Source organism: Jeongeupia naejangsanensis, from assembly GCF_016865585.1.
Taxonomy (GTDB): domain Bacteria; phylum Pseudomonadota; class Gammaproteobacteria; order Burkholderiales; family Chitinibacteraceae; genus Jeongeupia; species Jeongeupia naejangsanensis.
In genome coordinates, this window is sequence record NZ_JAESND010000001.1 from 1 (window position 1) to 111,756 (window position 111,756).

General features: G+C 61.7%; 111 protein-coding genes and 2 tRNA genes (1 of these 113 only partly in view). 79 read left to right on the forward strand and 34 right to left on the reverse strand.

The features are described 5' to 3' along the window. Positions 1 to 194 precede the first annotated feature (194 nt). Positions 195 to 1,058 (forward strand): L,D-transpeptidase, encoded by an 864-nt coding sequence (locus JMJ54_RS00005; protein WP_203535905.1) that lies wholly within the window; start codon positions 195 to 197, stop codon positions 1,056 to 1,058. A gap of 6 nt (positions 1,059 to 1,064) precedes the next feature. Here the strand turns inward: JMJ54_RS00005 and JMJ54_RS00010 are convergent, their stop codons facing one another. The 3 genes from JMJ54_RS00010 to JMJ54_RS00020 form a co-directional block, all read right to left on the reverse strand. Continuing rightward, entirely contained in the window at positions 1,065 to 1,355 is a 291-nt protein-coding gene (locus JMJ54_RS00010; RefSeq protein WP_203535906.1) for a hypothetical protein, read from the reverse strand. Between the two features lie 208 nt (positions 1,356 to 1,563). After that, positions 1,564 to 2,877, reverse strand: a complete 1,314-nt coding sequence (locus tag JMJ54_RS00015; RefSeq protein ID WP_203535907.1) for an anaerobic C4-dicarboxylate transporter family protein — start codon at positions 2,875 to 2,877, stop codon at positions 1,564 to 1,566. Positions 2,878 to 2,961: 84 nt separating this feature from the next. Continuing rightward, positions 2,962 to 3,636 carry a glycerophosphodiester phosphodiesterase gene (locus tag JMJ54_RS00020; protein ID WP_203535908.1) on the reverse strand — a complete coding sequence of 225 codons (675 nt, stop codon included), beginning with the start codon at positions 3,634 to 3,636 and terminating at the stop codon, positions 2,962 to 2,964. Positions 3,637 to 3,718: 82 nt separating this feature from the next. On the opposite strand from JMJ54_RS00020, the gene JMJ54_RS00025 reads away from it, so the two are divergent. The 16 genes from JMJ54_RS00025 (at position 3,719) to JMJ54_RS00100 (ending at position 25,527) form a co-directional block, all read left to right on the forward strand. Then, positions 3,719 to 5,908: a patatin-like phospholipase family protein gene (locus JMJ54_RS00025; RefSeq protein WP_203535909.1), complete on the forward strand. Its 2,190-nt coding sequence runs from the start codon at positions 3,719 to 3,721 to the stop codon at positions 5,906 to 5,908. 165 nt (positions 5,909 to 6,073) lie between these two features. Beyond that, positions 6,074 to 7,159 carry an iron-sulfur cluster carrier protein ApbC gene (gene apbC / locus JMJ54_RS00030; RefSeq protein WP_203535910.1) on the forward strand — a complete coding sequence of 362 codons (1,086 nt, stop codon included), beginning with the start codon at positions 6,074 to 6,076 and terminating at the stop codon, positions 7,157 to 7,159. A gap of 100 nt (positions 7,160 to 7,259) precedes the next feature. Beyond that, positions 7,260 to 10,007, forward strand: coding sequence for a M16 family metallopeptidase (locus tag JMJ54_RS00035; protein WP_203535911.1), 2,748 nt, complete (start codon positions 7,260 to 7,262; stop codon positions 10,005 to 10,007). A gap of 55 nt (positions 10,008 to 10,062) precedes the next feature. Further along, positions 10,063 to 13,566 (forward strand): chromosome segregation protein SMC, encoded by a 3,504-nt coding sequence (gene smc, locus JMJ54_RS00040; RefSeq protein ID WP_203535912.1) that lies wholly within the window; start codon positions 10,063 to 10,065, stop codon positions 13,564 to 13,566. Positions 13,567 to 13,674: 108 nt separating this feature from the next. After that, positions 13,675 to 14,835, forward strand: coding sequence for a cell division protein ZipA C-terminal FtsZ-binding domain-containing protein (locus JMJ54_RS00045; protein WP_203535913.1), 1,161 nt, complete (start codon positions 13,675 to 13,677; stop codon positions 14,833 to 14,835). Positions 14,836 to 14,904: 69 nt separating this feature from the next. Next, complete coding sequence (gene ligA, locus JMJ54_RS00050; RefSeq protein WP_203535914.1) at positions 14,905 to 17,307, forward strand: NAD-dependent DNA ligase LigA; 2,403 nt, start codon at positions 14,905 to 14,907, stop codon at positions 17,305 to 17,307. A gap of 257 nt (positions 17,308 to 17,564) precedes the next feature. Then, positions 17,565 to 18,443, forward strand: coding sequence for a UTP--glucose-1-phosphate uridylyltransferase GalU (gene galU, locus JMJ54_RS00055; protein WP_203535915.1), 879 nt, complete (start codon positions 17,565 to 17,567; stop codon positions 18,441 to 18,443). A 120-nt stretch (positions 18,444 to 18,563) separates the two neighbouring features. Continuing rightward, positions 18,564 to 19,292 (forward strand): S-methyl-5'-thioinosine phosphorylase, encoded by a 729-nt coding sequence (locus JMJ54_RS00060; RefSeq protein ID WP_203535916.1) that lies wholly within the window; start codon positions 18,564 to 18,566, stop codon positions 19,290 to 19,292. 103 nt (positions 19,293 to 19,395) lie between these two features. Then, positions 19,396 to 20,904 (forward strand): flagellin N-terminal helical domain-containing protein, encoded by a 1,509-nt coding sequence (locus tag JMJ54_RS19330; protein ID WP_203535917.1) that lies wholly within the window; start codon positions 19,396 to 19,398, stop codon positions 20,902 to 20,904. A gap of 74 nt (positions 20,905 to 20,978) precedes the next feature. Further along, positions 20,979 to 21,368, forward strand: coding sequence for a flagellar protein FlaG (locus JMJ54_RS00070; RefSeq protein ID WP_203535918.1), 390 nt, complete (start codon positions 20,979 to 20,981; stop codon positions 21,366 to 21,368). 36 nt (positions 21,369 to 21,404) lie between these two features. After that, entirely contained in the window at positions 21,405 to 22,967 is a 1,563-nt protein-coding gene (fliD, locus tag JMJ54_RS00075) for a flagellar filament capping protein FliD (RefSeq protein WP_203535919.1), read from the forward strand. Between the two features lie 26 nt (positions 22,968 to 22,993). Beyond that, positions 22,994 to 23,452, forward strand: coding sequence for a flagellar export chaperone FliS (gene fliS / locus JMJ54_RS00080; RefSeq protein WP_203535920.1), 459 nt, complete (start codon positions 22,994 to 22,996; stop codon positions 23,450 to 23,452). Beyond that, positions 23,445 to 23,750, forward strand: coding sequence for a hypothetical protein (locus JMJ54_RS00085; RefSeq protein WP_203535921.1), 306 nt, complete (start codon positions 23,445 to 23,447; stop codon positions 23,748 to 23,750). Before fliS ends, JMJ54_RS00085 begins: the two co-directional genes overlap by 8 nt. A 30-nt stretch (positions 23,751 to 23,780) precedes the next feature. Next, positions 23,781 to 24,173 (forward strand): DUF2802 domain-containing protein, encoded by a 393-nt coding sequence (locus JMJ54_RS00090; RefSeq protein WP_203535922.1) that lies wholly within the window; start codon positions 23,781 to 23,783, stop codon positions 24,171 to 24,173. A gap of 2 nt (positions 24,174 to 24,175) precedes the next feature. Next, on the forward strand, positions 24,176 to 25,213 hold the full coding sequence (gene fliK, locus JMJ54_RS00095; protein ID WP_203535923.1) for a flagellar hook-length control protein FliK: 1,038 nt from the start codon (positions 24,176 to 24,178) through the stop codon (positions 25,211 to 25,213). Further along, entirely contained in the window at positions 25,210 to 25,527 is a 318-nt protein-coding gene (locus JMJ54_RS00100; protein WP_203535924.1) for an EscU/YscU/HrcU family type III secretion system export apparatus switch protein, read from the forward strand. The genes fliK and JMJ54_RS00100 overlap by 4 nt, the downstream gene beginning before the upstream one ends. Here the strand turns inward: JMJ54_RS00100 and JMJ54_RS00105 are convergent. Then, entirely contained in the window at positions 25,524 to 26,873 is a 1,350-nt protein-coding gene (locus JMJ54_RS00105) for a sodium-dependent transporter (protein WP_203535925.1), read from the reverse strand. The genes JMJ54_RS00100 and JMJ54_RS00105 overlap by 4 nt on opposite strands. A gap of 247 nt (positions 26,874 to 27,120) precedes the next feature. Between JMJ54_RS00105 and uvrC the strand changes: the two genes are divergently transcribed. Then, positions 27,121 to 28,968 carry an excinuclease ABC subunit UvrC gene (gene uvrC / locus JMJ54_RS00110; protein ID WP_203535926.1) on the forward strand — a complete coding sequence of 616 codons (1,848 nt, stop codon included), beginning with the start codon at positions 27,121 to 27,123 and terminating at the stop codon, positions 28,966 to 28,968. Here the strand turns inward: uvrC and JMJ54_RS00115 are convergent. The 3 genes from JMJ54_RS00115 to JMJ54_RS00125 all read right to left on the reverse strand — a co-directional run bounded on the left by JMJ54_RS00115 (position 28,965) and on the right by JMJ54_RS00125 (position 30,510). Continuing rightward, the gene (locus JMJ54_RS00115; RefSeq protein ID WP_203535927.1) at positions 28,965 to 29,408 is read right to left on the reverse strand and encodes a GNAT family N-acetyltransferase; all 444 of its coding nucleotides are present in this window, start codon (positions 29,406 to 29,408) and stop codon (positions 28,965 to 28,967) included. The two genes, uvrC and JMJ54_RS00115, sit on opposite strands and share 4 nt — an antisense overlap. Before the next feature lie 4 nt (positions 29,409 to 29,412). Beyond that, a complete protein-coding gene (locus JMJ54_RS00120) occupies positions 29,413 to 29,961 on the reverse strand; it encodes a DUF1415 domain-containing protein (protein WP_203535928.1) in 549 nt (182 codons plus the stop codon). Positions 29,962 to 30,033: 72 nt separating this feature from the next. After that, positions 30,034 to 30,510, reverse strand: coding sequence for a DUF4442 domain-containing protein (locus tag JMJ54_RS00125; protein ID WP_203535929.1), 477 nt, complete (start codon positions 30,508 to 30,510; stop codon positions 30,034 to 30,036). A 197-nt stretch (positions 30,511 to 30,707) separates the two neighbouring features. Between JMJ54_RS00125 and pgsA the strand changes: the two genes are divergently transcribed. From pgsA to rfaE1, 14 genes are all read left to right on the forward strand, one after another. Continuing rightward, on the forward strand, positions 30,708 to 31,277 hold the full coding sequence (gene pgsA / locus JMJ54_RS00130; protein ID WP_203535930.1) for a CDP-diacylglycerol--glycerol-3-phosphate 3-phosphatidyltransferase: 570 nt from the start codon (positions 30,708 to 30,710) through the stop codon (positions 31,275 to 31,277). Next, positions 31,267 to 32,445, forward strand: a complete 1,179-nt coding sequence (locus JMJ54_RS00135) for an MFS transporter (protein WP_203535931.1) — start codon at positions 31,267 to 31,269, stop codon at positions 32,443 to 32,445. The genes pgsA and JMJ54_RS00135 overlap by 11 nt, the downstream gene beginning before the upstream one ends. A 95-nt stretch (positions 32,446 to 32,540) precedes the next feature. Next, positions 32,541 to 33,557, forward strand: coding sequence for a 3-deoxy-7-phosphoheptulonate synthase (gene aroF / locus JMJ54_RS00140; protein WP_203535932.1), 1,017 nt, complete (start codon positions 32,541 to 32,543; stop codon positions 33,555 to 33,557). A 26-nt stretch (positions 33,558 to 33,583) separates the two neighbouring features. After that, entirely contained in the window at positions 33,584 to 34,267 is a 684-nt protein-coding gene (locus JMJ54_RS00145) for an META and DUF4377 domain-containing protein (RefSeq protein WP_203535933.1), read from the forward strand. Positions 34,268 to 34,401: 134 nt separating this feature from the next. After that, positions 34,402 to 35,280, forward strand: coding sequence for a prephenate dehydrogenase (locus JMJ54_RS00150; RefSeq protein ID WP_203535934.1), 879 nt, complete (start codon positions 34,402 to 34,404; stop codon positions 35,278 to 35,280). A gap of 50 nt (positions 35,281 to 35,330) precedes the next feature. After that, positions 35,331 to 36,341 (forward strand): aldo/keto reductase, encoded by a 1,011-nt coding sequence (locus tag JMJ54_RS00155; RefSeq protein ID WP_203535935.1) that lies wholly within the window; start codon positions 35,331 to 35,333, stop codon positions 36,339 to 36,341. A gap of 65 nt (positions 36,342 to 36,406) precedes the next feature. Further along, positions 36,407 to 37,072: a (d)CMP kinase gene (cmk, locus tag JMJ54_RS00160; protein WP_203535936.1), complete on the forward strand. Its 666-nt coding sequence runs from the start codon at positions 36,407 to 36,409 to the stop codon at positions 37,070 to 37,072. 198 nt (positions 37,073 to 37,270) lie between these two features. Next, positions 37,271 to 38,944: a 30S ribosomal protein S1 gene (gene rpsA, locus JMJ54_RS00165; RefSeq protein WP_203536847.1), complete on the forward strand. Its 1,674-nt coding sequence runs from the start codon at positions 37,271 to 37,273 to the stop codon at positions 38,942 to 38,944. A gap of 16 nt (positions 38,945 to 38,960) precedes the next feature. After that, positions 38,961 to 39,245 carry an integration host factor subunit beta gene (locus JMJ54_RS00170; protein ID WP_070525962.1) on the forward strand — a complete coding sequence of 95 codons (285 nt, stop codon included), beginning with the start codon at positions 38,961 to 38,963 and terminating at the stop codon, positions 39,243 to 39,245. 126 nt (positions 39,246 to 39,371) lie between these two features. Next, positions 39,372 to 39,674 (forward strand): LapA family protein, encoded by a 303-nt coding sequence (locus tag JMJ54_RS00175; RefSeq protein WP_203535937.1) that lies wholly within the window; start codon positions 39,372 to 39,374, stop codon positions 39,672 to 39,674. A gap of 25 nt (positions 39,675 to 39,699) precedes the next feature. After that, positions 39,700 to 40,872: a lipopolysaccharide assembly protein LapB gene (gene lapB, locus JMJ54_RS00180; protein WP_203535938.1), complete on the forward strand. Its 1,173-nt coding sequence runs from the start codon at positions 39,700 to 39,702 to the stop codon at positions 40,870 to 40,872. 17 nt (positions 40,873 to 40,889) lie between these two features. Next, complete coding sequence (pyrF, locus tag JMJ54_RS00185; RefSeq protein ID WP_203535939.1) at positions 40,890 to 41,585, forward strand: orotidine-5'-phosphate decarboxylase; 696 nt, start codon at positions 40,890 to 40,892, stop codon at positions 41,583 to 41,585. Beyond that, on the forward strand, positions 41,582 to 42,898 hold the full coding sequence (locus JMJ54_RS00190) for a UDP-glucose dehydrogenase family protein (protein WP_203535940.1): 1,317 nt from the start codon (positions 41,582 to 41,584) through the stop codon (positions 42,896 to 42,898). Before pyrF ends, JMJ54_RS00190 begins: the two co-directional genes overlap by 4 nt. Further along, entirely contained in the window at positions 42,895 to 43,857 is a 963-nt protein-coding gene (gene rfaE1, locus JMJ54_RS00195; RefSeq protein WP_275411018.1) for a D-glycero-beta-D-manno-heptose-7-phosphate kinase, read from the forward strand. The genes JMJ54_RS00190 and rfaE1 overlap by 4 nt, the downstream gene beginning before the upstream one ends. Before the next feature lie 44 nt (positions 43,858 to 43,901). Here rfaE1 and JMJ54_RS00200 read toward each other — a convergent pair whose 3' ends face one another. The 8 genes from JMJ54_RS00200 to JMJ54_RS00235 all read right to left on the reverse strand — a co-directional run bounded on the left by JMJ54_RS00200 (position 43,902) and on the right by JMJ54_RS00235 (position 53,327). After that, a complete protein-coding gene (locus JMJ54_RS00200) occupies positions 43,902 to 45,698 on the reverse strand; it encodes a GGDEF domain-containing protein (RefSeq protein WP_203535941.1) in 1,797 nt (598 codons plus the stop codon). 120 nt (positions 45,699 to 45,818) lie between these two features. Continuing rightward, positions 45,819 to 46,862 (reverse strand): bifunctional UDP-4-keto-pentose/UDP-xylose synthase, encoded by a 1,044-nt coding sequence (locus JMJ54_RS00205; protein ID WP_203535942.1) that lies wholly within the window; start codon positions 46,860 to 46,862, stop codon positions 45,819 to 45,821. 28 nt (positions 46,863 to 46,890) lie between these two features. Further along, positions 46,891 to 47,802 carry a formyltransferase gene (locus JMJ54_RS00210; protein WP_203535943.1) on the reverse strand — a complete coding sequence of 304 codons (912 nt, stop codon included), beginning with the start codon at positions 47,800 to 47,802 and terminating at the stop codon, positions 46,891 to 46,893. Then, positions 47,799 to 48,743 carry a glycosyltransferase gene (locus JMJ54_RS00215; RefSeq protein ID WP_203535944.1) on the reverse strand — a complete coding sequence of 315 codons (945 nt, stop codon included), beginning with the start codon at positions 48,741 to 48,743 and terminating at the stop codon, positions 47,799 to 47,801. The genes JMJ54_RS00210 and JMJ54_RS00215 overlap by 4 nt, the downstream gene beginning before the upstream one ends. A gap of 83 nt (positions 48,744 to 48,826) precedes the next feature. After that, entirely contained in the window at positions 48,827 to 49,951 is a 1,125-nt protein-coding gene (locus tag JMJ54_RS00220) for a DegT/DnrJ/EryC1/StrS family aminotransferase (protein ID WP_203535945.1), read from the reverse strand. A 9-nt stretch (positions 49,952 to 49,960) separates the two neighbouring features. Next, a complete protein-coding gene (locus JMJ54_RS00225) occupies positions 49,961 to 51,646 on the reverse strand; it encodes a phospholipid carrier-dependent glycosyltransferase (protein WP_203535946.1) in 1,686 nt (561 codons plus the stop codon). A gap of 119 nt (positions 51,647 to 51,765) precedes the next feature. After that, positions 51,766 to 52,272 carry a Smr/MutS family protein gene (locus JMJ54_RS00230; RefSeq protein WP_238999813.1) on the reverse strand — a complete coding sequence of 169 codons (507 nt, stop codon included), beginning with the start codon at positions 52,270 to 52,272 and terminating at the stop codon, positions 51,766 to 51,768. Between the two features lie 194 nt (positions 52,273 to 52,466). Then, positions 52,467 to 53,327 (reverse strand): SOS response-associated peptidase, encoded by an 861-nt coding sequence (locus JMJ54_RS00235; protein ID WP_308437941.1) that lies wholly within the window; start codon positions 53,325 to 53,327, stop codon positions 52,467 to 52,469. Positions 53,328 to 53,528: 201 nt separating this feature from the next. Here JMJ54_RS00235 and JMJ54_RS00240 point away from each other — a divergent pair, with 201 nt between their 5' ends. Continuing rightward, entirely contained in the window at positions 53,529 to 53,942 is a 414-nt protein-coding gene (locus JMJ54_RS00240) for a DUF1801 domain-containing protein (protein ID WP_203535948.1), read from the forward strand. 190 nt (positions 53,943 to 54,132) lie between these two features. On the opposite strand, the gene JMJ54_RS00245 is transcribed toward JMJ54_RS00240, so the two are convergent. Continuing rightward, positions 54,133 to 55,848 carry an EAL domain-containing protein gene (locus JMJ54_RS00245; RefSeq protein ID WP_203535949.1) on the reverse strand — a complete coding sequence of 572 codons (1,716 nt, stop codon included), beginning with the start codon at positions 55,846 to 55,848 and terminating at the stop codon, positions 54,133 to 54,135. A 191-nt stretch (positions 55,849 to 56,039) separates the two neighbouring features. After that, positions 56,040 to 56,120, reverse strand: a tRNA-Ser gene (locus JMJ54_RS00250). Between the two features lie 521 nt (positions 56,121 to 56,641). Between JMJ54_RS00250 and JMJ54_RS00255 the strand changes: the two genes are divergently transcribed. The 8 genes from JMJ54_RS00255 to JMJ54_RS00290 all read left to right on the forward strand — a co-directional run bounded on the left by JMJ54_RS00255 (position 56,642) and on the right by JMJ54_RS00290 (position 65,003). Beyond that, positions 56,642 to 56,803 carry a ribbon-helix-helix protein, CopG family gene (locus tag JMJ54_RS00255; protein WP_203535950.1) on the forward strand — a complete coding sequence of 54 codons (162 nt, stop codon included), beginning with the start codon at positions 56,642 to 56,644 and terminating at the stop codon, positions 56,801 to 56,803. Next, on the forward strand, positions 56,804 to 57,217 hold the full coding sequence (locus JMJ54_RS00260) for a very short patch repair endonuclease (protein ID WP_203535951.1): 414 nt from the start codon (positions 56,804 to 56,806) through the stop codon (positions 57,215 to 57,217). Beyond that, positions 57,204 to 58,397 carry a DNA cytosine methyltransferase gene (locus JMJ54_RS00265; RefSeq protein WP_203535952.1) on the forward strand — a complete coding sequence of 398 codons (1,194 nt, stop codon included), beginning with the start codon at positions 57,204 to 57,206 and terminating at the stop codon, positions 58,395 to 58,397. Before JMJ54_RS00260 ends, JMJ54_RS00265 begins: the two co-directional genes overlap by 14 nt. A 114-nt stretch (positions 58,398 to 58,511) precedes the next feature. Continuing rightward, positions 58,512 to 60,872, forward strand: a complete 2,361-nt coding sequence (locus JMJ54_RS00270) for an ATP-binding protein (protein WP_203535953.1) — start codon at positions 58,512 to 58,514, stop codon at positions 60,870 to 60,872. Position 60,873: 1 nt separating this feature from the next. Then, positions 60,874 to 62,547, forward strand: coding sequence for a DEAD/DEAH box helicase family protein (locus JMJ54_RS00275; protein WP_203535954.1), 1,674 nt, complete (start codon positions 60,874 to 60,876; stop codon positions 62,545 to 62,547). Then, positions 62,544 to 63,071, forward strand: coding sequence for a hypothetical protein (locus JMJ54_RS00280; protein WP_203535955.1), 528 nt, complete (start codon positions 62,544 to 62,546; stop codon positions 63,069 to 63,071). Before JMJ54_RS00275 ends, JMJ54_RS00280 begins: the two co-directional genes overlap by 4 nt. 19 nt (positions 63,072 to 63,090) lie before the next feature. Then, a complete protein-coding gene (locus JMJ54_RS00285) occupies positions 63,091 to 64,212 on the forward strand; it encodes a PIN domain-containing protein (RefSeq protein ID WP_203535956.1) in 1,122 nt (373 codons plus the stop codon). 122 nt (positions 64,213 to 64,334) lie between these two features. Further along, positions 64,335 to 65,003, forward strand: a complete 669-nt coding sequence (locus tag JMJ54_RS00290; RefSeq protein ID WP_203535957.1) for an Eco29kI family restriction endonuclease — start codon at positions 64,335 to 64,337, stop codon at positions 65,001 to 65,003. A 77-nt stretch (positions 65,004 to 65,080) separates the two neighbouring features. Here the strand turns inward: JMJ54_RS00290 and JMJ54_RS00295 are convergent, their stop codons facing one another. Together JMJ54_RS00295 and dcm are read right to left on the reverse strand one after the other, a co-directional pair. Beyond that, positions 65,081 to 65,605, reverse strand: a complete 525-nt coding sequence (locus tag JMJ54_RS00295; RefSeq protein ID WP_203535958.1) for a very short patch repair endonuclease — start codon at positions 65,603 to 65,605, stop codon at positions 65,081 to 65,083. Positions 65,606 to 65,616: 11 nt separating this feature from the next. Continuing rightward, positions 65,617 to 66,870 (reverse strand): DNA (cytosine-5-)-methyltransferase, encoded by a 1,254-nt coding sequence (gene dcm / locus JMJ54_RS00300; RefSeq protein WP_238999814.1) that lies wholly within the window; start codon positions 66,868 to 66,870, stop codon positions 65,617 to 65,619. A gap of 461 nt (positions 66,871 to 67,331) precedes the next feature. On the opposite strand from dcm, the gene JMJ54_RS00305 reads away from it, so the two are divergent. The 3 genes from JMJ54_RS00305 to JMJ54_RS19585 all read left to right on the forward strand — a co-directional run bounded on the left by JMJ54_RS00305 (position 67,332) and on the right by JMJ54_RS19585 (position 69,474). Continuing rightward, entirely contained in the window at positions 67,332 to 68,000 is a 669-nt protein-coding gene (locus tag JMJ54_RS00305) for a hypothetical protein (RefSeq protein ID WP_203535959.1), read from the forward strand. 84 nt (positions 68,001 to 68,084) lie between these two features. Continuing rightward, positions 68,085 to 68,612 carry a hypothetical protein gene (locus tag JMJ54_RS00310; protein ID WP_203535960.1) on the forward strand — a complete coding sequence of 176 codons (528 nt, stop codon included), beginning with the start codon at positions 68,085 to 68,087 and terminating at the stop codon, positions 68,610 to 68,612. A gap of 523 nt (positions 68,613 to 69,135) precedes the next feature. Next, a complete protein-coding gene (locus JMJ54_RS19585) occupies positions 69,136 to 69,474 on the forward strand; it encodes an HNH endonuclease (RefSeq protein ID WP_373310130.1) in 339 nt (112 codons plus the stop codon). Positions 69,475 to 69,924: 450 nt separating this feature from the next. Here JMJ54_RS19585 and JMJ54_RS00320 read toward each other — a convergent pair whose 3' ends face one another. From JMJ54_RS00320 to JMJ54_RS00335, 4 genes are all read right to left on the reverse strand, one after another. Further along, a complete protein-coding gene (locus tag JMJ54_RS00320) occupies positions 69,925 to 71,097 on the reverse strand; it encodes a tyrosine-type recombinase/integrase (protein WP_203535962.1) in 1,173 nt (390 codons plus the stop codon). Between the two features lie 160 nt (positions 71,098 to 71,257). Next, entirely contained in the window at positions 71,258 to 71,497 is a 240-nt protein-coding gene (locus JMJ54_RS00325; RefSeq protein ID WP_203535963.1) for a hypothetical protein, read from the reverse strand. A 185-nt stretch (positions 71,498 to 71,682) separates the two neighbouring features. Continuing rightward, positions 71,683 to 71,919, reverse strand: a complete 237-nt coding sequence (locus JMJ54_RS00330) for a hypothetical protein (protein WP_203535964.1) — start codon at positions 71,917 to 71,919, stop codon at positions 71,683 to 71,685. A 198-nt stretch (positions 71,920 to 72,117) separates the two neighbouring features. Then, positions 72,118 to 72,636 (reverse strand): helix-turn-helix domain-containing protein, encoded by a 519-nt coding sequence (locus JMJ54_RS00335; RefSeq protein WP_203535965.1) that lies wholly within the window; start codon positions 72,634 to 72,636, stop codon positions 72,118 to 72,120. Between the two features lie 152 nt (positions 72,637 to 72,788). On the opposite strand from JMJ54_RS00335, the gene JMJ54_RS00340 reads away from it, so the two are divergent. The 8 genes from JMJ54_RS00340 to JMJ54_RS00375 all read left to right on the forward strand — a co-directional run bounded on the left by JMJ54_RS00340 (position 72,789) and on the right by JMJ54_RS00375 (position 76,522). Next, the gene (locus JMJ54_RS00340; RefSeq protein ID WP_203535966.1) at positions 72,789 to 73,244 is read left to right on the forward strand and encodes a phage regulatory CII family protein; all 456 of its coding nucleotides are present in this window, start codon (positions 72,789 to 72,791) and stop codon (positions 73,242 to 73,244) included. Positions 73,245 to 73,256: 12 nt separating this feature from the next. After that, positions 73,257 to 73,565, forward strand: a complete 309-nt coding sequence (locus JMJ54_RS00345) for a hypothetical protein (protein WP_203535967.1) — start codon at positions 73,257 to 73,259, stop codon at positions 73,563 to 73,565. Continuing rightward, positions 73,562 to 74,188 (forward strand): hypothetical protein, encoded by a 627-nt coding sequence (locus JMJ54_RS00350; protein ID WP_203535968.1) that lies wholly within the window; start codon positions 73,562 to 73,564, stop codon positions 74,186 to 74,188. Before JMJ54_RS00345 ends, JMJ54_RS00350 begins: the two co-directional genes overlap by 4 nt. Before the next feature lie 132 nt (positions 74,189 to 74,320). Next, entirely contained in the window at positions 74,321 to 74,518 is a 198-nt protein-coding gene (locus JMJ54_RS00355) for a hypothetical protein (RefSeq protein WP_203535969.1), read from the forward strand. Next, positions 74,518 to 75,105 carry a hypothetical protein gene (locus tag JMJ54_RS00360; RefSeq protein WP_203535970.1) on the forward strand — a complete coding sequence of 196 codons (588 nt, stop codon included), beginning with the start codon at positions 74,518 to 74,520 and terminating at the stop codon, positions 75,103 to 75,105. The genes JMJ54_RS00355 and JMJ54_RS00360 overlap by 1 nt, the downstream gene beginning before the upstream one ends. Positions 75,106 to 75,171: 66 nt before the next feature. Continuing rightward, positions 75,172 to 75,633 carry a hypothetical protein gene (locus tag JMJ54_RS00365; RefSeq protein WP_203535971.1) on the forward strand — a complete coding sequence of 154 codons (462 nt, stop codon included), beginning with the start codon at positions 75,172 to 75,174 and terminating at the stop codon, positions 75,631 to 75,633. Between the two features lie 117 nt (positions 75,634 to 75,750). Continuing rightward, complete coding sequence (locus tag JMJ54_RS00370) at positions 75,751 to 75,891, forward strand: hypothetical protein (protein ID WP_203535972.1); 141 nt, start codon at positions 75,751 to 75,753, stop codon at positions 75,889 to 75,891. Positions 75,892 to 75,895: 4 nt separating this feature from the next. Next, a complete protein-coding gene (locus JMJ54_RS00375) occupies positions 75,896 to 76,522 on the forward strand; it encodes a hypothetical protein (RefSeq protein ID WP_203535973.1) in 627 nt (208 codons plus the stop codon). Positions 76,523 to 76,534: 12 nt separating this feature from the next. Here the strand turns inward: JMJ54_RS00375 and JMJ54_RS00380 are convergent, their stop codons facing one another. Then, complete coding sequence (locus tag JMJ54_RS00380; protein ID WP_203535974.1) at positions 76,535 to 78,163, reverse strand: EAL domain-containing protein; 1,629 nt, start codon at positions 78,161 to 78,163, stop codon at positions 76,535 to 76,537. Between the two features lie 442 nt (positions 78,164 to 78,605). Here JMJ54_RS00380 and JMJ54_RS00385 point away from each other — a divergent pair, with 442 nt between their 5' ends. The 14 genes from JMJ54_RS00385 (at position 78,606) to JMJ54_RS00450 (ending at position 91,635) form a co-directional block, all read left to right on the forward strand. Next, the gene (locus JMJ54_RS00385) at positions 78,606 to 79,133 is read left to right on the forward strand and encodes a hypothetical protein (RefSeq protein ID WP_203535975.1); all 528 of its coding nucleotides are present in this window, start codon (positions 78,606 to 78,608) and stop codon (positions 79,131 to 79,133) included. Further along, positions 79,127 to 81,127, forward strand: coding sequence for a phage terminase large subunit family protein (locus tag JMJ54_RS00390; protein WP_203535976.1), 2,001 nt, complete (start codon positions 79,127 to 79,129; stop codon positions 81,125 to 81,127). The genes JMJ54_RS00385 and JMJ54_RS00390 overlap by 7 nt, the downstream gene beginning before the upstream one ends. After that, entirely contained in the window at positions 81,127 to 81,339 is a 213-nt protein-coding gene (locus JMJ54_RS00395) for a phage head-tail joining protein (RefSeq protein ID WP_189459398.1), read from the forward strand. The genes JMJ54_RS00390 and JMJ54_RS00395 overlap by 1 nt, the downstream gene beginning before the upstream one ends. Positions 81,340 to 81,343: 4 nt before the next feature. Beyond that, positions 81,344 to 82,876, forward strand: a complete 1,533-nt coding sequence (locus JMJ54_RS00400; RefSeq protein WP_203535977.1) for a phage portal protein — start codon at positions 81,344 to 81,346, stop codon at positions 82,874 to 82,876. A gap of 42 nt (positions 82,877 to 82,918) precedes the next feature. Beyond that, the gene (locus JMJ54_RS00405) at positions 82,919 to 84,940 is read left to right on the forward strand and encodes a prohead protease/major capsid protein fusion protein (RefSeq protein WP_203535978.1); all 2,022 of its coding nucleotides are present in this window, start codon (positions 82,919 to 82,921) and stop codon (positions 84,938 to 84,940) included. Between the two features lie 15 nt (positions 84,941 to 84,955). Beyond that, a complete protein-coding gene (locus JMJ54_RS00410; protein WP_203535979.1) occupies positions 84,956 to 85,300 on the forward strand; it encodes a DUF2190 family protein in 345 nt (114 codons plus the stop codon). Then, entirely contained in the window at positions 85,300 to 85,617 is a 318-nt protein-coding gene (locus JMJ54_RS00415) for a head-tail joining protein (RefSeq protein ID WP_203535980.1), read from the forward strand. The genes JMJ54_RS00410 and JMJ54_RS00415 overlap by 1 nt, the downstream gene beginning before the upstream one ends. After that, positions 85,614 to 86,180 (forward strand): hypothetical protein, encoded by a 567-nt coding sequence (locus JMJ54_RS00420; RefSeq protein WP_203535981.1) that lies wholly within the window; start codon positions 85,614 to 85,616, stop codon positions 86,178 to 86,180. The genes JMJ54_RS00415 and JMJ54_RS00420 overlap by 4 nt, the downstream gene beginning before the upstream one ends. After that, the gene (locus JMJ54_RS00425; protein ID WP_203535982.1) at positions 86,177 to 86,398 is read left to right on the forward strand and encodes a DUF2635 domain-containing protein; all 222 of its coding nucleotides are present in this window, start codon (positions 86,177 to 86,179) and stop codon (positions 86,396 to 86,398) included. The genes JMJ54_RS00420 and JMJ54_RS00425 overlap by 4 nt, the downstream gene beginning before the upstream one ends. Next, positions 86,395 to 87,861: a phage tail sheath subtilisin-like domain-containing protein gene (locus JMJ54_RS19485; protein WP_203535983.1), complete on the forward strand. Its 1,467-nt coding sequence runs from the start codon at positions 86,395 to 86,397 to the stop codon at positions 87,859 to 87,861. The genes JMJ54_RS00425 and JMJ54_RS19485 overlap by 4 nt, the downstream gene beginning before the upstream one ends. Before the next feature lie 2 nt (positions 87,862 to 87,863). Further along, entirely contained in the window at positions 87,864 to 88,232 is a 369-nt protein-coding gene (locus tag JMJ54_RS00435; protein WP_203535984.1) for a phage tail tube protein, read from the forward strand. A 2-nt stretch (positions 88,233 to 88,234) separates the two neighbouring features. Beyond that, a complete protein-coding gene (locus JMJ54_RS00440) occupies positions 88,235 to 88,600 on the forward strand; it encodes a phage tail assembly protein (RefSeq protein WP_203535985.1) in 366 nt (121 codons plus the stop codon). A gap of 102 nt (positions 88,601 to 88,702) precedes the next feature. Then, positions 88,703 to 90,346, forward strand: a complete 1,644-nt coding sequence (locus JMJ54_RS00445; protein ID WP_203535986.1) for a tape measure protein — start codon at positions 88,703 to 88,705, stop codon at positions 90,344 to 90,346. Then, positions 90,346 to 91,635: a DNA circularization protein gene (locus JMJ54_RS00450; RefSeq protein ID WP_203535987.1), complete on the forward strand. Its 1,290-nt coding sequence runs from the start codon at positions 90,346 to 90,348 to the stop codon at positions 91,633 to 91,635. The genes JMJ54_RS00445 and JMJ54_RS00450 overlap by 1 nt, the downstream gene beginning before the upstream one ends. A 158-nt stretch (positions 91,636 to 91,793) precedes the next feature. Here JMJ54_RS00450 and JMJ54_RS00455 read toward each other — a convergent pair whose 3' ends face one another. Further along, entirely contained in the window at positions 91,794 to 92,312 is a 519-nt protein-coding gene (locus JMJ54_RS00455) for a GrpB family protein (protein ID WP_203535988.1), read from the reverse strand. Between the two features lie 248 nt (positions 92,313 to 92,560). On the opposite strand from JMJ54_RS00455, the gene JMJ54_RS00460 reads away from it, so the two are divergent. Continuing rightward, a complete protein-coding gene (locus JMJ54_RS00460) occupies positions 92,561 to 92,803 on the forward strand; it encodes a hypothetical protein (RefSeq protein ID WP_203535989.1) in 243 nt (80 codons plus the stop codon). Between the two features lie 28 nt (positions 92,804 to 92,831). Here the strand turns inward: JMJ54_RS00460 and JMJ54_RS00465 are convergent, their stop codons facing one another. The 4 genes from JMJ54_RS00465 to JMJ54_RS00480 all read right to left on the reverse strand — a co-directional run bounded on the left by JMJ54_RS00465 (position 92,832) and on the right by JMJ54_RS00480 (position 95,363). Then, positions 92,832 to 93,626, reverse strand: a complete 795-nt coding sequence (locus JMJ54_RS00465) for an FISUMP domain-containing protein (protein WP_203535990.1) — start codon at positions 93,624 to 93,626, stop codon at positions 92,832 to 92,834. Positions 93,627 to 93,838: 212 nt separating this feature from the next. Then, positions 93,839 to 94,507: a hypothetical protein gene (locus JMJ54_RS00470; protein ID WP_203535991.1), complete on the reverse strand. Its 669-nt coding sequence runs from the start codon at positions 94,505 to 94,507 to the stop codon at positions 93,839 to 93,841. 141 nt (positions 94,508 to 94,648) lie between these two features. After that, the gene (locus JMJ54_RS00475) at positions 94,649 to 94,981 is read right to left on the reverse strand and encodes a hypothetical protein (RefSeq protein ID WP_203535992.1); all 333 of its coding nucleotides are present in this window, start codon (positions 94,979 to 94,981) and stop codon (positions 94,649 to 94,651) included. A 103-nt stretch (positions 94,982 to 95,084) separates the two neighbouring features. Beyond that, positions 95,085 to 95,363 (reverse strand): hypothetical protein, encoded by a 279-nt coding sequence (locus JMJ54_RS00480; protein WP_203535993.1) that lies wholly within the window; start codon positions 95,361 to 95,363, stop codon positions 95,085 to 95,087. Positions 95,364 to 95,725: 362 nt separating this feature from the next. On the opposite strand from JMJ54_RS00480, the gene JMJ54_RS00485 reads away from it, so the two are divergent. The 8 genes from JMJ54_RS00485 to JMJ54_RS00520 all read left to right on the forward strand — a co-directional run bounded on the left by JMJ54_RS00485 (position 95,726) and on the right by JMJ54_RS00520 (position 102,193). Continuing rightward, positions 95,726 to 96,808, forward strand: a complete 1,083-nt coding sequence (locus tag JMJ54_RS00485) for a phage baseplate assembly protein (protein WP_203535994.1) — start codon at positions 95,726 to 95,728, stop codon at positions 96,806 to 96,808. An 8-nt stretch (positions 96,809 to 96,816) separates the two neighbouring features. Further along, entirely contained in the window at positions 96,817 to 97,395 is a 579-nt protein-coding gene (locus JMJ54_RS00490; RefSeq protein WP_203535995.1) for a phage baseplate assembly protein V, read from the forward strand. Further along, entirely contained in the window at positions 97,388 to 97,822 is a 435-nt protein-coding gene (locus JMJ54_RS00495; protein WP_203535996.1) for a phage GP46 family protein, read from the forward strand. Before JMJ54_RS00490 ends, JMJ54_RS00495 begins: the two co-directional genes overlap by 8 nt. A 4-nt stretch (positions 97,823 to 97,826) precedes the next feature. After that, positions 97,827 to 98,942 carry a baseplate J/gp47 family protein gene (locus JMJ54_RS00500; protein WP_203535997.1) on the forward strand — a complete coding sequence of 372 codons (1,116 nt, stop codon included), beginning with the start codon at positions 97,827 to 97,829 and terminating at the stop codon, positions 98,940 to 98,942. After that, complete coding sequence (locus JMJ54_RS00505; RefSeq protein ID WP_203535998.1) at positions 98,930 to 99,535, forward strand: YmfQ family protein; 606 nt, start codon at positions 98,930 to 98,932, stop codon at positions 99,533 to 99,535. The genes JMJ54_RS00500 and JMJ54_RS00505 overlap by 13 nt, the downstream gene beginning before the upstream one ends. After that, positions 99,522 to 101,036 carry a pyocin knob domain-containing protein gene (locus JMJ54_RS00510; RefSeq protein WP_203535999.1) on the forward strand — a complete coding sequence of 505 codons (1,515 nt, stop codon included), beginning with the start codon at positions 99,522 to 99,524 and terminating at the stop codon, positions 101,034 to 101,036. Before JMJ54_RS00505 ends, JMJ54_RS00510 begins: the two co-directional genes overlap by 14 nt. A 70-nt stretch (positions 101,037 to 101,106) precedes the next feature. Further along, positions 101,107 to 101,349, forward strand: a complete 243-nt coding sequence (locus JMJ54_RS00515) for a hypothetical protein (protein WP_203536000.1) — start codon at positions 101,107 to 101,109, stop codon at positions 101,347 to 101,349. Between the two features lie 292 nt (positions 101,350 to 101,641). Further along, a complete protein-coding gene (locus JMJ54_RS00520) occupies positions 101,642 to 102,193 on the forward strand; it encodes a glycoside hydrolase family 108 protein (RefSeq protein WP_203536001.1) in 552 nt (183 codons plus the stop codon). A gap of 29 nt (positions 102,194 to 102,222) precedes the next feature. Here JMJ54_RS00520 and JMJ54_RS00525 read toward each other — a convergent pair whose 3' ends face one another. Beyond that, a complete protein-coding gene (locus JMJ54_RS00525) occupies positions 102,223 to 102,519 on the reverse strand; it encodes a hypothetical protein (protein ID WP_203536002.1) in 297 nt (98 codons plus the stop codon). Positions 102,520 to 102,624: 105 nt separating this feature from the next. Between JMJ54_RS00525 and JMJ54_RS00530 the strand changes: the two genes are divergently transcribed. After that, positions 102,625 to 103,017, forward strand: a complete 393-nt coding sequence (locus JMJ54_RS00530) for a hypothetical protein (protein WP_203536003.1) — start codon at positions 102,625 to 102,627, stop codon at positions 103,015 to 103,017. A 15-nt stretch (positions 103,018 to 103,032) separates the two neighbouring features. Here JMJ54_RS00530 and JMJ54_RS00535 read toward each other — a convergent pair. Beyond that, a tRNA-Gly gene (locus JMJ54_RS00535) sits at positions 103,033 to 103,106 on the reverse strand. Between the two features lie 109 nt (positions 103,107 to 103,215). Here JMJ54_RS00535 and JMJ54_RS00540 point away from each other — a divergent pair. Further along, on the forward strand, positions 103,216 to 104,814 hold the full coding sequence (locus JMJ54_RS00540) for an isovaleryl-CoA dehydrogenase (RefSeq protein WP_203536004.1): 1,599 nt from the start codon (positions 103,216 to 103,218) through the stop codon (positions 104,812 to 104,814). Between the two features lie 43 nt (positions 104,815 to 104,857). Here JMJ54_RS00540 and JMJ54_RS00545 read toward each other — a convergent pair whose 3' ends face one another. From JMJ54_RS00545 to JMJ54_RS00555, 3 genes are read right to left on the reverse strand one after another with little or no spacing between them, the layout of a single operon-like run. Then, a complete protein-coding gene (locus JMJ54_RS00545) occupies positions 104,858 to 106,270 on the reverse strand; it encodes an efflux transporter outer membrane subunit (RefSeq protein WP_203536005.1) in 1,413 nt (470 codons plus the stop codon). Then, positions 106,263 to 109,397 carry an efflux RND transporter permease subunit gene (locus JMJ54_RS00550; protein WP_203536006.1) on the reverse strand — a complete coding sequence of 1,045 codons (3,135 nt, stop codon included), beginning with the start codon at positions 109,395 to 109,397 and terminating at the stop codon, positions 106,263 to 106,265. Before JMJ54_RS00550 ends, JMJ54_RS00545 begins: the two co-directional genes overlap by 8 nt. A 9-nt stretch (positions 109,398 to 109,406) precedes the next feature. Then, entirely contained in the window at positions 109,407 to 110,570 is a 1,164-nt protein-coding gene (locus JMJ54_RS00555; RefSeq protein ID WP_308437946.1) for an efflux RND transporter periplasmic adaptor subunit, read from the reverse strand. Positions 110,571 to 110,891: 321 nt separating this feature from the next. Between JMJ54_RS00555 and JMJ54_RS00560 the strand changes: the two genes are divergently transcribed. Both JMJ54_RS00560 and JMJ54_RS00565 read left to right on the forward strand, forming a co-directional pair. Continuing rightward, the gene (locus tag JMJ54_RS00560; protein WP_203536007.1) at positions 110,892 to 111,482 is read left to right on the forward strand and encodes a TetR/AcrR family transcriptional regulator; all 591 of its coding nucleotides are present in this window, start codon (positions 110,892 to 110,894) and stop codon (positions 111,480 to 111,482) included. 89 nt (positions 111,483 to 111,571) lie between these two features. Then, a protein-coding gene (locus tag JMJ54_RS00565; protein WP_238999815.1) for an efflux RND transporter periplasmic adaptor subunit crosses the window boundary here: on the forward strand, positions 111,572 to 111,756 show its start. 1,009 nt of this gene lie beyond the right edge of the window; only the first 185 of its 1,194 coding nucleotides appear in the window; its start codon is at positions 111,572 to 111,574; its stop codon lies off the right edge, out of view.

The following is a 111,756-nucleotide window of genomic DNA, read 5'->3' on the forward strand; positions in this document are numbered from 1 at the left end:
CCATCCCGAACAGGACCGTGAAACGACTCAGCGCCGATGATAGTGCGGGTTCCCGTGTGAAAGTAGGTCATCGCCAGACTCCCAATGCAAACCCCCTGCAGCTACGCTGCAGGGGGTTTTTGCTTTGATGCGGTGCAGTACGCAACAAGTCACGGAAGGTTTTCCCGGATTGGAGGTCGTGGCACCATTCGGGTATGCGTATCGTAATCGACCTCATCTCGCAGCAACTGAGCCTCATTGATGCTGCGGGTTTTGTACTCAAGCAGTTTCATGTCTCCACTGCGCTCAATGGTGCAGGAGAGAGGCGTGGGAGCTTTCAAACCCCCCGCGGGGCCCACGTCATACGGGCGGTGATCGGGGCTGATGCGCCGGTTGGGGCGGTATTTCGTGCGCGCCGTCCGACTGGTGAGGTGTATTCAGCTGACCTTGCTGCTGCGCACCCCGAGCGCGATTGGATTCTGACTCGTATCATCTGGCTTTCTGGCGAGGTTCCGGGTTTCAATCGCTTGGGGGGCGTCGATACGATGGCGCGCTACATCTACATTCATGGCACGCCCGACAGTGAGCCGATGGGTCTTCCTGCCTCGCATGGGTGTATCCGGATGCGCAATGCAGATCTGGTGGCGCTGTTTGAAATGGTGAAGCCGGGCGTCGAGGTGGATATTGTTCCGCCGGACGATGCCGATTGGCCTGTCTATCCAGTACGTGCTGAAATCGGTTCGGAGGACTGGAAAGCGTGGGCCTTGCCTGGTCCGGTCAGCCCTGTCGCGAACAGCGGATGCTTCACTGTCGGTCGGACATTTGCGCTATGGCAGCCGCAGGGGTGTTGCGAGGGTATGGGGGGGCTTGCTGGCGGTACGGCCTGGCTGCGGGTGAGCGACCAGGGCGTTTGGAAGATCGATCGTTTGCTGGCTGTGCTGGTCGACGAGGCGCGCGCGCTTGGGTGGTGCCACCTGGATGTCATTGCATTGACTCGGCCCACAACGCACTGGGTGCCAGTAAGTGAGCCTTTGGCCAGCGAAATCGGACCAGTCAGACGTTATCGCTACACGCTTTAGGTTTGCTCAGGCGAGTGCATGCCGGCTTTGCGTCTCGGTGAAAAACGCGTTCTGGTAGGTGTCGCTGAGCAGTTGGCGGCTTCTGGCGGCAGGTTCGTTACTTCGCTGCCGATTGACGTTGTGCATCAGGGTGAAGATCAACCGGTCTGACCAGTCGCTGCTCGCTTGGTCGATGCTGTCTGCCTTTGCGTCCGTGGCAGAAACCAGCCCCAATTTGGACTGGAGCCGCTGTCCGAAATCGGCTTCGCTGAAAGCGGAGTCGGAAGCGCGCAGGTCAAGCCCCGCAAGCTGCAACACGTTGGATGGCCTGGGGATGCGTGGCGATGAGGCTGGAGTTGTCCGCATAAGGGTCCCGAAAACTGTGCGCCGTCACATTGCAGCAGCCGGTGGGCTGTGTGTTCGGCGATGTTTACAAGCCCTTATCATCCGGTTCAGCGCTCACGGGGGCGATGGCTGATTTACCTTCAAGTGCGTGATTTTTTTACAAAAACCCGGCGTCACGCAGTCACATCAGAAAATGGCTGAGCAGAAAACCGCTGCCGACGCTGACAATCGAGCAGGTCAGGCCGGGCAGCATGAAGCTGTGGTTGAGCAGCCAGCGGCCAATGCGCGTGGTGCCGGTCTGATCGAAGTTGATCGCGGCAATCACGGTCGGGTAGTTCGGAATGAAGAAGTAGCCATTGACGCTCGGAAACATCGCAATCAACGCAGGTGCAGGCAAGCCAAGTGCCAGGCCCAGCGGCATCAATGCCCGGATGGTGGCGGCCTGCGAGTAGAGCAGGATCGACATGGCGAAGAGTGCCAGCGCAAACAGCCAGGGTGCAGTAGTGACGGCAGACTGGATGTTGTCCGCAAAGAACCCCATATTGCCCTGAATGAAGGTGTCACCCATCCAGGCGACCCCGAAAATCCCGATTACCGCCGCCGCGCCTGCGCGGAATACGCTGCCGCGAATGACGAGCTCCGGATTGACTTTGCTGGTCAGCAAAATCAGGGCTGAGGCCGAGAGCATGACCATTTCGATGGCCTGTGCCATATCCAGCCGCACAATCTGATTGCCGCTTTCCCATGCCGGCCGCAGTGTCGGGAACGAGCCGAGCAAGACGACCGAGAATGCAGCGGCGAGAAAAATCCACACCGACCATTTGGCCGAGGCAGGGAGTTCAAGGTTGGCGGCCTTGCTCGAGGGTTGAGCATCGCCGGCGGCGAGTCTGGCCAGATAGACCGGATCCTGGTCCAGTTCGACGCCAAGGCGGCTGGCGACAAAGGCGCCGACCAGCGTGCCGCACAGAGTGGCCGGAATCGCAATCATCAGGATGTCCGACAGGTGGACGCCTGCCGGAGCGAGAAGCGACAGCAGCGCTACCGTCGCCGCTGAAATCGGACTGGCTGTGATGCCCGCTTGCGACGAGATGACGCTGATCGAGAGTGGCCGTTCTGGCCGGATGCCGGATTCGCGCGCAACTTCCGCGATCACCGGTAGCACCGAATAGGCGACATGGCCGGTGCCGGCAAAGAGTGTGAACGTGTAGGTGACGAGCGGTGCAAACCAGGTGATTCGCTTCGGGTGCCGCCGCAGCAATTTCTCTGCGATCTGTACCAGATAGTCCATGCCGCCTGCTGCCTGGAGGCAGCCAGCAGCTGTAATGACTGCCACGATCATGAGCATGACGTCGACCGGAGCGGTGGCCGGCTTCAGGCCGAACGCGAACGTCAGTACTGCCAACCCCAATCCGCCCATGACGCCGAGGCCGATCCCGCCGAGGCGGGCACCGATCAGGATGGCAGCGAGTACGACGGCAAATTCGAGCAGAAGCATGGAAAAATCCGGGAAAAGGGCGGCGGCATGATGCCGTTTGCCGTCGCCGGGCGCAATGCCTGATTACGCTTGACGTTTTGCCGCTTATTGCAGCGCGGGTACCGGGGTCAGACCCACGAACTCGGGGTGGTCGGTGATGATGCCGCTGACCTGATAGTCGCGGCAGAAAGCGTGCTCGTACTGTGTGTGTGCGCCGTAGACATAACTGCGAAAACCCAGATCGGCCGCTTGTTCCAGCAATGCGGTGTCGATGATTTCAAAGTCCCAGACGATGCTGCGCAGCCGTTCGTGCGGTAGCGCCTGCTGTACCAGCCCGGCAAGCGAAGCCGGGTGGTGGGCGACAAGCAGTGCGCAATCGACCTTCAGCAGTTCAGCGGCCGCGAGCACGATATCGTGCCTGAACGACGAGAGCAGTATCCGCGGCGTGTGCCGTGAGGCGGCAATGATCTCGAACGCCGTTTTGATCGCGTCCGGTGATTTGATCTCCAGATTCCAGAGCGCCTCGGGGAACGCATCCAGTGCTTCTGCCAGGGTAGGGACCAGATAGCCGAGTTGATGCGACAATGCCTTGCGCGTCAGGCTGGCGACGGGCGCACCATTGGGCGTAATACGGTCATGGCATAAAACCGCCTCGCCATCCGCACAGAGGCGAATGTCGGTTTCCAGTCCGTCAAAGCCGCTGGATAGCGCCGCAGCAAATGCGGCAAGTGTGTTTTCCGGTACGGTGCGCGCCAGGCCGCGGTGAGCGATGAGTTGCATGCTTTGACCGTATAGAATATTGAGATACAAGCAATTTAGCAGGGATTGAATGCGGCGTTCCGTATCCAGAGTAATGGTTTGCTTGACTGCAAGCTTCGCCGTTGCTGCCGCTGCCGCTGCCGACAACGCGCGCCCCCGGATCGGCTTGGTGCTGGGTGGTGGCGGGGCGCGCGGTCTGGCGCATATCGGTGTTCTGAAGGCACTCGAGGATGCGCGCGTGCCGATCGATTGCATCGTCGGAACCAGCATCGGTGCGTTGGTGGCGGGTAGCTATGCTGCGGGGCGGACGCCGGAAGAACTGATTGCCGAAAGCGAAAAGGCGGACTGGGATTCGCTGTTGAGCGGCAGTCTGCCGAGGCAGAACTTGTCGTTCCGCCAGAAGGAGCTTGATCGGGTCGGCGACGTACCCATCGAGCTGGGGTTGCGTGACAACGGGACAATTGCATTTCCGCGGGCGGCCATCGGCACCCAGAAGGTCGAATACTTTCTGCGCGAGCTGACCTACGGTGGCACGGTCGCCAACTTTGATCAGTTGGCGACCCCGTTTCGGGCCATCGCGACCGACCTAGAAAACGGCGAGATGGTCGTGCTCCGGGATGGGGACATCGTCAGCGCGATGCGGGCGAGCATGGCGGTGCCGGGGGTGTTTCCGCCGGTGCCGATCGAGGGCCATACGCTGGTCGATGGCGGGCTTTCGCGCAACATGGGTATCGATGTTGCACGCAAGTTGTGTGCCGACGTCGTTATCGCGGTCGACGTCGCTTCGCCGCCGCTCAAAAGCGCCGAAATCGACAACCTGTTTTCAGTCGCCGACCAGTACACGCGACTGATGATCCTGCAGAACCAGCGTCCGCAGATCGCCAGCCTCCATAGCGGCAGCGACGTCCTGATCACGCCGCAACTCGACAAACTGTCGAGCTCGGATTTTGCCAAGGCCAAGCAGCTGATCGAGAACGGCGAGGCTGCAGCGCTAATGCATCTGCCGGAGCTGCAGCGGTATGCATTGCCGGCGCCCGCATTTCGTGAATGGTCCCTGGCGCGGCAGGCCAAGCAACTGGTCCCCAAGCCCATCAACGAGGTGCAGGTCGCCAAGCTGGATTTCGTGAATCCGGATGTCTTGAAGGGCGCACTGGATGTCGCACCGGGCAAGCCGTTGAACAATGCCGACCTGAACGAGAGGCTGACCAAGACCTATGCCCGCGGGGATTTCTCGCAGCTCGATTACGAACTGCTTGATACCAATAGCGGCCAGATGTTCCGGCTGACGCCGGTCGAGAAGAGCTGGGGTCCCAACTATCTGAATCTCGGGCTGGCGTTGAGTACCGACTTCGATACCGACAATCGCTACAGCCTGACCGCGCGCTATCGCCGGACCTGGATCAACAGTCTGGGTGGCGAGTGGACGTCACTGATCCGGCTCGGTGATCACACCCAGTTCGCGACCGAGTTCTATCAACCGTTGCAGCTGGACGGCTACGCCTTCGTTTCCCCGTATTTCAGCGCAGACAATCAGCCTGTCGATGTCTGGCTCGACGGCACCAAGGTGGCGCAATACAAGTACCGCAGGGAAAGGGCCGGGCTGGATATCGGCTCCGGCTACGGCAAGTATGGCGAGGTCCGGGTTGGCTTCGCGTACAACAATTATCGCGGCGCGCGTGATATCGGCTTCCTTCCCGACGAAAACGATGCATTGGAGAACTTCAGTCAGCAGGACTGGGGGGTGAGGCTGCGGCTCTATTACGATCAGCTGGATAGTCTGGCGTTCCCGACCGAAGGCACGCTTTTCAATGCGACTGTTTATCAGTCGGTGAACGGGAGCTCCGAATCGGGCAAGTTCGACCCCTACACACAGGTCACCGCAACGCTGGTCAAGGGATTCAAGCTAGGCAGTTTCGGCGGTCATGTGCGTCTGCATGGCGTGATGCAGGAAGGCGGGAGTGATGATGAACTGAACGACCTGCAATGGCTGGGCGGCTTCATGAACCTGTCCAGCTACGGTTATCAGGAAATCATTGGCGATTCGATGGCCTATGGCCGGATTGCCTTGTACCACCCGCTGTCTTTCCTGGTGCCGGACAGCAAGGTCTACATTGGCGGGGCACTCGAAGTCGGCCAGCTGTTCGATGCCGTCGACAACTCCCAGAACGATTTGCATACTTCGGCTACCGCTTTCATCGGCATGGATACTTTCCTCGGGCCGTTTTATGTCGCCGGCGCCTATGGCGACAACAAGAAAGCGCGCTTCTACGTGATGCTGGGCAATCCATACTGAGCATCTTGCGGTTGATTCCGACGCCCCGCCTGCGCGGGGCGTTTGTTTTTCGGTCGCCGATCCGCGAAAATAGCCGACTATTCCAGTCAACCATGGCCTGCGGGCCGGTTCATCATGTCGTTCATCTCCCGCCTTTTTGGCGCCGCGCGCGAAGGAAGTCCCTCGATGTCCAATCCAGAACTGCTGCAAGCCGCCGTCGCGGCACTTGTCGATCCGAACACCGGCAAGACCTATCTCGCCGGCAAATGCATCAAGCGTCTTGAGCTGATCGACGGTCAGGCCCATGCCGACGTGCTGCTCGGTTACCCGGCTGCAAGCCAGTTCGATGCGATTCGCAGCCAGTTCGAAGCCGCGCTGTCCGCAGTGGACGGTGTAAATGGGACGAACGTGACGGTGCGCAGCCAGGTGGTGTCGCACGCCGCGCAGCGGGGCGTACCGCTGCTCAAGAACGTCAAGAACGTCATCGCCGTGGCCAGTGGCAAGGGCGGCGTCGGCAAGTCGACCACCTCGGTCAATCTGGCGCTGGCACTGGCGGCCGAAGGGGCGCGGGTCGGTCTGCTTGACGCGGATATCTACGGCCCGTCGCAGCCGCTGATGATGGGCGTTGCCGACCAGAAGCCGCAGTCGCCGGACAACAAGCACATCGAACCGATCGTGAGTTACGGCGTACAGACGATGTCGATCGGCTTCCTGATCGATCCGGAGCAGCCGATGGTCTGGCGTGGCCCGATGGTCACTCAGGCGCTGCAGCAGCTGCTGAACGACACGCTGTGGGACGATCTCGACTATCTGGTCATCGATCTGCCGCCGGGAACCGGTGACATCCAGCTGACCCTGAGCCAGAAGGTGCCGCTGACCGGTGCGGTGATCGTGACCACGCCGCAGGACATCGCACTGCTGGATGCGCGCAAGGGGCTGAAGATGTTCGAAAAGGTCGGCGTACCCATCCTTGGCATCGTCGAGAACATGAGTACGCACGTGTGCTCGAACTGCGGCCACATCGAACCGATTTTCGGCGAAGGTGGCGGCGAGAAAATGGGCGAGGACTACGGCGTGTCGTTGCTGGGCAAGCTGCCGCTGGATCTGTCGATCCGCACCAGCGTCGATGCCGGCAAACCCAGCGTCGCCGCCGATCCGGACGGCGCCATTGCCGCGTTGTACAAGGCTATCGCCCGCAAGGTCGCGATCGGCGTGGCGGCGCGGGCGCAGGATTTCTCGGCCAAGTTCCCGAAGATCGTCATCCAGAAGTGATGTGTGCTTGCCCTGGGTCAATCAAATTCTTTCATTGACTATCGGTTGAAGCTTTCTCGCAAAGTATGATTCTCCGTTTGCATAACGGAGGATGCTGGCAATGCGGATATTGTTCTGGATGCTCGTGTGTTGTGCCGGGCTGGCGCAGGCTGTCGATCGGATTGGCGTGCTCGACAACGGGCTCAAGTATGCGATCCGGCATACCGACCAGCCGGCCGGCGAGGTCGAGTTCCGCTTGGTCGTCAACGCCGGTGAAATCGACGTCGCCGACGCCGGGCTCGAGGGCGGAATGCACCTGATCGAACACATGGCGTTCCGCGATACCGACGCGTATCCGAGCGGTACGCTGGTGCCGTATCTGCGCACGCAGGGCTTCCGCTTCGGCGAGCATCTGAACGGCTGGACTTCGCCGTCGGCTACGCAGTACCAGCTGGCATTTCCGCATGGCGACGCTGCTGGTGTGGGCGTCGGGCTCAGGGTGCTCGCCGGCATTGCCGCGGGCATCCGCTTCGACCCCGCCACGCTCGATGCCGAGCGCAAGATTGTTGCCGAGGAGTTGCGTAGCCGGCAGAACAATCCGTGGCTGCGCTTCTGGGTGCAGGAACGAGCGCTGTACCAGCAGGGCACAGGGGTCGAATCGTGGTCTTACGGCACGCCCGATTCGGTAGCTGCCATGCCGGCGGATGCGCTGCGCGCGCTTTACCGGCGCCTGTACACCCCTGGACGGATGGCCGTCGTGGTCGCCGGCGACATCGACCCCGGCCGGGTCGAGTCGCAACTGCGCACGCAGTTTGCCGGCCTGTGGCCCAAGATCGACGGCAAGCAGGAGCAGTTGCGCGCGCCCATGCCGGCTTCGACGTCGCTGGCATACACCGTTACCCTCGTCGACGACGGCATGAACGACTGGGCGAATCTGGGGCTCTCGTTTCCGCGTCCGGACTTCAGCAGTGCCGAAGGTGTCCGCCTGAGCTATACGGCGTCCTTACTCAAGTACGCGCTCAAGCAAAGGCTGGCGCAGCGCGGCGTGGACTACCAGATCGACTGGCGCTGGCGCGACGACGGCCAGCCCATCCTGAACTTCGGCTACCGGCTGATGCCGGAGTTCGGCAAGCACTACGATCGGCTGGATAGCCGTCAGCAGTTGCTGAATCTCGAAGGGCAGCTGGCGGCGTTCGTCGCGCAGCCGCTCGACGACAGGACGCTGGCGCAGCTCAAGCGCGAATACATCGGCACCGTGGTCCAGTGGCACGCCAACGATCGCGGCCGCGCCAAGGCAGAGGCCGATCTGCTGGCGCTGGCGGCGCTCGGCCAGCACCCGTGGAGCGACAGCCGGACCGAAATGCCCGAGTTGCGCAAGGCGGTCGATTCGGTCGATGCCAAGGCGCTGTCGGCCATGCTGGCCGACGCGCTGGCCCGGCCACGCTACCTGCAGTTTGCGTATCAGTCGAAGTACATCAAGCAGCTGCCCGATCGCGACACCGTGCTCGGCTGGTACAAGGACTTCAAGCCCGGGCCGCAGCCGGCCGCCTTCGGCGACTATGCTGCGCTCGCTTTTCCCGGCCCGAAGGCCGAGCCGGGAAAGATTGTCAGCGTACAACGCAGCGGCGAGATCGAGGCGCTGACCTTGTCCAATGGCGTCAAGGTGCTGCTGCGTCCGATGCTCCGCGGCGACGGGCTGGTGTATTTCCGTTTCGGCGCGATGGGCGGACAGTTCCAGTTCGGCGAATCGCAGTACGCGGCGGCGCTGGTCGCACCTTCGGCAATTGCCGGCATGACGGTGGCGCTGTTGCCGCAATCGGAGATCGCACGAATCCGGCTGGCCGATGGCGTGAGCCTTGCGACCTCGGTCGAACAGGAGTGGTTCGGTTTTTACGGCAGTGGGCTGCAATCCGGGCTGCCGACGGTGCTGGCCGAGCTGCATCACCGCTTCAACCGCGACCCGAGGAAGGACCGCCTTGGCGGCTGGGGACGAGACGAGCTGATCAAACAGGATACGCCGCTCAACAGCATGGCGAAGCTGCTGTACCAGGACATGCGCAATGCGGCCTTCCCCGATGACTACCGCCTGCAGTTCGCCAATCCGCGCTGGTACGACGATTACCAGAACGGCAGTCTCGAACAGGTCGTGCGACAGCTCTATGCCGATCCGTCGCGATTCACGTTCGGCCTTGTCGGCGATTTCGATCCGGATGCGATCAAGCCGCTGCTTGAAAAATGGCTCGCCAATCTGCCCCGGCGGGATGACGTGGTGCCGACGACGATCGCGCAGGTCAAGGCTGCGGCCGGTGGCGATGTACAGGAAACCGATACCACCCGGCGCAACAGCTATGTGCGGGTCGAGTTCAATACGCGCCAATCGTGGTCGCCGGCGGTGATCGCGCAGGGCTGGCTGCTGAAAACGGTGCTCGAAGAGCGGTTGCGTCTGAAGCTGCGCGACGAGGGGGGCATCAGTTACTTGCCGACCGTTGCCTACCAGCTGTTGCCCGGTTCGGCGCAGTTCGCCCAGCTGGTCGTCGGCTTCGACGTCGACCCGCGCCAGGAAGGCAAGGCGATGGACGACGTTCGCAGCGTGTTTGCATCGCTGCGTGAAACACCGGTCGGCACGCGCGATTTGGAAACGGCCCGGCGCATCGTGCTGCGAGAGGCTCGCGCCGAGCTTGATCTGCCCGCGATGCTGTGCTGGCGCATGCTGACCAACGACGCCGCAGGTTTGCCGATGTCGGACGTCGATGCGGTATACAAGGCGGTCGACACTGTCGATGCTGCTGCCTTGCAGGACGGTGCGCGGCGATGGCTTTCCGAGTCCGGCATGACCATCGGCCGGTTGAGTCCGAACCCGCAGATCTGAGCCTGTGCCGCGGCGGCGCAGGCCGTTACAATCGGGGCTCCGTCTGGAGTCCCGCGTGCGCCTTACCCACATCAAACTTGCCGGATTCAAGTCCTTCGTCGACCCGACCACGATCCACGTGCCGGGCCAGCTGGTCGCGGTGTGCGGGCCGAACGGTTGCGGCAAGTCGAACGTGATCGACGCGGTGCGCTGGGTGCTGGGCGAGTCGTCGGCGAAGCAGCTGCGCGGCGAGTCGATGCAGGACGTGATCTTCAACGGCTCGACCAGCCGCAAACCGGTCAGCCGGGCCTCGGTCGAACTGGTGTTCGACAATCGCGAGGGGCTGGCGGCCGGACAATGGTCGCAGTACGCCGAGATTTCGATCAAGCGCGTGCTGACCCGGCAGGGAGATTCGGATTACTACATCAACAACCTTGCCGTGCGCCGCCGCGACATTACCGACCTGTTCCTCGGGACCGGTGTGGGCAAGGGCGGCTACGCGATCATCGAGCAGGGCATGATCAGCCGCATCATCGAGGCCAAGCCCGAAGAGTTGCGGCATTTTCTCGAAGAGGCGGCCGGCGTCTCCAAGTACAAGGAGCGGCGGCGCGAGACCGAGTCGCGTCTGGCCGACACGCGCGACAATCTGGCCCGACTTGACGACATCCGCCGCGAGCTGGCGACGCAGGTCGAAAAGCTGGGCGAACAGGCCGAGGTTGCGAGCGAATACCAGCGCCTGCAGGCTCTGATTACCGAAAAGCAGCAACTGCTGGCCTTGCAGCGCAAGCGCGATGCCGAATCGGAGCTGGATCAGGCGCGCGTCGCCATCGCCGCAGCCCAGGCCGCGCTCGACGCCAGAATTGCGATGGTACGCAGTCACGAGGCCGAGATCGAAGCGCTGCGAGAGCGCCATGCCGATGCGACCGACAGCGTGCACGGCGCGCAAGTGGCCCTGTTTGATGCGAATGCCGTTGTGGCGCGGTACGAGCAGCAGCTGCTGCATGTGCGGCAAACGCGCGAGCGCTTGCAGCAACAGCTTGCGCTTGGTCGCGACGAACTGGCCAAAGTCGAATTGCAGCGTATTGCTTGTGACGACGATGCCGCGCTGTGGCAACAGAAGCGGGATGATGCCTTGCTGACCGTCGAGGAAGCCGCGATCGGCTTTGACGACGAAATGCGGCAGCAACCCGAGCTTGAGTCAGCATTGCGCGCGCAGGATGCCGCCTTGCAGACATTGCGCGACGCGCAAGCCGTGGCGCAGGCCTCGCAGCGCCTGGCACAGCAGCAAATGCAGCAAGCGGACAAGGCCGCTGCGACGCTGGCTGCGCGCAAAGCCCGGCTGGATTCGGAGCTGGTAAACGCTGCAGATGACCACGCTGCGGACATTGAGGCATTACGCTGTGAAGCCGATGCCGCGCGGGTTGGTATCGAGGACCGGACGCTGGCGATCGAATTGCAGGACGAAGCGCAGGAACACGAGCGGGGTGTACTGGCTGACCTGCATGCCGAGCGCGAGCGCCTGATGCTCGCACGTACCGACGCTGCGGCGCGGATGGCTGCACTGGAGGCCGATTCTCCGGTGCAGGACGATACCGCGCTGGCGCACTGGCTTGATCTGCAGGGTTTGCGCGATGCGCCGACGCTGTTGTCGCAACTCGACATCGATCCGGTGTGGGCAACGGCAGTTGAGGTCCTGCTCGGCGAGATGCTGAACGGCCGGATTGCGACAGCCTTGCCTGCCGTCGCCGCGCCGGCCGCCTTGTCGATGCTGGAGCCCACGAAAGCCGTGCTTCAGCCTGAGTCGCAGGCTGATCAGGTGCCATTGGTAGCGGCTGTCAGGGTGCACGATGCTGGACTTGCGGCTTCACTCGCTGTCCTGCTGCACGGCGTGTACCGCGCCGACTCTGTTGAGCTGGCAATTGCCCGGCGGCGACAGTTACCGGCGGGTGCACGCTGGGTGACGCCGGAAGGCCACATCATTACGGCCGTGTCGGTGGCGTATTTTGCCGCGGCCGGCGGCGGGCAGGGGGCGGTGCATCGCAAGCTGGCACTGGATGCCGCGTCTGAGGCGTTGGCCGAGCTGACGCCTGCGCTGGCGGCGGTCCAGGCAGAGATTGACGTGGTGGCGCCGCGTGTCGCAGATCGGGAAGCGACATTGCGTGCGTTGCAGCAACAGCAATTGACCGCGTCGCAACATCTGGCCGGTCTGGAGCGGGCGCTGGCTGCGCGAGAGGCGGATGCACTGGCAGCCCGGTTGCGCCGGGAAGCGTCATCCGATGCACTCGCCGAGTTGCTTGTGCAGATCGCCGAGAACGATGTCGAGCGTCGGCAGGCGGTTCAGGCGCTGGCGGAGGCGGACGTTGCCGCTGCGCCGTTGCAGGCTGAAGTTGAGCGGGCGATGCAGTCCCGCGCTGCAGCCGATGCCGCACTTGCAACGCAGCGCGAACGTTTGCGCCAGACCGAACGCCAGTTGCAGGCGGACCGTTTCGCCGCGCAGAGCGCACGCGATCGTCTTGGCGAGCTGGCGCGACGGTCGGCGGCGTTGACCGAACAGGCCGACTTGCTCGGTGAACGCCTCGCCGCGTACCAGCGCGAACTGGAAAGCACTGCTGAAACGGTCTCGGATGGTGATGTGCAGCAGGCTGTCGATCTTCGTATCGAGGCAGAACGACGACTGGCAGAAGCAAGGGATGCGTTGAACGGCATTGTGCATACCCAGCGGGAGCGCGAGGCGGACAAGCAGGTCATCGAGCAGGGGCTGGAGCCGTCCCGGGAGGCGATTTCAGTGCTGAAGCTCAAGGAGCAGGAAGCGCGCCTGACCTTTGAGCGCTACGCCGGTGAGCTGGTCGAGGCGGGGGCGGACGAGGCGGCGCTGGTTTTGCGTTTGGGCACGGGCGCCAAGGCATCCTCGCTGTTGAGCGAGATCGGCCGGTTGAGCCAGGCCCTGAATGCCTTGGGGCCGGTGAATCTGGCCGCGTTGCTCGAATTGCAGGAAGCGAAAACCCGTGCCGACTATCTGGATGCGCAATCTGCTGATTTGCTGTCGGCAATCGAAACGCTGGAATCCGCCATTCGGCGAATCGATCGGGAAACGCGTGCATTGCTGCAATCGACCTACGATACGGTCAATGCCAATTTGCAGGCGTTGTTTCCGGCGCTGTTTGGTGGCGGCCATGCCGAGCTGCACCTGACGGGGGATGAAATTCTCGATGCCGGCTTACAAATCATGGCTCAGCCGCCCGGTAAAAAGAACAGCACCATTCATTTGCTTTCGGGGGGCGAAAAGGCCCTGACTGCGCTGAGTCTGGTATTCTCGCTATTCAGTTTGAATCCTGCGCCGTTTTGCCTGCTGGACGAGGTCGACGCGCCTTTGGACGACGCGAACACCTTGCGTTTCTGCGATCTGGTCAAAAAAATGGCCGAGCGGACGCAATTCCTCTATATCAGTCACAACAGGCTGACCATGGAGATGGCCGAGCAGTTGGTCGGCGTCACCATGCAGGAACAGGGCGTTTCGCGGGTCGTGGCGGTGGATATCCAGCAAGCGCTGACGATGCGGGATGCAGCGCTTACGGTATGAAACAAGAAATCTTGCAAAGAGCAAGTGTAAACCGTGGGCTTGAATCGCCCGGGTCAAATTCGGAATAATCCATCCGTTGCCACTGCGACGGCTTACGTGCAGAAGACCATGACAGATTTACAGCTGGGTTCATTGATCGCGGGGGGCGCCATCGTTGCGGCCGTCTATGCCTTCAACTGGTGGCAGGAGCACCGTTATCGCAAGCAGGCGCAGCGTGCCTTTGCGCAGAACCAGCCCGATGTGCTGCTTGAAACGCAAAAGAACATGGTCCGCCCTGCGGCAAGTGGTCAGCGGCTTGAGCCGATGATCGAGCCGGTTGCCGCGCCGGCGGTGACGCCCGTGCGTCGCGAGCCGCAGCTCGATGTGCCCGAGGTCGAGGTTGACGACGACCTGCCGTCGTTCGAAGAGGTGGCGGAACCGGTCCGCGCGCCGGAACCGAAGGTGACGGTCAAGCAGGTCGAATTGCAGGACGTCGAAGTGCTTGCAACCAGCCAGCTTGATGCCTCGCTCGACTTCATCGCCGAAGTGCATGCTGCCGAGCCGATCCCGGCTGCCGAAGTACCGCAATTCCCGGCTTCCAAGCGCGTGATGGTGCTGGGTTTGACCGAGACCGGTCAGTGGGAAGTCGTCAACGGCCGCAGTACCAGCCGCTACACCGAGTTGCGCGCCGGCCTGCAGCTGGCCGACCGTCAGGGACCGCTGACGCAGGAGCAGCTCAATGCTTTCTGCATGGCGGTGCAGCAGTTCGCCGACGAGCACGAGGCGGTGGTGACCTTCCCGCAGCGTTCCGGCAAGCTGGGTGCGGCCAAGGATCTGGACGAGTTCTGCGCGTCGGTCGACGTGCTGATCGGCATGAATGTCATCAGCCAGGGCAAGCCGTTCCCGATGGAGCGTGTGCGCGCTTTTGCCGAGCAGGCCGGTTTGGCGCGCGGTACCGACGGCTTGTTCCACTATCGCAGCGAGTCGGGCAAGGCACTGTTTTCGCTGGTCAATCAGGACCAGAGTCCGTTCGGCAATACCAGTGACGGGCTGACCTTCCTGTTCGACGTGCCGCGTGTTGCCGGCGGGCTGCCGGTGTTCGATCACCTGAGCGACGTGGCCCAGCAACTGGCCAACCTGCTGGCAGGCGATCTGGTGGACGACTCCGGTCGTCCGTTGGCGCCGGGTAGCATTGCCAACATTCGCCGACAGCTGACCAATATCTATGCGCAGATGGATGATCGCGGCATCGCGCCGGGATCGATGGCGGCATTGCGTTTGTTTGCATGACCCGCTTTCTTCTGTAAACCGAATGCGCCGCTGTCCGACAGCGGCGTTTTTCGTTCAGGACCAGACATCATGACCGTTTCCGATCCCGCTTCCCGTGCCGTCGAGCTTCGTGCGCTCCTGCATCGTTATGGCCACGAGTACTACGTGCTCGATGCGCCGAGTGTGCCTGATGGTGAGTACGACCGGCTGTTCCGCGAGCTTGAAGCCATCGAGGTTGCTCACCCGGCGCTGCGGTCGGCCGATTCGCCGACGCAGCGTGTTGGTGGTAAGCCTTTGCCGCAATTCGAGCCGGTGCAGCATGCGGTGCCGATGCTGTCCATTCGCACCGAGACGGATGTCACGGCCCAGGGGGCGCTGGCGTTCGATGCCAGCGTGCGCAAGGAGCTGGCGCTTGGCGAAGCTGATCCGCCGGTCGACTACGTGGCCGAGCTGAAATTCGACGGTCTGGCGATCAGCTTGCGCTACGAATCCGGTGTGCTGGTGCGCGCGGCGACGCGGGGGGATGGCGTGACCGGCGAGAACGTGACGCAGAACATCCGTACCGTGGGGCAGATTCCGTTGCGGCTGTTCGGTGATGCGCCGCCGCTGCTCGAAGTGCGTGGCGAGGTCTATATGCGTCGTGACGACTTCGACGCAATGAACGAGCGACAACTTGCTGCAGGGGCCAAGACCTTCGTCAACCCGCGCAATGCGGCGGCGGGTGCGGTGCGCCAGCTTGATCCCGCGATTGCTGCGACGCGGCCACTGTCGTTCTTTGCTTATGGCGTGGGCGAGGTCTCGGGCTGGCATGCGGCGCCTGAATCGCACTCGGGGCTGCTTGATGCCTTGGGCGCGTTCGGATTGCCGGTCTGTGCCGAGCGGGCTCGTGCGCAGGGCGGTGCCGGTCTGGCCGCGTTCCACGACAGGGTGGCCGGGTTGCGGGAGGCGCTGCCCTTCGATATCGATGGCGTGGTCTACAAGGTCGACGCATTGGCACTGCAGCAGGAGCTGGGCTTTCGCAGCCGCGAACCGCGTTGGGCGGTTGCGCACAAGTTTCCTGCTCAGGAAATGCTGACCACGGTCGAGGCGATCGACGTGCAGGTTGGCCGGACTGGCGCGATCACGCCGGTGGCGCGACTCCAGCCGGTCTTCGTCGGTGGCGTGACCGTCACCAACGCCACGCTGCACAACGAGGACGAGGTCCGCCGCAAGGATGTGCGGGTCGGCGATACCGTCATCGTCCGGCGTGCGGGCGACGTGATTCCCGAAGTGGTCGGCGTCGTGCTCGAGCGTCGACCCATGGTCGATGCGCCGGGAGGTGACCTGTTTTCGCCTGCGCAGCAACCGCAGTACGCCCCTTTCGAGCTGCCCAAGGCCTGCCCGGTGTGCGGTTCGCACGTGGTGCGCGAAGAGGGTGAAACGATTGCCCGCTGCTCGGGCGGGCTGTTCTGTTCGGCGCAACGCAAGGAGGCGATTCGCCATTTTGCCGGTCGGCGCATGATGGATATTGAAGGTCTGGGCGAGCGTTACATCGACAATCTGGTCGATCTCGGCTATGTCCACGGCATCGCCGATTTGTATCGCCTGACGCTGGCCGACCTGCTGGAAATGAAGCGACGCGCCGACGAGCGCGACGGCGTGGTGCCGGAAGCGGTCAAGGCCGGTCAGGTGACGACCAAGTGGGCTGAGAACCTGCTGGCCGGCATTGCGGCGAGCAAGATGCCGCCGCTGTCGCGTTTTCTGTTTGCGCTCGGTATTCGCCACGTCGGTGAATCGACCGCCAAGACGCTGGCCGACTGGTTGGGCAATCTGGCGCTGATCCGGAGCAGCTCCGCCGCGGTGCTGCGCCAGTTGCCTGATGTCGGCGCGACCGTGGCCGAAGCGATTGCCGGCTTTTTCGCCGAGGCCCACAACCAGCAAGCAGTCGATGCCTTGCTGGCGGCTGGCGTGGTGCTGCAGGGTGAGCGTGCTCCGAATACCGCTCTGCGCGACGCGCTGGCACTGGCGCCCTTGCTGGTGGCTTTGGACGTGCCGAAGCTGACCGCTGCGCGCGCTGCGCCGCTGGCCGGGCACCTCCAGTCCTTGGTCGAGCTGGTCGGGTTTGGTGTGGGGCGACTGCAGGACTGCGGTCTGACCGCTGATGGCGCGGCGCAGTTGCAGGGTTGGATTGTCACGGGTGGGGCCGAGCGCTTGCAGGCGCTGGATGCCGAGCGCGAGCGCTTGCTGGCCGCGCTGCCCGAGGTTGATGAGGCCGCGGCTGGCGTGCTGGCCGGTAAAACACTGGTGTTGACCGGCACGTTGCCGGGCCTGACGCGCGACGAAGCGCAGGCGATGATCGAGGCGGCAGGCGGCAAGGTGTCGGGGAGTGTGTCGAAGAAAACCGATTATGTTGTCGCCGGTGAGGCTGCTGGATCGAAGCTGGCCAAGGCCGAGTCGCTTGGCGTCGCTGTGCTGGATGAGGCAGGTCTGCGGGCTTTGCTGAATGGTGTTTAATTATCTGAACGTGCAACGGTTGTTTTTTGTGCTTGATTTGCCTGTTTAATTTGTTGAACAATGATTCGATGCGCAAATCCGAAGCCCTTCGCCTTTTTGGAACCCAGAGCCGGCTTGCCGATGCATTGGGCCTGGGGAGATCCGCCGTCTCCCAGTGGCCCGATGAACTGGGTCTGCGCCAGTCCGACCAGGTGATGGGGGCTGCGCTGCGGCTTGGCTTTCTGACGCCGGATAACAATCACAAAGGAGCAACTTCAATGCAGAAAATTCGCAAGGCCGTCTTTCCGGTCGCCGGCATGGGAACCCGTTTCCTGCCTGCAACCAAGGCCAGCCCGAAGGAAATGATGCCGGTCGTCGACAAGCCGCTGATCCAGTACGCGGTCGAAGAGGCGCTGGATGCCGGCATTACCGAGATGGTATTCATCACCGGTCGCAACAAGCGCAATATCGAAGACCACTTCGACAAGGCGTACGAGCTCGAAAGCGAACTTGAAGCCAAGGGCAAGCAGAAGCTGCTCGATATCGTCCACTCGATCATTCCGAAATCGGTGACGTGCATCTATATCCGCCAGCCGGAAGCTCTGGGTCTTGGCCATGCAGTGCTGTGCGCCGAGCCGGTGGTGGGGGACGAGCCGTTCGCGGTCATTCTGGCCGACGACCTGATCGATGGCGGTGCGACGTCCGAAATGGCGCGCATGGTCGAAGTGTTCGGCGATACGCATTGCGCCGTGCTCGGCGTCGAGGAAGTGCCGCGCGAAGAAACCAGCTCGTACGGTATCGTGGCGGTCGACGACAACAATGGCCGCCTGCGCATCAACAATATTGTGGAAAAGCCGAAGCCGGAAGAGGCACCGTCGACGCTGGCCGTCGTTGGTCGCTACATTCTGACTCCGCGGATTTTCCATCACCTGCAGCACGTGCAACCGGGCAAGGGCGGGGAAATCCAGCTTACCGACGGCATTTTCGCGCTGATGCAGGAGCAGCACATCCTGGCGCACAAGCTCAAGGGGACGCGCTATGACTGCGGTTCCAAGCTGGGTTATCTGAAGGCGACGCTTGCCTACGGGCTGAAGCACCCGGAAGTGGGTGGGGAGTTTGCCGAATACCTGAGCCGCTTCACCTTGCCCAAGGCTTGATGTCCGGTAGCGATGAGTAAAACAAGGCGGCCCTCGGGTCGCCTTGTTTTTTTATGGCTGTCAGTCCGTGCATATGATGGAAGGACCGGTGCCGTTTCGCCGCGCCGGCTAGGGGAAATCATGCTGGCTATTCTCGGCGGTACCGGCGCAACCTGGTTGTCGGGGCTGGAGGTGTCGCGCCGGCTGGTGGTGCGCACGCCCTATGGTGAGCCATCCGGTCCCCTGGTTTTCGGGGTGCTTGGTGATCGGCCTTGCGTCTTCCTTGCGCGACATGGCTATGGTCACACGATTCCGCCGCATCGCATCAATTACCGCGCCAACATCTGGGCGCTGGCCGAGCAGGGCGTGACCGGGATTGTCGCGCTTGCATCGGTCGGGGGAATCAGGTCCCAACTTCGACCTGGCGTACTGGTGTTGCCGGATCAGTTGCTCGACTACACCTGGGGGCGCCAGCACACGTTTTTCGATGGCAGCGACAGGGTGGTGACGCATGTCGACTTTACCGAGCCGTACGACGAGGCACTCCGCAAGGTGCTTGTGCAGGCGGCAAAGCGGGGCCGGACTTCCGTCGTCAACGGTGGTGTCTATGCCTGCATGCAAGGGCCGCGACTGGAAACGGCGGCCGAAGTGCGCAGGGTTCAGCGCGACGGGGCCGATATGGTCGGCATGACGGCGATGCCCGAGGCGGCGCTGGCCAGAGAGCGCGGTGTGCCCTATGCAATGCTGGCGGTTGTGGCGAACCGCGCCGCCGGGCTTGCCGAGAGTGCCGACAGCGTCAATCGGGCCGATGCGGCACAAGTGCTCGCGCTTGGAATGGCGTCGGCGGAAACGCTGCTAAAAAATATGTGAGCATTCCCTAAAGTTCTCCGGGAACCCGACGATAAGTGGTTCAAGGACGCAGCAACGCTGGTCCGGCTTCCTAAAAATATCGTCTCTCTATCGGAGAAACATCATGGCTCAAGTCATCAACACCAACGTTGCTTCGCTCAATTCGCAGCGTAACCTTGGTACCTCGCAGGCGAGCCTCAATACCTCGCTGCAACGCCTCTCGTCCGGTCTGCGCATCAACAGCGCCAAGGACGATGCTGCCGGTCTCTCGATTTCGGAGCGCATGACCAGCCAGATCAATGGCCTGGATCAAGCCAAGCGTAACGCCAACGACGGCATCTCGATGTCGCAAACGGCCGAAGGCGCGCTGTCGTCTGCTGGCGACATGCTGCAACGTGTCCGTCAGCTCGCGGTGCAATCGGCCAACTCGACCAACTCGGCCAGCGACCGTCAGTCGCTGCAGAACGAAGTGACGCAGCTCGTGTCCGAACTGGACCGTCTGTCGACCACGACCGAATTCAACGGCAAGAAGCTGTTCGACGGTTCGTTCGGTACCGCCCAGTTCCAGGTCGGCGCCAACGCCAACCAGACGATTTCCGCCAGTGCCGCCAACCTGCGCACGAGCAACTACGGTAACAACCAGGTCGGTTCGGCCGGCCCGGGTCTGGGTGCAAGCACCCTGGCTGCGGCCGGTGCCGAAGCTTCGCTGGTAACCGCTGGCAACGTCGACATCAACGGCTTCATCGGTAGCAAGACCGTGGCCGTTGCCGCAGGCGACAGCGCCAAGACCATCGCTCAGAACGTCAACAACGCATCGAACTCGACCGGCGTGACCGCGACGGCACGTACCGATGCGCAACTGACCTTCAGCGCAGCGGGTGCCTACAACCTCAAGATCATCGGCGACAACTCGACCGCTGAAACCGTGTCGTTCACGCTGTCGGCCGCTTCGGGCTCCGACGGCCTGTCCGCTGCAGTGACCGCATTCAACGACAAGTCCGCCAAGACCGGCGTGACCGCATCGCTGAACGCTGACAACACCGGCATCGTGCTGACCAGCGAAACCGGCCAGAACATCCGCCTGCAAGATACCGCGGTGGCCAACGCCGGCACGACGCAAGTTCAGGCACTGAAGGCTGACCAGACCACCGCGCTGGGCGCTGCAGTCACGCTCGCTGCCGATACGACGGCTGACGGCACGCTGGTGACCGGCCAAGTCACGTTCGACTCGGAAAAGTCGTTCTCGGCTGTGCAAGCAGCTGGCGGCACGAACATCCTGGGCGCAGTGGGTGCAGTCACCACCAACTCGGCGCTGAACAAGGTGTCGTCGCTCGACATCACCAGCTTCGCCAACGCAACCCAGGCACTGAAGACCGTTGACTCGGCCCTCTCGCTGATCAACAACGAACGTGCCAAGTTCGGTGCAGTGCAATCACGCTTCGAGAACACGATCTCGAACCTGCAAAGCACTTCGGAAAACCTGTCCGCTTCGCGCAGCCGTATCCGCGATACCGACTTCGCTTCCGAAACCGCAAACATGACCCGCAACCAGGTGCTGCAACAGGCCGGTACTGCGATGCTGGCACAAGCCAACGCGCTGCCGAACCAAGTACTCAGCCTGCTGCGTGGCTAACCTTCGGTTTGACTTCACGTTAAACTGACAAGCCCCGGCCCGCGTGCCGGGGCTTCTTGCAGGAGAGGGAACCCATGACGATTTCATCGATCAATCCCCTGAGCCAAAGCTCACCGCTACAACCACAGAATGATGCGCGGCAGCCGGCAGCGAACATTGCCGCCGCCAACCAGTCCGTCATCGGCGCTGTTGCAGCCAGTCCGGATGCCGTACAGGCGCCGACGCCCAAGCAGCAGGCTGCTGCGGTTGAAGATGCGGTCAAGAAACTGAATGAAACCGTGCAGTCGATGCAGCCCAAGGTCGGCATCGAGTTCAGTGTCGACGACGATACGCAGCTGTCCGTGGTCAAGGTCGTCGATACGCATTCGAAAGAAGTGATCCGGCAGATTCCGACGCAGGAAGCCTTGAACATCGCCAAAACAATCGACAAGCTGCAAGGTTTGCTGGTGCGCGACAAAGCTTAAGCCCGATCCCGTTTACCGTCTTACAAGGAAAATCCCATGGCCTCAATCACCACAAACGGTGGCTCCGGACTGGACATCAATTCGATTGTCAGTCAGCTGATGCAGATCGAGCAGCAACCGATTGCCAAGCTGAACACGAAAGAAGTGAGCTTTCAGTCGCAATTGAGTGCACTGGGAACGGTCAAGGGCGCGTTGTCGAGCTTTCAGAGCACCGTTGCTGCGCTGATGGACATCAACAAGCTCAACGGGGTGAAGGCGACCTCCAGTGGTACCGACGTGGCCACCGTGACGGCGAGCAATACCGCCGATCTGGGCAATTTTTCGCTGGACGTGCTCAAGCTGGCGCAACGGCAGCGCCTGACGAGTCAGGCCGGCCAGTTCACCAGCGGTGATCAGGTGCTGGTGCCCAAGGGTTCGGATGTTGCGAAAGCCAAGCTGACTTTCACCTTCGGCAAGATCGATGCTGCGGCGACCGACGGCTTCAAGCCGAACGCCAGTGCACCGGCCAAGTCGGTCGATATTTCCGATATCAATGGCGACGGACAAATCACGCTGAGCGAAGTGCGTGATGCGATCAACAAGCAGAGCGATCTGGGTGTGACCGCCTCGCTCGTCAAGGACTCGGACAATAGCGTCCGGCTGGTGATGACCGGGGCGAACACCGGCGAAAACTATGCTTTCAAGGTCGGCGTGGAAACCACGGATGCCGGCGGTGCCACAGTGGCCTCCGATCTCTCCAAGCTCGCGTTCGATCCCAATGGTGGCACCACGGATGCCAATGGCAATCTGGTCGCCAATGGGTTCACCATCCTGAAGGACGGGTTTGCGCAAAACGCGCAAGCCAAGGTCAACGGGATCGACGTCAGCAGCGCGAGCAACACGCTGACCGATGTGGTCGGCGGTTTGACGATTACCCTGCTCAAGACCACAACCGACACCAACAACAAGTCGACACCGATCCAGATCAACTCGCAACGCGATAGCGGTGCGATCAAAAGCGCATTGAGCGCCTTTGTGAAGGCGTACAACGACGTGCAGACGTCGATCACGTCGGTGGCCGGTTACAACGCCGATACCAAGGCCTCCGGCATCCTGCAGGGCGATGCATCGGTGCGCGGCGTGCAGAACCAGTTGCGCAGCATGCTGGGCGAAGCGTTTGGCGGCAGCGATCAGGCGATCAAGACGATGTCCCAACTGGGCATCGCATTCCAGTCGGACGGCAAGCTGGCGCTCGATTCGACCAAGCTGGACAAGGCCGTGACCGAAAACCTGGATTCGGTCCTGACGTTTATCGGTGCCTATGACAAAACCAAGAATCCGACCAAGGCGCCGGATTCGAGTCAGGGCAGTTTCGGCTACAAGCTCAACGACATGCTCGACAAGATGCTGACCAAGGGCGGGACGCTCGACAGTCGCACGGACGGGATCAACCGCAGCATCAAACTGCTCAGCGAGCAGCGCGATGCCATGACGGCCAAGCTCACGGAAACCGAGGCCCGGATCCGCAAGCAGTATGTCGCACTCGACCAGACGCTGACCAAGATGCAGCAAACCAGCAATTCGCTGATTTCGCAGCTGGCCGCGCTGTCGGCGAACTGATCGCGTACCGGTAAGGAGTTCGAAGAATGATGGGACTGAAAAAGGCGCTGAACGCCTACGGTCAGACGTCGGTCGAAATGGCCGTGGATGTTGCCAGCCCGCACAGGCTGGTGACGATGCTGTTCGAGGGGGCCATCAAATCCGCGATGATGGCAAAAGTGCATCTGGAAGCCGGCAATATTGCGGAGAAGGGCGCTGCGACCTCGAAGGCGATCGCGATCGTCGACGACGGCTTGCGCCTGTCGCTGGACAAGACGCAGGGCGGCGCGCTGGCCGAGAATCTGGATGCGCTGTACGAATACATCAGCACCCAGTTGCTGCTCGCCAATTTGCGCAACGACGCGGCGCTGTTCGACGAGGTGCTGGGCTTGCTGACCGGGCTCAAGCAGTCCTGGGAGGCCATCGATCCGGCGGCCCAGGCTGCGCAAGCGGCCGAACCGCCGCGTACGGATTCTGCCAGCGTGCTCAGTTATGGCCGTGCATGACGCGCTGGCGCGCCTGCAGGCACTGCACGACAGCCTGCTGGCGGTAAAAGATGCCCTGACGGCGCCGGAAGACGAGGCCTTGCTGCTGGCGCTGGCGCGTTACGATGAGGCCGCTGCAGCGCAACTGTCGGTGGATTGGTCGGGTTCGCCGCAACGACAACAGGCCGTTGCGCTGATGACCGCATCGCAGTCCATGCTGGAAGAGCTGCTGCCGCTAGTCCGGCGAGCCCGCGACGAATCCCAAGCCGCGCTGCAAAATGTCCATAACGCCGATAAACTGAATCGAGCCTATCGCTGATAACACCCCGTGGCGGGTGGCGGAACAAGCATGAACGGCATCCTGATCACCTGGCAGCAACTGCTATACGTCAGCCTCGGTCTGATCGTGTTTTATATTGCCCAGTTGCTGTTCTTCCTGAAGCGTCATGGCTGGTCGTGGCCCAAACACGCCAGCGCGCCCGATACTGCATTGCGTGTCGAGGTGGTGGCGCTGCGTCAGGAAGTCGAACGGCTGAAGATCCGCCTTGCTGCGCAGCAGATCGAGCCGGTGACCAGCGGTGCCGAGCCGGTGGTCGAGGTGAGCGATGAATCGCCTTACGCGCACGCCATCCGGCTGGCGCGGCAGGGGGCCGAGGCCTCGCAGGTTGCATCGGTCTGTGGCCTGTCCCGCGGCGAGGTGGACCTGATCATCGCGCTGTATCGCAAGCAGGGCCACAAGTAACCATGTTGCCGGGGACGAACGCCGTCGGGCTGCTGCAGCAATACCTGCAGGGCCAGACGCCGCTGATCGATACGGCCCGACTGGCCGGCACCGAAGAGGTGCTGCTGACGGTGGGCGAACGCCTTCAGGCCATTGTCCGCAACGAACTGCCCAATGGCCGCTTCGCGGTGCAAATCAAGGATCAACTGCTGGATCTCAACCTGCCGCGCAATACGCAGCCGGGAGAGCAGGTCGAACTCGAGGTCGTTTCGACGTCGCCGGCCTTGCGGTTTGCGCTACTGCAGGGCAACGCAGCCGAGCCCCGTCAGGCCACCACACTCAGCACGGCAGCGCGTGCGCTGGCCGAGCTGCTGCGCCCGACCGCAGGTACGGGAGCCAAGGGGGTCGACGATCCCGAGCCTTTGCTCAAACCCAGCGACGGTGCTGAGCCGGACGTACCCAAGTTGACCGAGCGGTTGGCGCAGGCCATCAACAATAGCGGCCTGTTTTACGAATCGCATCAGGCCGACTGGGTGCGGGGCGAGCGCCCGTTACAGGCGCTAATGCGCGAACCGCAGAATGCACCTGCTGCGGATACGGCGCGTGCCGGAGCAGGCTTGCAAGCGGAAGGTTCCGGCGGTGCCGCCTCCCGTGTCGACGAAACCCGCACCGTGCTGGGCCAGCTGGTTCAGCGCCAACTCAATGCGCTCGATCAGGGCGGGGTGGTTTGGCAAGGGCAGGCGTGGCCGGGGCAGCCGCTGCGTTGGGCGTTGAACACGGAAGTGCCGGACGAATCCCGCCATGCAACCGTCAATGACGAGCAAACTGCCCAGCGCTGGCAAACGCGCCTTGATCTGACTCTGCCACGGTTGGGGTCGGTGTCGGTGCTGGCCGAATTGCATCAGGGCCAGTTTTCCCTGCGTTTCATTTCGCCTGAGACGGAAACCCGGGCCGCGATCAGCGCGGGCCAGCCGGTTTTGCAAGCCCGTTTTGCTGCGGCCGGGCTGGCGCTGGCCGGAACGCCGGCCGTCGTCGCCAGCGGAGACGGGGGTGGCGCTTGACCAAGTCACAGCGCCGTCAGCAGGCGGTGGCGCTCGCGTACGCCGACGGTGGCGGTGCACCGCGGGTCGTTGCCAAGGGGCAGGGGCTGACCGCCGAACGCATCATCGAGAAAGCGCGCGAAGCAGGCGTATTCGTGCACGAATCGCCGGAGCTGGTGTCGCTGCTGATGCAGGTCGATCTGGACCGGCACATTCCCGAGCAGCTTTACCGCGCGGTCGCCGAGCTACTGGCCTTCATCTACCTGCTCGAAGCCGGGGCCGACGTGACGGCGCCCGAGTTCAAGGCGCCGCCAGTCATTCCGGACCCGCTCTAGAAAAGTCCGAGTGCCTTGAGCATGACGATGGCGATCAGTAACGGCGACACGTAGCGCAGCAGGATGAACAGCGCTTTCACCAGCGGACCGTTATCGAGCTGGCCGTTGTTGGAAAGTCCGGCCTGCAGTTTGCCCATCCCGTATGACCACCCCACGAACAGGCTGATCAGGATGCCGCCCAGCGGCAGCAGCACGTTCGAGCTCAGGTAGTCGAACAGGTCGAACGCATTCAGTCCGAACAGCTTCCAGTCCTGCGTCAGACTTTGCGACAACGACGCTGGCGCACCGAGCAGCGCGATCACCGCCAGCGTGATCAGCGTGGCTTTCCTGCGGCTACAGGACCAGCGCTCGGTCATCATCGCGACCGGCACTTCCAGAATCGACAGCATCGCGCCGAGCGAGGCGATCGCGGTCAGGACGAAGAACAGCACCATGAACACCTGCCCGCCGGGCATGCTGTCGAACACGGCCGGAATGGTCATGAACACCAGCGACGGGCCGGCGGCCGGCTCGAAGCCGAAGGCGAACACGGCAGGGAAGATCGCCATGCCGGCGAGCAGCGATACGCTCAGGTCGGCGATCATCACCCGCGTAGCGGTCGCCGGGATGTTCTGCTCGGGGCGGAAATAGCTGCCATAGGTCAGCATCGTGCCCATGCCGATCGACAGCTTGAAGAACGCGAGGCCGAGCGCGGTCAGCAAGACGCCGGTGCCGATCTTGGAAAAGTCCGGCGCGAACAGGAAGCGCAGCCCCTCGGCGGCACCGGGGAGGGTCAGGCTGCGGATGCACAGCGCGATCAGCAGCAGGAACAGCAGCGGCATCAGTTTCTTCGCGACCGCCTCGATGCCCTTGGAAACCCCGAGCATGATGATGCCGCCAGTGACCACCAGCACCAGCCACTGCCAGAACAGAGCCTGCACCGGTGACGACACCAGTGCACCGAACGTGGCCTTGGCGCTCGCCGGGTCGGTATGGCCGAGTGTGCCGGCGATGCTTTTGACGACGTAGGCAAACACCCAGCCGGCGACCTCGGTGTAGAACGCCAGAATCAGCACCGCAGCAACTAGCCCCATGTAGCCGATCGCTTTCCAGAACGGCTGTTTGGGCGAGAGGATTTCGAAGGTGCTGACCGCATTGGCGCGGGCGGTGCGGCCGAGCATGATCTCGGCAATCATCACCGGCAGGCCGACGAGCAGGGTCGCCAGCAGATAGGTCAGCAGAAAGCCCGCGCCACCGTTGGTGCCGGTCAGGTAGGGGAATTTCCAGATGTTGCCGAGCCCGACTGCCGAGCCCAGTGTGGCGACGAGGACGCCGAAAGTAGAGGTAAAGCCGTCGCGTTGCGCCATGGCGCGTACTCCCTGTAGTGTCGCCGACGGCCGGCTTGGCCCGGATCGCTGCATCGGTACGGCGCGCCCGTGCCGGGACGGACGAAGAACCTTGCCGCGCTCGGGTCGTGCGCAGGTTCGGCGGACGACTCAATTGCGTAATAGACCGCACCGGGATCGCCGGCAGCGGAAAGGCGCGGATTATCATCCCGATCGGCTGCGTTGTCGCTTCGGGAAAACCGCAGCGCAGACGCGGTAAACTGGGCGCATGAACGCCGAAACCCCCGCCGCTCCGACCGATGACCGCCTTGCCGCGCTGATCGAGCACGTCAAGGCCCTGCCGCACCTGCCCGGTGTGTACCGCTATCTCGACGCCGGTGGCGCGATCCTCTACGTCGGCAAGGCGCTGGACCTGCGCAAGCGGGTCGGTTCGTACTTCCAGAAAAACGACCACAGCCCGCGAATCCGGCTGATGCTGGCGCAAGTCGCGAAAATCGAGACGACCGTCGTGCGCAGCGAAGCCGAAGCGCTGGTGCTCGAAAACAACCTGATCAAGGCACTTTCGCCGCGCTACAACATTCTGTTTCGCGACGACAAGAGCTACCCTTACGTGATGATCAGCGGACACGCCTCGCCACGGCTGGCGTACTACCGGGGGGCGCTGGACAAGCGCAACCAGTACTTCGGCCCGTTTCCGAACGGCTATGTGGTCAAGGAATCGCTGCAACTGCTGCAGAAGGTGTTCAAGCTGCGCACCTGCGAAGACACCGTGTTCGCCAACCGCTCGCGCCCCTGTCTGCTGCACCAGATCAAGCGCTGTTCGGCGCCGTGCGTGAACCTGATCAGCGCCGATGACTATCGGCGTGACGTCAACAATGCCGCACTGTTCCTCAGTGGCAAGGCGAACGAATTGCTCGAGGAGCTTGAAGCGAACATGGAGGCCGCATCGGCGGCCTGGGATTTCGAGCGCGCCGCGCTGTTGCGCGATCAGGTTCAGGCTCTGGCCAAAGTGCAGGAACGCCAGTTCGTCTCCAGCAATACCAGCGAGCTCGATGCCGACATCGTTGCCTGCGTGGTCAAGGACGGCATGGTCTGCGTCAATCTGGCAATGGTGCGCGGCGGGCGCCACGTCGGCGACAAGAACCTGTTCCCCAGTCATGCCGACGATTACGACGCGGCCGAGGCGTTGTCGGCGTTTCTGGCGCAACACTATCTGGACCGGAGCGTGCCGGCCATGGTGCTGTGCCACCCGGCGCCGCCGGATGCCGAGGTGATCGCGTCGCTGCTGTCGGATCAGGCCGGTCGGGTGGTGCGGCTCAACAGCAATCCGAACGGCGAGCGCAAGGTCTGGCTGGAAATGGCGCTCAAGAATGCCGAACTGGCCATCGCGCTCAAGCTCGGTCAGGCGGCGACGCAAGCCGGCCGGCTGGCCGCGCTGGTCGATGCCTTGGGTCTGCCCGACGAAACGCAGCGGATCGAGTGCTTCGACATCTCCCACACGATGGGCGAGCTGACCGTGGCGTCGTGCGTGGTGTTCGACCGTGGCGACATGCAGCCTAAGGAGTATCGCCGCTACAACATCGAGGGCATCACCGGCGGCGACGACTACGCGGCGATGAAGCAGGTACTGACCCGACGTTACGGCAAGATCGCCGCAGGCGAGGGCGTCGTGCCCGATGTCATCCTGATCGACGGCGGCAAGGGGCAGCTGGCTCAGGCCGAGGAGGTGATGGCCGAAGTCGGACTGACGCAGCCGGTGCTGATCGGTGTCGCCAAGGGCGAGACGCGCAAGGCGGGCCTCGAGCAGTTGATCCTCGCAACAACGCACGAGGTCAAGCACCTGAAGCGCGACCATCCGGGGCTGCATCTGGTGCAGCAGATCCGCGACGAATCGCACCGTTTCGCGATTACCGGGCACCGGGCGCGACGCGCCAAGGCACGCGTTGCGTCCAGTCTCGAAGACATTGACGGTGTCGGGCCGAAGCGCCGGCAGCGTCTGCTGGCCCGCTTCGGTGGCTTGCAGGGCGTGAAGGCGGCCAGCGTCGATGACCTGATGCTGGTCGACGGCATCAACGCCGCACTGGCCGAGAAGATCTACGCTGCGCTGCGCGGCTAGTTGCCGCGGTACTCCATGACTTCTTCGCCGTTGATCATCTCGCCGGTCGCGACCCAGCCGCAACGGCGGTAGAAGCCGTGGGCCCGCACGTCCGGGTCCGGATTGGCGACGAGCCAGATCCGCGCGTGACCGAGCGATTGCAGCCAGGCGACGACGCGGCCCAGCAGTGCCTTGCCGATACCACGGCCCTCGAAGTCGGGCAGTAGCGCCAGCACCAGCATCTCGCCGCCCTCCCGGTCGCCACTGGCAAAGCCGACGATGCGGCCGTCGACCTCGCATAGCCAGCCCTTCACCTCGCCGCGCTGCATGGCGGCGGCGCTGGATTCCGGCGTAATGCCATAGCCGGCGAGTTCTTCCGGTGTCAGTGCGTTGTCGCGCGTCTGTCCGCGCAGCACGAACAGGGCGGGCAGGTCGTCGGCCCGGGTTTCGCGGATCAGCATGGTTTCAGTCCTTACGGCCGATGTTCAGGGCATCCCAGCCGGCATGACCGAGCTGTTCCAGGGTCGCGATATTGCGCTCGAAGATCGCCGACGCGTCGGGAAACGCCGCAGCCGCACGCGCGATGCTGTCTTCGCGCAGCAGGTGCAGCGTCGGATAGGGCGAGCGGTTGGTGTAGTTGCCGATGTCGTCCGGTCCGGTGCCGGCGAACTGGAAGCGCGGGTGAAAGCTGGCGATCTGCAGGATGCCTTCCAGATCGTGTTCGCCGACGGCTTCTTCGGCGACGCCGACGACATCGTTGAAGACGAGGAAGTCGTCGAACAGTGTCGGGTGGATCAGGAGTGTCGTATCGATCTCGGCGGGGTCGGCGGCGGCCAGCAGGTCGAGCTCGCGGTCGAGTTCTTCAAGAAAGCCGTCGAGGTGGCGTGCTTCACTGACGATGTAGCGGACCTGTTCCTTGACGTAGACAGCCTTGGCAAACGGGCACAGGTTCAAGCCGATGACGGCCTTTTCCAGCCAGTCCCGGGTTGCTGCAATCACGTGTTGCTGATCCATCGGTGTTGCCTTGCGTAAGTCATCAAGGCCCGATTCTGCCGTGACAGCTGCTTGCGCGCCAATCCCGATGGCTCAAGCGGCCTCGTCGGATTGCGGCTCCCGCGCCTTGGGCTTCTTGCGGACGTACAGCGTCTTGTGGACCTTGGCGACGATTTCGCCGTTGGCATCGACGATCTCGACGTTGAACTGCGGCAGGTGTTTTTCGCCGCCCTCGGTCCGGGCTCGGATGTCGTCCAGCATGGCCTGGTCCAGCCGGAAGCGCGCGGTGACGACGCCCCGGCCGGGGGCGAGGAAGTCGATACTGGCGCTCTGGTCCCAGACGTAATAGTCGCGGCCGAGTGTATGCATCAGCATCAGCATGTACCAGGCGTCGGTCATCGCGAACAGGCTGCCGCCGAAATGGGTGCCGACGTAGTTGCGGTTGTACCAGCGCAGCCGCAGCTCGACGTCGACCTCATGGAAATCGGCGGTGATGCGCGTGGCGTGGATGCCGGTCAGCAAAAACGGGGGCCACCAGTTGATCAGGCGGCGCAGGGTGCTGGCTTTCATGGCGGGTCTCGATCGATGTCTCTGTCAAAATCTCAAACGATCGTTTGGTTGTCAATGCGGGCCGACGCCCATGTGCCAGTTTGCCGCATCGAAGGGTGCAAACCGTGACCCCGGATGGTTGGCGGTGATCGTGTATTTCGCGCAACCGGGGCAAACGGCTAGAATGCGGTCTTTCCTGCCTTGCCGACGCTGCACCGATGCCCCTGAATCTGCCCATCATGCTTACCTGGTTGCGCGTTGCGCTGATTCCCGTGTTCGTCGGCCTGTTCTATCTGCCGGACGTCCTGGTCAGCATGCCGATGAAGAACGAAGTCGGCGCGGTCATCTTTGCTGTTGCGGCGCTGACCGACTGGTTCGACGGCTATCTGGCGCGACGCTGGAACCAGACGTCGAGCTTCGGGGCCTTCCTCGATCCGGTGGCCGACAAGCTGATGGTGGCTGCTGCGCTGATCCTGCTGGTCGAAATCGGCCGAGCACCAGCGTGGCTGGCGGTGATCATCATCGGCCGCGAGATCACGATTTCGGCACTGCGCGAATGGATGGCGCAGCTGGGCAAGACCAAGAGCGTGGCCGTGGCGACGATCGGCAAGTTCAAGACCGCGGCGCAGATGGTCGCCATCCTGTTCCTGCTCTGGTACGGCCCGCTGCTGCCGGGCATACCGACCGACCTGATCGGCACGATCGCGCTCTACATCGCCGGCGTGCTGACCATCGTGTCGATGTTCTATTACCTGCGGGTTGCCGCCCAGCAATTCCGTGAAGGCTGAGTCGCCGGCTGGCGGCGTTGCCGTCATCGGTGGCTTCTACTTCTGCTACTTCGCCTTCAACGGCCTGTTCTCGCCGTACTGGGGGCTGTACCTCGCCGCGCTGGCGCTGCCGGCGTGGCAGATCGGCATCCTCACCTCGCTGACGCAGGTCAACCGCATCTACGCCCCGGCAATCTGGGGCTGGCTGGCCGATCGTAGCTGCCGTCGCCGGGCGATCCTGCGTCTGGCCGGGGTCGCCGGGCTGGCGGGTTTTCTGTCGCTGCTCGTCGTCGATACTTTCTGGCCGATGTTTCTGGCCGTGCTGTTCGCCAGTTTTTTCTGGAGTGCAGCGCTCCCGCTGGTCGAATCGCTGGCGATCGGTCGTCTGGCCGGTGACAGCGGCCGCTACGCCCGCCTGCGGGTATGGGGGTCGATCGGTTTCATTGCGGCGTCGCTGGGGGCCGGTTACTGGATCGAAGCGAGCGGGGTGAAGGTATTTCCGCTGGCGGTGGTCGGCACGATGGCCGGGCTGGCGGTGTACTGCTGGCGGCTGCCCGAGTCGCCGGTGCGCGCGGTGGCGGCGGAGCTTTCGGCTGGCTTTGGCGACATTCTGCGCCGGCGCGAAGTCAGGGTGTTCCTTGTTGGCTGTTTCCTGATGTCGCTGGCGCACGGGCCGTACTACAGCTTCTACTCGATCCATCTGGCCGAGCACGGGTTGGCGCAAAGCACGATCGGCTGGTTGTGGACTGTTGGCGTGCTGGCGGAGGTCGGCTTGTTCCTCGCCATGCCGCTGCTCAACCGCCGTTTTTCGCCCAAGGCGCTGTTCGTCGGCGATTTCGCCATTGCAGTGGTGCGCTTCCTGTTGATCGCGTTTGGCGCGCACAGCCTGCCCCTGCTGGCGGTCGCGCAGCTTGGCCATGCGTTTACCTTTGCCTGTCACCATGCGGTGGCCATGGGGTATCTGCACCGGCACTTTGCCGGTGCGCATGCCGCCAAGGGGCAGGCGCTGTACATCGCGGCGTCGTTCGGCATCGGCGGCAGCCTGGGCGGTGTGATCGCCGGCTTCCTCTGGGCCGATTTTTCCGGTGCAACCGTGTTCGCGCTGGCTGCTGGCGTTTCCGCGCTCGGGGGCGTTCTTTGCGCTTTCGGCCTGCCCGGCCAGCGCAAGATCGCCATGACAGGGCGGTAAAATGACGGTTGTCGTCCGGTCGTAGTATTGCGAGGATGTTCAGTCTATCGGCCTGCTAGCGTAAACGCAGGTCTGACCCAACTGGACAAACAGCAATGATCATTGTGATGCAGCTCCATGCGTCCGACGCCGAAATCAATGCCGTCGTCGACGAAATCCGCAAAGCCGGCCTGCAGGAACACGTTTCGCGTGGCTCCGAACTGGTCATCATCGGCGCCATCGGCGACGAAGACCGGATCAATCCGGGGCACTTCGAAATCATGGCCGGGGTCGAGCGCGTCAATCGCGTCACCAAGCAGTACAAGATCGTCTCGCGAGATTCGCACCCGCAGGGTTCGGTCATCAAGGTGCGCGGCATTCCGATCGGTGGCGAGCAGATACAGGTGATCTCGGGGCCGTGCTCGATCGAAACCCAGGACCAGATGAACATCGCCGCCGACGCGGTCGTTGCGGCCGGCTGCAGGATGATGCGTGGCGGTGCATTCAAGCCGCGCACCAGTCCGTATGCCTTTCAGGGGCTCGGCGTGCAGGGGCTCGAATACTTCCAGCGTGCGGCCGAGCGCCACAAGCTGCCGATCGTGACCGAGCTGATGGACGTACGCATGCTCGACACGTTCATGGAGTACGACGTCGACGTCATCCAGATCGGCGCGCGCAACATGCAGAACTTCGACCTGCTCAAGGAAGTCGGCCGGGTCAACAAGCCGATCATCCTCAAGCGCGGGCTCTCGGCCACGGTCAACGAATGGCTGATGGCCGCCGAATACATCGCCGCAGGCGGCAACCACAACATCATTTTCTGCGAGCGCGGCATCCGCACTTTCGAAACCGCTTACCGCAACGTCCTCGACGTGACGGCGATTCCGGTGCTCAAGCGCGAAACCCATCTGCCGGTGATCGTCGATCCGAGCCATGCCGGCGGCAAGGCCTGGATGGTGCCGGCGCTGGCGCAGGCGGCGGTTGCCGCCGGTGCGGATGGCCTGCTGGTCGAAATGCACCCGAATCCGTGCGATGCCTGGTGTGACGCCGATCAGGCGCTGACGCCCGATGAACTGAAGGCCCTGATGGTCACGCTGGGCGCCATTGCCCAGGCCGTTGGCCGCACGATCTGACCGAATCACGACAAGGAGAACAAGACATGAAGAAATCGATGCTACGCAGCACCCTGATGGTCGGTACGCTGGCGCTGGCCATGATGTCCGGCGCACAGGCGCGCTCGATGCTCGACGGCGATTACCGTGTCGATCGTTTGGTGTACGACGGCAGCGTTCAGCGCTTCGGCGACGACGGCAAGCTGACGGTCAAGATCGAAGGCGGCCACATCAGTGGTTTTGCAGGCTGCAACCGCTTCATGGGCCAGATCCAGTACGGCGTGCAGCCGCTTAAGATCGGTCCGCTGGCATCGACCATGATGGCCTGCATCCAGAACGAAACCGCCACCAACGAACATGCAATGCATCAGGTGCTCAACGGCGCAAAGTCGTTTTCGCTGGCCGACGGCAAGCTGATTTTCAGTAACGACGCCGGCAATCTGATCTCGCTGGTGCGTGCCGATGCGGCCGCGCCGGCCGGTGTCGAGCGCGTGCTGGAAATTTCGCCCGAGCGCAAAACCTGCAGCGGTGTCGGCAAGATGGAGTGCCTGCAGGTGCGCGAGCCGGGCGCGGCAGACTGGCAGCTGATGTACTTCGGCATCGAGGGTTTCGAGCCGCAGCCGGGTGTCGGTTATGTCGTCAAGGTGCGTGAAGAACGCGTCGAAAATCCGCCGGCCGATGCGCCGAACCGCAAGCTGATCCTGATCGAAACGCTGGAAACGCGTCGCTGATCGCGCAATCCCGTTAAAATGGCCGCCGCTGCACCCGGGTTTGATCCGGGCGCGGCGCCAAGCATGCTTCGCCGCTACCTTCCGGGTGGCGGCTTTCCGTTTTCAATTCCCGCCGGTGGCGGGGCGATGACCCGATGACTCCTGTACGCAAACTGGTTCTGCTGGGGGCCGGCCTGATTGGCGGTTCGTTCGCACTGGCGCTCAAACGCGCCCGCTTGGTGCAGCATGTGGTCGGCGTCGGTCGCAATGCCGCGAATCTCTCGCGTGCACTCGATCTCAACGTCATCGACAGTGCATCGCATATCGCAGCCGAAGCCGTCGATGGTGCCGATCTGGTATTGCTGGCAACGCCGGTCGGGCAGATGGGGCGGTTGATGGCGGAAATCGCGCCGGTGTTGCCCGCCGATTGCATCGTGACCGACGGCGGCTCGACCAAGCAGGACGTTGCCGCGCTGTATCGCGAGCACCTTGCCGGGCATCTGTCACATTGCGTGCCGGGTCATCCGATCGCCGGTTCGGAGCTATCCGGCGCGGCTGCGGCGCAATACGGCCTGTTCGAGGGGCGGCGCGTGGTGCTGACGCCGCTGCCCGAAACGCTGCCCGACGCGGTCGAACGGATCCGTGCCCTGTGGCAGGCGTGTGGCGCGAACGTGTTCGACATGACACCGGCGGCGCACGACGGCATTTTCGCCGCGGTCAGCCACGTGCCGCACCTGCTGTCGTTTGCCTACATGAACGCACTGCTCGACAAGCCCGAGGTTGCGGCCTGTCTTGATTTCGCAGCAACCGGTTTCCGTGATTTCACCCGGATTGCCGGTTCTCATCCCGACATGTGGCGCGACATCGCTCTTGCCAATCGCGACGCGGTCGTGGCCGATCTGCGCGCCAACGTCGCGGCGCTGCAGGATCTGCTTGCGCTCGTCGAGTCGGAAGATGCCGCAGCGCTGACCGCATACATCGATCGCGCCAGCAAGGCGCGCACCGAATGGGGCGACCGCAGCCGCAAGGCCTGAGTCGTCGTCCGGCGTGTCGCCCGTCGGCGCGCCGCTTCAAGGAGAAGAGCATGACCTATGTCCCCGATCCGGCCCGATACGATGGCCGCATGCCTTATCGTCGCAGTGGTCGCAGCGGCCTGCTGCTGCCCGCCATTTCGCTCGGCATGTGGCACAACTTCGGCGGCAACAAGCCGTACGAAAACAGCAAGGCGATGATCCACAAGGCGTTCGACCTGGGCATTACCCATTTCGACCTCGCCAACAACTACGGTCCGCCGCCGGGTTCGGCCGAAGAAACATTCGGTCGTGTGCTGGCGGATGGCCTGCGCACGCATCGGGACGAGCTGATCGTCTCGACCAAGGCCGGCTGGCAGATGTGGGATGGTCCGTACGGCGACCTCGGCAGCCGCAAGTACCTGATCGCGAGCCTGGATCAGAGCCTCAAGCGGATGGGGCTCGACTATGTCGACGTGTTCTACTCGCACCGCCCGGATCCGGATACGCCACTCGAAGAAACCATGGGTGCGCTCGACGCCATCGTGCGGCAGGGCAAGGCGCTGTACGTGGGCATTTCGTCGTACTCGGCCGAGCAGACCCGCGAGGCGGCGCGCATCCTCAAACAACTGGGCACGCCGTGCCTGATCCATCAGCCGTCCTACTCGATGTTCGATCGCTGGATCGAGCGACCGGCACAGGCCGGTGCGCCTGTACTGACCGAGGTGCTCGGCGAGGAAGGCATCGGTTCGATTGCCTTCTGCCCGTTGGCGCAAGGGCTGCTGACCAGCCGTTACCTCGACGGCATTCCGGCCGATTCGCGTGCTGCGGCCATCGACAATCCGTTCCTGACGGCGGACAAGGTCGAAGTGCGGCTGGCACAGGTCCGTGCGCTGAACGGGATCGCGGCAGCGCGTGGCCAGAGTCTGGCGCAGATGGCGCTGGCCTGGGCCTTGCAGACGGTGACCTCGGTCATCATCGGTGCCAGCAGGGTCGAGCAGATCGTCGAAAATGTCGGCGCCGTCGAGCGGCTCGAATTCAGTGCCGACGAACTGGCGAAGATCGAGGCCGTACTGAAGGGTTGATCCGGTCGTCGCACCGAACACACCAGCCGGCGAATGACTCGCCGGCTTTTTGATTGGAGTTTTGCATGTCTTTCGTTCCCGTCATCACCATTGATGGACCGTCGGCCTCGGGCAAAGGGACCGTGGCGCAGCGTGTTGCCGCGGCGCTGGGTTTTCACTACCTCGATTCCGGTGCCCTGTACCGGCTGACCGCGCTGGCGGCAGAGCGGCGGGGGCTGCGCTGGCGTGATGAACTGGAAGTCGCCCAATTGGCGGGCGATCTCGACGTGGTGTTCGACGGTGCGGCGGTTTTGCTGGAGGGTGACAATGTCACCGAGGCGATCCGCAGCGAAACGGTCGGGATCGGCGCGTCGATCGTGGCGGCCCTGCCGGCGGTGCGGTCGGCGCTGCTGGCGCGGCAGCACGCGTTTGCCGAGGTGCCGGGTCTGGTTGCTGATGGGCGAGACATGGGGTCAGTGGTATTTCCGGATGCCCGGCTAAAGGTATTTTTGACTGCGTCGGCCGAGGCGCGCGCCGAGCGTCGCTGCAAGCAGTTGAGTGCAGCTGGCGAGCAGCCGGATCTGGCCGCAATCACCGCCGATCTTGAGTCGAGGGACGAGCGGGATCGCTCTCGTGCGGTGGCGCCGCTGCAGCAGTGGCCCGACGCGCTCCTGCTCGATACGACGAATATGGGTATCGATGAAGCGGTCGAACAGGTATTGCGCTGGTGGAAAGATGTGCTAAGCGCTTGAACTGAAAAAGAGAATTCAATAAAATGTCGCTTGTCCCGGTTGCGGCGTGTGCCTCAGCCGGGCAATGGTATTTTTTGATGCAAGGTATCGGCACCGCGCAAGGTGGTGTCGGTGAAGTTCAACGAACCCCCCGCTCTCTGCGTCAGTAGAGAGGTTTGGAACATTTTCTCAATGACTACTGAAACTGCTTTTGGCTCGATGGAGAGCTTTGCCGCCCTGTTTGAAGAAAGCCTTCAAAATCAGGAAATGCGCTCTGGTGAAGTCATCACCGCCGAAGTCGTTGGTATCGACCACAACTTCGTCACCGTCAACGCCGGCCTCAAGTCGGAATCGCTGATTCCGGTTGAAGAATTCAAGAACGACGCAGGTGAACTCGACGTTCAGATCGGCGACTTCGTTCCGGTCGCGATCGACAGCCTCGAAAACGGCTACGGCGAAACCAAGCTCTCGCGCGAAAAGGCCAAGCGCCTCGCCGCATGGATCGAGCTGGAAGACACCCTCGAGAAGGGCCTGGTCATGACCGGCGTCATCTCGGGCAAGGTCAAGGGCGGCCTGACCGTCATGGTCAACGGCCTGCGCGCCTTCCTGCCGGGTTCGCTCGTCGACATCCGTCCGGTCAAGGACACCACCCCGTACGAAGGCAAGTCGATCGAGTTCAAGGTCATCAAGCTCGACCGCAAGCGCAACAACGTCGTCGTTTCGCGTCGCGCCGTGCTGGAAGAGTCGCTGGGTGAAGAGCGTCAAAAGCTCATGGAAACCCTGCGCGAAGGCGCTGTCATCAAGGGTATCGTCAAGAACATCACCGACTACGGCGCATTCGTCGACCTCGGCGGTATCGACGGCCTGCTGCACATCACCGACCTGGCCTGGCGTCGTGTCAAGCACCCGTCGGAAGTGCTGGCTGTTGGCGACGAAATCGAAGCCAAGGTCCTCAAGTTCGACCAAGAGAAGAACCGCGTCTCGCTGGGTCTCAAGCAACTGGGCGAAGATCCGTGGGTTGGCCTGTCGCGCCGCTACCCGTCGGGCACCCGCCTGTTCGGCAAGGTCACCAATCTGACCGACTACGGTGCGTTCGTTGAAATCGAACAGGGCATCGAAGGTCTGGTGCACGTGTCCGAAATGGATTGGACCAACAAGAACGTCCATCCGTCGAAGGTTGTTTCGCTGGGCGACGAAGTCGAAGTCATGATCCTCGACATCGACGAAGAAAAGCGTCGCATCTCGCTGGGCATGAAGCAGTGCATGGCCAACCCGTGGGACGAATTCGCTCAGAACTTCAAGAAGGGCGACAAGCTGCAAGGCGCGATCAAGTCGATCACCGACTTCGGCGTGTTCGTTGGTCTGCCGGGCGGCATCGATGGCCTGGTTCACCTGTCGGACCTGTCGTGGCACGCTACCGGCGAAGAAGCCGTTCGCAACTTCAAGAAGGGCGACGAAGTCGAAGCCGTGGTTCTGTCGATCGACGTCGACAAGGAGCGCATCAGCCTCGGTATCAAGCAACTCGAAGGCGATCCGTTCAACAACTACGTGTCGACCAGCGACAAGGGCACCATCGTTCGCGGTACCGTCAAGTCGCTTGACGCCAAGGGCGCTGTTGTTGCGCTGACCGACGAAGTCGAAGGCTACCTGCGCGCTACCGAAGTGTCGCGTGACCGTGTCGAAGACATCCGCACCGTCCTGAAGGAAGGTGATGAAGTCGAAGCCATGATCATCAACGTTGATCGCAAGAACCGTTCGATCAACCTGTCGATCAAGTCGAAGGACATGGGCGAAGAAAAGGCTGCAATGAGCCAGCTCTCCGCTGATGCTTCGGCCGGCACGACCAACCTCGGCGCGCTGCTGAAGGCCAAGCTGTCCGGCTCGCAAGAGTAAGGAGGCTTGAGGCGGCATGACCAAGTCCGAACTCATCGCAAAGCTCGCCGAGCGCTATCCGCAGCTTGTTGCGAAGGATGCTGAGTTGGCCGTCAAGACCATTCTCGATGCCATGGCCAAGAGCCTTGCTCAAGGCCAGCGCATCGAGATCCGGGGCTTCGGCAGCTTTGACCTCAACTATCGACCGCCGCGCGTGGGGCGCAATCCGAAATCCGGCAGTAAGGTTGAGGTGCCGGAAAAGTTTGTTCCCCACTTCAAGGCCGGCAAGGAATTGCGTGAGCGCGTTGACGAGCTGATGTAATTCAATTGCCTGCGGCATGAATGACGACACCTAAGGGTGTCGTCATTTTTTTGCGTGTGGCAGCCTGCGCCGACCTTGGCGTAATCGGCTACAATGCGAGGTCAATTCATTGTTGCGGACATGTGGATGCGCTACCTGTTCTGGTTGATCAAGTTTCTGCTGTTTGTCGTGCTGTTCGGTTTTGCCATGCATAACGCCGAGCCGGTAACACTCAATTTTTTCCTCGGTTATGTCTGGCAGGCGCCGCTGGCCTTGCTGCTGCTGATTGCCTTTGTGCTGGGTACCGTATTCGGCATTCTGGCCGTGCTGGGCAAGGTGGTTCGCCTGCGTCGCGAGCTGGTCAACCTGCGCAAGGAAGTGCGTACCCGTCCGGCGGCTGAAGTCGCCACCGTTGACGTGGCATTGCAGCCCCCGCGGGATGCCCTCTGATTTTTTGGCCTGACAGGCTTTCCCCATGCTCGAATCCCAATACTGGTGGCTGATCGCTTTTCCGATTTTTTTCGGATTAGGCTGGTTGGCTGCGCGCGTCGATATCAAGCACGTCCTTTCCGAGACCCGCTCATTGCCGGCGGCGTACTTCAAGGGACTGAACCATTTGCTGAACGGCGAAACCAATCGCGCGGTCGAGGTGTATGTCGATATCGCCAGGCATCACGCCGAAACCATCGAGCTGCAATTCTCGCTCGGACACCTGTTTCGCCGTCGCGGCGAGCTTGAGCGCGCCATCAACATGCACCAGAAGCTGCTCGAACGCCGCGAGCTGACCGATGCGCAGCGCCAGTCGGCGCAATTCGAGCTTGCGCAGGACTTCATGAAGGCCGGCCTGTTCGATCGTGCCGAGGCGCTATTGAACGAGTTGCAGCACAGCGATTACGCCCGTCAGGCCCGCACTGAGCTGCTGGGCATGTACGAACTGGAAAAAGCCTGGAAAAAGGCCATCGAAACTGCGCAGCAGTTGCGTGATGACAGCCACAGCTACCAGCACGAAATCGCCCAGTTTTATTGCGAGCTGGCCGAGCAGTCGTTGACGCGCTCGAAAAAAGACGAGGCGCGCGCCTATCTGGCGCAAGCGCTGGAAACGCACCGCCAATGCAGCCGTGCCCGGTTGCTGCGCGGCGAAATGGCGTTTGCCGAACAAGATTACGCTGCCGCAATCGACGAATGGCTGGCGCTCGAATCGCAGGAGCCCCACGCACTGGCGCTGGCCATGCGGCAGCTGATGGCCGCGTACGATGCGTCCGGGCGTGGCGACGAAGGAACAACACTGCTGTTGCGACTGCTGAAGCATTACCCCGAGCTTGATGTGATGGATCTGGCGTATGAACGCCTGATGTCGCTGCAGGGCGTGGATGCGGCTTACGAGTTTGTCCGCGAGCGGATGCGCGAGCATCCGACGATGCCGGGGCTGCGCAAGGTGCTGGAAGCGCATTTGCTGGTGGCCCCGGTCGAGCAGAAGGCCGAACTCGAAATCATCGTCCGTCTGCTGAACGATGTGACCCGTGACCAGTCGATGTATTACTGCCATCACTGCGGTTTCAAGACCAAACAGTATTTCTGGCATTGCCCTGCCTGCAACGAGTGGGAAACCTACCCGCCGGTGCGGGGGCGCAAAAAAGCCAGTGCCTGATTTTCCGGATTCGAACCATGAACGACCCGAAAGTAATCGTCGCGCTTGATTTTGCCGACGCTGCGGCAGCCTTGGCATTTGCCGGCCGCGTTTCACCGAACCAGTGCAGGCTGAAAGTCGGCAAGGAACTCTTTACCACTGCCGGGCCGCATCTGGTCGAAGCGCTGGTTGCCAAGGGTTTCGACGTCTTCCTCGATCTGAAATTCCACGATATCCCGCATACCGTTGCGCAGGCCTGCAAGGCCGCTGCCAGACTGGGTGTCTGGATGGTCAATGTGCACGCCTCGGGCGGACGCAAGATGATGGAGACGACGCGCGATGCGCTGGAAGCACTGCCTCAACGCCCCTTGCTGATCGCCGTTACCGTGCTGACCAGCATGGACGAGGCCCAGCTGGCCGAGCTGGGCTTGCCGGAGCCGGCGGCGCAGGTCGAGCGTCTGGCCAGATTGACACGCGATTGCGGCCTGGATGGCGTAGTGTGTTCGGCACAGGAGGCAAGCCTGCTACGCGGTGTGTGCGGGCCGGAGTTCAAACTGGTGACCCCGGGCATTCGGCCCGCGGACGCCAGTGTCGATGATCAGCACCGGATCATGACCCCGGACGCCGCGATTCGCGCGGGAAGCGACTATCTGGTGATCGGTCGCCCGATCACGCAAAGCGCCGACCCTGTTGCGACGCTGGATCGAATCAACCAATCGTTGGAACTGCTATGAAAATTACCGTAGTCGGAACGGGTTATGTTGGCCTGGTGACCGGAGCCTGCCTCGCCGAGGTGGGTAACGATGTGCTCTGTCTGGACCTGGACAAGGCCAAGATCGACAAGCTGCATCAGGGTGTGCTGCCGATCTACGAGCCGGGTCTCGACGAAGTCGTCGCTCGCAACGTTGCCGCAGGCCGGTTGAACTTCACGACTGACGTGGATCGCTCGGTTGCGCATGGCACCGTGCAGTTCATCGCCGTCGGAACGCCGCCGGACGAGGACGGCTCGGCCGACCTGCAGTATGTGGTTGCCGCCGCGCGCGCCATTGGTCAACGGATGACCGACTACAAGGTCGTGGTCGACAAGTCGACCGTGCCGGTCGGGACCGCCGAGAAGGTCAAGGCTGCCATTGCCGACGAATTGTCCAAGCGAGGCCTGTCGCTCGATTTCAGCGTGGTGTCGAATCCCGAGTTCCTGAAAGAGGGGGCTGCGGTCGAAGACTTCATGCGCCCCGATCGCATCGTCATCGGTGCCGAGGATGATCAAGCCATCCACACCATGCGTGCGCTGTATCACCCGTTCCAGCGCAACCATGACCGTACTTTGGTGATGGATATCCGCTCGGCCGAGCTGACCAAGTACGCGGCCAACGCCATGCTGGCAACGCGGATTTCGTTCATGAACGAGCTGGCCAATCTGGCCGAAGTGCTCGGCGCGGACATCGAGCTGGTGCGCCGCGGGATCGGCTCCGATCCGCGCATCGGTTACAGCTTCCTGTATTCCGGCTGCGGTTACGGCGGCTCGTGCTTCCCCAAGGACGTCAAGGCGCTGCAGAAGACCGGCGAGGAAAACGGCGTGCCGCTGCGCGTGCTGGCAGCGGTCGAAGAGGCCAATGACGCACAGAAGCAGCGTCTGATCGACAAGGTTGTCGCCCGTTTCGGCAACGACCTGACTGGCCGGCGTTTCGCACTGTGGGGTCTGGCATTCAAGCCGGGGACCGACGACATGCGCGAGGCGCCGAGCCTGACGCTGATCGACGGTTTGCTTTCCCGTGGCGCGACTGTGTGCGGCTTTGACCCGGTTGCCAATCACGAGGCACACCGCGTGATCGGTGATCGCATCGATTACGCCGAAAACCCGATGGATGCCCTCGATGGTGCCGATGCGCTGCTGATTGCCACAGAATGGAAACAGTTCCGCGCGCCGGACTTCGACAAGATCAAGCAGCTGCTGAAAACGCCGCTGATCATTGACGGTCGCAATCTGTACGAGCCGGCCGCAGTGCGCGCGCTGGGTCTTGACTACGACGCGATCGGACGCAAATGATGCTGCCGGCTGGCCAATCCGTCGCCGCGCTGAAGGCGGCAATCGCCGGTGCCCGCGTCATGGTCGTTGGCGACGTGATGCTGGACCGATACTGGTTTGGTGACGTCGAGCGCATTTCGCCCGAGGCGCCGGTGCCGGTGGCGCGCATCCGCAAGACCGACGAGCGTGCGGGCGGCGCCGCCAATGTCGCGCGCAATATCGCCTCGCTCGGTGGTCAGGCCACCTTGCTGGCCGTCGTTGGTGACGACGAGGCGGGGCGCAGCCTTGAAAAATTGCTGCAGGACGATGGCGTCAAGACCTCGCTCTATCGTGATCCGGAAATCGCGACGACGGTGAAGTTGCGTGTTCTGGCCCGGCAGCAGCAATTGCTGCGGATCGACTTCGAAGAAAAGCCAAGTCACGAGATTCTCGCCGCCAAGCTCGACGATTTCCGGCGTTTGCTCGCGGATACAGACGTCGTCATCTTGTCGGACTACGGCAAGGGTGGTCTGCGCCATGTCTACGACATGATTGCCGCTGCGCGCGCTGCGGGCAAGCCGGTACTGGTTGACCCGAAGGGCGATGACTACTCGCGCTACCGCGGTGCCACCTTGTTGACGCCGAACCGCAGCGAGTTCCGCCAGGTCGCCGGGGACTGGCGCGACGAAGCCGACCTGACAGCCAAGGCGCAGGATTTGCGCAAGCAGCTCGATCTCGAAGCGCTGCTGGTAACGCGCAGCGAAGAAGGGATGACGCTGTTCCGCGACAGCGGCGTCGTGCATCAGCCGACGCTGGCGCGCGAGGTGTTCGACGTCTCCGGCGCGGGCGATACGGTGATCGCCACGCTGGGTCTGATGCTGGCCGCAGGCTTGCCGCTGCCGGAGGCAATGGGCTGGTCCAATCACGCGGCGGGCATCGTTGTTGCAAAACTCGGGACGGCGACCGTCCTGCAGGATGAAGTCTTTGCAGAATCGGTCTGAGTGCGGATCGAGAAAATAGAAAAGCGGCCTTGGGGCCGCTTTTTTCATGCTGTCGCGCTGCTTCCCGGTATCTCGGCTTCGACCCGGTTCTTGCCGAGCAGCTTGGCGCGGTACATGGCGTGGTCGGCGCGCTCGATGGCGTGTGCACGGTGCTCGTTTGGCGCCACGATCGTTACGCCGGCGCTGAACGTGATCAGCAGTTTGTCATTGTTGTGCATGAAGAAGCGCCGCGTCAGTTCGCGCTGAAGGCGCTGCAGAATCTGGGTGGCATCCTCGATCCCGGTGTCCGGCAGTAGCAGCACGAACTCCTCGCCGCCGTAGCGCGCCACGACATCGGTGGGGCGCAGCAAGTCACGGATCACCTGTACCAGATGCACCAGTGCGCTGTCGCCGGCGGCGTGGCCCATCTGGTCGTTCAGTTTCTTGAAGTTGTCGATGTCGAGCAGCGCCAGTGCCATCGTTGCGTGCTGCCTTGCCATGCGCGAGAGCTCAACCTCGTAGGCGTCCTCCAGCCCGCGGCGGTTCAGGGCGCCGGTCAGCTGGTCTTCACGGACCTTTTCGCTGACTTCACGCAGTTCGCGCTCGAGTTGCATGACGCGTTGCTGGGCAAGGTCGGCTTCCTGCCTGGCCGTGACCAGCTCGTCGCGCGAGCGAAGCACGTCCAGCTGCAGCGTACGTGTGTCGTGCATGATGTCGTCGAGCACGAACTTGAGGCTGGCCGGATTGTCGGCGGTCTGGATTTTTTCGGCGTACTGACGGATGCGCTCCTGATACTGCTCGGTGCTGGCCGACAGCGAACCCAGCCGGTCGAGGAAGGTGGTCGCCATGCTTTTCAGCGTGCTTTGCGCGTCATGCAGGTTGTGCTTGAGCAGGCTTTGCTTGTAGATCACTTCCTTGAGGCCGGCCTCGGCATCGTAGATCAGCCGCATGTTGAGCGGGCGCGCCATGATTTCCTGTACGACGGCCACCTGTCCCTGCAGCCAGCTGTCGTCGACCAGCAGTTCGCTCATATTGTCGGTGAGCAAACGCAGCAGGCTGAGCAGGCCATCGGCCAGGCGCCGGTCCTGCTGGCCCTGCAACTCGATCCTGAGCCAGAGCTTCTTCAGTCGGGGCAGCCATTTTTGCAGGTCGTGCTCGCTGCTCAGTCCGCGGGCCTCGTTGCTGATGTGGCGGACTTCATCGGCCAGCTCCGGGTCGTGCGCAAGCAATGGGGGCAGTACCCCCAGCTCCAGTGCTTGTGTTACCGCTTCGCGCCAGTCCTGCCAAGCGCCATCGCCAACCTCAATGACCGTCTCGTTCATCGAAGCGTCATCAATGATGGGGGCAAGGGCGGTGCTGTCGGCGGATTCGCCGCTGGTTTCGCTCCATGCTTGCAGCAGCGCGGCCAGCTTTTCGTTGAGCTGATCGGGCTCGTTGCTGAAGTGGATCAGCACGCGTTCGAGCGTTTCCTGTTTGCGCGTCGGGGTGTACAGCGGGTTGCGCATGTCCCAGAGCCGCACCAGCTCGCGCACCAGCTCGGACCACGGCAGCGCCAGTTTGGCCTGGCCGCCCTGCAGCTCGATGGCGCGTATGACTTGCTGTGGAATCTCCTGCCATTCGCCAAGCTTGGCCGACTGGCGCATCTGCTTGATCAGCCGCAGAAACTCCTGGCCCTGACGCGGCAGCGCGTGCAGGGCGCGGTCGATCTCCCGCATCAGCGGCGGAACCCGCTCGTCTTCCGGGGTTTCGGCGATGCCGTCGTAGATTTCGGCGTAATGGTCCGGCGTCGGCGGAATCCGGCGCAGCATCAGCTGCCTGAGTGTTTCTCTGGCAATGTCGGTCGGATTCGTCGGGGCGGGCATGGTGGTCCGTGTCGTGCGCGGGGTGCGCTCTGGATTATACGGGCGAGCGGACATTCCGATGGCAAAAAACCGGGAGCAGGGCTCCCGGTTTTTCGGCTGGATGACGCATTGCGGAACGGATCAGTTGATCAGTTCGCGCGCCTCGGCAACCTGATCCTTGTAGGCGTCGAAGATGCCCTTGAGCGCATCGGCCATGGTGACCGTCGGTGCCCAGCCGAGATCTTCGCGGGTATTGTCGATCTTCGGGACGCGATTCTGCACGTCCTGATAGCCCTTGCCGTAGTACTCGCCCGATGTGGTCTCGACGACCTGCACCTTGGCCACGCCCTCGGCGTATTCCGGGTACTGTTTGGCGAGGTCGATCATCATCGTCGCGAGTTCGCGCACCGAGAAGTTGTTGACCGGGTTGCCGATGTTGTAGATCTGGCCCGAGGCCTTGCCGTCCTTGTTGTCGATGATCTTCATCAGCGCGCTGATGCCGTCGTCGATATAGGTGAAGGCGCGCTTCTGGTGGCCACCGTCGACGAGCTTGATCGTCTCGCCACGAACGATGTGACCAAGGAACTGCGTGATTACACGGCTGGAGCCTTCCTTCGGGGTGTGGATGCTGTCGAGACCGGCGCCGATCCAGTTGAACGGACGGAACAGGGTGTAGTCGAGGCCTTCCTGCTGGCCGTAGGCGGCGATGACGCGATCCATCAGCTGCTTCGAGCAGGCGTAGATCCAGCGCGGCTTGTTGATCGGGCCGTAGACCAGTTCGGAGTTTTCCGGGTCGAATTCGCCGTCCTTGCACATGCCGTAGACTTCGGACGTCGACGGGAACACGACGCGCTTCTTGTACTTCACGCACCACTTGATGATCGGCAGGTTGGCTTCGAAGTCGAGTTCGAACACGCGCAGCGGCGCCTGGACATAGGTGGCCGGCGTGGCGATCGCAACCAGCGGCAGGACGACGTCGCACTTCTTGACGTGGTACTCGATCCATTCCTGATTGATGGTGATGTCACCCTCGAAGAAGTGGAAACGCGGGTGATCAAGGAACTCGCCGACCTTGCCGACGTGCATGTCCATGCCGAACACTTCCCAGTCGGTCGTCTCGAGGATGCGCTTGGTCAGGTGGTGGCCGATGAAGCCGTTGACGCCGAGGATGAGGACTTTTTTCATGGTGTGGGTCTGCCGTGGATGTTGGATATCAGAATTCGAGTGGCGCATTCAGTGCGCCGGACGTAAGCGGGGTGCCGTCCAGATCGGCCGCGAGGATGCGCAACAGCCCACCGTCGGCACACCGGAGCCAGAGCTTGTCCGAGGCTGCCCAGAGTACGCTGGCTGCCGTGTCGGGGCAGGATGGTGCGTTGTCGATGCGGCGGGTACGCCACAGCGTCAGCCGGCCGCGCGGCGTGTCGCTGAAGGCGCCGGGGTAAGGGTGGGTGACGGCGCGCACGAGGTTGTGCAGCTGCAGTGCGGACTGCTGCCAGTCGATCCGGCCGTCTTCCATCTTGCGGCCGCCGAAATAGCCGCCTTGCGACAGGTCTTGCGGCGTCAGCGTTGCCGTGCCGGCGATCAGTTGCGGCAGCGCCCGGTTCAGGCACAGCTCGCCTGCAACGGCGACCTTGTCGAAGACATCGTGCGCGGTGTCGTCCGGCAAAATGGGGACGGCGAACTGGTCGACGATCGCGCCGTTGTCCGGCTTGATGTTCATCACGTGCAGCGAGACGCCGGTTTCGGTTTCGCCGTGGATGACGGCCCAGTTCACCGGGACGCGGCCGCGGTATTTCGGCAGCAGCGAGCCGTGCAGATTGAATGCGCCACGGCTCGGTGCTGCCAGAATCGGTGCCTTGAGCATGTGACGGTAGTAGAACGAAAACACGAAGTCCGGCGCCAGTGCTGCGATGCGTGCTTCGACGTCGGGCACGTTCGGGTCGGTGGGGGTGATGAACGGGATGTCGTAGTCGCGGCACAGCTGTGCCACCGAGCCGAACCAGATGTTCTCGTCCGGATTGTCTTCGTGGGTGACGACCAGCTCGATCCGGACGCCGTGAGCCAGCAATACCTTGAGGCTGCGGACGCCGACGTTGTGATAGGCAAAAACGACGGCGCGCGTCATTCGCCGGTCCGCTTTTCGAGGATGCCGGCGATCAGGTAACGCGGCCGCTGGCGAACTTCGTGGTAGATGCGGCCGATGTACTCGCCGAGCAGGCCGATGCCGAACAGCGCGATGCCGATCAGCAGGAAGGCGATGGCGAACAGGGTGAACAGGCCGCCTTCCTCGGGGCCGACCACGATGCGGCGGCCGACGAGGTAGAGCACCAGAAAGCCCGACAGCGTCGAGATCACCATGCCGAGCATCGAGAACATCTGCAGCGGTACGATCGAGAACCCGGTCATCAGGTCGAAATTGAGCCGGATCAGGCTGTAGATCGAGTACTTCGATTCGCCGGCAAAACGTTCTTCGTGGCCGACGACGACTTCGGTCGGGTTCTGCGAGAACGAATAGGCCAGCGCCGGGATGAAGGTGTGCATTTCGTTGCACATATTGATCGTGTCGATGATCCGGCGGCTGTAGGCGCGCAGCATGCAGCCCTGATCGGTCATCTTGATCCGGGTGAGCTTTTCACGCAGCCGGTTCATCGCGCGGCTGGCGACGTGGCGCCAGACCGAATCGTTGCGCTGGCGACGGATCGAGCCGACGTAGTCGTGGCCCTTGTCCATTTCGTCGAGCAGGGTCTTGATGTCTTCGGGCGGGTTCTGCAGGTCGGCATCGAGGGTGACGATCTGCTGGCCGCGAGCGTGCTCGAAGCCGGCCAGGATCGCGCGGTGCTGGCCGAAATTGCCGTTGAACAGGATGACCCGGGTCACGTCGGGACGCTTGTGGAACTGCTCGGCCAGCAGGGCTGGCGAGCGGTCGCGGCTGCCGTCGTTGATGAACAGGACCTCGTACGACTTGCCGAGTGCATCGAGCGCCGGATAAAGGCGGTCGAACAGTGCGGCAAGGCCGTCCTCTTCGTTGTAAACCGGGATGACCACGGAAACGGTGGGTTCGGTCATGGCGACAAGTTCGGTGGTGTGGGCGTGCATCATGGAAACCGATGATGCGTCCGAAGACTTAAGCGGCGATGAAGTCATGATTGTCAGTCGCGCAGGACCGGTGTCAGGACGGCGCTCAGCGCATCGCAAACCCGGTCGACGTCCGATTCGATCATGGCCGGGAACAGCGGCAGGCTGATGGTGCTGGCACCCACGTGTTCGGTGTGCGGATACATGCCGTCCGTGTAGCCGAGGCCACGGTAATAGGTAAACAGGTGCAGGGCCGGGTAATGGACGCCGACGCCGACGCCGGCTTCCTTCATCCGGGCGATGAATTCACCACGGCTGATGGTCATCCGGTCGAGCGGAAGCAGGATCTGGAACATGTGCCAGTTGCTCTCGTCCGATTCGACCGGCAGCGCCAGACCGAGCGTGCGATCGATTTTGGCGAAGTAGCGATCGGCCAGTTCGCGGCGGCGCTTGTTGAAGGTGTCGAGGCGCTTGAGCTGGCCGAGGCCGACCGCTGCGGCGACATCGGTGAGGTTGTACTTGCCGCCGGGCAGGTCGACGTCCATCGTGCCGTCGGGCAGGCGGGTGACGCCCTGCAGGCGCCATTTCTCGAACAGCCGCGCTTCCTCTGGCGTGTTCATCACCAGCGCACCGCCCTCGATCGTCGTCATGTTCTTGTTCGGGTGGAACGAGACCGAACACAGGTCGCCGAAGCTGCCGATGCGCCGGCCGTTCCACGTTGCGCCCTGTGATTGCGCCGCATCCTCGATCACGCGCAGGCCGTGCTTGTCGGCGATCGCGTACAGGCGGTCGCGGTCGACCGGCAGGCCGGCGAGGTCGACCGGCAGGATGGCGCGGGTGTGCGGCGTGATCGCGGCTTCGATCAGGTCAAGATCGATATTGCGCGTGGCCGGGTCAATGTCGACGAACACCGGCTTGCCGCCGGCGTTGATGACGATGTTGCTGGTCGCCACCCAGGTCATTGCGGTGGTGATGACTTCGTCACCGGGCTGCAGGCCGATCAGTCGCAGCGCGATCTCCATGGCGCCGGTCGCCGACGTGACGACGCGAACCGGCCGGCCGCCGAAATGCTCGGACAGCGCAGCTTCGAGCGCGGCCATCTTGGGGCCGCTGGTGATCCAGCCGGAGCGCAGCACGCTGGCGACGTCGGCGATCGTTTCCTCGTCGATGCTCGGGCGGGTGAAGGGCAGGAATTCCATGCGTTGTCCTTATTTCGACGGCTGGGTCGATGCGGAAGCGGGGCGGGTAATCACGATGCGGCGCGGGTCGCTGGCGATGATCTGCATGGCCAGCCCCTGTTGCTGCAATTCGCGGAAACGGTCCGGGTTGGTGATGGCGACCGGTGCCGGGTCACTCTGCCAGTGCTGCAGGAAGGCTTCGTTACTCATCTTCTTGTCCGGCTCCTGTTGCTGGCCGAGAGTGAACTCGTCGCCGTACTCGACCAGTTGCACGGTGCGCTTCAGGTAGAACGGTACCGTCTGGTCATAGTAGCGATACATGTAGACGGTGCTGTCAGGCTTGAGCTGCGGCTTGATGGTTTCGATCAGGTGGTAGCTCGAATTGGTCTCGGCGAATTCGTTGTGGCCGAGCATCGGAATCTGCGCGCCGATCAGGCCGGTGGTGGCCAGCGCGATCAGCGTGATGTCGAAACGCCGGCGCAGTGCGCTCCACAGCGCCAGTGCGGCCAGTGCGGTGATGGCAATGCCACCGACCAGTACCCACTCGGAAAACGCCGCGTTGTAGATCTGCGGAGTCTTGTCGCTGCCTTTGGCGGCAATGAACGGTACCGCGACCATCAGCGCAATGCCGAGTGCCAGCATCGTGCCGCTGAGCCACAGCCAGCTGCGGCGACGCAGATCGGTCAGCACGAAGCCGGCGAGCAGCGCCAGCGCCGGAAACATTGGCAGGATGTACGACGGCAGTTTCGACTGGGATTTAGAGAAGAACAGGAAGATCAGCACCGCCCAGACCAGCAGGAATCGCTGCGGCTGAAAGCGCTGGCTGTTGTTGTTGAGCCAGCCTGCACGGAAGATCTGCGGCAGCAGCGCGGTCCATGGCAGCATGCCGACGATCAGGATCGGCACGAAGTAGTACCAAGCGCCATCACGACGCGCCTGATCGGTGGCAAAGCGTTGAAAGTGCTCGTGAATGAAGAAGAAGTGCGCGAACTCCGGATTGGCACGCGACACCATTACGAACCACGGTGCTGTAATCAGCAGCAGCAAGGCAATGCCTTTGCCGAAGTGCATCCGCGCCCATGGTTTCCAGTCGCGGGTCCACAGCGAGTAAATCACCAGTGTGCCGCCGGGGAAAACGAGTCCGATCAGCCCCTTGGACATGATCGCCAGCGCAATGGCGCCCCAGGCGATTAGCATGGCATTGCGGTTTTCGGTTGGCGTGGCGTCGTCCTGCTGCGCCCAGACAAAGGCGAACAGGGCAATCGCCAAAAAGCTCGAGACACCCATGTCGAGCGTCAGGAAATGGCCATTGCCGATCCACCACAAGCTGCTGGCCAGAATCACCGACGCGCCGATCGCGCGCGTTTCGGCGTCGGATTTGCGGCGGAACAGGCGTTTGGCGGTGAAGTACAGTGCGATCACCGCAATGAAGCCGGTCAGCCCCGGCCACAGCCGCGCGGCAAACTCGGTTTCGCCGAACAGCTTGAAATTGGTCGCGGTCGCCCAGTATTGCAGGATCGGTTTTTCGAAATACTTGATGCCGTTGAGTCGCGGCGTCAGCCAGTCACCGCTTGCCAGCATTTCGCGGCCGATTTCGGCGTAGCGCCCCTCGTCGGGTGAAATCAGCTTGCGGTAGCCCAGTGTGCTGAACCACAGCACGGCGAATGAAATGAACAGCAGCCATTTGGGCCAGCGCTTGTTGGCGAAATCGGTCATGCAGAGGTCCGGCGATTGGGGATAGGTTGCTTCTGAAAACTGTCGCGATGCTGTCATCTGGCATCGGGTCGACACGATAAATCAAAACTCTAGGCCCGGCCAGTTAAGCGAATCTGAAGTCAGGGATTGCGCTTGGACTTCAGCAACACCAGCACTGCGCCGCTGCCGCCGTCGGCGGGGCGGGCCTGGCTGAAGGCCAGTACTTCGTCACGCTGGACCAGCCAGTTGCGCAGCTTGAGTTTCAGTACCGGTTCGGCGTTTTTCGAACTCAACCCCTTGCCGTGGATGATTCGCACGCAGCGGCGGCGCGCCTGCTGCGCCGCGTGCAGGAACTCGGCCACCTGTTGGCGGGCGGCTTCGCTGGCATAACCGTGCAGGTCGAGCTCGGCCTGAACCAGCCAGTGACCACGTCGCAGTTTTTTCAGCGTGTCCAGTTTCTGGCCGGGGCGCAGATAGAGCAGCTCTTCGCCGGCGGCCAGTTCGTCCCATGGCCAGAAATCGCTCATCGCCTCGGTATGCGGGGCAAGGTCCGCGTGTTGCCGTTGTGGCCAGGGGCTGGGTGGTGCGCTCGGATGAGGGTGGCGCTTGTCCTGTCGTAGCGGCGTGCTGCCGCGCACGGCGTTCATGAACAGCGTGTGATCGTCCGGTGGCGGCGGCGAGGGTGTACGGACCGGAGCGGGTTGAGCACGGGCCGACAGGGACTGTTTGAATTGCTGGAGTCGGCGGCGGGTCTGGCTGTCCATGGGCAAGGCGGCGGCTCGCCGTTACCGGCGCGGAAGCCGCATTCTGCCCCAAAGTAGCGGCGCGGGCAGCATGTGCATCATGCGCCGAAAAGCGGCTGCTGTTGCCGGTCTGGTGCGACAGCCAGCATGCGATCGGCCGGAAAGTCCCGCAGATAGCCGCGCGCCTGCGCCGGATCGGCACAGTTCAGCCAGAGGTCGTAGTCAGCCTCGGGCACGATGACGAGCGAGCGCTTTTCATCATCGGGCCTGTGCATGCGTCGCATCAGCGCGTGCTGGTCGGCGTTGATGGTCAATTGGGTAAAGCTGAAGGTGTAGGCGCCGTTTTCCGCTTTCCAGGGGCGCCAAAGGCCCGCGACGGCAAACGGCGCGCCGTCGGCCATGCCGATCCGCATCCGCTCGGCCTTGCCGCTTTCGTAGCAGGGTTCGAAAAACGCGGTCATCGGCACCAGGCAGCGATAGCCTTTCAGCCAGGCCGTCCGGTACGAGCGCTTGCTGTCGACGGTTTCTGACCGCGCATTCATGGTGCTGAACGGTTTGGTGCCGGGCGGGATTTTTTGCTTGGGAACCATGCCGTAACTCGCCAGCAGCGCCTGCCGCCGGCCGCTTTCATCGTGAATGATGATCGGCGCCAGATAGTCCTGCCAGACTTCATCTTTCCAGTCACCAAGCGGATCGGGTGTATGGAAGTGGCCGGGCAAGACGGTCGGCGGCGTGGGGGTGAAGTTGACACACATCGTGGCGTGGATTCTGGTGTGAACGAGATTGCGAGTTGATGCGGGCTGCCTTGCAGGCGTGCTTGCCTTATGGGTTTCGTCATTTCCTGCCAAGCGAATGTATGTACGGCCCGCGCCGCTGGCAAGGCGACGATTTCCCGGTGACGAGGTCGACGAGTCTTGAGGCGATGGCAGCCCGTCCGGTTCATTATCGTCGTTCTGCACGACGGAAACACGGCCTGGCATGGGCTAATGTTCATCGTCGTCCGTATGGACGCGGCATCCGGACTTGTTTGCGGTTTGGTTTTGCATTGTCGGGACGGAGTGAGGCGTGGGCGCAGAGAGCCTGGAAGGACTCTCCTTACTCAATGCTGCCGCTGGCGTGTGCCTTGATCCAGGCGTGGAGGCATGGTTTGCGAGGAAACAATGGAAAAACTCGAATTGCCTGAAGGGCTTTCTGCATCAGCCTTGATCGATCAAAGGATTGCCACGCTCGGGGACTGGCGCGGCGAGACCCTGGCACATATACGCGAGCTTATTCTGCTGGCGGCCCCGGACATCGTCGAGGAGTGGAAGTGGATGGGGACGCCTGTGTGGTCGCATGACGGTGTCGTCTGCACCGGCGAGTCGTACAAATCGATCGTGAAACTGACTTTCGCCAAAGGGGCCGCGCTGGACGATCCGGCTGGATTGTTCAACGCGAGCCTCGATGGGAAAGTGAGGCGCGCGATCGACCTTCATGAGGGCGAGGTCGTCGATACGGCCGCATTTACTGCCCTTGTTCGCAGTGCGGTTGCACTCAATGCAGCAGCTAAAAACGCCAAGGGAAAGCGGAAGTAGGGGCAAGTGTCGGTCTGATTTTTGGGGGCGGCTGGGCTGAGAGGATGGGGCGGTCCGGCTCTGGCGAGCATCCCAGAGCAGAGCGATACGTAGGCACCCGATCGGTCAACGCCGCTGGCGCGGCTTCCGTTCCGAGTGCGGGGCCGGATGGTCAGCTTGTCAAATGCCCGAGAGGCGAAGCCTGTGGCGGCTATGACTGATGGTCGATTGTGTTGCGCACCGCATTGCGGTGCTGGTGCAAGGCGGGCAGAAACTCGCGGATCGGCATCGGCCGGCCGAAGAGGTAACCCTGCAGGTAGCGTACGTTCAGCGCCCGCAGGTAGTCGCGCTGTGCTGCGGTTTCGACACCCTCGGCAACCAGATCAATGTCGAGCCGGATGGCGAGCTCGACCAGTGTGTCGAGCAAATGGGCGGACAGTGTGTCTGCGCCGATGCGCTTGACGAAGCTCTGGTCGATTTTCAGTGCATTGACGGTGAAACGCTGCAGGTAGTTGAGGCTGGCATGGCCGATACCGAAGTCGTCGATCGCTACCTTCACGCCGATCGCGTCGAGCTGCTGGAACAGAAGATCGGTGTCTTCGGTCGGTTCGATCAGTTCGCGCTCGGTCAGCTCGAGCCACAGTTCGACTGTTCCGGGCGGGAATGCGGCGAGGAAGTCACGGCAGTCGCCGAGCAGCTGGGGGTCATGGCAGTGGGCGGCGCTGATGTTGAATCCGATGTGGCAGCGCGGCGGCAACTCGGCCGCGTGCGGTGCCAATACGCTGGCTACCTGCTGCATTAGATCACGCGTCATCGGCAGGATCAGCCCCGTCCGTTCGGCCATTGGAATGAACAGGTCGGGCCGGATCAGTCCTTCGCCGGGCAAGTGCCAGCGCATCAGCACTTCGGCGCCGATCCAACCGCCGTCGCGGGCATCGACGATCGGCTGAAGGAAAGGCTCGAACTGCTTCGCCTCGAGTGCGCGTCGCAATATGGTGCGTGGCGAACTGGGGCGACCGAGAAGGCGGTAGCAAATCAGCCCGGAGAACAATCCGCCTGCCAGGGCCAGAGCCAGAAACGGAAGGGTGTAGCTGAGTAGGTGATTTTTGATCGATCCTGCCCGTGCACCGGCAATGACCGTATAAGGATGGCTGCTGGAAGTACGCTGGGCGAACGCCTCGCTGAGTGCTGGAATCGGCGTATTGCTGACGCGACCGTCGAGACCCATTCGCAAATCACCGACCTTCAAATAAAGGTCGTCTTCCTGTACTGCCAATTGCAGTACGGCGAGTAGATAGCGGCCGTCAACCACCGCAAGCGCCGAGCCGGCAGGGTTGGCGTGGCGAGTCACGAGCAACGGGACGTTTGGGGTGGCGAAATTGCCCGTCATCAGGCGCAGTCTGCCATCGATGAAGGTCGGCGTTTCCAGATCCATGCTGATAGGCCCAACCAGCGACGCACAGTACAGCCGACCGCCCCGAGCCAGATTGATCGATCGGACATAGGGATTCGTAGCAGCTTGCCACTGCAGAACATGCCGGGTTGTCATGTCACAGGATTTGCCGATCATGTTCTGGACGGCTTCGGCAGCCAGTTTGCTGCTGTCCAGAATCAGATCCAGTCGCTCGATCGTCTGCGCAACCGAGCGGTCTGCCTGCCGTTGCAGCTGCCACTGCGCCTGAAAGACGCCTATTCCAATGCCGAAGATCGGGAGTGGCAATGCAACGAGCACCGACATCAATACACGCGACCAAGCCCAGCCGCGACCCGGTCCTGCTTGAGGGAGTCCGCTACCGGTGCTCGTGGAGTTTCGAAACAGCAGCAAGGCGAGGCGTCGTGGCATGAAGGGCGATGAACCGGGCCGGGTTTGTGCTTTTATCGTAGGTAAAAGAAACCACCTCGGGACTTTGGATGCTCCGGTGGTCAAGGCCAGGACCTGTGCATTGCCATCAAATTGCGCAACGTACGGCCGATCACACAGCCTTGTGCGCTAGGACAGGGAGCGAAGCGTAGCGCTATTTCGTTTGAATTCGTTGCGAATTTTGTTCGATTGACTTGGTGGGGAAAAAGTTCGAGTACAACTGAAATACCTAAGGCCGCCGAGCGTTGACTGTGTTTTGGAGCCGGCGACGGGAATCGAACCCGTAAAAAATCTAGCAGCAATACGGGTCATAGTAAAATTGCGGACCAAATGCCGGCAAGACTATAGCTACCAGCTGTTTCTTGGTGTGGATAGTGATATGTGTGTTCAACATTAATGCTTGAATCTAATTTCTGGTTCGGTTTTGGTGGCTCATTGCTGACTTTCTGGTATTTTTTATAAGCGCCAACTGCTCGTATTTGTCCCAAGCGACGGCGATTTACCAAGCTTCTCATTGATTTTCGGTATGTTGGAAGCATTTCTCCTTGGAAAAGAAATGTCCATTTTCTTGTTGTACACGATTGATTGTCCGAATTGGTCAATTGTAGGAGGCTGCATTTTGCCATTGAGTGTGGTGCCTAGTTTCGCCCTCGTGCTTCTTGAAACTCGCTCGTTTTCTTTCTACGTGAGCGTGCTACTTGGGCAACCGGGGAGTATCCGTCGGTCGGGTTCGGGGTAGGCGGTTCGTGCACCTCTAAATTTTTCCGCTGGATGTGCACCTCTGTGGTGTAAAGTGGTGCATGGAGGTGCAACTGTGACTACAGCTAGCAAAAAAACGAAGGCAAGTGACGAGGCAAGAATGCCACGTGCATCGATCAGCTTCCCGCCTGAGCTGTACGCAACGCTGGAACGCATTGCCAAGGAAAAGAAGGTTTCCGTGGCTTGGGTCGTGCGCGAAGCCGCAGAGAAGTATGTCGGCGATCAGTGGCCGCTTTTTGCAGGGAATGAGCAGGGCCGATGAATGGATACCCTCTCCTCGGCGGAGCGTTCGGCACGAATGGCACTAGTGCGCGCCAAGAATACCAAGCCGGAACTGTTGGTGCGCCGCTTGGTGCATGGCATGGGCTACCGCTTCCGACTGCATCGTCGTGACCTGCCTGGTACGCCTGACTTGGTATTCCCGGGTTTGGGTAAGGTCATCTTCGTGCATGGTTGCTTCTGGCATCGGCATGTGGGTTGCGCACTCGCCCGCTTGCCGAAGTCGCGCGTCGATTTCTGGTTGCCCAAATTAACTGCGAATGCTGAACGCGACGCGCGCAATGTGCGCGCATTGCGCCGGCTCGGGTGGGGCGTATTGACTTTATGGGAATGCCAGTTGGGAAACACCGTCAAGTTGGCGAACAAAATTAGGAGATTTCTCGATGCGCAGCGTTGAACTATTCGCTGGGGCCGGCGGGCTCGCCATGGGGATGGGAAGGGCGGGATTTAATCATGCTGCTGTCATTGAATGGAATCATGACTCATGCGAAACCTTTCGCTTTAACCAGCAGAATCAAGCGCATGATGTGGAGCGGTGGCCCGTGTACGAGGGCGACGCGCGCGCGTTCGACTACGGCATCATTGATGGCGACGTGATGGTAGTGTCGGGCGGGCCACCCTGCCAGCCATTCTCCATGGGTGGAAAGCATCGAGGCCACATGGATGAGCGGGATATGTTCCCCCAAGCGGTCCGTGCTGTGCGCGAGTTGAACCCCAAGGCATTCATCTTCGAGAACGTGAAAGGCTTGTTGCGCCAATCGTTCGCGTCGTACTTTGAGTACGTCCACCTGCAACTTGCACACCCTGACTTGATGCGCAAGAATGGCGAAACGTGGGAGGGGCATTGTGCGCGGCTGGAGCGCCATCACACGAGCAATCAAACGGCTGCTCGCTACAACGTGGTGTACCGCCTACTAAATGCCGCGAACTATGGTGTACCGCAGCGGCGCGAGCGTGTTTTCCTAGTCGGCTTCCGTTCAGACCTTGGTGTCGAATGGTCGTTCCCCGAGGCTACGCATTGCGAGGACGCATTGTTGCGCGACCAATGGATCACGGGTGACTACTGGGAACGACATCGTGTAGCCAAGCGAAATCGCCCGATCATGTCGCCTAGACTGGAGCGCCGTGTCGCGCGGCTGCGCGACGAGGATATGTTCATGGGGTTGCCTTGGGTCACCGTGCGAGATGCGATTTCCGATTTGCCTGATCCAGAGAGGTTCCTCCAGAGCGGTATTCCCAATCATATTTTCAACCCTGGGGCGCGCAGCTACCCCGGACACACGGGAAGTCCATTGGACGAGCCCGCTAAGACCTTGAAGGCGGGCGACCATGGCGTGCCGGGTGGAGAAAATATGCTGCTGCGACCGGATGGGTCGATTCGCTACTTCACAGTGCGCGAAGCCGCGCGCCTTCAAACCTTTCCAGACGACTACGTCTTCCGTGGCTCCTGGACGGAGACTATGCGCCAACTCGGAAATGCTGTGCCGGTCCGCTTGGGGGAGGTCATGGCGCAATCCGTGGCGGATACTCTGAATGCAGTAGCCCGCACGCAGCCCAGCGTCGTGCGCGCTGCCTGATTGGATGTTCGCCTGTACTTCCAACGCATCGTTAACACGGGGCATGCGACGAGCGAACGCGTAGGTATTTACCCCTCCTCGCAAGCTCGGAGCGCCAAATCTAAAGAGCCGAACATGACAGCCACCACTGGCGCGACGACTGACTTTGATCTAACCCCTGATCCTCGGGTGCTGCAGATGCTGGGCGAGATCAATCTCGCCCAGTGGCGTTGCCTCGCTGAACTCGTCGATAACAGTATCGACGGGTTCATGAGCGCGGAACGATTGGGTGACTCCATCACCAATCCGGAAGTCGTGATTACGGTGCCGCGGACGGACACGGCAGCTGCCAGGGTATCCGTTCGCGACAACGGGCCAGGTATGTCTTCTGAAACGCTCGAACATGCCGTGCGCGCAGGCTGGTCGGGTAACAGCCCTGTTGGAAGTCTTGGCCTGTTTGGTATGGGCTTTAATATCGCAACGGCCCGCCTCGGCCTAGTGACAGAGGTTTGGACTTCGCGCGTTGGCGACCCGCATGAAATAGGCGTGCGCATCGACCTCGACGAACTGAAGGCGCAGCGAAATTTTCGTGTTGCACGGCAGACCCGACCAAAAGCAGACCACGCCGCGCATGGCACCGAAATTGTTATCTCCAAGTTGAAGCCAGAGCAGCGCGCATGGCTGGCACGTGGCCAAAACACAACGACTATGCGGAAGCACCTTGCCAAGGCCTACTCCGCTTTGCTGTCTCCAGAGCGTGGCAACGCCGTATTCCGGCTTGACCTCAATGGCACGCGCATTCAGGCACGACGTCATTGCACTTGGAATCCTGAGCGCCATGTCGAGAGTCCCGTCGGTACAGTTCATGCGGTCGAACGCTTCAATGTTGCGTTACCCTCCCGCCGCTACTGCACCTTTTGCATGCAGACATTGGCAGACGGAGAGGCGGTGTGTCCTACGGGGAGCAGTTCTTGCAGCGTGGGCACGCTGGAACGGCGCGTGCGCGGTTGGGTTGGTATTCAACGCTACCTGCACGATACCGATTTCGGCATCGACATCATTCGCAATGGCCGCAAGATCGAGTTGGGCATCAAGGACTTGTTCGAGTGGCGGGAGGGCGAAAGCTCGGAGATAGAGTATCCAACTGACGATCAACGCAAACGCGGCCGGTTCGTTGGCGAGATCCATCTCGACCATTGCCGCGTGAGCTACACCAAGGATCGGTTCGAACGTGACGATCCGGCTTGGGGTGAGATGGTGCGCTTGGTGCGTGGCGATGGTCCGCTGCAACCACTAAAGGCCAAAACGCTCGGTTACGGCGCCAACAACAGCCCGCTATTCCGGCTGTTCCAGGCTTTTCGGCGTACGTCTCCGCAAGGGAAGAACGGTCTATGGTCACGCATCCTTGTTGTAAAGGATAACGAGCGCGCGCTAGAAATGGCGGGCTTGTTTGAGAGCAATGATACTGATTATCTCGGCGACGAGCGCTGGTGGCAGTTGATCGAGGAGCAGGACGCTACCGTCCTCGGTACTCCGTCTCCCGTCATGCCCGGTGGCCCTGCCGTTCCAGTGCACGGTGACATCCCCTTAGGCTTTCTTGACGACAATTTCGGCGGTAGCAGAGCGGCACTTGACTCGCCGTCGCCGGGTACGACCATTTCGCCGCCGCCCGCGCCCGATCGCAAGCCCATCTTCGAGCTAACGCGAAAATATGTTCACCCGACCTATCGAGTCGAATACGACGTGCAGGGCTATGCGGTCAGCGCTAGTGACCCGGGCCTTAGCTCTGGCCATCCCTGGGCCCTGCCACTCGTCGATGTCGCAACGCGCACCTATGCATTCTTGACCGACACAGCGCACGACCTGTATCGATCGACCACGATGACTCCCCTCGACGCATTGCTGATCGAGCTGTCGCACCGCACGATGGATTTTTTGCGGCAGACGGCGGCGGACGTGACTTTCGCTTCGATTCTGGCCGATTTCCGCCGCGAATACTGCGCCGACACGCGGCTTGATGCTGGGGAAATTATTGTCGAGGCGGCGTCCACATTGACGCAGATTGCGGCTTCGCTGCAAGGCAAGGTCACGAACAGTGAAGGGATGATACTGCACGACGAACTGAGTGCTCCCGCCCGGGAGGCCATCGGTCGCAGAATGGTGGCGCGTGGAGTGGCTGCGCCGCGCGAAGCGATTGCCTCCGGCTCGTTCCTCAACTATGCCGACCCGCAAACGATTTGGGACTTCTTCGTCAAGCATCCGGAGCTGTTCCTCGACGGCAAGTATTGGGACGATCCATTCGTCGCGCTTGACTATGGATCGCCCGAGGTTACCGAGGAAGCTCGTCGTGTCGTGCGTGCACGCTACGACGGGTACTTCGCAGATGCGGTATGGCTCGCGAGCCAGTCCCCGAGGGACCTTGAGCGAAACGGGCGCGACGCTCTGATCCGAGCAAGTCTGTCCTTGAAGCTTCTCCGTCCCGATATGGCGGAATGAAATGGAGATGTTCCTTGACAGGCGTCGACTGCTGAATGGGCCGTGGCAAGCGTTTGAGCGCGATGTCGCACGGCTATTGGTGGCGAACGGGTTCGAGGACGTACGCGTGGTTGGCGGCAGCGGCGACAATGGTGCGGATGTTTTGGGTGTGAAGGCCGACAAGCTTTGGGTATTCCAGTGCAAATTCGTGTCGAACCAATACCCAACGCCGGACGCCGTTGACGAGGTGGTCGGTGCCGCTCGCTTCTATGAGGCGGACCGCATGGTCGTCGCAGCGTCCCGAGCCTTCGGGCCGGCAACCTTCGCCGCAGTCAAGAAGTGGGCCGCGCTCGGCATCAATGTCGAATTGCTGTCCGCAGCTACTCTGATTGAGATGGCCGTTCGCTCACCTGAGTATCCGCGTGCGAGGCGCCAACTTCGGCCGTATCAGGCGGATGCTGCCGAGCAGTTCATGGGAGCGCTCCGCGAAACCGGCAAGGGGCAGGTGGTCTTGGCCACCGGACTAGGCAAGACCGTAGTTATGGCAGAGGTGGTGTCACAGCTCTATCGGGAGGGGGCTATCCCGGATGGTAAGGTGCTTGTGATGGCCGGTACACGCGAACTGGTTGACCAGCTCCAACGGTCCTTTTGGGATCAGTTGCCGAAATCGGTTTCGACGCATCGTCTGATGGGGGGAGAGGTGCCGTCCTATTGGGACGGCATTACATTCGCGACGGTACAGAGTGTGATGTCGCGCCTCGACGACCTGCCTAGGTTTGGCCTTGTTCTGATTGACGAGGCCCACCACATCGGTTCCGAGAGCTTCCGAACGGTTGTTAAGGCACTGAACGCTCCAATGCTGGGGGGGGTGACTGCGACTCCATGGCGCGGAGACGGATACGATATCGATCAAGTTCTCGGGCAACCGGTCGTGCGAATGGGGATCGCCGAAGGACTTCGGAACGGCTTTTTATGCGAGGCTGACTATCGCCTGCTGGCCGATAACGTTGATTGGGCATTCGTGCGCGAACACTCAGTCCATAATTATTCTCTGCCACAACTAAACCGAAAGCTCCTCATTCCGACGCGGGACGAGGAGGCAGCGAAAATAATCCGTGAGTCGTTCACCGCCGAGCGACGTCGGGCCGGCGTCGTCTTCTGTTCTACTGTGGTCCATGCGCGAGCCTTCGCAGCCACGCTGCGGCTGTTTGGATTCCGCGCCGAGGCTATTACCGGCGACATGTTGCCCAGGACGCGCGACAAGACCATGGAGGCGTTCCGGCGAGGCAATCTCGACATCGTGACTACGCGCGACCTGTTCAACGAAGGGGTGGATGTTCCCGACGTTGACATGATTGCGTTCATGCGTGTGACCCATAGCCGCCGCATCTTCGTCCAGCAGTTGGGCCGCGGACTGCGCCTGAGCCCGGGAAAGGACAAGGTCGTAGTGCTGGACTTCGTGAGCGACCTGCGGCGTATCGCCGAGGTTATGGAGCTTGAACGTGCCGCGAAGGGCGATGTTGAGACAATGCGTCTCAGCGGTCGTTTCGTGCAGTTTCGCGACATCGGCGCGAGTAGTGTCATGCTTAGTTGGATGAAGGATCAGGCGGATCTGTTTAGCCGCGAGGATGATCCGACCCTGGAGTTACCCCAGTTTGATTTTCCACCGACCAGCCCGCGAAGGGATGTGCAATGAAGTTGCCGGACGACGTACGCGACCGCATCCGCGATCTACTGTGGGAGCGAGCCAACGACTTGGGCTGGTCGGGACTTCCCGATGCGGAGCGGTCACGCTGCTACGAGCATTGGACCCGTGAATCGGCTATTGGAGGGACGCTCGGGCACTACATGGACCCGCGCAAGGTCCGCGTATACATAAAAGATTCGCTGCTTAAGCCTTACGAACGCGCGCGCGTTTCGGACTCTGAGCAGGATATCCTCACGGTTTTGGATGTTGACCCCACGCTTGAAGTCGTGCATCGCTACATCAAGCCCCACGGCCTGCATTTCATTAGCGGTCAGGTTGTCGCGTGGGGTAAGAGCCGGGACTGGAAGCTGCTCTTGATGGCTCTGTATGAGCGAACAGCCCTGAGCTCGGGCGCATCTCCGTTTGGCGCGGTGCTACTCGAAAGCGGCAACACGGCCGACGATAGTAGGCGCACCCTAGTACGAGGAGCGGCCATGCGACTTGGTTTGAAGCGTGTTGAATGGATCGACTGACGCAGTTGGAGTGACATCAATGAAAACAACATTTGTCGGTTGGTATCCGAAGTCTCCCGCGCAACTCAAGGCGCTCTGGGATACCGCACTGATCGTCCCCGATACGAACATTCTTCTTCACTTGCTTCGCCACTCCGCCGAGGTACGGAGCCAGCTGATGGACGTTTTTGAGCGCAAGAAGGAGTCTCTGTGGATTCCGTATCAAGTTGGGATGGAGTTCCAGCGCCGCAGGCTTGACGTTCAGCAACAGGCTTTTGATGCCTATGACCGAGTCGGGGCCGATCTAGCCAAATTCGTCAATCAGGCTAAGGACGCACTGAACCAGTATCGCGCGCACCCGGTGATCGACATCGAGCGCGAATTGTCGGTGCTTGACATGTTCCAAGGTGACTTCCAGCAGCGTCTCGCGACAGCCAAGGCCCAACACCCCACGGAGGAGTTCAACGTGAGCTTTGCCAAGGTGACCGAGCTGTTCGCCGGAAGGGTAGGAATGAAGCCAGCGGTCGAGCGTATCGCGGCGATACACAAGGAAGGTAACGATCGATATGCGAAGAAAATACCGCCCGGTTTCGAGGACGCAAAGAAGGCGGCAGAAGGGGGGGATAAGTTTGGCGACCTAGTGATCTGGATGGAAGTGATCGAGAAGGCTAAGGCGGACAAGAGACCGATTATCTTCGTAACCGATGACGGAAAGTCGGATTGGTGGCATATCCACCGCGGCAAAAAGATAGGACCGCACCCTTCGCTTATCGAGGAGTTGCTCGAGACGACAGGGCAGGAGTTTCATATCTACGAATTGCTTCAATTCCTCCGTTATGCAGCGGACACTGGATCGGGGATTCAGGAGACATCGGTTCAGAAGATTGCGGAAACTATTGCTGCAGAGTCTGAGAGGGAGGCGCCTAACGCTGCGGCTGAGCGTGCGAAGTCGCAACGGATGCTAAGGTCTGAGCTGCACAGTAAGGAAGCAGAACTAGATGGTCTGATTAAGTCCCTCATTGACTTCCCGCCAACTCCGCAGCTAGTGGCATCAGGTGAGGATGCCAAGTATGCGTTGAAATCGCGTATTGCTGAACTAACCGAAATTGTAAGCATTGTCCGCAGGCAATTGGCGGAGCTTGAAGACGTTTCAGGCCCCTAATATCTGGACTCTAGCTTTGGTTGCGCAAGTAGTGTGACGTCCAATCGTCCGAGCAGATGGTGCTCCGTTTGAGTTCGTTTGAGTTCGTTTGAGTTCGTTTGAGTCTGTAAGAGGAAAGCGATTTGAGTCAAGAACCATATAACCCACTGGCAAAGTCTAACCTTGGCGAAAGTGTCGCTGAAGCTCTGTTGCGCGTACCAGTGCGGCCACTGAATGACATTAAGCACTTGGTTGGCGCCGGGGTCTACGCCATCTACTACACCGGTGAATTCGCGGCCTATGTGCCTATCGCGAGCCGCAATCGTGATGCTCTTTTCTTGCTGCCGATATATGTAGGCAAGGCAGTGCCGAAGGGGGCCCGTAAAGGGGGGCTCGGTTTTGACGCGAGCAAGGGCTACGCTCTGCGTAATCGGCTGAAGCAGCACGCATCCTCGATTAGTGAAGCACACAATCTCGACCTTATCGATTTTCACTATCGTGCCCTTACGGTTGATGACGTCTGGATTCCCTTGGGGGAGAACGTAGTCATTGAAAAGTATCAGCCACTTTGGAACAGAGTGATCGACGGCTTCGGCAACAAAACCCCAGGCAGGAGGCGCGCGACGCAGATGCGTTCGTCGTGGGATGTGCTGCACCCCGGTCGCAAGTTCGTCGATGCTCTTGACTTAGCTGCTAACCCGTTTTCAACCGAAGAAATAGTGAAAAAAGTGGCTGACTTTTTCGAAGGCAATCTTCCGGACGCAGAAAAAATCTCTTCCGAGAACGAAGATGAGGACGAAGACGACCTCTAACAGCCAGTAAGCATTGTTTGAAGCCAGCCCCGCGATTTCATGTCCATGGGAATGATTGGGGGCGGCGTCGACTACGCTCAGGTATTTGGCGGTAACACCTTCAACGTAGTCGCTGATTCGGTCACAGAGCATGGCAGGGGGCTCAGGCCGTTGGCATCAAGTTGGGCCGAGCCGGTGTCCGACTTCAGCCAGCCGCACACGAGATTAAATACGTTTTCAGCATATTCAGGTTGAAGCTTACGTGTTGCGCACTCCCAGATTACCAGTACCCGCCAACCTTTCTCAATAAGCAAGTGCTGTTGTTTGGAATCCCGGACACAGTTGGCTGTTATTTTGGATGCCCAAAAGTCGGTGCGGGTCCCGGGAAGTCGGAAGTGCTTGCAGCCTGGGTGGCCGTGCCAGAAGCAGCCGTGCACGAACAGCACGGCCTTGTAGCGGGGGAAAACCAGATCCGGTTTGCCGGGCAGGTCGGGCGCATGCAGCCGGTAACGAAAGCCTCGCGCGTGCAGGGCCTTGCGGATCAGCATCTCGGGCTTGGTGTTCTTGCCCCGGATGCCGGACATCATCCGGCTGCGGGTAGCCTGATCGACGATGTCCGTCATGATGCGCGGCGCTAGAGCGGCAGCTCCGGCTGCAGGTCGTTCACCAGGAACTGGCGCATCAGCCGGGCCGTGTGAGCCATGACGTTGACCACGACCGAGTTGCCGAACTGTTTGTAGGCACGGGTATCCGAGACTGGAATACGGAAGGTGTCGTCGAAGCCCATGAGGCGGGCGCATTCACGCGGCGTAAGCCGGCGCGGATTTTTGCCTTCACCCTGGTACACCAGGATCTCCGAACCGTCCTTGTAGTACCGGGCGGAGAGGGTGCGAGTCACACTGTCCGGCCCGACCAGACCGAAGCCGAAGCCGTTGCCCTTTGCACGATGCTTTTCGGCATAGCCCTGCAAGTAGGCCCAGAGTTTGGGCGTGAGCGTGTACTTGTCGGGCACTTTGTTGTTGGCACGGTCGAAGAATCGGTCGCCATCCCAGGACAGTACCGGCTCGCTGCCATCGGTCTTGTGCAGGATGTCCTTGAGGGTCGTCGAACCCTTGGGGGGCAGGGGAATGGCATCCCATGCGAACGCGACTGGCTCGCGGAAGCCGACAATCAGGATCCGCTCGCGGTGTTGCGGCGTGAAATGGGCACCGTCGATGACGCGATAGTGGATGTGGTAGCCGAGCTCCTCGGTGAGCGTCCGGCGAATAACGTCGAACGTCCTGCCTTTGTCATGCGACAGCAGATTCTTGACGTTCTCGAGCAGGAAGGCGCGCGGCTGCTTGTCCTTGATGATGCGCGCCACGTCGAAGAACAGCGTGCCCTGCGTTTCATCCTCGAAACCGTGCGCCCGGCCGAGCGCGTTCTTCTTCGACACGCCGGCGATGGAGAATGGCTGGCAGGGGAAGCCGGCCAGCAGTACATCGTGGTTCGGAATGTCCCCGGCGGCTACCCGCGTGATGTCGCCATTCAGTTCGTGGCCATCGCCGCGGTAGTTTTCGGCATAGGTCTTCTGGGCGTAGCTGTCCCATTCGCTGGTGAATACGCAGCGGCCGCCGACCCGCTCGAAGGCCTGCCGGATGCCGCCGATGCCGGCAAACAGGTCGATGAAGCGGAAATCCGATGTGTCGTCATCCTCGAACGGCAACACCGGGGGCAGCAGCTGCTTGAGCGCGTGCTTCACGTACTTGGGTGGTTCGCTCTCGCCGTTTTCCCAGCGACGGATGGTGCGGACATCGGCATCTAGCGCCTTGGCCAGTTCGACCTGGGATTTCTGCTTGCGCAGGATCCGGAGCATGGCCTGGATACTGTCGAGGTCGGGAGCATTCATGAGTCGGTTCTCTGGGTGAAAAAGCGGACATTTCGTCCTTGTTCGTTGCCGGATTATATTGGTGAACGAACGTTCTTTTCAGGGGTTTTAGGCGCCGCATTTTTGTCAGGTCGGTCGACTGGATGTAGGCCAGTTTTTTGGGTGGGGCTATGCAGGGCGTTCCTTGCTCGTGGGTTCGGGAGGCCATTTCATTGATGCGACTATGACGGGTGCAGATACTTCAAGCTGGGCCGCTGGGTCTGGCATTTCGCTTATGGTACTCGTCTGGCCGTACCTCTCGTGCTAGTTCGAGTTGTCCCAGATTTTGGTATTGAGGTGTGCCGGGTAAGGTTCATTAACGCACGCCTCGGTTTTTATAGTGAATTTAGTAAGAATTTGCGACGTTGGGTGTGCGATGTCCGTATAATTAACAAAGTGCTTGTTCGTTGAGTGTTGTGCGCATGGATGCTAGGCAGCTATTTATGGATGATCGTTTGAAGGGTGTTTGCACATACTGTGACGCAGTCGCAAACTCCCGTGATCATGTCCCTTCAAAAATTCTGTTAGATGAGCCATATCCAGACAATCTCCCAGTTGCTGAGTCATGCGTTAAGTGCAATCAAGGGTTTTCTGCTTCCGAAGAGTATTTCGCCTGCTTACTTGAGTGCGTCATAAACGGCACGACCACGCCAAGCAACAGTTTTAGAGAGAAAATCAGGGCTACGCTGATGGCGAGGCCATTGATTGCGCGAAAAATAGAATGTGGTAAAGATTTGAACTTGGCTGGTCAGTTGTTATGGAAGCCTGATTTTGATCGAGTGAAAGAAGTTGTATTGAAGCTGGCCCGTGGACACATTGCATATGAGCTTGGAGTTCGGCATACAGAAGAGCCCGATTTACTCGAAATAATTCCGATGCCAAGTATGTCAGAGTTCCAAATGGAGTTATTTCTTTCACTCAACTGTAGCCATTTATATCCTGAAATTGGTAGTCGTGCGTTCGTTAATTTGTTTGCTGGTAAGCCTATGGCTTATGAACAGTGGTATACCGTACAAGAAAGTCGCTATAAGTATTCAGTGGGTCAGTCTCGTGGAGACTGGGTAAAAATTGTAATCAGTGATTACCTGGCCTGTCATGTGGCATGGGAATGAGTGTGTGTGGCTCCTCATTTAATTCGTGATGAGTAATGCCTTGTAGTCGATTTAGAGGTCGGTTGTTACTGGTAGGGGGCTGAAATGGTGGTCATCAAAAAACCCAGTGATTGTTCTGATGCAGAATTGCAAAACTTCGCAACTCTTGTCCTTGCTGGTGGTGAGGTGGTGGCGGCGGGTCTTGATATGCTCATTAAGAAGGATGAGGCACTTGTTTTCTTGTTGCAGCACAATTGCCTTAAAGGTGTTGCGGCGATCAAAAAGCCGGGGCGGAATTACAGAAATAAGATCTTTCAAAAAGCAATGACGTCAACCATAGCCAATGAGTTCCAATTCGAGCTTGGCTGGGTATTTGTTCATCCTTCGTCACGTGGTGCCGGATTTTCACATGTACTGGTGAAGGCTGCACTTGGTGCAGCGGGAGGGCGACATACATTTGCAACCTCACGCTCTGACAATGCGCCTATGCACAAGGTTTTAAGTGCCCACGGATTGCTTAGAAGGGGGCAGGAGTATGTCTCCGATCGTGGCAATCAAAATCTTGTTCTGTTCGTAAGTAATGTCATTCGACGAGACTCTCTGGACGGGTCGCCACAAAAGCCCCGTTTTTAAGTTGGTGTCCTCGACGGTTCTAGAGATTTCGGTACCTAAACTGGAAAAAAACATGACTCGAAATTGGTTTCAGGCTGCGGGGGTTGTCTGGGGGGGGCTTATCCGCGCGGCTAGTCAGTCGCGAGTGCTCACATATACCGATGTCGCCAATCAAATCGCTACTAATCCGTTGTCAGTTAGGCATGCACTTGACCCGATCCAGCAGTACTGCATGGACGCAGGCCTTCCGCCTCTCACTGCAATTGTGGTTGGTAAGGGTACTGAATTGCCTGGGACGGGTTTCATCGCGTGGGATGCCGATAATATCAGCTCTGCATACGAGGCCATATTTTCATTCAATTGGGACTCACATGCTAATCCGTTTAGCAGGTTTGGGCCCGAGGACACTCCTGAAACACTCGTTCAGCGGTTACTCAACGAACCATCCTCCGCTCAAGAGGTATATGCAATCGTCCGTGTTCGCGGGATGGCGCAGCGTATTTTTCGGAGCGCTTTAATGAAAGCATATGGCTCTCGCTGTGCGATGTGCGAGTTCAGTTTTCCTGAGGCCCTTGAGGCGGCGCATATAGTGCCGTGGCGCAATGCCACGCAGTGCGAACGGATGAATCTGACGAATGGTGTATTGCTATGTTCGCTACACCATCGGCTATTCGATTCCGGATGCATGACGATAACTCGCTCCCTCCTGGTGTCGTATTGCGACCCCGATTGCAAGGATGGGCCATACTCGAGAGCTGATTTGGCGGTGACGCAGTCACTGCACGGAAGAAAAATCCACTTGCCTAGCAACTGTGCATTATGGCCGAATAGCGAGTTCCTGAGAAGACGTCACGTTGAGCAACATTGGGGAGATTTGCCATGATTAAAAATTTTCTGTCGCCGCACAATGGTTTCATCCACTTCCACTTCCGTTAGTTTAGCCACCAAAGGATCGTGGTCGTGCGCAAGGCTTGATGTGGCGAAAATGCGTTAAATATATTGAAAAACGGGATTTGAATAGCTTGCCGGCGCATGGTGTTTAACGAGAAATGGGCGGGTGGTTTTGAGTGCTTGTTCGGTGATTTTTTGAAGTTGCCTTGGAGCAAATAATCATTGCAACAGCGTGCAGATTTTGTGCGAAAGCAAAGAGGGTGTTAGCAATGGTGCGCTTGTAAATGGTTTTGCGGCGAGCTTAGATGGCCCCACTCGCGAGCAATTCGCTTGCCATTCATCGTGCTCAAACCGGCGATCGAAATCGGTGAGTCGGAGCTTGGCGCTCCGCATGGTCGGCTGGGGCTGATAGGGTCAGCTCCAGCCGTTCGAGCCAAAACGCTCAACAGCCGTTCGTAATAACAGCGTCTTGGCCAAATGTTGCATTTGCCTTCAAGCCTGCCTGTGGAGACGCATCGGGGAGCCAGCGCCCGTAAACCCTGGCGATCATGGTCCAGTCGGCATGCCCCATCTGTACCGCAACCCACATGGGTGCCTCGCCCGCACTGAGCATCATGCTGGCGTAGGTGTGGCGGGTTTGATAAGGGCGACGATACCGAACCCCGGCACGCTCGAGCGCTGGCAACCAAATCGACTTCCGGATGCCATTCGGCCCTTTCCATGGCAGGTTCGATCGCGGGTTAAGCCAGATCAGCCCGCTCGGGTGCAGTAACGAGTGCTCCTTTTGAGCGTCCAGTGCCTGAAGTGCCATGGGCAGCAGCTTGACCTCGCGTGCACCTGCACGCGTTTTCGGTGTTTCAGGCTCCTTTGCGTGGGCGGTCTTCGCCTTGTTGATCCTGGCTACGCTTCGTATCCAGTCGATATCCTTCCACTCCAGTGCAATCAGCTCGCTGGTCCGCAGGCCGGTCCAGAATGCAAACTGCACCAGATTCCGGGCCGCACCTTCCAGATTGGCCAGTATTGAAGTCTGTTCGCTCGACGAAAGCGGGTCGACGTCGTCAATCCGTCGGGGCGCTGTTTTGCGGCGATAGGTCCAGTCATGGAGCGGGTTGCTTTCGATCATCTCGTCGTCGACAGCATCGTTCAGGGCAATCCGTAGCGGGCTGAGCATGTTGGCGATCCGCTTGTTGCCGGCCGTCAGCGTATTGCACCAGTTACGGATTACCGGCCGCTTCAAGTCACTCAAGCGCATTGAACCGAACGCCGGAATCAGATGATTGAAGATAGTCATCCGGTAGTCATGCAGCGTACTTGCTTTGAGCGTCAACGATTGCTGATCAAACCAAGCGCAAAGATAGTCTTCCACCGTTTCGACTTGGCCGAGACGTTCCGCAAACATGCGTGCCCGAGTGGAATCGGGAAAAGTCACCGTGTAGTCGAAAGTGCCCAAGGCGATCGCCTCGAGCACTGCGGCGCGGTGCTGGGCGACCCGCTTCAGATTAGCGGGGGTGGGCTGAAGCTTGATCCGTTCACGACAGCGGACGCCTCGATAGGAGAAGGTGATTTCGATCGACGTTTCACTGACTGCGTTGACGCCCGGCCACTTTCCGCCCATTGGTTGTAACCCTCTATATCGATCAAAATTCGCCCGTCGGGGGCTTTTATCCAGACCTGCGCCATCAGCCATACACCGTTGTGGATCTTCGATCTAATGGCGTACTCGGTGTACCCGGACTCTTTCGAAAACTGCCGTATCGTCTTGAATCTGATGGTCGTCATACGTCGTTCCTCGAAGAGAGCGCCGGACGCCATTGCCATACCTCGCAGGTCGCAGTTTTCAGTTCGCGAGCGACTTGATGGTCGCGTCGGCGATTGCGCAGGACTTCAAGTTCAGAACCCCGTGCGCGAATGATGGCCAGATCATGGGTGTGCAGGCGTGCGGGTGATGCCGACAACAGTGCGTTCGCTCGCCATGGCGTATTCGCCAGCCGTGCGGCTTCTGCATGCGCGTTCATGGCGCACTCTCGGCGCCGATGGTGTTGATGAGGTCCATGACGATCGTCCAGATACCCAGCAGGCTGAATATCGTGATGGCCGCGGTGATCTTGTCGAGTGGGTGGGGCAGGCGTGCTGCACGCGGCACAGATTGTCAGGGCGAGGGCGAAGCATGCTGCGGTGACGATGATTTGAAGGGCGAAAATCATGCTGCCGCCCTCATGTGCTCGCCATCGGTCCCTCTGGCGGTCTCAACGTACTTCAAGACATAGAAGCGAGTGTCGATGCCATTTGAGATCCGGTAGCCGGCTGCAAGGATGGGATTCATCAGCTCGACTACCAATCCATCGCCGACCATCAGGGCGAGAACGGTGGCGTTGCACGTCGTGGGAGATTGTCGCTGCGGGTAATTCGAACGAGGAATGAGGTGAGTGGGGCTCATGTTGCGGACCTTTCCGGCGTGTCGGCCGAAGTGGTGCGCAGCAGGTGGATCTCATGCCATACAAACCGCCCGGGCACCTGCTGCGCTGGGCTGATTTGGCAGAATATAATAGCAATGCTATTGTGTGTAAATAGCAACGATACTAGCCGTGCCGTTGCTTAGGGGGTCACTCAGGACAAGGCGTAGCTGGGGTAACTTTCAGCTATTGGTCGAGGATGAGGGGGCTGCTGCGATGGAAGAAAGTAAGGTTTTCACTGCATCTATCGCATCTGCGCTGAGGATGTTCCGCCTGTCCAACTCGGCAATCAATTCGATGAGTTCTTGTGCCTTGGGGCTGACCGACGTGGTTGAAGCAGACTGGGAGTACTGGTCCAAGTTTGGGGTCGTTGTCATACCCAAGCCGCTTGCCAGTTCAGGATAGATCTCAGCGGGAGGCACTTTGAAAAAATTCGCGAACCGCACTACAGCTTCGGCGTTGAGGGGGATTTTTCCAAGTAGATACTGGCTAACGGTGCCTTGGGTCTGCCATCCGCATGCGAGCGCGAGAGCCAGTTGAGATAGACCGGTTTTTTCCTTCTGGGCGAGAAACAACGCGGTGAGCCTTTCGGCTGCCCGTGCTTCCTCAGAGGTAAGTTTTCTACGAGACATATTAACAACGCTACTTGTAGTTCTCGGTTGAACGCAAAGCGCATTGCTATTGTTTTGAATAAATAGCATTGCTATTATTCGTGCGAAGTTCGATTGGTTTCCCACCGCCACAGCGTGCCCCGCCGTGGCCTTCGCCGGTCACACCGGCTTTTTTCTTCCTGCTGCACTGCCATTGTCGGCGACGCAGCGTCCTTTTTCACCATGTTCCGAGGAGGCGCCCAATGAAACAGGCATACCGCCACGTCGTCGCAGCGGGCCAGATGCTGGCCAAGGGCCATCACAACGGCATCGCCGGACTGGCAGCCGTGATGCACAAGAATCAGGCCATCTTCGCCAACAAGCTAAACCCCAATAACGACGCCAACCAGCTGACGTTGACCGAGGCCGCCGAAATCACCGACCGGATGCAGAGTCCGGTGATCGCGGATGCACTGGCGTCGCTGTGCGGCTACGTGACGGTGCCGTTGCCGGAAGGGCATCGCTCGCTGCGCGAGCTGTCGCGCGAGTTCTGCCTGCTGGCGAAGGAGTGCGGCGACACCGGCGGCGAGATTGCCCGGGCCGAAGCGCCTGACAGCGAGTGGGGCGAGCAACTGAGTCCGGCCGAGCGCAAGCGGATCGAGCAGCACCTGCGTCGTTTGCTGACCGTGGGTGCCGGCATGCTGTTGCAGGTGGGCTGAGGGAGACTGGCGATGATTGCGGTAACGCATGTCGAGGCACGGGCACTGAAGCGCTGCTCGGATCTGGCGAAGCGGGTGTATGTGGCCGGGCTGTTGCGACTGGTGGATCTGCGCGACGCGCACGTCACCGGGCCGAGGCAGTCGATGTTGAACCAGCTGGCGTCGCTGGTGGGACCGGTCCCGGCCTTGGGCCGTCCGCTGGTGTTCGAGGAGCTGCGGGCGGTACTGGCCGAGCTGCTGAATGCGGGTGTGATCGAGAGTCGTGGTGATCTGCGGGTGTTCGACGTGGTGCTGTTGCCTCGGACGAGGTGGGCCGCATGAGTGTGCTGATCTCCGATGCCGAGCGTACTGCGCTCGAATACCTCGATCCGTTCGACTTCAAGCTGTACGTGCTGGGTCTGCGCTGGCATATGGACTACCAGACCGGCATCGTGGGCCGCGCTCGCGGCATCTCGTACCAGAGCCTCTCCGAAGCGGTGGAGAGCCACCCGGAGGCCTGCAGCCGGGCCAAGGCCGTCAAACCCACCGAGAAGCGTCTGCGTTGTGCGCTCGAACGCTTCGAACGGCTGGGCCTAGTGGTGCGCAAACACGACCCGAAGCACCTCGTTTTTTCACTCCCGTTGGCAACGCTGGCCGACGTGCGTCCGAAATCCGAGGGGCAGATGAAGGGCAGGGATGAAGGGCGGGCTGTAACCCGCGTCAATACAGGACTTGGCGCCAATGAGCGGCACCCCTCAGGTAGCGATGAGCGGCACACATCAGAGGTCGGGTTTTTACTCTCCGAATCATCATCATCTGTGGAATCGACCAAGGGAGCAGATGGTGCCGTTGCCGACGAGACGGGATCGGGTAGTGAAGACCAGGAAACGCTTGGTGCACTGGCGACGGTGCTGCGCGATTCCGGCATTCCGGTGTCACCCCGTCATGCCCAGCTGCGCAGCTGAGCCAGCGCCGGGGTCTCGATCGACGAACTCCGTTCGGCAGTAGCCACGGCGCGCAAGTACAAGCCGGTACCGGAAGCGCTGCCGCTGGCGTATCTGGCCAAGGTCCTGCAGACGGCACGCTCATCGAACGTCGTGCCGCTGACTGCAGCCGGTGCGGCAGGCAAACCGTGGTTCGAGTCCTGGTCCGGCATCCAGTCCAAAGGTGAAGCCTTCGGGCTGTTCGAGAAGGACTTCGCCCAGCCGCAGCTGTTCCGCGAGGCGGTGCTGCAGGCGGCCGGGATCGGCCGGCAGGCAATGCGGGTTGCGCACGTCGATGCGGGAGGGTGCTGATGGCCCGCAATCCATGGTTGCGGCCGGCTGGTGCCGATGGCTTCGTGGCCGTGCGGGTGCTGTGGGAACGGTTCGCCGCGGTGTATGGCACCAAGTGGCGTTTGCAGTTTCCGGACGAGGCCTCACAGGTGGTGTGGGGCGAGTCGGCTGCCGCGCTGTTCTACGCCCGCGGCATCCAGTACCGGATGCTCAAGCCGGTGCTCGACCGGCTGCTGGCCACTGTGCGGGCCGACTCGGTGCCGCCGTCGCTGGCCGAACTGGCCGACATGGTGTTGCCGGCGATCGACTTCGCCGCCGCGTTCGACGAGGCCCGGGTACAGGCACCGCTGGTGCTGCTCGGTGCTGCCGTGTGGAGCCAGCCGGCGATCTACTGGGCGGCACGGGACTTCGGTCTGAACCGCATTGCGGCGGCACGCTGGGGGCGCAGCAAAGGCGATTGGGTACGGCTGTTGTCGAAGCGGCTGGCGAGTACTTGCCCGGCGGTACCGGCGAACGTACCGCCGCCCGAATACAAGCGCGGCAATGCCGCGGTGGCTGCCGCCTCGGTGGCGCAACTGAAGGAAATGCTGGCTGCGAAAGCGGCCTGAGCAGGACACAACAAAGCCCGGCAACGATCGGGCTAGGTGATCTCCGGGGCAATATCGGAGGCAATGATGGTTGAAGTACAGATGGATTTGCTGGACAACTGGTCCGCTTGGTTGCGTGGTCTGCCGATGATCGAAGGACGGGCACCAGTGTTGTCGATGTACCTGTCCCCAGAGGAAAAGGCCCAGCGTGGCATGTCCTGCGGTCGCCAGCGTGTCGACGAAGACAGGGCAATGCGGACCGAAGCAGTGGTCAGCGTCATGTCGCCGCAACTGGGGAAATTGCTGCGGCATCACCATGTGCGGCGGGTCAATCCCTCCCGCACGGTTCGGGAGTTGCGGCTGCCGTATCGAGACTATATGGCGCATGTGAAGCATGCCGAGGAGGCCTTCCAGATGCGCTGGAATGACTTTGAGGCAACGGATTTAAAACCGTTGACGCCGACGAAGATGATTCGCTATCTTTCGCTCAACAATTCGATACCGCTTCGGCGCGCCACGACCCAGGACCGGGTGGTTTCGCACGCCTGATAGAATCGAACCGCCAAACCCCGCCGCAGCGATGCGCGGGGTTTTTGCTTTTCCGGGTCGACCGCCGACCAACCCGAGCCCGCCTTGCGCGGGCTTTGTCATTTCCGGAAGAGTCCCATGCAAACCTACTACCTGTTTCGCCGTGCAGACGGCCGCAAAATGATCGACACCGTGGTGCCGTCTGATGCCGACGTGATCGCCGAATGCGAAGCCGACAGCTGGTTGCGGGCGCGCAAGCTACTGGCTGATCTCGACTGACACGATGTCGTTCCTGACGCTGGATTTCGACTTCGGTGCAGTCGAGCGGCAATTGACGGAGCTCGGCAGGAAGCAACTGCCATTCGCCACGGCAAAGTCGCTGACGCAGGCCGCGCAAGCGGTGCAGCAGCAGGTCAGGGCGGACATGCCGAAGCGGTTCGCGATCAGCCGAAAGTGGATCATCAACGGTATCCGCATTGAGCCGGCCCGCAAGAGCCGGCTTTCGGCCAGGGTCTACAGCCGCGACAAGTTCATGGGGCGGCAGGAGTATGGCGGCGAAAAACGCAGCCAGGACACGCAGGTCTGGCGATGGAAGGGCAAGCTGGCCATTCCGACCGACGAGGCGCGCGGTGGCAAGCCGCACGGCGTGGTGCCGAAGAAGAACTGGCCGGAGAACCTCGCCGGCGCGCTGTTCCAGATCCGCACCCGCGACGGGCTCGATCTGCTGTGTCTGCGCCGTCGCGGCCAGGTGCAGGTGATGTACGTGCTCGAGGACGAAGTCGAGGTCGATGCGCGCCTGAAGCTGCGCGAGACTGGCGACCGGATCGCCAACGTAGTATTCCCGAAGCTGTTCGGGACCAACATGGCTCGGGCGATCGCGCAATCACGGCGCCAGGCTACCGGGCGATGATGCTGGCACCGTTTACTGCTGGTGATCGATCGTGTCGCCTACCGCGTTGCGGTGCTGATGCAGCGCCGGCATGAACTCGTGGGCCGGCATCGGCCGGCCAAAGAGGTAGCCCTGCAGATAGGGGATACCGAGTGCCTGCAGGTAGTCGAGTTGTGCTTTTGTCTCGACACCTTCGGCCACCAGGTCGATGTCGAGCCGGGTGGCGAGCTCGACCAGCGTGTCGAGCAGATGACCCGACAGTGTGTCGGCGCCGATGTGCTGGACGAAGCTCTGGTCGATCTTCAGGGCATCAACCTTGAAGCGCTGCAGATAGTTGAGGCTGGCGTGACCGATACCGAAGTCGTCAATCGCCACCTTGACGCCGATGGCGCTGAGCTGCTGGAACAGTTGGTCGGATTCTTCGGTCGGCTCGATCAGTTCTCGCTCGGTCAGCTCCAGCCACAGCTCGATGCTGCCGGGCGGGAAGGCGGCAAGAAAGCTGCGACAGTCATCGAGCAACTGCGGGTCGCGACAGTGGGCCGCGCTGATGTTGAAGCCAAGGTGGCAGTGCGGTGGCAGGTCCGCTGCGTGCGGCGCAAGCACTGCAGCAACCTGCTGCATCAGGTCGCGAGTCATTGGCAGGATCAGTCCGGTCCGTTCGGCCATCGGAATGAACAGGTCGGGCCGGATCAGTCCTTCGCCTGGCAGTCGCCAGCGCATCAGCACTTCGGCGCCTACCCAACGGCCGTCGCAGGCATCGACGATCGGCTGCAGGAACGGTTCGAACTGCTTCGCCTCGAGCGCACGCCGCAAGATGGTCCGTGGTGAACTGGGACGGCCGAGCAGGCGGTAGCAGATCAGACCGACGAACAGTCCTCCCGCTGCGGTTAACGCCAGAAACGGCAGGGTGTAGTTGAGCAGATGGTTTTCGACTGATCCTGTCGGCGAGCCGGCTATGACCGTGTAGGGGTGGCTGTTGGAAGCGCGCTGGGCGAAGGCTTCGCTGAGCTCCGGGATCGGCGCATTGCTGACGCGACCATCCAGACCCATCCGCAAATTGCCGACTTTCAGATAGAGATCGCCTTCCTGTATGGCCAGTTGCAGTACTGCACGGAGATATCGGCTGTCGACGACAGCCATCGCCGAGCCGCCGTTGGCCGAGTAACGAAGCACGAGTAGCGGTATGTCCGGAGTGGCGAAGTTGCCGGCCATCAGGCGCAACCGGCCATCGACGAAGGTCGATGTTTCGAGATCCAGACTGATGGGGCCAAGCAGTGAAGAGCAATACAGCCGGCCACCCCGAGCCAGGTTGATCGACCGGACGTAGGGATTCGTTGCTGCTCTCCATTGCAGAAGATGCTGGTTGTCTACGTTGCAGGTCTCGCTAATCAGGCTCTGGACACTTTCCGCAGCCTGCCTGCTGCTGTCCAGAATCTGGTCCAGTCGTTCGATCGTCTCTGCGACCGATCGCTCTGCCTGTCGTTGCAGTTGTCGCTGCGCCTGAAATACCCCGACACCGAGGCCAAGGAGAGGCAGTGGTAGTGCAACCAGCAACGAGATCAACAAACGCGGCCAAGCCCAGCGACCCGGCCTCGCTTGAGGGAGTTCGCTGCCAGTGTACGTAGGGCTTCGAAACAGAAAAAAAGCGAGGCGGCGTGGCATGAGGGCGATCAACAGGGCCTGGGGCTGCGTACTTTCATCGTAGTCAACTACGGCTTGCCCCCGGAGAAATCTTCCGAGGGCACTGCTGCCAGCACTTGTAGGTAGACAGGCACTGAGCGATGGGGGCTTTGACGCAGGGTGTTGCGGCTCTTTTGCCATTGAAGGCCCCCGTTCGGTGGCAGCCGGGTGCAATCGGTCACACTCGGGAGACAGACCGGCCACCATCGACGGGAGCGCCGTCCAGACTGGGCCGGGACGGGGCGCGGGTCAATCAGGACTTTCTGAGGTGGTGCGGTTGCTGCGCGCTCGGGTCCTTCCGGGCGGGGCGGCCCGCACGGGTATCGCGGCCCCGATGGTCCGCAGCGGTCCGGTTTTCCGGAATTGCTTAACACTTAACAACTTAACAGGGCTTTACCGATAGCTCCGGTCAATGAGGTGCTGCATGGAAGCCCTGACGAAATCCGCTTTCGCCAAGCTGCGGGGGTACAGCCGCGCCTACGTCACCCAGTTGGGTAACGCCGGGCGGCTGGTGCTCGACGACGAGGGTCTGGTGCTGGTGGCCGAGTCCGACCGGCTGATTGCGGCGACGGCCGATCCGTCGCGGGCCAGACGCAAGGCGGCCCCACGCAAGGACTGGAACAGCGTGACGGCCGACACCGGTTTGCCCGACTTCCAGACGGTCCGGACCCAGAACGAGATCAAGCGGGGCGTGCAGCTCGACATCGAGATTGCCGAAGCCCTCAAGCAACTGGTGGCGGCCGACGAGGTCGCGCTGGCGGTGGCCGACATTGCCGGCGCCGTGCGCGCCGCGCTCGAGCGCCTGCCTGACCGCTTGTCGATGCCGATCGCGGCCGAGACCGATCCGGGTCGGGTCTACGACCTGCTCGACCGCGAAATCACGCTGGTCATTGAGGAGGTGCACCGGTTGATGACGGTGCTGCCGGAACAGAACGAGGAGGCCATATGCTGATGACCGGGTTGCGCGACAGCTACCGCTTCGCGTGCGAGACGGTGGCGAAGGTCTTCGCCCCACGGCTGCGCCTGAGCGTGTCGGGCTGGGCTGACCGGTTCCGGCGGCTGCCGCAGAAGGGCGCATCGGAACCGGGGCAGTGGCACACCGACCGGACGCCGTTCCTGCGCGAGATCATGGATGCGCTGTCGGCCGACAGCCACGTCCGCCGGGTCGTGTTCATGAAGTCGTCGCAGGTCGGCGGGACCGAGGCCGGCAACAACTGGCTGGGCTACGTGATCGACCACGATCCGGGGCCGATGATGGTCGTGCAGCCCACGCTCAAGGTCGCCAGTCGCTGGGCCAAGCAGCGGCTGGAACCGATGATCAAGGAAACGCCGGCACTGGCCAGCAAGATCGTCGCCACCGGCAGCCGGGACGGCAGCAACACGGCCGAGCTGAAGGATTTTCCGGGCGGGGTGGTGATCATTTCCGGCGCCAATTCGGCGTCGAGCCTGCGATCGATGCCGGCCAAGTACCTGTTCCTCGACGAGGTCGATGCCTATGTCGACGACCTCGACGGCGAGGGTTCGCCGATCGATCTGGCCGAACGCCGGACGACGACCTTCCCGCGGCGCAAGATCCTGCTGGTGTCGACCCCCACGGTGCGCGACGCCAGTGCGATCGAGGCCGAATACGAGGCCAGCGACCAGCGCCGCTACCACGTGCCGTGTCCCCACTGCGGCGAGCTGCAGTGGTTGCAGTGGAAGGGTCTGCGCTGGTGCGACAACGACGGCAGCGTGCAGGTGCCGGTTCATGCACTGACCCGCGCCTGGTACGTGTGCGAGCACTGCGACGCGCCGATCGAGGAGAACCACAAGACGGCGATGCTGGCCCGAGGGCAGTGGGTTCCGGGCTTTCCGGAACGGACGGCAAGGGGCTACCACATCAACGCGCTGTACACGCCGATCGGCCTCGGCGATTCGTGGCTCGACCACGCCCGCGGCTGGATCCGCAGCCAGGGGAACCCGATGCGACTGAAGGTCTTCATCAACACCGTGCTCGGCGAGACCTGGGAAGAGCGCCGTAACGCCATCAAGCACGACGAGCTCAAGGCGCGGGCCGAGCCGTTCCGCTTGCGGACGGTACCGGCCGGCTGCCTGCTGCTGACTTGCGGTGTCGACACCCAGGACGACCGGCTCGCGGTGCAGCTGATGGGGCACGGCCGGAACGGCCAGATCTGGATCCTCGACTGGTTCGAGCTGCCGGGCATTCCGTCCGACGACGCGCTCTGGGCCCGGTTCGATGCGTACCGGACCACGCCGCTCCGCAACCAGTGGGGCATCGACATGCGGATCGAGATGACCGCCATCGATACCGGCGGCCACTTCACCCACTTCGTCTACAACTACTGCCGCATGCGGCAGAACCAGGGCGTGCTGGCGATCAAGGGCGCATCGCAGGCGAACAAGCCCATCCTCGGCAAACCGGGCCATCCGGACGTGCTCTACCAGGGCGAGACGATCACGGCCGGCGTGCAGTTGTGGCCGGTCGGTACCGATACCGCCAAGACCACGCTGATGAGCTACCTCGTGCAGGACCGGAACGCGGTGCTGGGCGAGCGCAGGGTGCACTTTTCCGACCAGTTGCCGGACGAGTACTACCAGCAGCTCACGGCCGAGAAGTTCGACCCGCTGCACCACCGCTGGGTCAAGCCCAAGAACGCCCGCAACGAGGCGCTGGATACCGCCGTGTATGCCATGGCCGCAGCACAGCATCCGGCATACCGGATCCATGTCGCCACCGACGCGGACTGGGAACGGCGCGAAGCGCTGCTGCAGCCCCGGGTGCGGGACCTGTTTGCCGAGCCCGTGCCACCGCTACCCGAACCACCTCCGCCGGCCGACGTGCCGGTGGCGCAACCGACACCCCGACGCCCCGTTCCAAGCGGGGCGTCGCCACATCCGGCCGCCGACGACTGGGTCGGCGAGACCGGCGACTACTGGAGAGACTGATGGCCGAATTTACCCTCGACGACCTGAACGAGCTGAGCCGGGCCATTGCCAGCGGCGAACTCACGATCGAGCGCGACAACCGCAAGGTGACCTACCGTTCGATGGACGAACTGATGACGGCCCGGAACCTGGTGCGCAACGACCTGATCAGGGCCGGTCTGATCCGTGACGGCGACAGCCGCTCGGTCGCGGCCTCGTTCGACCGGTACTGAGACGATGAACGTCTTCGACAGCATCGTCGGCTTCTTCAGCCCGCGGGCCGGACTCGCACGCTGGGCCGACCGGCAGGTGCTCGACGAGGTCCGCCGGTTCGACGGCGCGCAGAAGGGCCGCCGCACCGACGGTTGGCTCACGCCCGGCACCTCGGCCAATGCGACCAATGCGCTGTCGCTGCCGGTGCTGCGCAACCGGGCTCGCGATCTCGTCGACAACAACGAATGGGCCGCCGGGGCCGTGCGGCGCTGGATCGCGCAGGCGGTCGGTACCGGCATCGTGCCGGACTGGGGCGACCGAGATGCGGTCGATGCGCTGTGGCAGCAATGGGCGAAGGTGGCTGATGCCGACGGCGGCAGCTTTGCCGCGGCGCTGGCGCTGATCGCACGGACGGCGTTCGTCTCGGGCGAGGTGCTGATCCGGATCCGGCCGCGCAAGACCAGCGACGGCCTGCCGGTACCGTTCCAGATCCAGGTGCTCGAGCCGGACTACCTAGACGTGTCCGGCGACGGGGCGCTCGATGGTGGCGGCTACCGGCAGGACGGGATCGAGTTCGATGCGATCGGCCGCCGCGTGGCGTACTGGCTATTCGACCGGCATCCGGGCGACGACCACGCATCGATGCGGACGACGACCAGCCATCGCGTGCCCGCACGCTGGGTCATCCACCACTTCGAGGTGCTGCGCCCGGGCCAGCATCGCGGCGTGACGCGCTTTGCACCGGTGATCATGTCGATGCGCGACCTCGGCGATTACGAGGATGCGACGCTGATGCGCAAGAAGGTCGAGGCCTGCATCGGCGCGGTGATCACATCGACCGACGTGCGCATGCCGGCGGCGCTGGGCATGCCGGTGGATTCCGTCGGAGAGACGGCATCGGGCAGTGCCGGCCGAGGCGGGCGGCGCAACGGACCGCGGCTCACGCCGGGGATGATGACCCGCATCAACCCGGGCGAGAGCATCAATTTCCTGAATCCGACGGCCAGCGCCGACTACCAGATCTACACGCGGCGGCGCGACCGCGGCGTGGCCACCGGCCTCGGTGTCACCTACGAGCAGCTGACCGGCGACTACTCGCAGGTCAATTTTTCGTCGGGACGGATGGGGCGCGGCGAGTTCCGCGCCGAGATCCAGCAATACCAGCTGCTGTGCCTGATTCCGCAGGTGTGCGAAGCGATCGCCACCGCATTTCTGGCCATGGCCCACGTGGCCGGGCTGCTCCGGCCGGACGAGCTGGCGCCGCCGGAGGACTGGACCACGCCGGGCTGGATGATGACCGACCCGGGGCGCGAAGTGCCGGCGATGCTGATGCAGCTCGATGCCGGTCTCGCCAGCTGGGGCGACGCCTGTCGTGCCGCCGGGATCAACCCGCGCCGGCAGCTGCAGGTGCTGCAGAAACAGAACGACGCGCTGCAGGGGCTGATCGGTGCGCTGAACTTCAGCGGCAAGCACGCCACCGGCGCCGTCGACATCCCGGATCCGCCGGACGACGACCAGCCTGCCGGCGACAAGGCTGCCGGTGCTTCATCAACCTGACCCACCCGCCCATGGCGGGTGTTTTCACATCTGGAGGTGGCGATGTCCAAACCGGACAGAACGCAGGACCCCGACGGGCCGCTGATCCGTGGCGGGCTGCCGCTGCAGAGCCGGGCCTACGCCGTCACGTCGGTCAACGAAGCCGCGCGCACGGTCGAGCTGGTCTGGACCACCGGCGCCGCGGTGCGCCGTTTCGACTGGCAGCGCTGGCGTTACTTCATCGAAGAGCTGGAGGTGTCCGACGCGGCGATCCGGCTCGAGCGCCTCAACGGTGGCGCCGGCCTGCTCGACAACCACAACAGCGGCGAACTGAGCGACCAGATCGGCGTGGTCGAACGCGCCTGGCTCGAGGGCGGACTCGGCCATGCCGAGGTGCGTTTCAGCCGCCGCGCCGAGGTCGAGCCGGTCTGGCAGGACGTCGTCGACGGCGTGATCCGCAACGTCAGCGTCGGCTACGTCGTGCACGGCTACGAGATCACCGAGACCGAAGGCCAGACACCGGTTTACCGCGCCATCGACTGGGAACCCTACGAGCTGTCGATGGTGCCCATCCCTGCGGATCCCGGTGCCGTGACCCGCAGTGCCGTCCCGGCCGACCTGCCGGATTTCCCGATTCATTACCGATACACCCATGCAGCCCAAGAGGAACCCCCGATGGACCAAGCGCAACCGGCAATTCAGCCCGAGCAAACCGAACGCCAGCAAGCGATCGATCCGCCGGCAGCACCGGCGCAGCAGCGCAGCCAGCCGGCTGCCACACCCGCGGCAGCGGATTCGGCCGATGCCGTCGCCACCGAACGCCAGCGCGGCATCGAGATCCGCACGCTGGTGCGCAAGTCCGGCCTCGACGAGGCGCTGGCCGACGAGCTGATCGGCAACGGCACGCCGCTGGCCCGCGCCCACGAGGCGATTTTCCAGCGGCTGTTCGACGACGACCAGGTCGCGCCGACACGCAGCGGCATCGTCCAGACCGTCCGCGACGAAACCGACGTCCGCCGCACGGCGATGACCGAGGCGATGCTGCACCGGGCCCAGCCGGGCCAGTACCCGCTGACCGACGCGGCCCGCAACTTCCGCGGCATGTCGCTGGTCGACCTCGGCCGCGAGTGCGTCGAGCGCGCCGGCGGCCGGACCCGCGGACTGGTGCCGGCCGAGATCGCCGATCTGGCCCTGAACAACACCCGCGGCGCCGGCATGGCGTCGACCAGCGACTACCCGATCATCCTCGGCAACGTCATCAGCCGGGTGCTGCAGTCGGGCTATGCGCTGGCCGGCCAGACCTTCTGGCCGCTGGTGCGCGAACGGACCGCGGCGGATTTCCGCGAGCTGGTCGGCGTGTCGGTCGGTCAGGACCTGTCGTTCAAGCCGCTGGACGAGCACGGCGAGTATCAGGAAGGGAAGCTGCTCGAGAGCGAGCAGCGCTACCGGTTGCAGACCTACGGCCGCAAGATCAGCGTGACCCGGCAGCTCATCATCAACGACGACCTCGGCGTGTTCACCAACCTGGCTGCGCGCTTCGGCCGGTCCGCCGCGAACCTCGAATCCGATCTGGTGTGGAGCCTGATCATCAGCAATCTGCTGATGGCCGACGGCAAGTCACTGTTCTGCGCCGACCACGCCAACGATGCCGAAACCGGCGCGGCGATCAGCGTCGACGCCATCGGCGAACTCGACACCCTGATCGGCCTGCAGACCGACATGAGCGGCGATGCGCTCAACCTGGGCAGCAAGTACCTGATCGTGCCGCGCTCGCTCAAGCTCGCGGCCAGCAAGGCCATCGCGGTGATCTCGCCGAACAAGGCCGAAGACACCAACCCCTTCCAGAACGACCTGCAGATCATCGCCGAACCACGGCTCGACCGCGCCGACAAGGCGGCCTGGTATCTGGCGACCGACCCGGCGCAGTGCCCGATTGTCGAGCTGGCCTATCTCGAGGGCCAGCGTGGCGTCTACACCGCGACCCGCGAGGGCTTCGACGTCGACGGCATCGAGGTCAAGGCGCGGCTCGACATCGGTGTCGGCCTGCAGGATTTCCGCGGCATCGCCCGCAACAAGGGCCAGTGAGCCCGAGGAGAGACCATGCTCAATTACGTGCAACAGGGCGACAGCCTGACCGTCACCGCCGCAGCCGACACGCTGTCGGGCGACCCCGTCCTCGTCGGTCACCTGTTCGGCGTCGCGACTCACGACGCCCCGGCCGGCCAGCCGCTGACGATCAAGACCTCGGGCGTGTTCGACCTGCCCAAGCTCTCTGCCGACGAAGTGACCGTCGGCGGTCCGCTGTACTTCGATGCGACGAAGCATGCGTTGACCGGCACCAAGCCGGCCGATGCGTCGACGGCGCCGTTCGTGGCCGTCGCGACCGTGGCCGCCGGCAACAACACCGGCAGTGTGCGGGCCCGCCTCAACGGCGTGGCGGTCTGATGGGCTCGCCCGCGGATCGCCATCTGTACGGCTCGCTGCGGTCGCTGCTGCGCACTTTCGGCGAACCAGCCGTGCTGGACGACAGCACGGTCATCACGGTGCTGTTCGATGCGCCGGTAAAGCTCGAAGGCCTGCCGGGCGGGATCTCGCTGGTCGACAACCTGCCGACTGCTCGCTACCGGCTGGCCGACCTGCCGGCCGGGACCACGACGCTGCACCGACGGCTGGTCACGATCCGTGATCAGGTCTGGCTGGTCGCCAATGTCGAACCCGGCGACGACGGCACCGAACGGGCGCAACTGGGGGTGAGGTCATGACGCCGCAGCACCAGCTCGACGCGATCTGCGCCGCGCTGCAGGCGACGCTGACCAACCGGACGCAGGCCAGGGCCTGCGTTTTTCGTCATAGGGCCAGGCATTTCCAGGCGCCGGACATGCCGGCGCTGAATGTTTACGACGGCGTCACCAGTTGCGAGATCTGGAGCGATCCGCCCCGGGTACTCAAGTTCGACACCGAACTGATCGTCGTACTGCATATCGCCGGCGGCGAATTGGCCGACGCCGTGGCCAAGCAGCTGCTGGCCGAAGTCGAGGCGGCGATCCATGCCAACCCGCGACTGGATGCGACCGGGCAGGGCGACTACCAGCTTGCCGACGAACTGGTACCGGTCCGTTACGAGGCCTTTGCCGACGGCGAACAGGGGCACGACTACCAGGGCTACGTCACCACGTGGCGCGCGACCTGGTATCAGGACGTCAGCTACCCGACCGAGGGGACGACTCTGCCGTCGCTGCTTGGCGTCACCACCCGCTACGACCTCGCGCCCGCCGACGGCGCGATCGACGCGACGGACATCGTGCCGCCGCAGGAGAAGACATGAACAAGACCACCACGAAACCCGCTGCTCGCGGCAACCGCATCCTCGTGCGGCCCAAGCCCGGGCGGCGCGTGCTTGATCCCGAAACCGGTCAGGCCCTGCCGCCGGACGGCGCATGGGTGGCCGCGCGCCATCAGGGCCACTGGCTGCGGCGCTACCGCGCCGGCAGCGTGGACTTTCCGGTGCCGGCTGCCGACACCACCACGGAGGATGCAGCGTGATCAGTTTCGACAACATTCCCACCGGCTGGCGTGTGCCGGGCGCGCAGGTCGAGATCAGCAACGTCCGTGCCGGACAGGACCTGTCGCTGCAGCCGTACCGGGTGCTGCTGATCGCGCAGGCCTTGGCCGATGTCGCGCCGGGCCTGTACCGCGGCACCTCGGCCGATCAGGTGATCTCCCAATGCGGCGACGGCTCGCAGCTCGCCGGCATGGCCACGGCGTACTTTGCCGCCAACCAGACGACCGAGACCTGGTACTACCCGCTGCAGGACGTCGAGGACGCGGTCGCCGCGGTCTGGACCGCGACGATCACCGGCCCGGCGAGCGGCGACGGTGCGCTGGTGCTTGATCTGGCCGGCGATATCGTCCGCGTCGGCGTGCTGGCCGGAGACGATACGTCGACCATCGCGCAAGCGACCGTCGACGCCGTTGCGGCCGTGACGGGCGCGATGTTCACCGCAGCGCTCGCAGCCGGTACCGGCGTGACCTTCACCGCCCGCAATGCCGGTGCCGCCGGCAACGGCATGACGCTCGACCTCAATCCCGATGCCGACGATGCGCTGCCGGCCGGGGTGGCGGTGACGATCAGCCAGACCGTGCAGGGCGTGACGAATCCGGATCTGTCCGAGGTGGTCGCGGCGATGGGCGACGTGCAGTTCAACATCATCACCCACCCGTACACCGACGCGGCCAATCTGCGCATCCTCGACCAGGAACTGGAGAGCCGCTGGGAGCCGCCGCGGCAGATCGAAGGCATGGCGGTATCGGCGGTGATCGAATCGTTCGACGATCTGGCCGACCTCGGCGACGGACAAAACTCGCCGAACCACATCATCGTCGGCACGCCGGCCATGCCGTCGGCGGTCTGGCGTGTGGCCGGCGGCACCGCCGGGCGGCTGGCGTTTTCGGCGTCGCAGGATCCGGCCCGACCGTTCCAGACGCTGACGCTGCCCGGGCTGCGCGGCCCGAAGCCGGCGGCGCAGCTGACCGGGACCGAGAACAACCTGCTACTGCACGACGGGATCTCGACGCTGGCGACGATGACCGACCGCACCGTGGCGATCCAGCGCCTGATCACCACCTACCGGACCAATGCGCTGGGCGCCGCAGACGCGAGCTACCTCGACCCGAACACGCGGCTGACGCTGGCCGCGATCCGCTACGACTGGCGCAACTATGTACTGAACAAGCTGCTCGGCGGCCGCTACAAGGTCGGCAAGGATGGCACCAAGTTCGGCGCCGGCCAGCCGGTCATGACGCCGAAGGGCCTCGAGGCCGAGGCCGTGTCGCGCTTCAAGCTCTGGATGGATCGCGGCTGGGTCCAGGACCTCGAGACGTTCAAGACCAACCTGCATGCCGAGATCGACAGCGCCGACCCGACCCACCTGAACCTGCTGATGGTGCCGGATCTGGTCGTGCCGCTGCTGATGGTCGGCACCCGCATCGAATTCGTGAGGGGATGAGCATGGCCACACAGAACCGCCGGGCCGGGACGATCTACTTCAAGGTCGACGGCTACCAGTACGACGCCAAGGGCGACTTCACCTACAACCTCGGCAACCCGAAGCGGGAAGGGATCATCGGCGCCGACGGCATCCACGGCTTCAAGGAAACGCCGCAGCTGCCCTACATCGAGGGCAAGTTGACCGACAAGGCCGATCTCGACCTCGACAAGCTGACCCTGCTCGACGACGTGACCGTCACGCTCGAGCTGGCCAACGGCAAGGTCATTACCGGCGCGAACATGTGGTACGCGGCCGACGGCAACGGCAGTACCGGCGAGGCCGAGCTCGACGTGCGCTTCGAAGGCAAGACCAAACTCGAGGAGATCTGAACATGAACGAAGCAATGGATATGCACGCCGACCAGTCGCCGCTCGAGGCGCTGATCGACGAACTCGACAACCTGAGCATCGACGCCAACGGCCGGCTGAATCTGGCGCTGAACACGCCACTCGAGGACGAGGACGGCAACCCGGTGTCGGTGCTGGTATTCCGGCGCGATCCGTGTGCCGGCGACCTGCGCGACGCCAAGGTGCAGAACCTGATCGCCGGCAAGGCTGACGATGTGCTGGCCTTGCTAGGCCGGCTGTGCGGACTGCCGCTGCCGCGGATCCGCAAGCTCGATCTGGGCGACATGGCGACGGCTTCGCTGGTGATCGGGTGTTTTTTCGTGCCTGGCCGGCGAACTGGCAAAAAGTGATCGGGGCGCTGGCCCTGAACTGTTCGTTCGGCATGGCCGAGCTGGAGGCCCTCGATCTCGAGGGCCTTTTGTTCTGGAATGCCCTGATCAAGGAAACGCTCGATGAGTGCACCGGCCCAGGCTGAATTTGTCGTCACGGCCACCGACAGGGCGACCGCGACGCTCGACCGCATCCTGAAGAAATTCGGGCAGTTCAATGCTCCGGTGACGCGGATGCAGCGCGCGTTCGCCCGCTTCGGCCGGTCGGCCGGACTGGAACGATTCGGCAAGTCGGTCGCCGGCGTATGGGAGAAGAGCAGAAACGTCGGTGGCGAGATCGGTTCGCTGATGCTGAAGGGCGCCGGGGTGGCCGCAACCGCCGGCTACCTGTTCAAGAAGCAGTTCCTCGACGTCGCGTCGTCGTTCGAGAAGATGCAGGCGGTGCTCGAGACGACCGAAGGCAGTCAGGCCGGGGCGAAGCGCGCGATGGACTGGGTGAGCCAGTTTGCGGCCCAGACGCCGTACGAGCTTGATCAGGTCACCGAGGCCTACGTGCGCCTGCGCACCTACGGGCTGGATCCGACCAAGGGACTGATGCAGTCCTTGGGCGACACCTCGGCAGCGATGGGCAAGCCGCTGATGCAGTCGGTCGAAGCAATCGCCGACGCGGTCACCGGCGAATACGAGCGGCTGAAGGAGCTGGGCATCAGGGCGTCGACCAAGGGCAACGCGACGACCTTCGCGTACACCGACAGATCGGGACAGCAGCGCTTGGCCACGGTCAACAAGAACAACCGGCAGGCGATCCAGCAGACGCTGGAAACGATCTGGAACGACAAGTACGCCGGCGCGATGGGTCGGCTGTCGTCGACCTGGTCGGGGATGCTCTCGAACCTGATGGACCAGTGGACCCGCTTCGCCAACATGGTGATGGCGACCGGGCTGTTCGACTGGCTCAAGGGCAAGCTGTCGGGCTGGCTCGACGAGATCAACCGGCTGGCCGCGAATGGCCAGCTGCAGGCATGGGCCACCAAGACCGGGCAGATGATCCGCGACGGCTTCCAGCAGGCGTGGAGCGCCGGCAAGGCTTTCTTCGAGGGCGTGCAGCAGTTCGTCGGCTTCGTCGGCGGCTGGGGCAACGCCTTCAAGCTGTTGGCCCTGGTGCTGGCCGGGCCGCTGCTGATGTCGCTGGTGAGCCTGACCACTGCCGTCTGGTCGCTCGGTGTGGCGCTGTATGCGACCCCGGTCGGCTGGATTGTCGCCGGACTGGCCGCGGTCGCCGTCGCCGCGACGGTGCTGTACCTGAGCTGGTCCAAAAGCGTCGGCGAGATCGAAGGCTTGTGGGACGGGGTGGTCAAGACCTTCCGGTGGGGTGTCGACCTCGTCACCAGACTATTCAAGGACTTCACTCCGCTGGGCTGGATCGTCGACGGCATCGTCAACGCCAAGGGACCGCTGGCCGGGTTTTTCAGGTGGATCCGGGACAAGCTGTCTGTACTTGCCATCGGCCAAGGTGGTGAGTCGGACGATCGCGGCATCGACCAGCAAAAGGTCTGGCAAAGCGTCGCGCCGCCGGTGACGCCGGCACCAGTGGTGATGAAGCCGGCCGGGCAGGGTGGGGCCGGCAATGCTCAAACAACCACACCGGGCGCACGGATCGCCGTGGACTTCAGCGGCATGCCCCGCGGTGTGCGCACCACCACCACGGTGGATCCGGGCGTCGTGCTGGACCAGTCGCTGGGCTATTCGCAAACGGGGGTGTACTGATGGCGAGATCAAGCAAGTACGACCAGTGGCGCAAGACGCTGAAGCCGGCCAGCTGGCGCGGTATCCGCTTCCTCGTCGAGGATTGCCTTGAATCCGGCGGCCGTCGCGTCGACGTCAGCGAATACCCGTTCCGGGACGAACCGTTCGTGGTCGACCTCGGCGCCAAGGCCGGCGAACTGCTGGTCTCGGGCTACCTGCTGGCGTCGGAGCTCGGTGCCGCACTGTGGCCGACATCGCAGCAGCTGTTCGACGCCCTGCAGAACGACGGCAGCCCCGGCGAGCTGGTGCTGCCCGAGGGCGGTTCCCAACAGCGCCGGCCGATGGGGATCGCGCGCCGCACCTGCTCGAACGACCCCGGCATCGTCCGTTTCGATCTGACCTTCGCACCGCTGGGCAGGAACGAATTCCCGACCCGAACCACCGATGCACAAAGCGGCGTCCGCGAAGCCGGCGCCGCGACCGTCGATGGTGCCACGGCCTCGATGGCGTCGGTCTGGTCGGTCATCGGCCAGTCCAGTGCCGCGCTGGAGAGACTGGCCAAGCAGGTCGAAGGCTATGTCGATCAACTGACCGAGCTCGCCGGCATGGGCGATCTGCTCTCGGGCCTGAACGACCTGATCCTGCAGGGCACGCGCATCAGCAATGACATCGCCCGGCTGATCCGGGCACCGGAGGAACTGGCGCAGCAGCTGACCAGCATGACGGCCTCGGTCGGACGGATGTTCTCGCGCCCGGCCGATGCGGTACGCAGCTACCAGAGCTTCTTCGACGGTCTGCGCCCGAAAGGCGCGCCCCGCGCCAGTACGCCCCAGCCCGCGCAACCCAAGGCCGGCGTGCCGAGGGATCCGTACAGCCTGGCCCCGCCACCCGACAACAGCAGGACACTGACCGAGCTGATGGAACGCAGCAGCCTGAGCGAGGCGGGCATCCTGCTGCCGTCGGCGACGTACACGACCTGGGACGACGCCCGCGCCGCCTGCGACCAGTTGGTGCAGCGAATCGACCGGATCCTGCCGGCGGCACCGGATGCTGTTTACGAGCCGCTGTCGTTGCTAAGAATCGGGTTGCTGTCCACCGTACCGGATCCGGCCGAGCGGCTACCGCGACGGGTCACGGTAACGCCGCCGACCACGCTACCGACACTGGTGCTGGCCTACAGCTACTGCGGCGATCCGTATCAGGCTGACGATCTGGTGCAGCGAAACGGAATCAATCGGCCTGGGTTCGTGCCGGGTAACGAGCTGCTTCAGGTCATCGCATGTCAGCCGTTCAAGGCTGGAGAAGCATGAAGTAGAGGAACAGCAAGCCGGCAAGGATGGAAACAAAGTGCACTGAAAATACACCGAAAAGGACGCATGGCGATGTGCCTTCCGCTGTTTAGATGAACACAATCTGCTGGCAGCGGGGAGTAGCTTTAAAAGAATGGATCACGGCATTCACAGTGAGGCTACTTTTTTTGCTCTTGATCCATCAGTGCCAGTCTGAGGTGATCCTCAATAAATCCCGCCTTGAAGGCGCTGTAGCGACGTAGTTCGTTTTCACTTGCTAAAATCGCGGCACGTTTTATTTCAGCATACTGTTCTGCGACATCTTCATTTTTTATAAGATAGTTACGAAATGCAAGAAGCTTGATGATATGTTCATCGCCGATGGCAAAAGCATGGATCTGGTGGCTGCGTTGATCCCCGCCCTTGGAAAAATATCTGCGATTTGGAATGCCATATTCTCCACGTGCCGTATATCCGATATTTGTCATTGCGGGATTCAAGTTATCCAGGTCGTCAAGATCAACAACCTCCAGCAAAATGTCGATGACAGGTTTTGCTGCCAAGCCTGGTACTGAAGTGCTGCCGACATGATGGATTTTCGAAAGCACCTTGCCAAGTGTAACCTGCAACAGAGCTGATTCCTCAGCAAACAGGCTTGGCCACTGTTTGTTGTAAGCAACAATTTCTATTTTTCTCATAAATAGCTCGGCCAACTTTCGTTAATTCATCAATTTAACGTTTACATGCCATTTTTGCTACCGTGATTTTTTGTGTCTTGGATAAGTGCTAGCACGCCAAAATGACCGAACCGAAGGAGCGCAGCAGCCTGGGCGAGGGGTGCATCCTGCTGCCGTCGGCGACGTACACAACCTGGGACGACGCCCGTGCCGCCTGCGACCAAGTGGTGTAGCGGATCGATCGGATCCTGCCGGCGGCCCCGGACACCGTGTACGAGCCATTGTCGCTGCTGCGAATCGGTCTGCTGTCCACCGTGCCGGATCCGGCAGAGCGGCTACCGCGACTGGTCACGGTGACGCCGCCAACCACGCTACCGGCACTGGTGTTGGCCTACAGCTACTGCGGCGATCCGTATCAGGCCGATGATCTGGTACCGCGTAACGGCATCAGCCGGCCGGGGTTTGTGCCGGGCAACGAACCACTTCTGATCGTCACATTACAGCAGCACTAGGGGCACAATGAAGCGACAAGAACGGGGTTTAATCCCGTAACAATCGAACTGCGCACAGGCTGTACCTAGGAAAATTGCCGCCAATCTCAATTGCTGTCGGGCGGAGAATGACAGCAGGTGTGAAGCTACCGCTTTCATCCATCCAGTAGCAGGCCACACCTTTTCCCGGCGGAGATTCCCATCTTTGGGGTTTTCCATCCGGTGCGCTAAATATTCCACTGTCTCGGAGATTGATTAGCGATGCACCTCCGGGAGTCAGTGCTTCTCGCGCGCCGCTGCCGTAGGTCGCGAGTAGGCGCTCCCATTCGGCACGTTTTGGAAGGTGCCAGCCGGGCATGATTCCTACTGTCCGAGCGCTGGCACGATCGTAGAGACGCTCACCGGATGGCTCGACAATGTTCTTTCCCTTGGCGACTCGGAGGTTTTCGCCCAACCAAGTTTGCCCATTGACGGTTACGATTCGGTACGTATGTTCATCGGCAGGGTTCAGTTCATTCTCAATAAAAGGAGTCATCGGATCGACGGGACGCAAAGGCTTGTCGAAAATCCGCTGAAGGCCCGGCGCCACAGCCACTTGCCCCGACCATTGGTATTTTCCGTCGACAGATCGCAGCCAGAGAACATGCTCACCAGGGAAAATGGAGAATATTTTTGGCTCGCGAGCAATAACGGCACCTGCTTGTTCGCCATCAATGCTGACTTGTGCATCGTGTTCCGAAATGATCAGAAGGCGTGAAGACTCTGCCAATACTAGCGTCGGTAAAAAGCTTGTTAGAAAAATTAGTGCCCTGATTGTGATTGACATGTTAAAGGTAGCTTTCATCGTCGTGAAATATTCCGAATGAGTTAGATGGGTCGATTTGATCCGATGTGGCAATTAAAAATTGAGGGCAAGTCAAGTAAAGTGGCGGATCGACTTAGATTTGAATGAAATATTAAGCTATGTCGAATGAATTCAAGGTGCGGAGGTTTCCGATTCTCACGCTCTGGGGCGTAATCGCATGGTGTATTCTGCAGTGCAGAACTATGCGTCATCTATTGCACGCAGAGGAATATTCCAGAAACCTTTCTGAAGAGTGCATCTTGGCGCTGTGAGCAGCTTAGTCTCGTAGATGCGAGGTTGACCTTGTAGGGGGAGCAATAAATTTTTGCCTCAACAAGCCAGTTATTCTTCATGCGCTCGCAGTTATCCGCCAATGCTCCTGCTTCCTCTATGACATGTTCTTTTTGGGTAGGAATGGGAGGTTTGGGGGAGGGCGTTGCTGTAGTCGACGGCGTAGGTGATGCGGGGGGTGAGGGCGTTGGACTAGGAGTAGGTGGAATTGTATTGTTAAAAATGCAGATATCTGCTGATACACTTACAACGACTGGTCGACTCCAAGTCTTAAAGGCAAGCCTTACTTGCTCGCCGTTAGCCGAAACTGTCGGAGCAGGGATGCTTGAAAAACCGCATGGGGTGCCGCCAGAACAAGAGGCTGATGGATTTTTAAAAAACGCCCCCATATCCTTGAATTTTTTATCCATATCCAAGATTAGGGTTTGCATGGGTCGGGCACTTTCCCAGTCACGACAATGCTTGCTGCAATGCCAGTCTGGCGTAGTTACTGAATTTGAAACTTTATTTATGCACTCGATGCCGGCAAAGGCATAAGAACTTGCCAAGGTAAGTCCAAGAATGGATATTGTGCCGCCAATTTTTCTCATTGTTTTTCCTTCTGATTTTTGGGTGGCTCTAACGAGTCAGGTGGCAATCTGTTTGCGAAAGTTGAACGCATCATTAGGTGGTTGCATGAGGCGATTATTGTCGCAGCGATAGTGTTTAAATGCGAAAGTCCAAAATGCCTTCTACACTAATTTCCAACCGAAAAAGCCGCGCTTTATTTTTGCATTTAATGGAAATTGCATTAAACCATCATTGGTAATATATTCGTCGAGCTGAACAAATTTTGCGCCATCACATATCGTCGCAATAAATTTTGTTGTTTCATTGGGTCGAAGTGGTGTTGGATTGTAAATTTCAAGCCGTTTTACAGTGCCGTCGCTGGTGGTTTGAGTGGCAATCGCCAGCCCTTTCGGCAAAATCTCTGTTCCATCATTTCGTAGGAAAGGGTGTAGAGACTCATGTCCTTTGGAGATAAAGAGATGGGTGGCCTTAATGATTTTTGGCAAAGCTGCCATGAAGTTTCCCTTGGCAGGTAGCCTAATGTTTGAATTAACGGGCGGGCGTTAGCTCGTCCCGGTTGAATGAAGTGTTAGGCGGGAAAAATTAGCTTAATTCTAATTACTCTTCATAGCTTTCTCGAACTTTTTCTAGTTTTGTGTTTCCGTGTGCAATATTTCCATTTGCGTCAAAAACCTCGCATGTGTAACTAGGATACGTTTTATGGAAGCGAGACTTCCAATCCGCGACGTTTATGGAACTTTTCGCCTTTTTTTCATACGGGTATGCGGGTAGACCATTGGTTTTTAGATCTGCGATACTTCCGTCCTTATTTAAAACTTCGATGTCGAAGCCTTCAAGATCAGAAAGTACGCGTACACGAGTTGCGAGTGTTGTCATTTTGAATCCTTTAATTTTCGCCAATAAATTTAACCGGTGGCGCAGATGCCGCCTACCCGTTATTAGACTGGCCGAAGTGTCAGTATATTATCAATAGTTCGGACGCCGATTTTGCTTCCATGCCATTGATTTTCTGGTGCTTTATTCTTCTGGCGTCGGTCTGTTCACGTCAATCATACGGGCGAGAAGCACCTTACGCACCATTTGCTTACGTCAGGCTTTGTGCTGTTGCCAAGACGTAACGCCCCCAGCATTTGCTGCTGCGTCATCGCTGTTCGGCAACGGTCGCAAGTGACGTATCGACATTGCTTGAACACCAACAACCCAACCCGCTCCGGCGGGTTTTTTCATGCGTGGCCTTCATGGATATCGAACTATTGATCGGCGGTGCCCGCTACGGTGGCTGGCAGTCCGTGTCGGTGGTGTGCTCGATCGAGACGCTGTCGGGGCGGTTTTCGGTCGGGCTGACCGAGCACTGGCCGGGGCAGTGGTTCGACTGGCCGATTTCGACCGGCGACCGGGTACAGGTGCTAATTGGCGGGCAGCCGGTGATCACCGGCTGGGTCGGTCAGATCGAGCGGGTGGCGGAAGCGTCGCGTTACACGCTGTCGATCTCAGGGCGCGATGCGACCTGCGATCCGGTCGACTGCGCCCCGGATTACCGCCCGGGCCAGTGGTCCGGGTTGACGCTGTCCCGGCTGTTGCGTGCCTTGTTGGCGCCGTATCCGGGTATCCCGGCCCGGCTGGCGCCGGACGTTGTCGACGTGCTGCTGCCGGCCTTCAAGGTCCAGCCCGGGGAAACGACCTTCCGGGCGATCGACCGCGCCTGCCAGCTGGCCGGGGTGCGCTGCATGGCCGATGCGGCCGGTGGCCTGCTGGTCACGCTGGCCGGTCGGGAGCGGGCCACCACGCCACTGGTGCTGGGCGGCAATCTTCTGGCGATCAGTACGTCCTTCGATGCCGACGCCCGCTTCAGCGACTACCTGATCAAGGGTCAGCGCTGCGGCGGCGCGGACGAGCCGGCCGTGCCGGTGCTCGGGCGGGCACACGATCCGGGCGTGACGCGGTCCCGGCCGCTGGTAATCCGGGCGAACAGCGGGCAACTGTCGCCCGAGCTGGCCAGCCGTCGTGCGCAATGGGAGCGGGACACCCGCGCGGCGCGGGCTTCGCCGGTCTCGGCGCTGGTCACGGGCTGGCAGCAGCAGAACGGCGATTTGTGGGCGCCCAACCTGCGGGTGCCGGTGAAAGCGGCGGCGCTGCAGGTCGATACCGAGATGGTGATCGCGTCGCTCGAGTACACGGTGGATCCGGAGCGCGGGCCGGTCACCAAGCTGGACCTGCTGCGGCCGGATGCGTTTGCCCCGCAACCGGCGCTGGCCCGAGCTCGCAGCCGGCGCGCGAAGGCGAGCGGGGACATCGGTTTTGACGAAGTGAGATGGAGATGAGTCGGGACATGAGCCGGATTGCAAAAGGCAGGATCCTGCGCGCTGACGACGGTGGTCGTTGTGCGCTGCTGCAGGTCGAGCTGCTCGACGGCGAAATCGTTGATCGGGTCGAGTGGTTCCTGAGTTATGGCCTCACCGCCTTGCCGCTGGCCGGCGCCGAGTGCGTGGTGGCCTTCATCGAGGGCGCGAGCGATCACGCGGTGGCGATCGCGGTCGAGGACCGGCGTTACCGGGTCGCGGCCAAGGCGCCGGGCGAACTGGCGATTTACACGCAGGACGGCGCGCGGATTGCGTTGAAGAACGGCCGGCTGATCGCGGTCAAGTGCGACACCTACCGGGTGCATTGCACGAACTACGACGTGCAAGCCGACAACGTGGTGTTTGATGCCGAGGCGATTGCACTGACCGCTTCAGCCGGGGTCGACGTCGATACCCCGGTGCTGGCCACGACCGGTGACGTGACCGACCGCGGCGGCGAGGCCTCGCTGCAGGACCTGCGCAACTATGTCAGTGGCCACACCCATGCTGAAACCGGCTCCGAGACGCGAACGCCGTCGCAAGTCATGAAAGGAGCAGGGCATGAGTGATCTGGCACTGACGCTCGACGAACAGGGCCGGATCGATCTGGCCATCGCCGGCGGCGATCTGGTGCGCGAAACCACCCTCAATACCTGCGTGCTGGTCTGCCTCGGTACCGATGCCCGGGCCGGGCCCGACGATGCCATCCCGGACGGGACGACCGATCGCCGCGGCTGGTGGGGCGACGCGCTCGAGCAGCAGGTGCACGGCTCGCTGCTGTGGATGCTGTCCCGCGAGAAACATACCGACGCCGTCGCACAGCGGCTCGAGGACTACGCCCGCCAGGCACTGGCGTGGATGGTGCCGGCCGGTCTGGCTGCGCGCATCGACGTGCAGGCGATGCTGGCACCCGGGCAGGGCGCCGTACTGGCCGTGACGCTGTACCAGCGCGACGGCAGTGCAATGCATTACGAATACAACGACCTGTGGAGCTGAACCCATGCCTTATCCCAAACCCGGCCTGAACCAGATCGCCGGGCGCATTACCACCGACTGGCTGCAGCGGCTGGCGCAGGGCAAGGCACCGATCCCGGCGCCGGGCTCGCTCGCGTCGATGCTGGCCCAAGGGCTTGCCGGGGCATTCAACGGCCTGTACGGCTACGGCGACTGGATTTACCGGCAACAGCACCCGGCCACCTGCGACGCCGATACGCTGATGGCCCGCGACGTGCCGATGTTCCTCAAGGACGGCCCCAAGCCGGCGGTGGCCGCTACCGGGGTGGTTGAGTTCGCGGCGCCGGCCGGTGCGGTGATCGACGCCGGCGCGCAGGTGCAGCGGGTCGATGGCGCGCTGTTCCTCGCTACGGCCGCTGCTGCCGCGGGTGACGACCAGTTGATTCGGCTGCCGGTCGTGGCCGAACTGACTGGCCCGGCCGGTAACACCGCCGCCGGCGAGACGATGACGCTGGTCAGCCCGGTCGGTGGCGTGGCGGCGCAGGGCACGGTGACCGGCGCGGGTTTGACCAGCGGCGTTGATGCCGAGTCGGTCGACGAGATCCGCAGCCGGGTGATCGCGGCTCGCCGCAATGGCGGTCAGGTCGGCAAGTCCGGTGACTGGGAACTGTGGGCGCTTGAAGTGGCCGGTGTCACCCGCGCCTGGGCGGCACCGCAGTTGCTCGGCCTCGGCGAGATCACCGTGTTCTTCGTCCGTGACGACGACGTCGACGGCATCTTCCCCGACGCCACCGAGCAAGCTGCGATGAAGGCGTATCTCGAGGCGAACGGCACGCCGTTCGGCGAAGTCTGGGGCGCGTCACCCACGCCGAAGCCGGTCGACTTCAGCATCCGCCTTGCCCCCGATTCGCCAGCCTTGCGGGACGTGGTGCTTGCCTCGCTTCAGTCGGTGTTCGCGCTCGAGGCCGCGCCGGTCGCACGTTACACCGACGGCACGACCGTCATGCCGGTGGCCGGCGTCACGCTGCCGTTGACCCATTTCGCCGAAGCCATCAGCACGACCGTTGGCGAGTTCGATCACGAGCTGATCAAGCCGAGCGCCGACGTGGTCTGTGACGTGGGCGAGCTGGCACAGCTGGGGACGGTGACATGGACGAGCTGACCGAAGCCTACCGGCAACAGCTGCTGGCCCTGCTGCCGCGCGGTCTGGCGTGGAACCGTTCACCCGACGGCAACCTGAACCAGTGGCTCGCTGGCGTCGCGGTCGAGTTCGCCCGGGCCGACCAGTATCTGGCGCAGCTGTTCACCGAGGCGGATCCGCGCCAGACCTCGGCGTTGCTGCCCGAGTGGGAAGCCAGCCTCGGCCTGCCGGACCGCTGCACGTCGCCGGGTCGGGGCATCGAAGCTAGGCGGGCGTCGGTGGTCACCAAGTACACCGACCTCGGCGGTGCTCGGGTACCGCGCTACATCCGCATTGCCGAGTCGCTCGGTTACACCGGCGTGTCGATCCGGCGCTTCGTGCCGTACTCGGTCATCAGCCCGGTCGATGTACCGCTGTGCACCGAGCGCTCGCGGTTCTGCTGGGAACTGCACGTCGCCGAGGAAACCCGGGTTACGCCCTGGGCTGTGATCGGTGGCGTCAACGAACCGCTGTCGAGCTGGGGTGACGCCGAGCTCGAATGCGTGATCCGGCGCGAATCGCCGGCCATCTCCAACGTCATCATCTCTTACGGAAACACCCATGTATCGCATTGATAACTCCACCGCGGCCCTCGACAAGTTCGGCCCCGGCAAGAACGGCTTCCAGGACGGTGTCCCCGGTCTGGTGCAGGCCACGACCCCGGGCGCGGTGACCTTCGACCGCTTCCAGGAAGAGCTGGCCAACGCCGTCGAAGGTGCGGGCCTGACGCTCGACAAAAACGACAACACCCAGCTGCTGCAGGCAATGCAGATCGTTGCCGACGGCAGCACGACCGATGAGACCGGCAATCCGCTGTACGTGCCGCGTGCCGGTGGCGCCGTGGTTCAGGCTCCGTTGCTGCGTACCGGCGCCGGCGAGCTGCAGGATCGCAGCGGCGTGCCCGATGGTACCGACTGGAACACGCTGGTCGGCAGCGGCTTCTATTTCTTCGGTAGTGACGCCAGCATGGCGACGATGATCAATGCGCCCGCGCTGCACGCCGGTTTGTTGCACGTCTACAGCTCGAGCGACGCCGGCACCGAATGGGTGTTCCAGCAATACCAGAGCTACGCCGATGACCGGATCTACCGCCGCCGCTTCTATCCGACCTCGGGCTGGTCGTACTGGTCGGCCGACTTCACCTCGTCCTACCCGCAACCGATCCCCATTCCGCCCAAGGAAGTACCGGTCGGAATGATCGCGCCGTTCAATGTTGCGCCCAGCACGGTGATCCCGGGCTGGATGCCGTGCACTGGCGGCGGTTACCCGGACCTGCGCGGCCGCTTCATCCGCGTCTGCTCGCAAGGCAGCGGTGTCGACCCGGACGGCGATCGCGGCGCCGGAACGATACAGGGCTGCGACGTGCAGTCGCACACCCACGGCATCCCGGTGCGCGAGCGGGAGAGCAATGGCGGTGGCGGCTGGGGTGTCGACTATCAGGGGGGCGGCCTCGAGAACACCTGGGGTACCGGCGGTGCCGAAACCCGCCCGACCAACGTCAGCTACCCGCATTACTACTACACCGGCGTCGGCGTCGGGCTGTGGACGCCGCTGCAGCTGAAGCACGCCGGTATCGAACCGGCTCCGCTCAGCGTGCACCAGTCGCATCTGCTGACCGGCGAGTACCTCGGCAAATACCCGGTGCAGCACGATCCGTTTGCCACAAAGGAGCAGGGCGTGCTGGTGCCGCTGATTCCCGACGGCGCCACGCTCGAACCGCCGCCGGCGAGCAACGACGAGGCCGGCTATCCGCGACTGGCCGTCCTGAAAACCGAAGGCTGGGACTTGGTACGCAACTGGCGCCAAGTCGCGCTGTGGCGCACCTCTAATGGCCAAGCGTACAGCCCGGGCAACTGGTCGCACGATCCGGAGTGGAGCGGTTTGGGCGACTTGCCCGACTGGCTGACCGATCAGCCACCGCCCAGCGATTACCCGCTGTGGAATGCCACGAGCCGGGCATGGGACGTCGACACCGTCGCCCAGCAGCGCGACGCCGAACTGGCCAAGGCCAGACAGGACCTGCAGTCCTTTCTCGTCATGCAGGGACTCGCGCCTGAAGTGGCAGCGCTGCTGTGAGCCGACACCGAACCACCTCGCCACCCAGCCGGCCTTGCGCCGGCTTTTTAACGCCCGGAGGAATTACGCCATGAGTTTGAGACTGATCCCGCTCGTCCTGATCGCCGTGCTGAACGGTTGTGCCTCGGCTCGCTATGCCGACGGCCAGTCGAGTACCTGGGCGATCGGCGACGGTTCCTGCGCCATCGTCCGCGCCGACGGCGTCACCGTCTCGGCCTGCGGCCAGACCCACGAAGAAGGAGAACCCGATGCGAATGCTGAGCTGCGCACTGCTGCTGGTCCTGACCGGCTGCGCCATCGCCATGACCAGTGAAGTCCGAAAACCGGATGGCCGCGACACCCGCCGAGGCCTCGCCATGAGCAACGGCTGCGCCCGCGCTGCCGGCGCGTCCGGGCCACTCGCCTCGGCCTGCGTGGCTGGTTACTGAACGACCAGCAAAAGAAAACCCGACTGAAGCGCCGGGCTGAAGACCTATACCTGCCGTCAACGCCTGGTACCGGCGTCCAAGAGAAAGCTCATACGGGCTGCTTAACGTCGCCGCGCCGACGCCCTGACGGTTGGGAAACCTACAACTGCAACATAGCGGATAACCGCAGGAACACCCATGCAAACCGAACAGATTCTGAGTCACCGCACCAACCTCGCCGGGCAGATGCTCAACTTCGCAGTCGCCTTCCAGCGCACCATCGGCCTCGAGGGCGACTACTGGGACGATCCGGCCGGCGGCCCGACCCGCTACGGCATCACCGAAACGACCGCACGCGACCATGGCTACTGCGGCGACATGCACGACCTGCCGCTGACCACCGCCGCAGCGATCTACTGGCAGTCGTACTGGGTACAGTCCGGCTGCGTCTACTTCCCGCTGGTGCTGGCTTACCAGCTGTTCGATGCCGGCGTGAATCACGGCCCTGCGACAGCAATCAAGCTGCTGCAGCGCGCGGTCGGCACCGACGACGACGGCATCATCGGCTCGCAGACGCTCGACGCGACCAAGGCCATGAATCCCTACGACGTAGCGATCCTGTTCTTGGCTCAGCGAGAGCGGTATTTCACTGACTGCACCGGCTGGCCGGACAACGGCAAGGGCTGGTCGAGGCGGGTGGTGCAGAACCTGCAGTACGCGCAGCAGGATGCCGTGCACAGGGAGGGGTGAACGTCCGTGCTGAGGCACGAGCGCCAAGACTACTCGCTGGTTGATTCACCCAGCAATTGGCGCATCTCGTCGACCGAGAATCCTGCCGACTCGATCGCCTTGCGGATATCGGCCTGTGCTTCACGTTTGCGCTTGAGGCGGTCGAGCTTGGCGGTGACGGCCGCTTCTTCGTTCTGCTTGTGGGCGATCAGGTTCTGGCCTTCCAGTGCAGGCGTGTGATCGGACGTCGGCGCAGGGCTGCTGCCGGAGAAGAGTGCTTCCAGCGCTGCACGAGCTGCAGGGTCGGATCGGGTTTGTTTCGGGTGCTTAGCGTATTGGCTGGCCATTGCGGCTTCTAGGAGTAAGGATTAATTTCAACATAGCAACGGAATATGGCATTTGAATAAGGAATTACAAGTACCGGGGTGACATGAAACGTTTTCCACCCGGCAATGAACGGTTCCCATTTCCCAGCTTACAACAAAAACTTACATCGCTACGGAAAAATAGACAATCCTGTGCGTATTGCCATTCATGGGAATTTACTCAGCTGGCATGACCTTCTGGCCGAACTGCTGCATGCGCAAACGGAGGATTGTTCTAATCTCAACGTAGGCAGGGTGTCATGGCGAAGGGACTTTGCCAGTTCCGGCAAGCGCAGTAATTCCGCAGGGCGGCGGTTACAGGCGGTAAACCCATGTATGGCGCGGGTTGTAGCGGACCGGATGCTTGCTTGGGGTGGTTCCAGACGGGACGAAAAATGCTGGCAAAAAGCTGGCATTTTGATGCTGGAAAGGCCGGAAAATGGTCAAAAAAATAGTCACCCGAAAAACGTAAGTGACTGATTTTATTGAGAGTGCTGGAGCGGGCGACGGGAATCGAACCCGTGTTCCGAGCTTGGGAAGCTAGTGTCTTACCATTAGACGACGCCCGCAGAGCTGCGCATTTTAGCCGAATGCGGGCAACCGGGCAATCGGTATGGCCGGGAGGTGGCGAGCCGGCCCTTGCCTTGGGTCGAGGATAGTTGGGAATAGGCGGACAGGATGCCGGGCAATCTGGTACCACGGCTGGTGGAAGTTGACGTGTATGGCGGTGACGCCGCGTTGCAAATGGCCGTGCACGCATTTGCTGCGTCGTGGGTGGGTCGGTCACTGCATCAGCGGGGGCGCATGCTGTATGCCGAGGCGTGGCTGGATGCTGCCGAAATCGCCAATCTGAATTCCCCACAGCTGTTTCAGTATGACCGGATCGGCCAACGGGTCGACGAAATTGTGTTTGACCCCGCTTGGCATGCATTGCTCGGCAACGCGGTGGCCGCCAGATTGCATAACGCGCCTTGGGCTGCGCCGCGTCCGGGCGCTGCTGTGGCCCGGGCTGCCGGCTTCTATTTGCAAGCCCAGCTTGAAGCCGGCAGCTTGTGTCCCGTAACGATGACCCACGCCGCCATTCCCTTGTTGTTGCAGCAGCCGACGTTACGTCAGTGGCATGTGCCCCTGTTGTCGAGTTGTTACGATCCGCGCCCTTTGCACGGTTCCACCAAGCGCGGCGTTTTGGTCGGTATGGGCATGACGGAGAAGCAGGGGGGATCGGACCTGCGGCGCAATGAAACGCGCGCGGAACCGGAGGGCGAGTCCGTCCGGCTTTATGGGCACAAATGGTTCTTTTCGGCGCCACAAGCGGATGCGCATCTGGTGCTGGCGCAGGGGCCGGCGGGGCTGGGTTGCTATTTCATGCCGAGATGCTTGGATGATGATCGCCCCAACGCAATCCGTTATCTGCGCTTGAAGGACAAACTGGGCAACTGTTCCAATGCCAGTGCCGAGGTTGAGTTTGACGGCGCGCTGGCTTACCCGGTAGGCGAGTCAGGACGCGGAATTGCCACGCTGCTGATGGTTGCGGCCCGCACCCGGCTTGATTGCGCACTGGCGTCGGCGGGTTTGATGCGCATGGCGCTGATGGAAGCCATTCACAGTGCACGGCATCGGCACGCGTTTGGTGGGAGGCTGGTCGATGCGTCCCTGATGCAGGCTGTTTTGGCCGATATGGCGGTCGAATCGGAGGCGTCGATGTGGCTGGCAATGCGACTGGCGCATGCATCGGACGGGCAGACGACGGAGGAGTCCTTGCTGTACCGGCTGCTGACCCCGGTCGCCAAGTTCTGGATCTGCAAGCGCACCGAGATGCTGATTGCCGAGGCCATGGAGGTGCTGGGTGGCAATGGCTACTGCGAGGGGTTCCGTCTAGCCCGTGCATACCGCGAAGCACCGGTGAACTCGATCTGGGAAGGGGCCGGAAACGTGATGTGTCTGGACGTGCTGCGTACCTTGCAGCGCCAGCCCGAAGCCGTTGAGATGCTGCTGGCCGAGCTGGCCAAGGTGCGGGGGCAAGAGCAGACCTATGACGTGATGCTTGATTCGCTGCCAAAATATTTGCGGCATGCCTGTGAAGCGACGGCACGCCAGCTAACCGGCTGCCTCGCCCAACTGATGCAGGCGGCGTTGCTACTGCAGTATGCCAATCCGGATGTGGCAAGTGCGTTTGTTCAAGGACAACTTTCCTCGGGTGGCGCTGGCGGGGTTTTTGGTGCGGCCTGGTCAGGCAAGGATGCGTCGGCCGTGCTGCTGCATGCATGGCCGGAATGAAAAGGGCCCGGATAAACCGGGCCCGAACATGAGTGCTGTGACTTTACGACTTGGCTTGCGAATCTGGCAGTCGCCAGCCTCCGCCTACAGCCTTGTACAGCGCAACCCTGCTGGTGGCTTCGGCCAGTTGTGCGTCGACCAGCGAGAGCCGGGCGTCGAACAGGCTGCGCTCGGCATCCAGCACTTCCAGATAGCTGGAGTAGCCATTGTCATAACGCAGGTTGGCCAGCTTGTATTGCCGCTGCAGCGCCACGACGCGGTCGGACTGGGCCTTGGTCTTCTTCGTGGATTCGCTGTTCGACACCAGCGCACCACGCACATCGGCAAAGGCCTGTTGAACGGTCAGGCGGTAGTTCGCCAGCGCCTGCTTTTCGACCGCGCGAGCCTGATCGACCTGTGCCGCGGTCAGGCCGCCGTCAAACAGCGGCATGGCAAGGTTGCCAGCGAACGACCAGGTTTTGGCTGCGCCGGTGAACAGGCTGCCAAAAGCCAGACTCTGCACGCCAAACAGCCCGGTCAGCGAGATGGTCGGGAAGTAGGCGGCGCGTGCAGCTTCAACCCGAGCCCGGGTGCCGATCAGCGTGGCTTCCGCCGACTGGATGTCCGGACGGCGCAGCAGCAGGTCCGACGGCAAGTCCGCAGGAATGCTTGGCGCACGATCGAGCTGCTCGATCGGTTTGCCGCGTGCCGGCGTGGATTCGATGATGGTCTTCGGATCTGCGCCGACCAGTACGCCCAGCGCACCCTCGGTTCTGGCTACCGAGCTGACGAGGTCCGGAACGGCAGCACGGGCGATGTCGAGCTCCGACTCGGCCTGGCGAACGTCCAGTTCGGAGATCAGCCCGCCCTTGAAGCGTTTGGTTTGTAGCGCGTACGTTTCCTCACGCGACTTCACCGTGTCGTTGGCGATACGCAGCTGTGCATCCAGCGCCCGCAGATTGAAGTAAGTCTGCGCGACTTCGGCGTACAGCGACAGTTCGACGCCGTCACGGTTGTAAGTGGCGCTGAGATAGTCCCGCCGCGCCGCTTCGGTCAGGTTGGCGAGCTTGCCCCACAGGTCGATTTCCCAGCTGGCCGAACCGGCCACCTGGTACTCGTTGTAGGTACCGAGTGCCGGCGATATGCCTTTTTCGGATGCCTTCTGGCGGCTGCCGCCCGCGCCGAGGTCGACGCGGGGCAGTTGCGCTGCAGAATTGATACCGAGCACTGCACGGGCCTGATCGACGCGCGCCGAAGCAAACGCCAGATTCTGGTTGTTGGTGTGGGCCGCTTCGATCAGCTGATCGAGGGTCGGGTCATCGAACTGCTTCCACCAGCTGTCGCTGATCCACTCGGCTTGCGTTTGCGATACCGCAGGCAGGGGCATTTGCGGTGCCTGGGTGTCCGGCTGGAAGAGCGCGCAACCGGACAGCAGGGCAAGCGAGCACGCTACGGAAAGGACTTTCAACTTAGGCATGGGTGTCTCCCGATGGCTTGGTGGCTTCTTTCTTCTGGCCCAGGCCCATGATCAATCGGAAGAAGAGCGGAACGAAGAAGATGGCAAGGCAGGTTGCGGCAAGCATGCCGCCGATCACGCCTGTGCCGATCGAATGACGGCTGGCCGCGCCGGCACCGCTTGAGGTGACGAGCGGGACGCAACCGAGAATGAAGGCCAGCGAGGTCATGACGATCGGGCGGAAGCGCAGTCGTGCCGCTTCGAGTGCCGAATCGAGCAGGGACATCCCTTCATGGTGTTTCTCGACCGCGAACTCAACGATCAGGATCGCATTTTTCGCCGCGAGACCGATCAGCGTGACCAGACCGATCTGGAAGTAGACGTCGTTGTTCAGGTTGCGCAGCCAGACTGCCAGCAGCGCGCCGAACAGGCCGAACGGCACCGCGGTCACGACGGCGATCGGCAGCGTCCAGCGTTCGTACTGCGCGGCCAGAATCAGGAACACCATGATGATCCCGAACACGAAGGCCTGGGTCGACGTGCTGCCCGCGAGCTTTTGCTGGTACGCGCTACCCATCCAGGCCAGCGTGAAGTCCGAACCCAGATCCTGGTTCGCGATTTCCTCGGCCGCCTTGATGGCCTGACCGGTCGAGTAACCCGGAGCAGGTTGCAGCATGACCTTGCCAGCCGCGAACACGTTGAAGCGTTCCACCAGCTCCGGTCCGGTCACGCGCTTGACGGTGACCAGCGAGTCGAGCGGGATCATCTGGCCGCTGGCCGAACGAACGAACACGTTGCGGATGTCGCTGGTACGCGAACGGAAATCAGCTTCCGATTGCAGCTGTACCTTGTAGGTCCGGCCGAACTTGTTGAAGTCGTTGACGTAGAGCGAACCGAACGTTGCCGACAGCGTCTGGAAGACCTGATCCACCGGGACGCCGAGTGTTTTGGCTTTTTCGCGGTCGAGGTCGAAGAACACTTGCGGGACGTTGGCGCGATAGGTCGTCGTCGCGCTGGAGAGTTCCGGACGGGCCTTGGCCGCTTCAAGGAACGACTGGATCGCCGCTTCGATCTGCTTCGGATCGGTGGTGCCACGGCTCTGGATATAGGCTTCAAGACCGCCGGTCGTCGACATGCCGGTAATGGGCGGCGGATTGAACGACAGTACCACGCCATCCTTGACCGCCTTGGCGCCAAACCCCATCACTTGCTTGGCCAGCGAGAACGAATCCTGGCCTGCGCCTTCGCGTTCCTTCCAGTCCTTGAGGGTCAGGAAGGTTGCTGCAGCGTTCGAGCGGTAGGTACTCGACAGCAGGTCAAAGCCCGAGAAGGTCAGGACCTGATCGATATCCTTGTTCTTGACGAAGCCCGCGTCCAGCGTATGCGTCACGGTCTGGGTCCGGTTCAGCGAGGCTGCGTCCGGCATGACCGGGACCACCATCAGGTAGCCCTGGTCCTCGTCGGGGACGAGACCGCCCGGTACGCGGTAGAACAGCACTACCAGCAGTACGATCATCGTGCCAAACAGCGTGAAGGCAACCAGTACGCGACGGTTCAGGAACGACACGCCGGCGACATAGCCGTTGGTCATCTTGTCGAAGCTGCGGTTGAACCAGCGGAAGAAACGGTTCGGTTCCGAGTGGGTCGGCTTGAGGATGAGGGCGCAGAGTGCCGGCGTCAGCGTCAGTGCGACCAGACCCGAAATGACGACCGAAACGGCAATGGTGACGGCGAACTGCTTGTACATCTGCCCCGTCATGCCGCCCATGAAGGCGACCGGCAGGAACACCGAGCACAGCACCAGCACGATGGCAACGACCGGGCCGGAGACTTCCTCCATGGCCTTGATCGCGGCTTCCTTCGGCGACTTTTTCTCGGTCGTCATGATCCGTTCGACGTTTTCGAGCACGACGATCGCATCGTCAACGACGATACCGATCGCCAGCACCATGCCGAACAGGGTCAGCAGGTTGATCGAGAACCCGAGGACGTACATCCCCGCAAACGTGCCGATCAGTGACACCGGGACGGCCAGGCAAGGAATCAGGGTTGCGCGGGCGTTCTGCAGGAAGATGTAGACGACGATGAATACCAGAATGATGGCTTCGAACAGCGTATGGACGACTTCTTCGATCGAGATTTTGACGAATTTGGTCGTGTCATACGGAATGTTGTATTCCATGCCCTTCGGGAAGCGTCCCTTCATGCTTTCCATCGTGGTGCGTACTTCATCCAGCACCTGGAGCGCGTTGGCGCCCGGCTGCAGGTAGACGGCGATACCGACGGTGTCCTTGCCGTTGTGCTTGGCGACAACGTCATAGCTGTCCGCGCCAAGCTGGATGCGGGCAACGTCCTTGAGCTTGGTCTGCGAACCGTCCGAGTTCGAGCGCAGGATGATGTTGCCGAATTCTTCCACGCTTTCCAGCCGGCCTTTGGCGTTGGCCGTGTAGGTGAACTCGAGCGGCTCCTTGGACGGCGCAGCGCCGACTTTACCGGCAGCGAACTGCTGGTTTTGCTCGTTGATGGCGTTGACGACATCGCTCGTGCTCAGGCCGAGCTGGGCCAGTTTGTCCGGACGCAGCCAGACGCGCATGGCGTACTCGCCGGTGCCGATCACGCTGGTGTCGCCCACGCCCTTGAGGCGCTTCAGCGCATCAACAACGTTGAGATCGGCGTAGTTGGAGAGGAATAGCGAATCGAGGCTGCCGTCCGGCGAGTCGAGCGTCACGAAGGCCAGAATCGACGTCGACTTCTTCTGAACCGTCACGCCTTGCTTCTTCACCGTGTCCGGCAACTGTGCCAGCGCGGCCTGAACCCGGTTGTTGACGTTGATCGTCGCCTGGTCGGGGTCGGTGCCGATGTTGAAGTAGACGTTGAGGTTCATCGCACCGTTGGATGCGGCCGCCGATTGCATGTAGATCATGTCTTCGACGCCGTTGACCTCCTGCTCGATCGGCGCGGCGACGGTTTCGGAAATGACTTGCGGCGAAGCACCCGGGTACGAGGTCGTCACCGAAACGACCGGCGGGACGATGTTCGGATACTGCTCGATCGGCAGCGACTTCATCGACACCAGACCCGCGAGGGTGATGATGATCGAAATGACGCTGGCAAAGATCGGCCGTTCAATAAAGAATTTGGAGAACATGCCGGCTCCTTACTTCGCGGCCGCAGCCGGCGCGCTTGCGCCTGCCTGCACCGGATTCACCGGCTGACCCGGACGCGCCTTGAGTACGCCGTCGACGATCACGCGGTCGCCATCCTTCAGGCCCGAGATGACGATGAAGTCGTTGCCGCGTTCCTGACCGAGCTGCACGACGCGCGGCTCGACGACGTTTTTGTCGTTCAGCACCAGTACGGCTTTGTCTGCCTGGAACTGGATGACCGAGCGTTGCGGGATCAGTACGGCGTTGTTGAGCTTGGCGCCGTCAAGGACGACGCGGACGAACTGGCCCGGCAGGAGATCGCCTTCCGGGTTCGGGATGACCGCACGAACCTTGATGGTGCCGGTGCTCGGATCGACCTTGCTGTCGGAGAAGTCGATGACGCCGTCGTGTTTGAAGATCGTGCCGTCGGCCAGCCGCAGCGATACCTTGTAGCGCGAGTGTTCGGGCAGGATCAGCCGGCCGGATTCCGAGCCTTTCTGGAATGCGAGCTTTTCGGCTTCGGAGAACGAGAAGTTGGCGTACATTGGATCGAGCTGGACGATGGTGGTCAGCAGACCACCGTTGGCGCTCGGCGACACCAGGCTGCCTTCGGAGAAGTTGATCTTGCTGGCCATGCCGGAAATCGGCGCGACGACATTGGTGTAGCCGAGATTGATGCGTGCTTCGTCGACCTTGGCGGTGGCCGAGGCCAGATTGGCGACGGCCGCGTCGTACTCTGCGTTGGCGTCGTCGAAGTCTTTCTTCGAAACGGCGTTTTCCTTGAACAGCGGTGCAATGCGGTCGCGGTCGGCCGTCGCCTTGTTCAGCGAGGCCTTCGCCTGGGCCTGTACACCAAGTGCCTGATCGAGCGCAGCCTTGAACGGCGCCGGGTCGATCTGGAACAGTGTCTGGCCTTCCTTGACCGGTTTGCCTTCGGTGTAAACCCGCTTGAGCAGGATGCCCTCGATCCGCGCGCGCACGTCGATTTCACGGTAGCCGGCCGTTTGACCCACGGCTTCATACGTGTACGGGACGGTCTGCTTCTTGATCGTGATGATGCCTACCTGCGGCGGCGGCGGCTTGGGCGTTTCTTTCTGTTCGCAACCAGCAAGGCCAATGATGAGGGTGGCTGCGATGAGGGCGGGAATCGCTTTAAGTCTGCGGCTGCTAGGCACGTGGATCTCCTGGTGCGGATTGGGTGGCGCGTCGAGCGCCTTTTGTGAGTGACAACTGATTATGTTTGTACGTGGCAGGTCAGGCTGACGCGCTTCTGTTGGTCGTCTTAATCAACCAGTGTACCCAAGGTTGAATCAAGTTTATGACGATATCAGCTGGGCATGCCTGATGACGTTGTGTTGGTGCTTTATGCAACGAATCGAGGGGCGAATCCTATACCAGTCCAGTCCAAAAATACGCGTGTAGATATTTACGAGTATGCCGACAGAATTTAGACTGGACTGTCCAATCCAGAGTGGGCCGAAATTCAAGTGTCAGAGATGGAAGAAAAGGCGTCAGATTGTCGGCAGCGTATTGTGACTGCCGCGCTTGAGGTGTTCAGGGAGTGCGGCTATCGGGCCAGCGTGGATCGTGTGGCGCAGCGCGCCGGCGTTGCCAGGCAGACGATCTACAACCACTTCACTTCGAAATCGGTGCTGTTTTCGGCTGTCCTGCAGGAAGGCTGCGCCGCGCACCGCGAGCGGCTGGTGACCTGCGAGGGCGCATTGGCCGAGCGGTTGCTGCATTTTGCACTGGGCCTGCAGGCCAATTTGCTGACGCCGACCTCAATCAACCTGCACCGTCTGCTGACGCATGAGGCTTCGCGTTTTCCCGAGTTGGCTGGGCAGGTTTATGCCAACGGCGTCGAAGCAACGGCGCAGCAGTTGGCCGCAGTGTTGGCCAAGGCCATGACGAACGGCGAGCTGCGTGAGGATGATCCGAAACTCGCTGCGGATATTTTTCTTGACGTGATTGTCAGTCACGATCGCCAGCGCCTGCTGTTTTGCATGCCTTTGGCCGAAGCAGAGGCGCAGCTGCAACTGTTGCGTCGGCGCATCGAAGTGTTTTTACGGGCTTACCGCATCGAATGACGTTGGCATTGAAATGCTGTTGGAGCGCAATGCCGTTGCTACCCAATAAGAACCAGAATCAATCAGCTGTGACCACAAGGATACCTCCCATGCAGCAACGACTAGCCGTGCTGTGCGCCGTGCTGGCACTTGGTTTGACTGCCTGCGGCAAGCAGGATGACGCAACAAAACAGGGCGCGGGAGGGCCGCCGCCCGCGGAAGTAGCCGTGGTGACGGTAACCCGGGGGGATAGTGCGGTAACGCGCGAGTTTCCGGGGCAGGCGACGGCGTTCCG

What these genes read in the sequence shown, in the direction of transcription:
- JMJ54_RS00525 (WP_203536002.1), bottom strand. Translation starts at nt 102,519, where the DNA reads ATGGCCAGCCAATACGCTAAGCACCCGAAACAAACCCGATCCGACCCT.
- JMJ54_RS00125 (WP_203535929.1), bottom strand. Translation starts at nt 30,510, where the DNA reads ATGAAAGCCAGCACCCTGCGCCGCCTGATCAACTGGTGGCCCCCGTTT.
- JMJ54_RS00345 (WP_203535967.1), top strand. Translation starts at nt 73,257, where the DNA reads ATGATTGCGGTAACGCATGTCGAGGCACGGGCACTGAAGCGCTGCTCG.
- JMJ54_RS00415 (WP_203535980.1), top strand. Translation starts at nt 85,300, where the DNA reads ATGGGCTCGCCCGCGGATCGCCATCTGTACGGCTCGCTGCGGTCGCTG.
- JMJ54_RS00545 (WP_203536005.1), bottom strand. Translation starts at nt 106,270, where the DNA reads ATGCCTAAGTTGAAAGTCCTTTCCGTAGCGTGCTCGCTTGCCCTGCTG.
- JMJ54_RS00215 (WP_203535944.1), bottom strand. Translation starts at nt 48,743, where the DNA reads ATGACCGAACCCACCGTTTCCGTGGTCATCCCGGTTTACAACGAAGAG.
- JMJ54_RS00335 (WP_203535965.1), bottom strand. Translation starts at nt 72,636, where the DNA reads ATGCTATTTATTCAAAACAATAGCAATGCGCTTTGCGTTCAACCGAGA.
- JMJ54_RS00505 (WP_203535998.1), top strand. Translation starts at nt 98,930, where the DNA reads ATGGACGAGCTGACCGAAGCCTACCGGCAACAGCTGCTGGCCCTGCTG.
- rfaE1 (WP_275411018.1), top strand. Translation starts at nt 42,895, where the DNA reads ATGATGCTGCCGGCTGGCCAATCCGTCGCCGCGCTGAAGGCGGCAATC.
- JMJ54_RS00360 (WP_203535970.1), top strand. Translation starts at nt 74,518, where the DNA reads ATGGCCCGCAATCCATGGTTGCGGCCGGCTGGTGCCGATGGCTTCGTG.
- JMJ54_RS00325 (WP_203535963.1), bottom strand. Translation starts at nt 71,497, where the DNA reads ATGAACGCGCATGCAGAAGCCGCACGGCTGGCGAATACGCCATGGCGA.
- JMJ54_RS00500 (WP_203535997.1), top strand. Translation starts at nt 97,827, where the DNA reads ATGCCTTATCCCAAACCCGGCCTGAACCAGATCGCCGGGCGCATTACC.
- JMJ54_RS19585 (WP_373310130.1), top strand. Translation starts at nt 69,136, where the DNA reads ATGTGCGAGTTCAGTTTTCCTGAGGCCCTTGAGGCGGCGCATATAGTG.
- JMJ54_RS00305 (WP_203535959.1), top strand. Translation starts at nt 67,332, where the DNA reads ATGGATGATCGTTTGAAGGGTGTTTGCACATACTGTGACGCAGTCGCA.
- JMJ54_RS00005 (WP_203535905.1), top strand. Translation starts at nt 195, where the DNA reads ATGCGTATCGTAATCGACCTCATCTCGCAGCAACTGAGCCTCATTGAT.
- JMJ54_RS00510 (WP_203535999.1), top strand. Translation starts at nt 99,522, where the DNA reads ATGTATCGCATTGATAACTCCACCGCGGCCCTCGACAAGTTCGGCCCC.
- JMJ54_RS00455 (WP_203535988.1), bottom strand. Translation starts at nt 92,312, where the DNA reads ATGAGAAAAATAGAAATTGTTGCTTACAACAAACAGTGGCCAAGCCTG.
- JMJ54_RS00320 (WP_203535962.1), bottom strand. Translation starts at nt 71,097, where the DNA reads ATGGGCGGAAAGTGGCCGGGCGTCAACGCAGTCAGTGAAACGTCGATC.
- JMJ54_RS00260 (WP_203535951.1), top strand. Translation starts at nt 56,804, where the DNA reads ATGGATACCCTCTCCTCGGCGGAGCGTTCGGCACGAATGGCACTAGTG.
- JMJ54_RS00445 (WP_203535986.1), top strand. Translation starts at nt 88,703, where the DNA reads ATGAGTGCACCGGCCCAGGCTGAATTTGTCGTCACGGCCACCGACAGG.
- JMJ54_RS00210 (WP_203535943.1), bottom strand. Translation starts at nt 47,802, where the DNA reads ATGACGCGCGCCGTCGTTTTTGCCTATCACAACGTCGGCGTCCGCAGC.
- JMJ54_RS00450 (WP_203535987.1), top strand. Translation starts at nt 90,346, where the DNA reads ATGGCGAGATCAAGCAAGTACGACCAGTGGCGCAAGACGCTGAAGCCG.
- JMJ54_RS00265 (WP_203535952.1), top strand. Translation starts at nt 57,204, where the DNA reads ATGCGCAGCGTTGAACTATTCGCTGGGGCCGGCGGGCTCGCCATGGGG.
- pgsA (WP_203535930.1), top strand. Translation starts at nt 30,708, where the DNA reads ATGCCCCTGAATCTGCCCATCATGCTTACCTGGTTGCGCGTTGCGCTG.
- JMJ54_RS00350 (WP_203535968.1), top strand. Translation starts at nt 73,562, where the DNA reads ATGAGTGTGCTGATCTCCGATGCCGAGCGTACTGCGCTCGAATACCTC.
- JMJ54_RS00280 (WP_203535955.1), top strand. Translation starts at nt 62,544, where the DNA reads ATGAAGTTGCCGGACGACGTACGCGACCGCATCCGCGATCTACTGTGG.
- JMJ54_RS00520 (WP_203536001.1), top strand. Translation starts at nt 101,642, where the DNA reads ATGCAAACCGAACAGATTCTGAGTCACCGCACCAACCTCGCCGGGCAG.
- JMJ54_RS00395 (WP_189459398.1), top strand. Translation starts at nt 81,127, where the DNA reads ATGGCCGAATTTACCCTCGACGACCTGAACGAGCTGAGCCGGGCCATT.
- JMJ54_RS00255 (WP_203535950.1), top strand. Translation starts at nt 56,642, where the DNA reads ATGCCACGTGCATCGATCAGCTTCCCGCCTGAGCTGTACGCAACGCTG.
- JMJ54_RS00420 (WP_203535981.1), top strand. Translation starts at nt 85,614, where the DNA reads ATGACGCCGCAGCACCAGCTCGACGCGATCTGCGCCGCGCTGCAGGCG.
- uvrC (WP_203535926.1), top strand. Translation starts at nt 27,121, where the DNA reads ATGAACGCCGAAACCCCCGCCGCTCCGACCGATGACCGCCTTGCCGCG.
- JMJ54_RS00465 (WP_203535990.1), bottom strand. Translation starts at nt 93,626, where the DNA reads ATGAAAGCTACCTTTAACATGTCAATCACAATCAGGGCACTAATTTTT.
- fliK (WP_203535923.1), top strand. Translation starts at nt 24,176, where the DNA reads ATGTTGCCGGGGACGAACGCCGTCGGGCTGCTGCAGCAATACCTGCAG.
- apbC (WP_203535910.1), top strand. Translation starts at nt 6,074, where the DNA reads ATGTCCAATCCAGAACTGCTGCAAGCCGCCGTCGCGGCACTTGTCGAT.
- JMJ54_RS00380 (WP_203535974.1), bottom strand. Translation starts at nt 78,163, where the DNA reads ATGCCACGCCGCCTCGCTTTTTTTCTGTTTCGAAGCCCTACGTACACT.
- JMJ54_RS00310 (WP_203535960.1), top strand. Translation starts at nt 68,085, where the DNA reads ATGGTGGTCATCAAAAAACCCAGTGATTGTTCTGATGCAGAATTGCAA.
- JMJ54_RS00145 (WP_203535933.1), top strand. Translation starts at nt 33,584, where the DNA reads ATGAAGAAATCGATGCTACGCAGCACCCTGATGGTCGGTACGCTGGCG.
- JMJ54_RS00400 (WP_203535977.1), top strand. Translation starts at nt 81,344, where the DNA reads ATGAACGTCTTCGACAGCATCGTCGGCTTCTTCAGCCCGCGGGCCGGA.
- JMJ54_RS00225 (WP_203535946.1), bottom strand. Translation starts at nt 51,646, where the DNA reads ATGACCGATTTCGCCAACAAGCGCTGGCCCAAATGGCTGCTGTTCATT.
- JMJ54_RS00410 (WP_203535979.1), top strand. Translation starts at nt 84,956, where the DNA reads ATGCTCAATTACGTGCAACAGGGCGACAGCCTGACCGTCACCGCCGCA.
- JMJ54_RS00205 (WP_203535942.1), bottom strand. Translation starts at nt 46,862, where the DNA reads ATGAAAAAAGTCCTCATCCTCGGCGTCAACGGCTTCATCGGCCACCAC.
- JMJ54_RS00405 (WP_203535978.1), top strand. Translation starts at nt 82,919, where the DNA reads ATGTCCAAACCGGACAGAACGCAGGACCCCGACGGGCCGCTGATCCGT.
- JMJ54_RS00425 (WP_203535982.1), top strand. Translation starts at nt 86,177, where the DNA reads ATGAACAAGACCACCACGAAACCCGCTGCTCGCGGCAACCGCATCCTC.
- galU (WP_203535915.1), top strand. Translation starts at nt 17,565, where the DNA reads ATGCAGAAAATTCGCAAGGCCGTCTTTCCGGTCGCCGGCATGGGAACC.
- JMJ54_RS19330 (WP_203535917.1), top strand. Translation starts at nt 19,396, where the DNA reads ATGGCTCAAGTCATCAACACCAACGTTGCTTCGCTCAATTCGCAGCGT.
- pyrF (WP_203535939.1), top strand. Translation starts at nt 40,890, where the DNA reads ATGAACGACCCGAAAGTAATCGTCGCGCTTGATTTTGCCGACGCTGCG.
- JMJ54_RS00550 (WP_203536006.1), bottom strand. Translation starts at nt 109,397, where the DNA reads ATGTTCTCCAAATTCTTTATTGAACGGCCGATCTTTGCCAGCGTCATT.
- JMJ54_RS00115 (WP_203535927.1), bottom strand. Translation starts at nt 29,408, where the DNA reads ATGCTGATCCGCGAAACCCGGGCCGACGACCTGCCCGCCCTGTTCGTG.
- fliD (WP_203535919.1), top strand. Translation starts at nt 21,405, where the DNA reads ATGGCCTCAATCACCACAAACGGTGGCTCCGGACTGGACATCAATTCG.
- JMJ54_RS00480 (WP_203535993.1), bottom strand. Translation starts at nt 95,363, where the DNA reads ATGACAACACTCGCAACTCGTGTACGCGTACTTTCTGATCTTGAAGGC.
- JMJ54_RS00390 (WP_203535976.1), top strand. Translation starts at nt 79,127, where the DNA reads ATGCTGATGACCGGGTTGCGCGACAGCTACCGCTTCGCGTGCGAGACG.
- JMJ54_RS00035 (WP_203535911.1), top strand. Translation starts at nt 7,260, where the DNA reads ATGCGGATATTGTTCTGGATGCTCGTGTGTTGTGCCGGGCTGGCGCAG.
- JMJ54_RS00490 (WP_203535995.1), top strand. Translation starts at nt 96,817, where the DNA reads ATGAGCCGGATTGCAAAAGGCAGGATCCTGCGCGCTGACGACGGTGGT.
- dcm (WP_238999814.1), bottom strand. Translation starts at nt 66,870, where the DNA reads ATGAATGCTCCCGACCTCGACAGTATCCAGGCCATGCTCCGGATCCTG.
- JMJ54_RS00435 (WP_203535984.1), top strand. Translation starts at nt 87,864, where the DNA reads ATGGCCACACAGAACCGCCGGGCCGGGACGATCTACTTCAAGGTCGAC.
- JMJ54_RS00295 (WP_203535958.1), bottom strand. Translation starts at nt 65,605, where the DNA reads ATGACGGACATCGTCGATCAGGCTACCCGCAGCCGGATGATGTCCGGC.
- JMJ54_RS00275 (WP_203535954.1), top strand. Translation starts at nt 60,874, where the DNA reads ATGGAGATGTTCCTTGACAGGCGTCGACTGCTGAATGGGCCGTGGCAA.
- JMJ54_RS00105 (WP_203535925.1), bottom strand. Translation starts at nt 26,873, where the DNA reads ATGGCGCAACGCGACGGCTTTACCTCTACTTTCGGCGTCCTCGTCGCC.
- JMJ54_RS00200 (WP_203535941.1), bottom strand. Translation starts at nt 45,698, where the DNA reads ATGCCCGCCCCGACGAATCCGACCGACATTGCCAGAGAAACACTCAGG.
- JMJ54_RS00020 (WP_203535908.1), bottom strand. Translation starts at nt 3,636, where the DNA reads ATGCAACTCATCGCTCACCGCGGCCTGGCGCGCACCGTACCGGAAAAC.
- cmk (WP_203535936.1), top strand. Translation starts at nt 36,407, where the DNA reads ATGTCTTTCGTTCCCGTCATCACCATTGATGGACCGTCGGCCTCGGGC.
- JMJ54_RS00365 (WP_203535971.1), top strand. Translation starts at nt 75,172, where the DNA reads ATGGTTGAAGTACAGATGGATTTGCTGGACAACTGGTCCGCTTGGTTG.
- JMJ54_RS00190 (WP_203535940.1), top strand. Translation starts at nt 41,582, where the DNA reads ATGAAAATTACCGTAGTCGGAACGGGTTATGTTGGCCTGGTGACCGGA.
- lapB (WP_203535938.1), top strand. Translation starts at nt 39,700, where the DNA reads ATGCTCGAATCCCAATACTGGTGGCTGATCGCTTTTCCGATTTTTTTC.
- JMJ54_RS00170 (WP_070525962.1), top strand. Translation starts at nt 38,961, where the DNA reads ATGACCAAGTCCGAACTCATCGCAAAGCTCGCCGAGCGCTATCCGCAG.
- JMJ54_RS00070 (WP_203535918.1), top strand. Translation starts at nt 20,979, where the DNA reads ATGACGATTTCATCGATCAATCCCCTGAGCCAAAGCTCACCGCTACAA.
- JMJ54_RS00560 (WP_203536007.1), top strand. Translation starts at nt 110,892, where the DNA reads ATGGAAGAAAAGGCGTCAGATTGTCGGCAGCGTATTGTGACTGCCGCG.
- JMJ54_RS00270 (WP_203535953.1), top strand. Translation starts at nt 58,512, where the DNA reads ATGACAGCCACCACTGGCGCGACGACTGACTTTGATCTAACCCCTGAT.
- JMJ54_RS00120 (WP_203535928.1), bottom strand. Translation starts at nt 29,961, where the DNA reads ATGGATCAGCAACACGTGATTGCAGCAACCCGGGACTGGCTGGAAAAG.
- JMJ54_RS00090 (WP_203535922.1), top strand. Translation starts at nt 23,781, where the DNA reads ATGAACGGCATCCTGATCACCTGGCAGCAACTGCTATACGTCAGCCTC.
- JMJ54_RS00385 (WP_203535975.1), top strand. Translation starts at nt 78,606, where the DNA reads ATGGAAGCCCTGACGAAATCCGCTTTCGCCAAGCTGCGGGGGTACAGC.
- JMJ54_RS00045 (WP_203535913.1), top strand. Translation starts at nt 13,675, where the DNA reads ATGACAGATTTACAGCTGGGTTCATTGATCGCGGGGGGCGCCATCGTT.
- JMJ54_RS00515 (WP_203536000.1), top strand. Translation starts at nt 101,107, where the DNA reads ATGAGTTTGAGACTGATCCCGCTCGTCCTGATCGCCGTGCTGAACGGT.
- JMJ54_RS00340 (WP_203535966.1), top strand. Translation starts at nt 72,789, where the DNA reads ATGAAACAGGCATACCGCCACGTCGTCGCAGCGGGCCAGATGCTGGCC.
- JMJ54_RS00495 (WP_203535996.1), top strand. Translation starts at nt 97,388, where the DNA reads ATGAGTGATCTGGCACTGACGCTCGACGAACAGGGCCGGATCGATCTG.
- JMJ54_RS00440 (WP_203535985.1), top strand. Translation starts at nt 88,235, where the DNA reads ATGAACGAAGCAATGGATATGCACGCCGACCAGTCGCCGCTCGAGGCG.
- JMJ54_RS00470 (WP_203535991.1), bottom strand. Translation starts at nt 94,507, where the DNA reads ATGAGAAAAATTGGCGGCACAATATCCATTCTTGGACTTACCTTGGCA.
- JMJ54_RS00375 (WP_203535973.1), top strand. Translation starts at nt 75,896, where the DNA reads ATGTCGTTCCTGACGCTGGATTTCGACTTCGGTGCAGTCGAGCGGCAA.
- JMJ54_RS00175 (WP_203535937.1), top strand. Translation starts at nt 39,372, where the DNA reads ATGCGCTACCTGTTCTGGTTGATCAAGTTTCTGCTGTTTGTCGTGCTG.
- JMJ54_RS00330 (WP_203535964.1), bottom strand. Translation starts at nt 71,919, where the DNA reads ATGAGCCCCACTCACCTCATTCCTCGTTCGAATTACCCGCAGCGACAA.
- fliS (WP_203535920.1), top strand. Translation starts at nt 22,994, where the DNA reads ATGATGGGACTGAAAAAGGCGCTGAACGCCTACGGTCAGACGTCGGTC.
- JMJ54_RS00530 (WP_203536003.1), top strand. Translation starts at nt 102,625, where the DNA reads ATGAACGGTTCCCATTTCCCAGCTTACAACAAAAACTTACATCGCTAC.
- JMJ54_RS00220 (WP_203535945.1), bottom strand. Translation starts at nt 49,951, where the DNA reads ATGGAATTCCTGCCCTTCACCCGCCCGAGCATCGACGAGGAAACGATC.
- JMJ54_RS00240 (WP_203535948.1), top strand. Translation starts at nt 53,529, where the DNA reads ATGGAAAAACTCGAATTGCCTGAAGGGCTTTCTGCATCAGCCTTGATC.
- aroF (WP_203535932.1), top strand. Translation starts at nt 32,541, where the DNA reads ATGATCATTGTGATGCAGCTCCATGCGTCCGACGCCGAAATCAATGCC.
- JMJ54_RS00540 (WP_203536004.1), top strand. Translation starts at nt 103,216, where the DNA reads ATGCCGGGCAATCTGGTACCACGGCTGGTGGAAGTTGACGTGTATGGC.
- JMJ54_RS00015 (WP_203535907.1), bottom strand. Translation starts at nt 2,877, where the DNA reads ATGCTTCTGCTCGAATTTGCCGTCGTACTCGCTGCCATCCTGATCGGT.
- rpsA (WP_203536847.1), top strand. Translation starts at nt 37,271, where the DNA reads ATGGAGAGCTTTGCCGCCCTGTTTGAAGAAAGCCTTCAAAATCAGGAA.
- JMJ54_RS00485 (WP_203535994.1), top strand. Translation starts at nt 95,726, where the DNA reads ATGGATATCGAACTATTGATCGGCGGTGCCCGCTACGGTGGCTGGCAG.
- JMJ54_RS00150 (WP_203535934.1), top strand. Translation starts at nt 34,402, where the DNA reads ATGACTCCTGTACGCAAACTGGTTCTGCTGGGGGCCGGCCTGATTGGC.
- JMJ54_RS00060 (WP_203535916.1), top strand. Translation starts at nt 18,564, where the DNA reads ATGCTGGCTATTCTCGGCGGTACCGGCGCAACCTGGTTGTCGGGGCTG.
- ligA (WP_203535914.1), top strand. Translation starts at nt 14,905, where the DNA reads ATGACCGTTTCCGATCCCGCTTCCCGTGCCGTCGAGCTTCGTGCGCTC.
- JMJ54_RS00370 (WP_203535972.1), top strand. Translation starts at nt 75,751, where the DNA reads ATGCAAACCTACTACCTGTTTCGCCGTGCAGACGGCCGCAAAATGATC.
- JMJ54_RS00475 (WP_203535992.1), bottom strand. Translation starts at nt 94,981, where the DNA reads ATGGCAGCTTTGCCAAAAATCATTAAGGCCACCCATCTCTTTATCTCC.
- JMJ54_RS00230 (WP_238999813.1), bottom strand. Translation starts at nt 52,272, where the DNA reads ATGAACGCCGTGCGCGGCAGCACGCCGCTACGACAGGACAAGCGCCAC.
- JMJ54_RS00155 (WP_203535935.1), top strand. Translation starts at nt 35,331, where the DNA reads ATGACCTATGTCCCCGATCCGGCCCGATACGATGGCCGCATGCCTTAT.
- JMJ54_RS00285 (WP_203535956.1), top strand. Translation starts at nt 63,091, where the DNA reads ATGAAAACAACATTTGTCGGTTGGTATCCGAAGTCTCCCGCGCAACTC.